Genomic DNA, 89,356 nt, shown 5'->3' with positions numbered 1-89,356 from the left:
GGCCGCCCCACACAGCGGGCCCGGCCCAGCCCCGGACGCCGAAGGCGGACCGTACCGGGACGCCTTCGCCGTCCCCCTACGGCTCCCGGCCGGGACGCCCGCACGGCCGCCCCACGCAGCAGGCCCAGGCCTGGCCCGGACACGGAGGCGGGCTCTACCGGGCGCCGCCTCGACCCTCCCCGGCAGCCCCGGCCGGGACGTTCGCACGGCGGCCCCGCGCAGCGGCGGCGGGTGGCCGCTGAGCCGAGGGCGCCCACGTAGCGATCCGGGGCGCTCCTGTCTCCCGATGATGCTCTGGACGTCGTTTCCCGACACCAAAGCCCATCCGGCTTCCGCCGACGGAGCGGCTGATGCCGGTGGGGCGAAAGGTGCCACTGGGGCGGGGGAGCAAGCTCCCTGACCCGGCTCGCAGGCCCAACTACCTCCAGGCCATTCCCCCGGGGGCGGCCCCGGCAGAAAAAAATGCCTCCGGGGCGGGTCGTCCTGTCAAGGGTGGCCCGAAGGGCCATCGCGAAGCGACGCGACGACGAAGGAGGAGCGCCCTTTACAGGACGGCACGCCCCGGACACCATCAACTGCCGGGGACACCCCCAGCGACACACCCGACCCCGACCCCGCGGCTCCCGCCAACCCTCCCCCGACAGCTCCCAGCCCGGGCGTCCGTACAACCGCCCCGCGCGGCAGGCCGAGACCGGGCCCGAATGCCGGGCCGGGCCGGGGTGCCGCTTCGGGCCGGCCGCCCCGGCCCGGGGCCGGCCGGCGTCAGCCGAAGAAGACGCCGGCCTCCCGGTACAGGGCCGGGTCGACCGTCTTCAGCTTGGCCGTCGCCTCGGCGAGGGGGACCCGCACGATGTCGGTGCCGCGGAGCGCGACCATCGTGCCGAAGGCCCCGTCGCGGACCGCGTCGACGGCGTGCAGTCCGAAGCGGGTGGCGAGCCAGCGGTCGAAGGCGCTGGGGGTGCCGCCGCGCTGGACGTGGCCGAGGACGGTGGTGCGGGCCTCCTTGCCGGTGCGGGCCTCGATCTCCTTGGCGAGCCACTCGCCTACGCCCGACAGCCGGACGTGCCCGAAGGAGTCGGTGGTGGCGTCCTTGAGGACCATGTCGCCGTCCTTCGGCATGGCGCCCTCGGCGACGACGACGATCGGCGCGTAGCTGGCCTTGAACCGGGAGGTGACCCAGGCGCACACCTCGTCGAGGTCGAAGCGCTGCTCGGGGATGAGGATGGCGTTGGCGCCGCCGGCGAGGCCGGAGTGCAGGGCGATCCAGCCGGCGTGGCGGCCCATCACCTCGACGACGAGGACCCGCATGTGGGATTCGGCGGTGGTGTGCAGCCGGTCGATGGCCTCGGTGGCGATGCCGACGGCGGTGTCGAAGCCGAAGGTGTAGTCGGTGGCGGACAGGTCGTTGTCGATCGTCTTCGGGACGCCGACGCAGGGGATGCCGTATTCCCCGTGGAGGCGGGCGGCCACGCCGAGGGTGTCCTCGCCGCCGATCGCGATCAGCGCGTCGACCTCGTGCTTGGCGAGGGTGTCCTTGATCTGCCGTACGCCGTCGTCGAGCGTGAAGGGGTTGGTGCGCGAGGAGCCGAGGATGGTCCCGCCGCGCGGCAGGATGCCGCGGACGGCGGGGATGCCGAGGGGGACGGTGTCGCCCTCGACCGCGCCGCGCCAGCCGTCCTTGAAGCCGGTGAACTCGTAGCCGTACTCCTGGACGCCCTTGCGGACGACGCCCCGGATGACCGCGTTGAGCCCGGGGCAGTCGCCGCCGCCGGTCAGCACTCCGACCTTCATGGGATCTCCCTTTCGCCACAGGGCCGCTCGGGCCCGCATGACGGCCACGCTAGTGGTGACCCAGGTCACACCAGCGGCAGCGGAAGAGGCAATTCCGGTGGAATTGCGGGGCGTTGGGTACGCCCGTTCACTCGGATGGGGACGTAAGTACGACGTACGCCAGTGTCAGACCCCGTCGAGGCCGCGCTCTATCGCGTACCGCACGAGCTCCACCCGGTTGTGCAGCTGGAGCTTGCCGAGGGTGTTCTGGACGTGGTTCTGGACGGTGCGGTGGGAGATGACGAGCCGTTCCGCGATCTGCTTGTACGACAGCCCCTTGGCGACGAGCCGCAGCACCTCGGTCTCGCGGTCGGTCAGCTGGGGCGCCGTCGGCTCGTCGGGGGCGGCGGGCGCCGGGTCCGAGGCGAGCCTGCGGTACTCGCCGAGGACGAGCCCGGCGAGGCCCGGGGTGAACACGGCGTCGCCGGCGGCCGTGCGGCGCACCGCGTCGATCAGCTCCCGGGCGCCGGCGGACTTCATCAGGTAGCCGGTGGCACCGGACTTGACGGCCTCCAGGACGTCGGCGTGCTCGCCGCTGGCCGACAGGACGAGGACGCGCAGGGCGGGGTCGGCGCCGACGAGCTCCTTGCAGACCTGGACGCCGGGCATGCCGGGCAGGTTGAGGTCGAGGACCAGCACGTGCGGGGAGACGGCGCGGGCCCGGCGCACCGCCTCGGGGCCGTCGCCGGCGGTGGCGACGACGTCGAAGCCGGCCTCGGCGAGGTCGCGGGCGACCGCGTCGCGCCACATCGGGTGGTCGTCGACGACCATCACCCTGACGGCGCCGAGCGCGTCGGCGCCGTCCTGTCCGGTCGGCTGCGCCGTCTGCCCGTTCGGTTCGTTCGGCTCGGTCACTGGGTCCTCCCCCTGGGTACTTTCAGTTCCACTTCGGTGCCCTGCCCGGGGACGGACACCAGCTCGGCGGTTCCGCCGAGGTCGCGCAGCCTTCCGCGGATGGACAGGGCGACGCCCATGCGGCCCTCGCCCTCGGCCTGGTCCAGACGGCCCGCCGGGATGCCGGGGCCGTCGTCGCGGACGGTCACGATCACTTCGTCGCCCCAGTCCTCGACGAGGATCCAGGCGCGGGCGCCCTCCCCGGCGTGCTTGCGCACGTTGTCCAGGGCCGCGCCGACGGCGGACGCCAGCTCGCGGGCGGCGGGCGCGGGCAGCGGCACCGGGGTGCCCGGCTCGGCGAAGCTCACCCGCGATCCGGCGTGCGGGGCGAGCAGGGACCGCAGGTCCACCTCGCCGCCGCCGGCGCCGTCCGCACCCGTCGCGTCCACGTCGTCGTCCTCGTCGTACGCGTCGACCAGCGCCCCCCGCGACTCGTCGCGGGAGACCCGGGAGGGGCGGACGAGCCCGCTGGAGACGAGGGTGCGCAGCGCGACCTCCTGCTCTCCGGCCAGCCGCCCCAGTTCGGCGGCCTCGCCGCCCAGCTCTGTGCCGCGGCGCTGGACCATGGCGAGGACCTGGAGCACGCCGTCGTGGATGTCGCGGGCGAGGCGCTCCCGCTCGCGGGTGGCGGCCTCGATCTCCAGGGCTCGGGCGAGGGTGGCCTCGCTGGCGCGGGCGACCTCGACGACGTACCCGATGGCGACGGACGCCACCCACACCAGCAGCACGTTGTGGACGGTGTCCCGGGTGGGCTCGCCGCGCTGGACGATGTTGGCGGCGGCGACGAGGCTGGAGGCGACGCAGGCCCAGCGCCAGCCGCCCTTGATGGCGAAGGCGAGGACCGAGCCGGCCGTCCAGATGGTGGGCAGGGTGGGGCCGCCTGCGGTGATCCGCTCGTGGGTGTCCGCGAGCGGGGTCAGCAGGATGCCCACGAGGGCGACGGTGAGGTCCGCGACCAGGAAGCGCTTGGTGCAGCTGGCCGCGTTCGCGACCTTGCGGAGCGTGGCCAGGGTCCACACGGCGAGGATCGCCAGGTACCAGACGGCGATCCACGGCCGGTCGAAGTACCGGTAGGCGGAGGCGAACAGGCCCACCGCGTAGACCATGGTGATCAGCCGGTAGGCGGTCAGCGCCCGCCACAGCGGCTGCTCGACCGACATGCGCACGACACGTTCGCGTTTCGCCATTGCCCCACCCCTTGCGGGCGGTACCGCCCTGCTGCCGCGCCTATTCGGCGGTCTTGCCGGCTTCCGCCGCCTTCTCGGCCTCCGCCGCCTTCTCCGCCTTCTCGGCCGCCTTGTCCGCGGCCTTCCCGGCGGCCTTGGCTGCCTTCTCCGCCTTCTCGGCGTCCGCGATCTGCCGCTTGGCGGCCGTCGCGTAGATGTCGACGTACTCCTGGCCGGACAGCTTCATGATCTCGTACATGACCTCGTCGGTCACCGAGCGGAGGATGAAGCGGTCGCCGTCCATGCCCTGGTAGCGGCTGAAGTCGAGCGGCTTGCCGATCCGGATGCCGGGCCGCATCAGCTTCGGGACGATCTTGCCGGGCGGCTGGATCTTCTCGGTGTCGATCATGGCGACGGGGATGACGGGGGCCCCGGTGGCGAGCGCCACGCGGGCCAGGCCCCCGGGCTTGCCGCGGTAGAGCCGGCCGTCGGGTGACCGCGTCCCCTCGGGGTAGATGCCGAACAGCTCCCCGCGCTCGATGACCTCGATGCCGCTCTTGATGGCGGCCTCGCCGGCGCCGCGCGCTCCGGAGCGGTCCACCGGGAGCTGGCCGACGCCCTTGAAGAACGCCGCGGTCAGCTTGCCCTTCACGCCCGGGGAGGTGAAGTACTCGGCCTTCGCGATGAAGGTGACCTTCCGGTCGAGCACGGCCGGCAGGAAGAACGAGTCCGAGAAGGACAGGTGGTTGCTCGCCAGGATCGCCGGCCCCTCGGCGGGGATGTTCTCGAGGCCCTCCACCCACGGCCTGAAGGCGAGCTTCAGGGAACCCCCGATGGAGAACTTCATTGCGCCGTAGATCAACTCGAAAGCCTTCCTGTGTCCTGTCGAACAGACCTTAACCCCTGCCCCGCGCCGAGGTGCCCCGACGGCCCTGGTCGGTGCCGTGCCGGTCGCGTACGGTGAAGTCACACAGCGCTACGCACCCGCCCACACCCCTTGTCACGAAGGAGAACCCGGTGCCCGTCCTCCCTGGAGCCGAGCCGTTCCGCCACGAGGGCGGGGAGGTCGGCGTCCTCCTGTGCCACGGCTTCACGAGCACGCCGCAGTCGATGCGCCCGTGGGCCGAGTACCTCGCCGCGCAGGGCCTGACGGTGTCGGTGCCGCTGCTTCCGGGGCACGGTACGCGCTGGGAGGACATGCAGCTCACGGGGTGGCAGGACTGGTACGCGGAGGTCGACCGGGCACTGCGCGAGCTGCTCGACCGGTGCGCCCGGGTGTTCGTCTTCGGCCTGTCGATGGGCGGGGCGCTGACGCTGCGGCTGGCGGCGAAGCACGGTGATGCCATCAGCGGCATCGTCCTCGTCAACCCGGCCAACAAGCTGCACGACCCGCGGGCGTTCGCCCTTCCGGTGGCCAAGCACTTCATCCGGTCGACACCGGGCATCGCGAGCGACATCGCGAAGCCGGGTGCGCACGAGATCGGCTACGACCGGGTGCCGACGCGGGCCGCGCAGTCGCTGCGGGACTTCCTGCGGCTGGTGGACGGCGACCTGCCGCAGGTGACGCAGCCGGTGCTGCTGCTGCACAGCCCCCAGGACCACGTGGTCCCGCCGGTGGACTCGGCGCGGATCCTGGCGCGGATCTCGTCGACGGACGTGACCGAGACGCTGCTGGAACACAGCTACCACGTCGCGACGTTGGACCACGATGCGGAGCGGATCTTCGAGGACAGCCACGCGTTCGTCGCGCGGCTCGCGGAGGGCGTCGGCAGCAAGGAGGCGGCCAGCGGTGGCTGAGCACGAGGAGCCTGCGGGGGGCGTGCCCCCGCTCGACGAGGAAGCGGCGTGGGCGGCGATCGTCGCCGGGTACGGGCAGGAGCCCCCGGACCCGCCGGGGTCGGGGCCGTTCCGGCCGATCGAGAACCTGATGCTGCCCGAGGAGGACGTGAAGCCGCTCCCGCCGAAGCCGGGGCCCTCCTCCGGCGGCGGGCCCGGTGCGCCCGGGTCCGCGGGGCCGCCGGCCCGGGAGGAGTCCGCCGAGGAGCCTGCGAAGGACGACGCCGGCCCGGCGAAGCCGCTGGGCAGTTCGGTGGTGTTCGCCCCGGGCGTCGGGGTGGGCGGGGCCGGGAGCGGGCCGCGGGACTACGCGCCCGCCGAGCCGGACGGCGGGGACGAGGGGCACTTCGTCCAGCCGGAGCCGGAGCTCCCGGAGGCCGACACCACGGCGAAGTTCGCGTGGCTGGCGGTGGTGGGCGGGCCGGTGCTGCTGCTGCTCGCGGTGCTGTTCCAGTGGGACATGACGTGGTGGCTGACCACCCTGGGTATCGGCGGGTTCCTGGGCGGCTTCGCCACCCTGGTGGCCCGGATGGCGCACGGCGACGACGAGGACGACGACCCGGGCCGCGGCGCCGTCGTCTGACCGGCCGGACCGCGCGGCTCAGCCTGCGGCGGGGAGGCGCAGGGCCGCGAGGACCGGGAGGTGGTCGGTGGCCGCGGCGAGGTCCGCGCCGCTGACGCCGGCGAGGCCCTCGGGCACCCCGCAGCCGAGGACCTCCACGCCGGGGCTCGCGAAGACCGCGTCGATGCGCCGCGGCCGCCCGGAGCGGACGAAGGTGTGCTCCCCGCCCCACGGGGCGGCCGCACGGCAGTCCTGGAGGGCGCCGGCCAGCATCCGGAACGCGGGGCCGTCGGGCGTCTCGTTGACGTCCCCGGCGGCGATCGCGTACGGGGTACCCGCCCGCTCGACGCGGGACAGCAGCTCCCCGGCCTGGGTCCGCCGCTCGGCGGGGTCCAGCGACAGGTGCGCGCTGAACACGGCGGTGCGGGCCGCCCCGAAGCGGACGACGGCGGTGGCGAAGCCCCGCCGGTGCAGGCCGGGCGTCAGCGGGAGCAGGACGTCCTCGGTGCGCTCGACGGCGGCGCGCAGGGAGCACATCAGGAGCGGCCCGGCTGCGGTCGCCCCGCCGGAGAGCACGACCAGGTCGCACTTGGCGGCGAGGCGGGCGGCGTGCTTGCGCCAGCGGAAGAACCGCGGGGCCTCCTGGACGAAGACCAGGTCGGGGGCGCAGGCGCGGATGACGCGGGCCAGGGCGTCCTCGTCGTCGCGCAGCGAGCGGACGTTGTAGCTGAGGGCGCGGACGACGGCGGAGCCGTCGGCCTCCGTCCGGGACTGCGGCAGCGCGGGCAGGCGCGAGGTCAGGTCCATACCCGGCAACATAGCCACACCGCCCGCCGTGCCACAGGGGGCGCGGCGGGCGGTGGGGCGCCGGCTCACCGGGCGGGCGGCTCAGCCCTGGCGGGCGAGGTCGGCTGCGCCGACCAGGCCGGCCTTGCCGCCGAGCTGGGCGGCCAGCACCTGGGCGTGCGGGCGCCAGGCGCCGCCGATCAGCCAGCGCTTGAAGGACTTGCGGATCGGGTCGAGGACGAGGTCGCCCTCGTCGGAGACGCCGCCGCCGACGATGAACGCCGACGGGTCGAACAGGGAGGCCAGGTCGGCGAGGCCGGCGCCGGCCCAGCGGGCCAGCTCGCGGAAGGAGTCCACGGCCACCGGGTCGCCCTGGCGGGCGGCCTCGCTGATGTGCTTGCCCTCGATGCCCTCGGGGGTGCCGTCGCCCAGGGCGAGGAGCAGGGCCGCGTTCTCCGGGGTGGCCTTGGCGCGCTGCCTGGCGTACCGGACGAGGGCGCGGCCGGAGGCGTACTGCTCCCAGCAGCCCTGGCTGCCGCAGCCGCACAGCAGGCCGTCGGGGACGACGCGGATGTGGCCGAACTCGGCGGCCACGCCGAAGCGGCCGCGGCGCAGCTTGTTGCCGATGATGATGCCGCCGCCGAGGCCGGTACCCAGGGTGATGCAGATGACGTCCTCGTGGCCCTGGCCGGCGCCGAAGCGGTATTCGCCCCAGGCGGCGCAGTTGGCGTCGTTCTCGACGACGACGGGCAGGCCGATGCGCTGCTCGACCTTGTCCTTGAGCGGCTCGTGGCGCCAGTTGATGTTGGGCGCGAACAGGACGGTCGCGCGCTTGTCGTCGACGTATCCGGCGGCGCCGATGCCGACGGCTTCGATGCTGTGGTGGCTGCTTACCGCGGAGACGGCGGAGCAGATCGCGTCCGTCACTCCGTCCGCGCTCGGCGGGGTGGGCACCTTGTACGTCTCAAGGATGGTGCCCTCTTCGTCGACCACGCCGGCCGCGATCTTCGTGCCGCCGATGTCGACGCCGATGGTGAGTCCCATTAGTCCCTCGGTTTCCGGTCAAACCCCGCCACGACCAAAGGTACCCGAGGGCGGCGGAGTCTCAGTCGAGGTCGATGCGCTGGGTGGGGCCGGGGCCGCCGTCGTCGCGGGGGTCGGAGCCGTCGCCGGCGGGCTTGCCGTCGGCGCCGGGCGCGGGGTCGGCGGTGCCGCGGGTCCAGCGGCGCTCGTGTCCCTCGACGGCGGAGCGGTAGGCGGCCAGCAGCTCGGAGCCGGCGGCGGCGAGGTGGTCGAAGACCTCGGGGTTGCGCTCGACGACGGGCCGGGCGGCGGCCTTCGCCTGGTCGACGAACTGCCGGACGGCGCCCTGGGCGGCAGCCCCGAGCAGCGGGTTGTTCAGGGCGGTCACCTTGTCGGCGACGGCCTCGAACAGCTTGAGGAGCTCCTCGGCGGCGGTGCCGGCCTGCCCGCCGGGGCCGGCCGGGCCGCCCTGCCGGGAGCGGCGGCGCTCCTTCTCGGCGGCGAGGTCCTCGGCGCAGGCATCGGCCCAGGCGTCGTCGGGACGGTCGGTGGCCTCGCTCATGGCGGACTCTCCTGGGCGGCTTCGGGGTGTGCGTGCTTCCTTCGACGTTACCCGAACGGGGGTACGGGTTCAGGGCGTGCGCGGCCACAGCGCGGGGTCGGGGGTGAAGCGGATGCGGAGCTCGCCCTCGGTGAGGGCGGCGCCGGAGACGGTGCAGCGGCGCAGGGCGGCGGGCAGGGGGACGATCCGCCGGTGCGGTCCGGCCGCGACGAGCAGCTCGTCGCCGCGGCGTACGAGGTCGAGGTCGCGCTTCTCGGCGCCGGGCAGCGGGACGGCCCAGACGAGGACGCCGTCCTCGGCGAGCCGGTCCTCGACGGTCCAGGGGCGGCGGGCGGCGGGTCCGTGCGGGAGCAGCCGGGCGGCCGCGGCGGCGAGGCGGTCCAGGTCCTGCGGGCCGCGGGGGGTGCGGCCGAGGTGGGGCAGGGCGGTGACGGGCGTGCGGGCGGCCCAGCGGGCGGCGTACTGCTCCTGCTCGGCGGCGAGCCCGGCGAGCCAGGGGTCGGGCGAGTCCTGCGGGACCATGCGGTTGGCGGCGATCCCGGCGACGCCCAGCTCCATGAGGGAGGCGCCGAGCAGGCCGCTGCGCAGGGCGGCGTCGGCGGCCGGGCCGGGCTCGGCGACGAGCAGCAGGGAGGTGGTGTCGGCCTCGACGGCGCGCTGTGCGGCAGCCAGCTCCCCGTCCCAGCGGGCGGCGGTCTCGTACAGCCACTGCGCGGGCATCGGCACGCCGGCGAGCTGGGCCAGTACGGGCCGCAGGGCGCGGGCGGCCTGCCGCTCGGCGGGCAGCAGCCGGGCCAGGTAGCGGCGCAGCTGGGCCGGGAGCGCGAGGACGGCGAGGGCCTGGGGCAGCGGCGGCATGTCGGCGACGACGAGGTCGGTGCCGGGGGCGGACGCGGCCCGGCGCAGGGCCCGCAGCAGGGCGAACTGCTCGGCGCCGGGCAGGTCGGTGAGCTCCTCGGCGCCCAGGGGGCGGGAGCCGAGCATGCCCAGCAGGGCGGATCCGCGCTCCTGGAGGGCGGCGAGCTCGGCGCGGAACTCGGCGCCGGAGTCGACGCGGGCCGTGAGCACCCCCGCGGCGGGCTCGGCGGCCAGGCCGGGGGCGGCCTCGACGGGTTCTCCGTCGGGCTGGCCGAGGAGGGCGCGGACCGGGTCCGCCGGGCCGGCGGGGGCGGCCGCGTCCGCGCGGAGCAGCAGGACGCGGCGCCCGGTGCGGGCCGCGGCGGCTGCGGCGGCCGCGGCCACGGTGGTCCGCCCGGCGCCGCCGGGGCCGGTGACGAGCAGGATCTGCACGCCGGTCAGGCCGCGGTGGTCTCGACGCGCTTCTTCAGGCCTGCGAGGGCGCGGTCGATGATGACCTTCTCGGCCTTCCGCTTGATCATGCCGAGCATGGGGATCTTGACGTCGACGGTGAGCTGGTAGGTGACCTCGGTGCGCTTGCCGCCGTCGAGGGGGGCCAGCCGGTAGGAGCCGTCGAGCTGGCGGAGCATCTGGGACTTGTCGAGGGTCCAGCTGACCTCGTCGGTGCCGTTCCAGGTGTAGGCGAGCGTGTGGTCGTCGCGGATCGCGCCGGCGTCGAGCAGGAGGCGGACCTTCTGCGCGCGGCCCTGGGCGTCGGCGGCGAGCACCTCGGCCTCCTTGACCTCGCCCGTCCACTCGGGGTAGCGGGCGAAGTCGGCGATCACGGCCATGACGTCGGCCGGCGCCGCATCGATGGTGATGCTCGAGCTGGTGTGTTCCGCCATCGCGGTCGCTCCTGACGTGGAGTGTTCGAGGATGTGTGCGGCCTGCGGCCGCCGCGTGCAGGCTACCGTGCGTGCGGAGGTCACCACTCCATGGCCCACGGCCTGCCGGTCGAGGCGAAGTGGCCGACGTTCACGCACTCCGTGGACCCGATGCGCATGCGGCGGGCCAGGGGCTGGTGGACGTGCCCGAAGAGGGCGTAGCGGGGGCGGGTCCGCCGGATCGCGGCGAGGAGGGCCTCGCTGCCGCGCTCGAAGCGGCGGGCGACGGTGTCGTAGCAGAGCTCGGGGACCTCCGGCGGGATGTGCGAGCACAGGACGTCGACCTCGCCGAGGGCCTCGACCTTGGCGGCGTACTCCTCCTCGGCGACCTCGTAGGGGGTGCGCATCGGGGAGGGCAGGCCGCCGCCGACGAAGCCGAAGACGCGGCCGGCGATCTCGACGCGCTGCCCGTCGAGGACGGTGGTGGAGGGGCCGGCGTACTCGGGCCACAGGGCCGGGATGTCGACGTTTCCGTAGGTGGCGTACGTGGGGTGGGGGAACGCGGCGAACATCTGGGCGTACTGGCGGCGCACGGCCTCCTCGATCAGCTGTTCGCGGTCCAGGCCGTCCCACAGCCGGCGGCCGAACGCGCGGGCCTCTTCGAAGCGGCGCGCGGTGCGCAGCTCGACGATGCGGTGGGCGTTGTCGACGCCGAAGAGGTCGGGGAAGATGCCGCGGGAGTGGTCGGCGTAGTCGAGGAAGAGCACCAGGTCGCCGAGGCAGATCAGCGCGTCGGCGCCGTCACCGGCCCTGGCGAGCGCCTCGGCGTTGCCGTGCACGTCGCTGACGACGTGGACCCGCGTGCTGCTTTTCCTGCCACCCGTGCTGCCCGTCATGGGCCCACCCTAGGGGGGTGGGCGCGACGCGGGTAGAGGGGCCGGTGGCAGGGGCCCTACCTGCGGTTACTTCCTAGTCGTTGCTCGGGTCGACTAAGGTCGACCGGGCAGTGCCGCGCCATGTGACGCACGGAACATCTGGCCGGTTCCCTCTATCCGGAACCCACTACCGGTGGGTAACGTCCGGTCGGTCCACACGGTGGCGATGGCGCCCAGAGGAGCAGCAGTCTTGCGCGAGTTCAGCCTTCCGGCCCTGTACGAGGTCCCGTCGGACGGGAACCTGACGGATCTCATCCGCCGCAATGCCGCTCAGCATCCGGACACCGCCGTCATGGGCCGCAAGGCCGGCGGCCGGTGGCAGGACGTCACCGCGCGGGAGTTCCTCGCCGAGGTCCGGGCCGCGGCCAAGGGCCTCATCGCGGCCGGCGTCCGGCCCGGCGACCGCGTCGCGCTGATCTCCCGCACCCGCTACGAGTGGGTGCTCGCCGACTTCGCGATCTGGTCCGCGGGCGGTGTCACCGTGCCCGTGTACGAGACCAGCTCGCCCGAGCAGATCCAGTGGATCCTCGGCGACTCCGGCGCCGTCGCGGCGATCGTGGAGGGCCCCGGGCACGCCGAGGCCCTCGCGTCGCTGCGCGACCGGCTGCCCGAGCTGCGCGAGGTGTGGCAGATCGAGCAGGGCGCCGTGGAGGCGCTGACCGCGCTCGGCGCGGGGATCACGGACGCGGAGGTCGACGAGCGCAGCTCGATCGCCAACGCGGACGACCCCGCCACCATCGTCTACACCTCGGGCACCACCGGCCGCCCCAAGGGCTGCGTGCTGACCCACCGGAACTTCTTCGCCGAGTGCGGGAACGTCGTGGAGCGGCTGAGCCCGCTGTTCCGCACCGGCGAGTGCTCGGTGCTGCTCTTCCTGCCCGCGGCGCACGTCTTCGGCCGCCTGGTCGAGGTGGCGGCGGTGCTGGCGCCGATCCGCCTGGGCTGCGTACCGGACATCAAGAACCTGACCGACGAACTCCAGTCGTTCCGGCCGACGCTGATCCTCGGCGTGCCGCGCGTCTTCGAGAAGGTCTACAACTCGGCGCGCGCCAAGGCGCAGGCCGACGGCAAGGGGAAGGTCTTCGACGCCGCCGCGGAGACGGCCATCGCGTACAGCCGCGCGCTGGACACCCCGAAGGGCCCGTCCTTCGGCCTGAAGCTCAAGCACAAGATCTTCTCGAAGCTGGTGTACAGCAAGCTGCACGCCGTGCTCGGCGGCCGCGGCGAGTACGCGATCTCCGGCGGAGCCCCGCTCGGCGAGCGCCTCGGCCACTTCTTCCGCGGCATCGGCTTCACCGTCCTGGAGGGCTACGGCCTGACGGAGTCCTGCGCGGCGACCGCCTTCAACCCGTGGGACCGCCCGAAGATCGGCACGGTCGGGCAGCCGCTGCCCGGCTCGGTGGTCCGCATCGCCGACGACGGCGAGGTGCTGCTCCACGGCGAGCAGGTCTTCTCCGGCTACTGGCAGAACGAGGCCGCGACGGCCGAGGCGCTGACCGACGGCTGGTTCCACACCGGTGACGTCGGCACCCTCGACGAGGACGGCTACCTCGCGATCACCGGCCGGAAGAAGGAGCTGATCGTCACGGCCGGCGGCAAGAACGTCGCGCCCGCGGTGATCGAGGACCGCATCCGGGCGCACGCGCTCGTCGCCGAGTGCATGGTGGTGGGCGACGCCCGGCCGTTCGTGGCCGCGCTGGTCACCATCGACGAGGAGTTCCTCGCCCGCTGGGCGGCGGAGAACGGCAAGCCGGCCGGGTGCACGGCGGCCGACCTGCGCGAGGACGCGGACCTGATCGCGGCCGTGCAGAAGGCGGTCGACGACGGAAACGCGGCCGTGTCGAAGGCGGAGTCGGTCCGGAAGTTCCGCATCCTGCCGGCGCAGTTCACGGAGGAGTCGGGCCACATCACGCCGTCGCTGAAGCTGAAGCGGAACGTCGTGGCGAAGGACTTCGCCGACGAGATCGAAGCGCTGTACCGCGCGTAGGCGCCCTGCGCAGTTCCCCGCGCCCCTGATCCCGGCTGCCGAGCCGGGGGGCGCGGGGTTCAGTGCTTCCGGAGTCCCGAGCCGGTCCGAAGCGGCGTAGAGCCCGCCGGTGCCCGAGTCGCGCAGTTCCCCGCGCCCCTGGCAGAGCCCCCTCGACGGGGTCGGCAGAGCCGCACTCCACCACCGGGGTCAACCGGCCGTACCGGGCCTGCCCGCCGCCGTGGCTGAGCGCGCAGTTCCCCGCGCCCCTGGCATAGCCCCACAGGGGCGCGGGGACTGCGCGACCGCGCCGCCACGACCCGCGGACACAAACGGCCCGCTCCACCCCGAGGGGGCGCGGGGAACTGCGCGACCAGCCCGCGACGGCCCGCGGACGCAGACGGGCCGGTCCGCCCCGGACGGGGCGCGAGGGCCGGGGCGGAGTCCCGGTTTCGGGAAGGGGCGGGGTGGGGGCTCGCTCCGCGCAGCGGCAGGCCGCCAGGCCTTCGCTCCGCGCCGCCGCGCGGCCGTGGCCCCGCCGCTACAGGAGGGCGCGGAGGTGGGTGGCCAGGTGGTCCCAGCGCCACTTCTCCTCGACCCAGGCCCGGCCGCGGTCGCCCATGCGGCGCCGGAGCTCCGGATCCTCCAGGAGGGCCACGATGCGCTCCGCGGCGTCCGCGGGGTCGCCGCCCCGCACGACCCACCCGGTCTCCCCGTCGAGGACGGCGTCCGGCGCTCCTCCGGAGTCCCCGGCCACGACCGGCAGCCCGGTGGCGGAGGCCTCCAGGTACACGATGCCGAGGCCTTCGACGTCGAGCCCGCCGCGCCGTGTCCGGCACGGCATGGCGAAGACGTCCCCGGCCCCGTAGTGGGCGGGCAGCTCCCCCCACGGCACGGCGCCGGTGAACACCACGGACCGGCCCACCCCGGTGGAGTCGGCGAGCGCCCGCAGCTCCGCTTCGTAGGGCCCGCCGCCGACGACGAGCAGCACCGCGTCCGGCTGGGCGGCGAGGATCCGCGGCATGGCCTGGATCAGCGTGTCCTGCCCCTTGCGGGGGACGAGCCGGGAGACGCACACGACGACGGGCCGGTCGGTGAGCCCGAGCCTGGCCCGGATCTCGTCGCCGCCGCTTGCGGGGTGGAAGGTCTTCTCGTCGACGCCGGGCGGCAGTTGGACCATGCGGCCCGCGGCCTCGGGGGTGAGCGCGGAGGCGATCCGGGAGCGGGTGTATTCGCCGAGGTAGGTGAGGGTGTCGGTGCCTTCGCCGATCCGCCGCAGCAGGTGCCGTGCCGCGGGGAGCTGGGCCCAGCCGGCTTCGTGCCCGTGGGTGGTGGCGACGATCCGGCGGGCGCCGGCCCGCCGGAGGGCGGGCGCCATGAGCCCGAGGGGGGCGGCGGCCCCGAACCACACGGACTGGCAGCCGTGTTCGCGCAGCAGCGCGACGGCCCGCCGGGTGACGCGCGGCGTCGGCAGCAGCATGGTGGTGCGGTCGCGTACGACGTGGAACGGCTGCTCGGCGTCGAAGGCGGCGGTGGCGTCGCGGCCTTCGGCGCTGTGCTTCCAGGTGGAGGCGTAGACGACGATCCGGTCGGGGTCCAGCCGCAGTGCCATGTTGTGCAGGAAGGCCTGGATGCCGCCGGGGCGCGGCGGGAAGTCGTTGGTCACGATCAGCGTCTTGTGCATTGCCTGCCGACAGTACCGGACGGCCCGCTGGGCGCTCAGGGCGCTGCCGCGAGCTCGGTGCGCAGCCGTTCCCGCCAGGCCCGTGCCAGTGCGGCCCCGTCGAGGCCGAGCTCTTCCCGCAGGACGGTGTCCAGCGGTTCGCGCCCGGCCCGCTCGTAGAGCCGGATGAGGATGCCGTCGCCCCACCGGTCGGCGATGAGCCGGCAGGCGAGCCAGGCGCCTTCGTAGGCGCGGGCGAGCGAGTCCGCGTCGGTGCCGAAGGCGAAGTCCCGGTCGGAGGGGAGTCCGGCCGGCAGTTCGCCGCGGCGTACGGCCCGGGCGAGTGCGGGTGCCGCGTCGGCGGGGGCGGTGCCGGTGCCGCGGTAGGCGGCCCAGTCGGCGAGGCCTTCGGAGAGCCAGAGCGGGGTGCGGTCGGTGGTGGCGGGGCGGGTGGCGGCGTGGGTGGCTTCGTGGGTGAGGACGACGTTCCGCCCGGCGGCGCTGAGCTGGGCGTACGCGGCGGGGTTGAGGACGATCCGGTCGGCGGGGGCTGGCGCGCCGCCGGTGCTGCCGGTGGTGACGGCGGCCATGCCGGTGTAGGCGGCGGCGGGCCGGCCGAGCAGTGCGGCCATGGCCTCCTGTGTCGGGGGGACGAGGACGACGACCCGCCCGGCCCAGGGCCGCGGCCAGGCGGCGGCCACGGCGGGGACGGCGCGGTCGGCGTCGGCGGCGACGTCGGCGGGGTCGGGCCCGCCGCGGCCGGCGCGCAGGACGAGCGCGCGGGCGCCTCGGACGACGTCGAGGGGGCCCTGGTCCCAGGGCTGCGGCGGCGCCCCGGGCGCCGGGGCGTCCCCGGTGACGGTCCAGCGCCCGCCGCTCAGGGAGAGCCGGATGTCGCGGGCGGATCCGGCGGGGGCGGTGTCGTAGCCGTCGATGCGGTAGCGCAGCTCGGCGGTGGCGGTGGCGCGGGCTCCTTCCCTCCGCACGCCGGTGACCTCGTACGTCCACTGCGCGAGCGGGAGTCCGGGCGGGCGGGCGGAGGGCTGCCGGGACCAGGCGGCGACGGCGGTGCGGACGGCCCGGTCGGCGGTGTCCGGCGCGGGGGCCGCGGCGCAGCCTGCGGCGAGCACGCACAGGGCGAGCGGTGCGGCGGCGCGGCGGACGGGGGGCATCCGCCGATCCTAGGCCGTCCGGTTCGGCGGCCGCACCCGCGGAGTCAGGGCCGCGTCACGGAGGCGACGGGCATCATCCCGACGGGGTCGTAGCGGACGCGGGCGCCCGGGTAGGGGGCGTGGATGACCTGGCCGTTGCCGACGTACATGCCGACGTGGCTGGCGTCGGAGCGGTAGGTGACGAGGTCGCCGGGCTGTGCCTGGGAGAGCGGGACCTTGCGGCCGGCGTGCCGCTGGGCCTGGGAGGTGCGCGGGAGGGACACGCCGGCCTGCCGGTAGGACCACACCATCAGTCCGGAGCAGTCGAAGCCGGTGGGGCCGGTGGAGCCCCAGATGTACGGGCGGCCGAGCGCGGAGCGGGCGGCCCGTACGGCGGCCGCGGCGCGGCCTGAGACCCCGGCGGGGGTGTCGGGCAGGTCGGCGTCGGCGCCGTCGCGGCCTCCGGAGCGGGAGCTCCGCTCGTAGTCGGCGCGCTCGGGGGCGGGCATCTCGTTCAGCAGGCGCCGGGCGGCGGCGAGTTTGGCGGTGACGATGCGCTTCTCGCGGGCGACGTCGGCGCGGGCGGCGTCGAGTTCGGCGAGTTTGAGGGAGGCTTCGCGGCGCTGCTGGACGAGTCTGCGCTGTTCCTTGCGCAGGTCGTCGAGTTGGCGGGCCTGGCGGTCGGTCAGCTGCTCCAGGGTGGCGGCCTTGTCGAGGTATTCGACGGGGTCTTCGGAGAGCATGAGCTCGACGGCGGGGTCGATGCCGCCGGAGCGGTACTGGGCTCCGGCGAAGGCGCCGAGGACGCCGCGCATGGTGTTGATGCGGTCCTGGCCGCGCGCGAGCTGGTCCTGGGCGCGGCCGATGTCGGCGCGGAGGGCGTCGGCGCGTTCGCCGGCGCGGTTGTAGCGCTCGGTGGCCTGTTCGGCTTCCCGGAAGAGGCGGTCGACCTGGGCGCGGGCGCTCGCCGCGGGCTCCCGGGGGTGGCCGGGGGCGGCGACGGCGGGTGCCGCGGTGAGGGCTGCGGCTGCCGTGGCCGCGGCTGCTGCGGCGGTGAAGGCGGTGATCCTGGTGTTCCGGTCGGGGCCGACGGGCCCGGTCCGGCGAGGGGACGCCACGTGCAACCGCTCCCTTTCCGCAGTGCGGGGCCGGGTCCGCCCCGGGTGGACGGCCGTGTTCCGGGCTCCGCGCGGGCAGACAGTAGCCGCGCGGCCGGGGGGCGGCCAACGCCCGGCGCGGGGCCGGGCAGGGCTGCGCCCCGCTTCTGACGCAGGTCATGGGCGGGGCGCGGGGTCCGGGGCGGCGGCGCGGAATTCGCCCGGATGGGCGGTGCGGGGGTGCGGCCGTCAGATGCGGACGCCGAATTGGAAGGGCATGTTGTTGATGGACTCGTACTTGACGCCGCCGCGGGGGTTGGAGGCGTGCAGCACCATGCCGTTGCCGGCGTAGAGGCCGACGTGGTGCAGGTCGGAGTAGAAGAACACCAGGTCGCCGGGTTGCAGGGCGCTGCGGCCGATGCGGGTGCCGTCGTTGGCCTGGGTCCAGGTGGTGCGGGTGATGCCGACGCCGGCCTGCTTGTACGCCCACTGCGTCAGCCCGGAGCAGTCGAAGGCGCTGGGGCCGGTGGCTCCGGAGACGTAGGCGCTGCCGAGTTTGGTCTTGGCGGCGGCGAGGGCGGCTCCGGCGCGGCCGGACGGCTTGGCGTTTCCGAGGTCGGCGCGGTCGCTGTCGGCGCGGCTCGCGCGGGCCTCCTCGTCCTTGAGCTGGGCGCGCTGCTGTGCGGTGAGGGTGTTCAGGAGGGCCTGGGCTTCGGCGAGCTTGTCCTGGGAGGCCTTCTTCTTGGCGCCGAGCTCCTTGCGGGTGGCGTCGAGGTCGGCGAGCTTGCCGGCGGCTTCCTGGCGCTGCTGGGCGAGGCTGCGCTGCTTGGCCTGGATCTTCTGCACGGCGTCGAGTTGGCGGCCCGTCACCTGCTGGAGGGCGGAGGCCTTGTCGAGGTAGGTGTCGGGGTCGCCGGACAGGAACAGGGCGACGGACTGGTCCAGGCCGCCGCCCCGGTACTGGGCGCTGGCCATCGAACCGAGGCCCGCGCGGAGCTGGTTGAGCTCCTCCTGGCCGCGGGCGACCTGGTCCTGGATCCGCCCGATCTCCTTTTCGAGCTTCTCCTGGCGCTCCTTGGCCCCGTTGAACTTCTCGGTGGCCTGTTCCGCTTCCTCGTAGAGGGCGTCGACCTTGGCCTTGACCTCGTCCTTGTCCGGCTGGGCGGGGGCGGCGGAGGCGCTGTGCGCGGAGAGGGCGACGGCTGCGGCGGCCGTGGCGGTCAGCACGGTGACGCGCGCGCGGTTCGGCTGCTTGGGACGACGGTGGGACGCCACGAAGCCGAGCTCCTTCTTCTTGGGGCCCGCCGGGGCCGGGTGGGTCGGCGCACCACGGCGGAACCTCCGCCGACACCCCGAATGAGTGATCTACCGCACGAAGGTTTGAGCAGACCCTAGTGAGCCCGCTGTGATCACTTCAAACCCCTGAAGGAAAAATTCCGCTCCTGCGACCAGGTTCTTCACCGCAGGCCACGCTGTGTGCCGGGGACTTGACGGTCCGTCCCGCAACGGCACTACCAAATCGGGCATTCCTGCGAGGAGTTACGAAACGCGCGAAAGGCGCTTCAGCAGCAAAGCGGACGCCACGGGCCGTGCCCCCGCCTTCGCCACCCCGTCGGCGACCTCGCGGTCGGTGGAGACCACGACCACCGGCCGGCCGGGCGGCTCCGCCCGCACCAGCTGGCGGATCAGCTCGTCCGCGGTCACCCCGGGCTTGGAGAACAGCACCCGCACCCCGCGCGGCGGCGCGAGCAGCACCGGCGCGGCCAGCTCGGCCCCGTCGAACACGCAGGTCATCTCGGCGCCCGTCTGCGCGGCCAGCATCGACAGCCCGCCCAGCAGCCGCAGCCGCTGCTTCTCGAGCGGCATCGTCGGGTAGCCGGTCTTCGTGACGTTGTAGCCGTCCACCACCAGATGCGCCTGCGGCAGCGCCAGCAGCTGGTCGAGCAGCGCCGGATCGGTCTCCGACAGCGCCCGCGCCGCGATGTCCTTCGGCGACATCCGGCCCGGCTCCACCGCGTCCGCCAGGTCGGCCGGCCGCGTCGAGACCGGCGGCAGCGCCAGTTCCCGGCGCAGCCCCTGGGCGGCGTCCAACACCGTGTCCAGCAGCAGCCGCAGGCGCATGTCCTCGATGCTGCGCCCCTCGCGGGTCGCGCGGCGCGAGGTCTCCAGCGCCGCCTCCACCTCGGCCAGCCGCGACTTGAGCCGGCGGGACTCGCTCTCGGCGGCGGCCACCTGGGCGGCGGCCTCGGCGCGCACCGCGTCGATCTCCGCGGTCGCCTTCCGCAGGGCCGCCTCCCCGCGCTTGACGTCGCTGAGGGCGCTGCGCAGTTTGCGCTGAAGCGATTCGGCTTCCTTCCGCGCCGCCTCCAGCTCGCCGCGCACCTGCTCGCCGCCGGCACGCTGGGCCTCCCGCAGGTGGGCCAGCTCCGTGCGCAGCCGGTCGAGTTCGCGCCGGGTCTCCTCGTCCGCCCGCTCGGCGTCGGCGCGCTGGGCCTCCTCCCCCGCGGCGGCGACCAGCTTCACCCAGCCGGCGGGCCGCAGGACGTACGCCGCCGCGGCCACGTCGAGCGGGTCGGCGGCGGCCGGCGGGGCGCCGGAGTCCAGCGCCGCGGCCAGCTCCGCCTGCGCCTCGCGGACCTTCTCCGCGACGCGCCCCCGGAAGACGGGGTCGCTCTCGACGGCCGCGGCCATGGCGTTGCCCGCGAACTTGGCCCGCCGGGTCGGGGTGAACCGGGCGTACTGGCGCAGCTGCGCCGGGAGGTCCCCGACCGTCAGCGCCCCGAAGGCGTCCGAGACGAGCGCGACGACCCGGCGCCGCACGCCCTCCGGCAGCGGGCGGTCGAGCACCTCGGCGGCGGCGCCGGCCACATCGGCCGGCTCAGCGCCGCTTGCTGGCTCCACAATCCGTCACCCCTACCGTCCATCCCGGCGGGGCGCGGCTCCCTCAGGAGTCCGCGCCCGGCCTGTCCACGAGTTCGATCTGGTCCACCGCGTTGCACCAGCGGCAGCGGACCGACTCGATGGTCTCACTGACCACCTCGCGCTCCTCGACCTTGGGCTCCCCGGCAAGGTCCAGGTGGACGTACTCGACGACCTTCGACGAACGGGTGACGTCGAAGCGCGTCAGGTTGCCGCACAGCGTGCAGCGCCACCGGGTGGTCGCGGTCGGCAGGGGAACCGTCATCAGGCCGCACTCTCCTTCATAGCTCTTTCGATTAAAGCCGCCGTCCGCGCGAATCGGCGGCCATCAGCACGTAACCCTACGGCCTGCCGGTGCGGCGGGGAGGGCCGGTCGGGCCATGCTCGACCGCATGATCGCAAAGTGGCGGGCCGTGCGGGCGGCGGCCGGGGGCCCGGTGGCCACGCACGCCCTGATCGCGGGGTGCTGCGCGGTGTTCCTGCTCGGCCCGGCTTCGGGGCTCAATCCGTCGTACGGCACCGGGGAGCGGCTGCTGGAGGCGGGAACCGCCTACTTCCGGCGGTGGGGCGTCGTCCCGGCCGAGCTCGCGGAGGGCTCGCCGCGGGCGCTGCTGACGCCGCTGACCGCGCTGTTCCTGCACGGCAGCTGGCTGCACCTGCTCGGCAACATGCTGTTCCTGCGCGTCTTCGGCGCGATGGCTGAGGAGCGGATGGGCCGGCCGGCGTTCCTGTGCTTCTACGTGTGCACCGGCTACCTGGCCCTCGCCGGGTACGCGGCCGCCAACGCCTCCTCGGAGCAGACGCTGGTCGGCGCCTCGGGGGCCATCTCCGCGGTCCTGGGGGCGTTCCTGTTCCTCTTCCCGCGGGCCCGGGTGACCAGCCTGTTCCCGTTCCTGTACTTCCTGCCGCTGAGGCTGCCCGCGTGGCTGGTGCTGCTGTTCTGGTTCGCCCTGCAGTGGGTGGCCGCACACCGGGCGGGCAGCGGGCCCGGGGTGGCGTACCTGGCGCACCTGGTGGGCTTCTCGCTGGGCTTCCTCCTCGCGTGGGTGCGCTACGGCAGGGCGGCTAGAGTGAGGCGATCAGCGACGGCCACCGAGGGAGACAGCCAGCCGTGATCACCGCGATCGTGCTCATCAAGACCAGCGTGGACCGCATCCCCGAGATCGCCGAGTCGATCGCCGCGCTGGAGAACGTCAGCGAGGTCTACTCGGTCACCGGGACGTACGACCTGATCGCCCTGGTCCGCGTGGGCCGCCACGACGACCTCGCGGACATCATCCCGGGCCGCATCAGCAAGATCCCCGGCGTCGAGGCGACGGACACGCACGTGGCGTTCCGCACCTACTCCCAGCACGACCTGGAAGCCGCCTTCGCCATCGGCCTGGACGCCTGAGACCCATGCCGCCGGTCCCGCCGCGCGCAGCCGGTGTCAGACCGCCGGGACGCAGCGGCCGGCCTCCGTGCGGTACTGCCACTTCGCCCCGTCGGTGACGAGTTCCCGCACGGCCCGCAGGAAGCGCTCGACGTGTTCGTCGGGGGTGCCCGCGCCGAAGCTGACGCGGATCGCGTTCAGGGACCGCTCGCCCGGCTGCCGCGCCTCGGGGGCGTCGCATGCGCCGGGCTCCTGGGGGGCGCTGCCCAGGAGGGTGCGCACCAGGGGGTGGGCGCAGAAGAGGCCGTCGCGGACGCCGATGCCGTACTCGGCGGACAGCGCGGCGGCGAAGTGGGAGCTGTTCCAGCCCTCCACGACGAACGAGATGACGCCGACGCGCGGGGCGTCGTCCCCGAAGAGGGACAGCACCCGCACCTCGGGGACGGCTGCGAGGCCCTCGCGGATCCGTGCGACGAGCCGGCGCTCGCGGGCGACGAGGGCGTCGAAGCCGGCCTCGGTCAGGGCGCGGCAGGCGGACGCGATCGCGTAGGCGCCGATGACGTTGGGCGAGCCGGCCTCGTGCCGGGCGGCGGTGGTGTGCCATTCGACGTCGACGCCGCCGTCCTCGCGGCGGGCCACGGTGCGTGAGGCGCCGCCGCCGGCCAGGTAGGGGCGGGCCTCCCGGAGCCAGTCGGCCCGGCCGGCCAGGACGCCGGAGCCGAACGGCGCGTACAGCTTGTGCCCGGAGAAGGCGACCCAGTCGACGTCGAGGTCGCGTACGGAGACCGGGTGGTGCGGGGCGAGCTGGGCGGCGTCGAGGACGATCCGGGCGCCGTGGGCGTGCGCGGCGGCCGCGAGCTCCCGGACGGGCCACAGCTCGCCGGTGACGTTGGAGGCGCCGGTGACGCAGACGAGGGCCGGGCCGTGCCGGTCGCGGTCGGCGAGGGCCCGCTCCAGGGTGGCGACGGCCTCGGCGGGGGTGCGGGGCGCGTTCAGGTAGGTGACCTGCTCGTCGCCCCAGGGCAGCAGCGAGGCGTGGTGCTCGGTCTCGAAGACGAAGACGCGGCAGCCGGCGGGGAGGGCGGCGGCGAGGAGGTTCAGGGAGTCGGTGGTGGAGCGGGTGAACACGACCTGGTCGGTGGGGCGGCAGTCGAGGAACGCGGCGACGGCCGCCCGGCTCTGCTCGAAGAGGTCGGTCGACAGCTGGGAGAGGTAGCCGGCGCCGCGGTGCACGCTGCCGTAGTAGGGGGCGTACGCGGCGACGTCGTCCCAGACGCGCTGGAGGGCGGGGGCGCTGGCGGCGTAGTCGAGGGCGGCGTACCCGGTCTCGCCGCCGGTGACGAGCGGGACGGTGACGTCGCGGCCGAGCACGGGCAGCGGCTCGTCACGGGGGGCGCCGCAGGCGGCGGTGGCGGTGGCGGTGGCGGTGTGCAGGGTTGCGGACATGGCGGTATCTCCCGGCTGCAGGGCTGAATGGCTTCGTCGAACCACCCGTACGCGGGTACGGCGCTGCGCCGTCCGGGGTACGGGGAAGGCCTCGGGGGTCGGCCGCGGCGCGTACGCACGGGTACGCGGAGGGGAGCCGGTCCGAGGGGTGAAGAAGGGGCGGTACGCCCTATCGCATTCGCTTGCTCACGGAAAACGCTCCTCGAGAGACCAGGACCCCTGGTGTCGAGGGATCCGCGCTTGCCGCGGACCTCGCTGCCCACGGCCTGGTCATCACCCGGGGCACCCCGCCACGGAAGGAGGGTTGCCGGACAGCAGGCCGGGGCCAAGACGCTGTCACTCGTGACCTGGTCAGCAATCCTGCCACAAGATCGGGCGCGCACAAGGCCCCGGTCCGCCATGCGGACCGGGGCCCGGCCGAAAACGCGCCCGGAGGGGCCGGAACCCTCAGGCGTTGGTGGCGGCCACCCACCGCTCCAGCGCGGCCCGCGCGGCCCCGGAGTCGATGGACTCGGCGGCCCGCTCGATGCCGGCCCGGATCTGCTCCTCCAGGGTGCCCGGGCCCGGCTCCAGGGCGACCAGCGCGGCCGCGGAGTTGAGCAGCACGGCGTCGCGCACGGGGCCGGTCTCGCCGGCCAGCAGCCGCCGGGCGACGTCGGCGTTGTACGAGGCGTCCGCGCCCCGCAGCTCCGCCACGTCCACCAGGCCGATGCCGACGTCGCGAGGGTCGAAGGCCTGCTCCTGCACCCGGCCGTCGCGGACCCACCACACGCGGGAGGTCGCCGTCGTCGTCAGCTCGTCCAGGCCGTCGTCGCCGCGGAAGACCAGCGCCGAGGAGCCCCGCTCGGCGAGGACGCCCGCCACGATGGGCGCCACGCGGGCGTCGGCCACGCCGGTCGCCTGGGCCCGCACCCGCGCCGGGTTGGTGAGCGGGCCGAGGAAGTTGAAGGTGGTTCGGATCCCGAGCTCACGGCGGGCGGCGGCGACGTGCCGCAGCGCCGGGTGGAACTTCACCGCGAAGCAGAAGGTGATCCCGGCCTCCTCGGCGACCTCGACCACCCGGGCGGGGGTCAGGTCCAGGTTGACGCCGAGCTTCTCCAGGACGTCCGAGGCACCGCTCGCGGAGGACGCGGCCCGGTTGCCGTGCTTGACGACCTTCGCGCCGGTGCCGGCGACCACCACCGACGACATCGTCGAGATGTTGACGGTCTTCGCGCCGTCGCCGCCGGTCCCGACGATGTCCACCGTCCGGCCCGGCACCTCGATCAGGTTGGCGTGCGCGTACATGGTCCGCACGAGGCCGTTGATCTCCTCGACGGTCTCCCCCTTGGCCCGCAGGGCCACCATGAAGCCGGCGATCTGGGCGTCGCTGGCCTCGCCCCGCATGATCCGGTCCATGGCCCACGCCGTGTCGTCGGAGTGCAGGTCGCGGCCGGAGAGGAGGGCGTCGAGGACGGCCGGCCAGCCGCGGGCCGCCACGCTGTCGCCGCCTGCCGGGGTCACAACGTTCATGGTCCGCTCCTGGTGGTCCACGGTCGAATGGGAAGGGGATCAGCCTATCCAGCCGCGCGGACGGCAAAGAGCCCCGTCCAGACCCTGGACGGGGCTCTCGCCGTGGCGACGCGGGGGCGATCGGCGATCAGCCCCGCTCGGGATCAGTGGTGGCCGTGGCCGCTCTGGATCTCCTTGTACTCCTCCACCGTGGGCTTCGGAATCTGGTTGCCCTCGCCGTACATGCCCTTGCTGAGCTTGACGCGCAGCTTCTCCATGGCACCGACCTTGCGCTCCACGCCGTTCTCGTCGACCGTCGGGCCGATCTCGGCGGGCGTGTACTGGTGGTGCGAGGTGAGCGTGTGCAGCTTGTCCTGCGACAGCGGCTCGTGGACCTCGACGAACTCACCGTGCGGCAGGCGCTTGATGACGCCGGTCTCGCGACCGTGCAGCACCTTGTCGTTGTCCCGGCGCTGCAGGCCGAGGCAGATCCGCTTGGTGATGATGAAGGCCAGGACCGGGACGGCGAAGAAGCCGATCCGGACGAACCAGGTGATCGCGTTGATCGACAGGTGGAAGTACTGCGCGAACATGTCGTTTCCACCGCCGATGAGCAGGACGATGTACTCCGCGATCCACGCGACGCCGAACGCCGTGCGGGTCGGGGCGTTGCGCGGGCGGTCGAGCAGGTGGTGCTCGCGCTTGTCACCGGTGACCCAGGACTCGATGAACGGCCACACCGCGATCGCGCCGAGGACCAGCGGGAAGAGGATCAGCGGGATGAACACGCCCAGGACGAGCGTGTGGCCCCACAGGTTGATCTCCCAGCCCGGCATGGCGCGGATCAGGCCTTCCGGCATGCCCATGTACCAGTCGGGCTGCGCACCGGTGGACACGTGGTCCGGGCGGTACGGGCCGAGGTTCCAGATCGGGTTGATCGTGGCGATCGCCGCGATGGCCGCGATGACACCGAAGACCAGGAAGAAGAAGCCTCCGGCCTTGGCCATGTAGACCGGCAGCAGCGGCATGCCGACGACGTTGTTGTTCGTCCGGCCGGGGCCGGGGAACTGGGTGTGCTTGTGGTAGAAGACCAGGATCAGGTGGGCCACGAGCAGGCCCATCATGATGCCGGGCAGCAGCAGGATGTGGATCGAGTAGAACCGCGCCACGAAGTCGCTGCCGGGGAACTCGCCGCCGAAGAGGAAGAACGAGATGTACGTGCCGACGACCGGCACGGACAGGATCGCGCCCTCCATGAAGCGGACGCCGGTGCCCGAGAGCAGGTCGTCCGGCAGGGAGTAGCCGGTGAAGCCGGTGAACATGCCGAGGACCAGCAGCAGGAAGCCGAAGACCCAGTTGACCTCGCGCGGCTTGCGGAACGCGCCCGTGAAGAAGACGCGCATCATGTGCACGATCATCGCGGCGACGAAGATCAGCGCGGCCCAGTGGTGGATCTGCCGGATGAGCAGACCGCCGCGGACGTCGAAGCTGATGTCCAGGGTCGAGGCGAAGGCCTCGGACATCATGACGCCCTGCATCGGGACGTACGAGCCGTGGTACTCCACCTCGTTCATGCTCGGGTGGAAGAACAGCGTCAGGTACACACCCGTGAGGATGATGATGATGAAGCTGTAGAGGCAGATCTCACCCAGCATGAAGGACCAGTGGTCCGGGAAGATCTTGCGCATGTTCGCCTTGGCGAGGCTGTAGATGCCCAGGCGGCCGTCCGCCCAGTCGGCCACGCGCTCGCCGGCGGGCGCCTTCCGCTTGTCAGTGGCGGTACTCATCCGCGCTCCCAGAATGCAGGACCGACGGGCTCCTCGAAGTCGCCGAGCGCTTCGAGGAAGCCTTCGCCGTTCACGCCGATCCGCAGCTGCGGAAGCGCGTGGCCGGCGGGGCCGAAGATGACACGCGCGCCGTCGGAGAGGTCGAAGGTGGACTGGTGGCACGGGCAGAGCACGTGGTGCGTCTGCTGCTCGTACAGGCTGATCGGGCAGCCGACGTGGGTGCAGATCTTCGAGTAGGCCACGATGCCGTCGTGGGACCACTCGAGCTCGCGCTTGTCCTTGATGTCGTCCGGCTGGATGCGGACGATCATCACGGCGGCCTTGGCGATCTCCGTCTGGAACTCGTGGGTGCCCTCTTCCAGCCCCTCGGGCTGGACGAAGGTCAGCGAGCCGACCTGGACGTCCTCGGGACGCAGCGGCTCACCCGTGTTCTGGTTGATGAGCAGCTTGCCCTTGGCCCAGACGGTCTTGCGGAGCTTCTCCTCGGGCAGCGGGCCCAGGTCGCGCAGCAGGACCAGGCCGGACAGCGGCACCATGGCCAGCGCGCCCAGCAGGGTGTTGCGGATCAGCGGGCGGCGGCCGATGGCCGACTCCTCGGCACCGGCGGCGAAGTCCGACATGACCTTCGCCTTGACGTCGGCCGGGGCCGCGATCGGGTGGCGGTCGTCGGCGACCTCGACGTCGGACATCAGCGTGCGGGCCCAGTGGACCGCGCCGGCGCCGATGCAGAAGAGGGCGGTGCCCAGGGTCATGCCCAGCGCGAAGTTGAGCGCGCTCACCTTCCCGAGCGGGAAGATGTAGACGATCTTGTCGACCGGGATGATCACGTACGCGGCGATGAAGGCGATGGTGGCCAGCATCGACACCGTGAACAGCATCGCCACGGTGCGCTCGGAGCGCTTCGCGGCGCGGTCGTCGATGTCCTGGATGCGCGGCTTGTGGACCGGCAGGCCGGGGTCGGCGAACGGGTCGTCCGCGACCGCCACACCACCGTGGTGGGCGTCGCCCTGCTCGCTCGGCAGGTGCTTGTCTTCGGGAATCTCTTGGCTACTCATGACTTCTTGGCCTTAGCGGTGTGGGCCGCGACCCAGACGGCGACAGCGATCAGCGCACCCAGACCGAAGATCCAGCCGAACAGGCCTTCCGAGACGGGGCCGAGGCCGCCGAGCTTCAGGCCGCCGGGGTTGACCGACTTCTCGCCGTTCACGTTCTGGAGGTACGCGATGATGTCCTTCTTCTCCTTCTCCGGCATGACGCTGTCCGGGAAGGAGGGCATGTTCTGCGGGCCGGTGAGCATGGCCTCGTAGATGTGCTTCGGCGTGACGTCCTCGAGGTTCGGGGCGTACTTGCCGTTCGTCAGCGCGCCGCCCTCGCCGGTGAAGTTGTGGCACTGCGCGCAGTTGTTGCGGAACAGCTCGCCACCGTTGGCGATGTCGGCACCCGCCGGGTCGTACTGCTTCTTGGTCGGCGTGATCGGGCCGGCGCCGAGGGACGCGATGTACGCGGCCAGCTGGTCGATCTGCGCCTGGGAGTAGACGACCGGCTTCTTCGGCACCTGGGCGCCGGGCTGCTGGGCGGGCATGCGGCCGGTGCTCACCTGGAAGTCGACGGCCGCGGAGCCGACGCCGACCAGGCTGGGGCCGTCAGTGGTTCCCTCGCCACCGGTTCCGTGGCAGCTGGCGCAACCCACGGCGTAGAGCTTCTTGCCCTCCTCGATGGCGAGGGACTGGGCGGTTTCTTCGGCCTGCGCCTTGCCCGCAGGGGCGAAGGCGGCGTACAGCCCCCCAGTGGCCGCCAGCGCGAGGAGTAGAACGACGACCGCCGCCAGCGGATGGCGTCGTCGTGCGGAGAGCTTTTTCACGGATTACCCCGGTGTCAGGATCTTCTGCGTCGGTGTTTCTGGATGGTTGCCGGGCGGGCCCGGCCACGTGTTCGCTACTTGATCAGGTAGATCGTGGCGAAGAGGCCGATCCAGACGACATCGACGAAGTGCCAGTAGTAGGACACGACGATGGCCGAGGTGGCCTGTTCGTGGGTGAACCTCTTGGCCGCGTACGTCCGGCCGAGGACCAGCAGGAAGGCGATGAGACCGCCCGTCACGTGCAGACCGTGGAAGCCGGTGGTCAGGTAGAACACCGAGCCGTACGGACCGGACGAGAGGCTCATGCCCTCGTGCTTGACCAGCTCGGTGTACTCGAACACCTGGCCGCCAATGAAGATCGCACCCATCACGAACGTGACGATGAACCACGTCCGGAGCTTCTTCACGTCACCGCGCTCGGCGGCGAAGACGCCGAGCTGGCAGGTGAGGGAGGAGAGCACCAGGATCGTGGTGTTCGTCGCCGAGAAGGGCAGATTCAGGGCCGAAGCCTGTTCTGACCAGTACTCGGCGCCCGTCACCGATCGCAGGGTGAAGTACATCGCGAAGAGGGCCGCGAAGAACATCAGCTCGGAACTCAACCAGATGATGGTTCCGACGCTGACGAGGTTCGGCCTGTTGACCGTCGGGTGCGCGTGCCCGGTATCTACTGTCGTTGCTGTCGCCACGACCGACATTATGTCGGTCGCTTATCCCGCCCTCACCCCGGGGGGTGCCGTTCGGAGTGTCAGGGCCGTGTGCAAGGCCCGAACGGCCCATCGGGCGGCGGTCGGCGGGCGTGCCGGAAGCGGTGTGGGCGGGGGGCTGCGAGGAGTAGCATCCCGCGCAACATCAACGTGATTCACGGCAACCGTGGAGGAACGAAATGCGGTCGACTGCACGGGTTCTGGTCTACAGCGACGATGCGAACACCCGGCAGCAGGTGCTCCTGGCCTCCGGGCGCAGGCCGGCCGCGGACCTGCCGCCGGTGGAGTTCGTGGAGTGCGCGACGCTGCCCGCGGTCCTGGGCGAGCTGGACGCGGGCGGGATCGACGCCTGCGTGCTGGACGGCGAGGCCGTCCCCGCGGGCGGAATGGGGGTGTGCCGGCAGATCAAGGACGAGGTGTTCCGCTGCCCGCCCGTGCTGCTGCTGATGGGCCGTCCGCAGGACGCCTGGCTGGCCACCTGGAGCCGCGCGGATGCGGCGGTGACCCTTCCGGTCGATCCGGTGGAGTTCGCGGACGCACTGGCGCGCCTGCTGCGCGCCCGGCTGTCGCTGGACGCGTAGCAGCGCGTCCCGGCGGTGCGCGGGGCCCCCGGCGGGGCCCCGCGCACCCGGTCGCGGGTCGTGGGCCGGGCGGGCGGCCGGGTCAGACCTGCGGGCGCAGGCGGGCCTGGTCGGCCGCGGTGCGGCCGTCGCGGGTGCCCGCGAGGAGGGCGCTGCCCTCGCGCCAGTCCTTCCAGTCCATGTTCCAGTCGCCGAAGCCGTTCCCGAAGGTGTCCATGTCCTCGCCGATGCTGTTGACGACCTGGACGATGTCCCCCTCGGTGATGTTCTCGTAGAACCAGGCGGCGTTGCCGGTGCTCATGCCGGTGCAGCCGTGGCTGACGTTCGCGTAGCCGTGGGACCCGACGGACCACGGGGCGGCGTGCACGTATTCACCGCTCCAGGTGACGCGGGTGGCGTAGTAGACGGGCAGGTCGTAGTTCTCGCTGCCGCCGATGCCGACGGTGTCCCCGCGCATGCGGACGTAGTACTGCTTGCCGAGCACGACCTTGACGCCGTTGCGGGTGGAGAAGCCCGGCTTGCCCGTGGTCACCGGAATGGTGTTGATCACTTCTCCGTTGCGCTTGAACGTGAGGTAGTGCGAGGCGGCGTCGGTGATGACCTCGACGCGGTCCCCGATCTCCAGCGTGAGGGGGGTGCTGGCGGCTCCGTGGAGCTCCCCGTCGATCCTGACGCCCTCCAGGTTGCTCCGTACGGAGACGGTGCTGTTGGCGGGCCAGTACTCCTTGGGCCTGAAATGCAGCCGCTTGTCGTCGACCCAGTGCCAGGCGCCCTCGACCCCGGGCGGGGCGTCCACGACCAGGCCCCGTTCGACGACGGCGCGCGCGGCCTTGTCCTTGACGGGCTCGCCGAGGTCGGCGGTGAGGGGCTGCCCGACGCCGTACTTGCCCTTTTCCGGCCCGAATTCGACGCTGAGGAGCTTCTTGGCCGGGGTGGTGTCGAATGTCAGCGTGCGCTGCCCCGGGGCGCCCCGCTCGTCCTCGGTGCGGACGGTGACGGTGTAGCGCACGCCGGCGGCGAGGGGGCCGGTGCTGTGCCAGCGGTCGCCCTTGGCGGTGAGTTCGCCCGCGAGCCGGCGGCCGTGCACGTCCACGGCGGTGACGTCGGTGATGCGGCTGCCGCCCGCCCCCTTGGCGGTGACCTCCAGGGGGCGGTTGTGGTCGACCGGGCGGCCGCCCTGGGCCTGGTTGAAGGCGATCTGCTCGCCCGCGTCGTGCGGGCGGGCTGACAGCGGGTTCTCGTGCGACCCGCATGCGGTGGCGCCGGCACCGAGGGACGCGACCAGCAGGGAGCAGCTGATGACCGCCCAGAGACGCGGTGAGTGCTTCATGGGGCCAACGCTAGGGAAATACGACAATCCCGGCGCGCGGGATGACTGCAAACGAGGGGCCCGGACTCCTCTGTTCGAGGAGTCCGGGCCCCGGTCGTTCAACCGAGCCGGCGACGGCTACTGGTTCTGGTTCTCACCGCGGTAGTACTCGTACACCCAGCCCCACAGGCCGATCAGGATGATCGGGGCCGAGAAGTACATGAGCCACCAGCCGAAGATGACGCCCATGAAGGCGAGCGCACCGCCGATCGCCAGCGAGAGCGGCTGCCAGCTGTGCGGGGAGAAGAACCCCAGCTCGCCCGCCTCGTCGGCGACCTCGGCCTCCAGGTTGTCCTGGGCCATCTCGTCGACGCGCTTGGCCGTGAAGGCCAGGTAGTAGCCGATCATCACGCTCAGGCCGAAGGCCAGGAAGAGCGCGGTGGTCCCCACGGGCTCCTTCGACCACACGCCGTACACGACGGCCATGATCAGAATGAAGGCGGAGAGCCAGAGGAACATCTTGCCCTGGATCTTCACTTGCCGGCCTCCTTGGCACCGGTGACGGCCTTGGCGCCGTGGTCCTCGAGGTGGTCGAGGGCCGCGATCTCCGGGTGGTGGAGGTCGAAGGCCGGCGACTCACTGCGGATGCGCGGCAGGGTGACGAAGTTGTGCCGCGGGGGCGGGCAGGACGTCGCCCACTCGAGCGAACGGCCGTAGCCCCACGGGTCGTCGACCTCGATCTTCTTGCCGTACTTGGCCGTCTTCCAGACGTTGTACATGAACGGCAGCATCGACAGGCCGAGCAGGAACGAGCTGACGGTGGAGATGGTGTTCAGGGCGGTGAAGCCGTCGGCGGCGAGGTAGTCCGCGTAGCGGCGCGGCATGCCCTCGGCACCCAGCCAGTGCTGCACCAGGAACGTGCCGTGGAAGCCCACGAACAGCGTCCAGAAGGTGATCTTGCCGAGGCGCTCGTCCAGCATCTTGCCCGTGAACTTCGGCCACCAGAAGTGGAAGCCGGAGAACATCGCGAAGACCACGGTGCCGAAGATGACGTAGTGGAAGTGCGCGACGACGAAGTACGAGTCGGAGACGTGGAAGTCCAGCGGGGGCGAGGCCAGGATGACGCCGGTCAGACCACCGAAGGTGAAGGTGATCAGGAAGCCGACGGCCCAGAGCATCGGGGTCTCGAAGGACAGCGAGCCCTTCCACATGGTGCCGATCCAGTTGAAGAACTTCACACCGGTCGGTACCGCGATCAGGAAGGTCATGAAGGAGAAGAACGGCAGCAGTACACCGCCGGTGACGTACATGTGGTGGGCCCACACGGTCACGGAGAGGCCGGCGATGGCGATCGTCGCGGCGATGAGGCCGATGTAGCCGAACATCGGCTTCCGCGAGAAGACCGGGATGACCTCGGAGATGATGCCGAAGAACGGCAGGGCGATGATGTACACCTCTGGGTGTCCGAAGAACCAGAAGAGGTGCTGCCACAGCAGTGCGCCGCCGTTGGCCGCGTCGAAGACGTGGCTGCCGAACTTGCGGTCGGACTCCAGCGCGAACAGCGCCGCAGCGAGGACCGGGAAGGCGAGCAGGACCAGGACACCGGTCAGCAGCACGTTCCAGGTGAAGATCGGCATGCGGAACATCGTCATGCCCGGAGCGCGCATGCAGATGATCGTGGTGATGAAGTTGACCGAGCCGAGGATGGTGCCGAAGCCGGAGAAGGCCAGACCCATGATCCACATGTCGGCGCCGATGCCCGGCGAGCGGACCGCGTCGGACAGCGGGGAGTAGGCGAACCAGCCGAAGTCGGCGGCGCCCTGCGGGGTGAGGAAGCCCGCCACCGCGATGGTCGAGCCGAAGAGGTACAGCCAGTACGCGAACATGTTCAGCCGCGGGAACGCCACGTCGGGCGCGCCGATCTGCAGCGGCATGATCCAGTTCGCGAAGCCGGCGAACAGCGGCGTGGCGAACATCAGCAGCATGATCGTGCCATGCATGGTGAACGCCTGGTTGAACTGCTCGTTCGACATGATCTGCGTGCCCGGACGGGCCAGCTCGGCGCGCATGAAGAGCGCCATCACGCCGCCGATCAGGAAGAACACGAACGACGTGACCAGGTAGAGCGTACCGATGGTCTTGTGGTCGGTCGTGGTCAGCCATTTGACCACCACGCTGCCAGGCTGCTTGCGCCGTACCGGCAGCTCGTTCTCGTACGAGTCTGCGGCGGCACCCTGGGATTCGTTGAGGATGCTCACAGTGTGTTCGTCTCCGCGTTCCGGGCCGGGTCAGTCTGCTTGATGCCGGCCGGCAGGAAGCCGGTCTGCCCCTTCTCGGCCAGTTCCTTCAGGTGCGCCCGGTACTCCTCGGGCGAGACGACCTTGACGTTGAAGAGCATCCGGGAGTGGTCGACACCGCACAGCTCGGCGCACTTGCCCATGAAGACGCCCTCCTGCGAAGGCGTGACCTCGAAGACGTTGGTGTGGCCCGGGATGACGTCCTGCTTGAAGAGGAACGGCACCACCCAGAAGGAGTGGATGACGTCGTTCGACGACAGGATGAAGCGGACCTTCTCGCCCTTGGGCAGGTAGAGGGTCGGGCCGGGGTTGCCGGTCTCCGGGTTCCGGTCGCCCGGGATGCCCTTCTCGTAGACGCCTTCGGCGCCCGCCGGGAAGGCCTTGGTGTAGCGGTCCGGAATGCTGGCGAGCTCCTTGGGAACCGCGCCGGCCTTCGGGGTGGCCGCGTCGCCGTCGACGTTCTCGACGTAGTTGAAGCCCCAGCTCCACTGGAAGCCGACCACGTTGATGGTGTGCGCCGGCTTCGAGAGGGCGAGGAGCTTGGACTCGTCACGCGCGGTGAAGTAGAACAGCACCGAGACGATGATGAGCGGGACCACGGTGTACAGCGCCTCGATGGGCATGTTGTACCGGGTCTGCGGGGGGACCTCCACCTTCGTCCGGCTGCGCCGGTGGAAGATGACGCTCCACAGGATCAGGCCCCAGACCAGGATGCCGGTGACCAGAGCGGCCGCCCAGGACCCCTGCCACAGGGACAGGATGCGAGGCGCCTCCTCCGTGACCGGGTAGGGCATCCCGAGGCGGGGGAAGTCTTTCCATGTGTACGAGCAACCAGTGGCGGTCGCCAGGACCACGCCCGCAGTCAGCGCCTGCAGCAGCTTCCGCCGCATCGGGCGCCGCGGCGAGCGGTCGGAGCCGTAGGGACTCACGTAGCGCCTTCCCGAGAGTCTCGGCCCGCGCGGCCGGCCGCGGCCGTGTTCGGGTCGGTCGCCGGCCCTGACGCAGGCAGGGGTTTGGATGTTTATGCGGACCAAACCCTACTGGACGCTATTTGGGGTCGCGCGGGGAGGGTGCCCAACGCGCCGCTACTGCCCCCGAAGGGATGGATCCGCCGTACGGGGGACGGGCCGGCACCGGCTGAACGGCCGTGTGGGGGCGGCTTCTGACGGGCCCTGCCCTCGGGCTCCGCGGTCCGGCCGGGGGCGGCCTGCGGCCGGACCGGACGGCGCCGCGCACCGGGTCGGCGCGGCGCCCGCGGACCCCTGCCTTACGGTGACGGGATGCCGTACTTCGACACCGCGTCCACCGCACCGCTGCACCCCGTGGCCCGGCAGGCGCTGGCGGCCGCCCTCGACGAGGGCTGGGCGGACCCCGCCCGGCTGTACCGGGAGGGCCGGCGCGCGGCGCTCCTGCTGGACGCGGCGCGCGAGGCGGCGGCGGAGGCCGTCGGCTGCCGCGCCGACGAGCTCGTGTTCACCCCTTCGGGGACACAGGCGGTCCACTCCGGCATCGCGGGCGCACTGGCCGGGCGCCGGCGCACCGGCCGGCACCTGGTGGTGTCCGCGGTCGAGCACAGTTCGGTGCTCCACGCGGCCGACGTGCACGCCGCCGCGGGCGGCTCGGTGGCGCAGGTGCCGGTCGACCGCACGGGCGCCGTGACCGCCGGGGGGTACGCGGACGCGCTGACCGCGTCGACCGCGCTGGCCTGCCTGCAGTCCGCCAACCACGAGGTGGGCACGGTCCAGCCGGTGGCCGAGGTGGCGGACGTGTGCGCGGAGGCGGGGGTGCCGCTGCTGGTGGACGCCGCGCAGTCGCTGGCGTGGGGGCCGGTGGAGGGCGCCTGGTCGGTGCTCGCGGCGAGCGCCCACAAGTGGGGCGGCCCGCCCGGCGTCGGACTGCTGGCGGTCCGCAAAGGTGTCCGGTTCTCGCCCCAGCACCCGGCGGACGAGCGGGAGTCCGGCCGCTCCCCCGGCTTCGTGAACCTCCCGGCCGCCGTCGCGGCAGCGGCCTCGCTGCGGGCGGTGCGCGCCGAGGCGGAGGCGGAGGCGGCCCGGCTGCGGGTCCTGGTGGACCGGATCCGGCGGCGCGTGGCCCGGCTCGTCCCGGACGTCGAGGTGGTCGGCCACCCGGACCGGCGGCTGCCGCACCTGGTGACGTTCTCCTGCCTGTACGTCGACGGGGAGACCCTGCTGCACGAGCTGGACAAGGCGGGCTATTCGGTCTCCTCCGGCTCGTCCTGCACCAGCTCCACCCTGACGCCGAGTCACGTGCTGCGCGCGATGGGGGTGCTGTCGGAGGGGAACGTGCGGGTCTCCCTGCCGCCGGGGACGACGGCGGAGGACGTCAACGGCTTCCTGGAGGTGCTGCCCGGCGCGGTGGCGCGGGTCCGGGCCGCCCTCGGGTCGCCGGAGGCGGAGCCCGTGGAGCCGGTGGCGGACTCCGTGGAGGTCGACGCGCTGGGGCTGCGCTGCCCGCAGCCGGTGATCGAGTTGGCCCGGGCGGTCCGCACGGTCCCGGTCGGCGGGACGGTCACCGTGGTGTCGGACGACGAGGTGGCCCGGCTGGACGTCCCGGCGTGGTGCTCGCTGCGCGGCCACGACTACCTGGGCGAGGAGCCGCGGCCGCAGGGGACGGCGTACACGGTGCGCCGCCGCACCTGAGCCGGGCCGGCGCCCGCGGGGGCGCCGGCCGGCCCGGGTGCCCGGATCAGACGGCCAGGTGGGCGCGGACCTCGGCCGCGGCGTCGTCGCCGTACGCCTTGGTGAAGCGCTCCATGAAGTGGGCGCGCGCCAGGGTGTACTCCTGGGTCCCGAGCGTCTCGATCACGAGGGTGGCGAGCATGCATCCGACCTGTGCGGCGCGCTCCAGGCCGACGCCCCAGCCGAGGCCGGCGAGGAAGCCGGCGCGGAAGGCGTCGCCGACGCCGGTCGGGTCGACCTTCGCGGTCTCCTCGGGGCAGCCGACGGTGATGGTCTCCTCGCCGGCCCGCTCGATGCGGACGCCGCGGGAGCCGAGGGTGGTGACGCGGGTGCCGACCTTGCCGAGGATCTCCTCGTCGCTCCAGCCGGACTTCGTCTCGATGAGGCCCTTCTCGTACTCGTTCGAGAAGAGGTACGTCGCGCCCTCCATGAGGGTGCGGATGTTCTCGCCGTCCATGCGGGCGATCTGCTGGGAGAAGTCCGCGGCGAAGGGGATCCCGCGGCTGCGGCACTCCTCGGTGTGGCGGAGCATCGCCTCGGGGTCGTCCGCGCCGATGAGGACCAGGTCGAGGCCGCCCACGCGGTCGGCGACGGCCTTGAGCTCGATCAGGCGGGCCTCGCTCATCGCGCCCGTGTAGAAGGAGCCGATCTGGTTGTGGTCGGCGTCGGTGGTGCAGACGAAACGCGCGGTGTGCAGGACCTCGGAGATGCGCACCGAGGAGGTGTCGACGCCGTGCCGGTCGAGCCAGGCGCGGTACTCGTCGAAGTCGGAGCCGGCCGCGCCTACGAGGACCGGGCGCAGGCCCAGCTGGCCCATGCCGAAGCAGATGTTCGGGCCGACACCGCCCCGCCGGACGTCGAGGTTGTCGACGAGGAAGGAGAGGGAGACCGTGTGCAGCTGGTCCGCGACCAGCTGGTCGGCGAAGCGGCCGGGAAAGGTCATGAGGTGGTCGGTGGCGATGGAGCCGGTGACTGCGATGCGCACGGCGTGGATGCTCCTGCGGTAAGGCGAGCGTTGACAGTCAACGCTACCCCGTCGCGGACCGGCCGCCGACCCCACGAAACTACCCCGTAGTAGGCCTTTCTCCGCGCGGCGGTGCGAGCCTACGGTGCCCCCATGACCTACACCGATGGATTCGGCTACGGAGAGTACGCGGTCGACACGCGGCCCGGTTTCGCGCGACTGCTCGGCGACTGCGCCAGGATGGCCCCGCACTGGGCGGTCCCGGCGGACCCCCGGCCGGACAGGGTGGCGCCGTCCCAGATCCACGGGGTGGACGTCCCGCCGGCCTCGGCCCGCCTGATCGCCTCCACGGCGCAGTACGGCGACGGCGAGTAGGGGTTCGACGGAACCGGTTTCGCGTCTGTTCCGTCACACCCGCATCAGCCACGGCGATACGGGCGAAGGAGCAAGCGGTGACGAGCGAACAACCCGAGACATCACGCGGCACACGGCGGCGGCCGGCCTGGGCCATCGGCTCCATCGCCGCGGCCGTGCTGCTCGCGGGCGGCGGGACGGCCTACTGGGCGTCGGCCGCGCAGGGCGGCGGCCGTGACGGCGGCGGGTCCGCGGCGTCGGCGCCGCGGGTGGCGCCGAGCCCCTCGGGGCCGGGCATCGCCCCGGGCGAGCCGGACCCCCGGGGCGGCGGTGTCACCTACCGGGCCTCCGGGAAGCTGCCGGAGGCGCCGGCGGCCGCGCCGTCGTACGCGGCGTCCGGGGAGGTCTCGGCCGAGGAGGCGGGCCGGCTCGCGGCGGCCTTCGGCCTGAAGGGCGAGCCGCGGCGCGTCGGCGACACCTGGCGGGCCGGAGAGGGCGCGGACGGCTCCGGGCCGCGGCTGACGGTGACCCGGACGGCGCCCGGAACGTGGAGCTTCTCCCGCTTCCACGGCGGGGGCGGCACGGGGGACGACTGCGAGCGCGGCAAGGACACCTGCGGCCCGGCCAGGCTCCCCGAGGGCGGGGCGGGCTCCGGCAAGCCGGTGTCGGAGGAGGCGGCGAAGGCGGCCGCGGCCCCGGTGCTGGCTGCGGCCGGGCAGTCCGGCGCGGCGCTGGACGCCCGCCTGGTGCAGGGATCGGTCCGCGTGGTGGCCGCCGACCCGGTGGTCGACGGGCGGCCCACGAAGGGCTGGACGACGCAGGTCAGCGTCGGCCCGGACGGCCAGGTGGTGGCCGGCAGCGGCGAGCTGAAGGCCCCGGTGCGCGCCGGCGAGCAGCGGGTGGTCGGGGCGGCGGAGGCGCTGGCCCGGCTGAACCGCTCCTCGGGCGGCCCGGACAGGACGGGGCCGAGCGGCTGCGCCTCGGCGGTGCCGCTGACGGCGGACGACCCGGTGGGCCCGGGCGAGACGCCGCCGTGCGACCCGGAGCCGCGGCCGATGAAGCCGCCGCGGACGGAGACGGTGACGGGCGCGGTGCTGGGACTGGCCGCGGGGACGGTGAACGGGGCGCGCGGGCTGGTGCCGGCATGGCACTTCCAGGTGGCCGGAAAGGACGGTGCGCCCGCGCACTCGGTGGTGCAGCCGGCTGCTGAGGGCGGCCAGGCCGCGCCCGCGCCGTCGGGGGCGCGCACGGTGCCGGGGTTCTCGTACGCCGAGGCCGACCGGAAGCTGACGGTGAACTTCTGGGGCGGCGTGTGCAGCACCTACGCGCTGGAGGCGCGGGAGGAGGCCGGTTCGGTGACGGTGCGGATCACGGACACCCCGACGGATCCGGGCCGGGCCTGCATCATGATCGCGCAGGAGATGAGCGTGTCGGCGACGCTGGAGCAGCCGCTGGGCACGCGCGCGGTGGTGGACGCGACCTCGGGGAAGCCGCTCCCCCGCCAGGGGTAGTCCCGGCGCGGGCACACGGAGAGGCCCCCGGCACCGTCTCGGTGCCGGGGGCCTCTCCGCTGCTTCCGCTGGCCCTGCAGGGCTTAGCTGAAGGAGTCGCCGCAGGCGCAGGAGCCGGTGGCGTTGGGGTTGTCGATCGTGAAGCCCTGCTTCTCGATGGTGTCGACGAAGTCGATGGAGGCGCCCTGGAGGTAGGGGGAGCTCATCCGGTCCGTGACGACCTTCACGCCGCCGAAGTCCTTGACGACGTCGCCGTCGAGGGAGCGCTCGTCGAAGAAGAGCTGGTAGCGCAGGCCGGAGCAGCCGCCGGGCTGGACGGCGACGCGGAGCGCCAGGTCATCGCGGCCCTCCTGCTCCAGCAGGGTCCTGACCTTCTCGGCGGCGGCGTCGGACAGGAGGATGCCGTCGCTCACAGTGGTCTTGTCGTCCTGTACGGACATCTGCATTCACTCCCGAAGTGGGCGGCTCCCCGCCGGCAGGCAGGGAAACGTCGGACTCTTGCCGTCGGTGGCAACGAGCGGGGGTGCGGATTCATTCCGGACCCGACGCGTGTTCCAGACATTCATGCTCGCACACCGGCGCGGAGCGGTGGACCGGACGCGGGGAGGGGTTCGCCACCGGGCGAATGCGTCACATCGACACTATCGGCATCGTCAAAGTGACGTGAACCGGCTATCATAGATAGCGTCAAATAGACGAAAAGTCGAAGCAGACGCTTCCAGAAGTCCCTTGTCGCAGAACAGAAAGGGTGCGTGTCGTGACCACCGCCCAGCCCTTGGACGTCCAGCCGACGCCCCTTGCCCTGCTGCTGCTCGGCCGCGAAGCCGACCCCAAGAGCGAGCGCGGCGTGGAGTGCCCCGGCGACCTGCCCTCGCCGTCGGACCCCGACCTGGTGGCGCGCGCCCGCGCCGCCAAGGAGAAGCTCGGCGACAAGGTCTTCATCCTCGGGCACCACTACCAGCGGGACGAGGTCATCGAGTTCGCCGACGTCACCGGCGACTCCTTCAAGCTGGCCCGCGACGCGGCCGCCCGGCCCGAGGCCGAGTACATCGTCTTCTGCGGCGTCCACTTCATGGCCGAGTCCGCGGACATCCTGACCGGCGACGACCAGAAGGTCGTCCTGCCGGACCTGGCCGCCGGGTGCTCGATGGCCGACATGGCCACCGCCGAGCAGGTCGCGGAGTGCTGGGACGCGCTGACCGAGGCCGGCATCGCCGACGTGACGGTCCCCGTCTCGTACATGAACTCCTCCGCCGACATCAAGGCCTTCACCGGCAAGCACGGCGGCACCATCTGCACCTCGTCCAACGCGAAGAAGGCCCTGGACTGGGCGTTCGAGCAGGGCGAGAAGGTGCTCTTCCTGCCGGACCAGCACCTGGGCCGCAACACCGCCGTCCGCGACATGGGCATGTCCCTGGACGACTGCGTGGTCTACAACCCGCACAAGCCGAACGGCGGCCTGACCGCCGAGCAGCTGCGCGGCGCGAAGATGATCCTCTGGCGCGGCCACTGCTCCGTGCACGGCCGCTTCTCGCTGGACTCCGTCAACGACGTCCGCCAGCGCATCCCGGGTGTGAACGTGCTGGTCCACCCCGAGTGCAAGCACGAGGTCGTGGCGGCGGCGGACTACGTCGGCTCGACGGAGTACATCATCAAGACGCTGGAGGCGGCCCCCGCCGGCTCGAAGTGGGCCATCGGCACCGAGCTGAACCTCGTCAAGCGCCTGGCGAACCGTTTCGCCCCGGAGGGCAAGGAAGTCGTCTTCCTCGACCGGACGGTCTGCTTCTGCTCGACGATGAACCGCATCGACCTGCCGCACCTGGTCTGGGCGCTGGAGTCCCTCGCCGAGGGCACCCTCGTCAACCGGATCCAGGTCGACAAGGAGACCGAGAGCTTCGCCAAGCTCGCCCTGGAGCGGATGCTCGCGCTGCCGTAGCACGTCCCGCCCCGCGCGCCGGAAGCACCGAAAGGGCCGCTCCCTCCCCCACCGGGGAGGGAGCGGCCCTTCCGCTTACGGGTCCGTGCCGGTCAGACCCCTGCCGGGGCGTGCTCGCCGGCCTCGGTGCCCTGCGGCGCCGGGACGGCCTTCAGGCGCGTGCGGCGCTTGGTGCGGCGGCGCTCCCTGCGCAGCTCGACCATGGTGTAGAGGGTCGGGACGAGGAGCAGCGTCAGCACGGTCGAGGAGACCAGGCCGCCGATCACCACGACGGCGAGGGGCTGCGAGATGAACCCGCCCTCGCCGGTCACGCCGAGCGCCATCGGCAGCAGCGCGAAGACGGTGGCGAGCGCCGTCATGAGGATCGGGCGCAGGCGGTGCCGGCCGCCCTCGACGACGGCCTCGACGACGCCGAGGCCCTGGGCGCGGTACTGGTTGACCAGGTCGATCAGGACGATCGCGTTGGTGACGACGATGCCGATGAGCATCAGCATGCCGATCATGGCGGGGACGCCCAGCGGGGTGCCGGTGACGAGGAGCAGGCCGAGCGCGCCGGTCGCCGCGAACGGGATCGAGACGAGCAGGATCAGCGGCTGCACCAGCGACCGGAACGTGGCCACGAGCAGCATGAACACGATCGCGATGGCGGCGAGCATGGCCAGGCCGAGCTGGCCGAAGGCCTCGCTCTGGTCCTCGGAGACGCCGCCGATGGAGGCGGTGGCGCCCTCGGGGAGCTTCAGCGCGGCGATCCTGGTCTGGAGTTCGGCGCCGATCGCGCCGGTGTTGTCGCCGACCGGCTTGCCGGTGACGGTCGCGGCGCGCGCCCCGTCGATCCGGGTCATCGAGACCGGTCCGGGCACCTCCTTGACCTCGGCGACGTCGCCGAGGCGGACGCCCGGGCCGACGGGCAGCGCCTGGAGCCCGGCCAGGGTGGTCGCGGGCTGCGCCGACTTGATGACGATGTCCCGCTCGGTGCCGTCGAGGACGGCCTTGCCCGCCGGGGTGCCCCGCACGGCCTGGGCGACGACCGCGCCCAGCGCGGCCTGGTTCAGGCCGGCCTCGGCGGCCTTCGGGGTGGCGGTCACGGAGATCCGCGGCACGGACTGGGAGAGGTCGCTCTGGACGTCGGTGACGTCGTCGAGGCCCGCCATCTCGGCCCGGACCTGCTCGGCGGCCTGCGCCAGGACGGCGGCGTCGCCGGCCTTCACGACCACGCTGAGGTTCTGGCTGCCGAAGCCGCCGCCCGCGGAGATGCTCGTGTCGCCGATGCCGTCGAGCTTCGCGAGGGCGTCCTCGATCCGCTTCTTGACGTCCTCGCTCTCGCCGGCGTCGTCCAGGACGACCTGGAAGGTGGCCTGGTTGGAGCCGGTGCCGCCGCCGAAGGCGGCCAGGAATCCGGAGGAGCCGACGGTGACCTGGTGGTCCTTGACGCCCTCGACGCCGTCGAGGGCCTTCTCCACCCGGCGGCTCGCCTCGTCGGAGGCGGCCAGGGAGGTGCCGGCGGGCAGCTGCTGCTTGACGGTCAGGACGGCCTGGTCGCCCTGGTCGAAGAAGTTCGTCTTCAGCAGCGGGGTCATGCCGAGGGTCGCGACGAAGATGACGGCGGCCAGCACGAGGGTCGTCGCCCGGCGCCGGGTGACCAGGCCCAGGGCGCGGACGTATCCGCGCTGGAGGCGGCTGTTCGCCTCCTTCTCCTCCGCCTCGCGGCGGGCGCGCTCGGCGCTCGCGGCGTCCCCGGCGCTCACGCCCTTCGGCGCGCGCAGGAACCAGTACGACAGCACGGGCACGACCGTCAGCGACACCAGCAGCGAGGCCAGCAGGGCCGCGGCGACGGTGAGCGAGAAGGGGCCGAAGAACTCGCCGACCATGCCGCCGACGAGGCCGATCGGCACGAAGACGGCGACGGTGGTGAGCGTGGAGGAGGTGACCGCTCCGGCGACCTCCTTGACGGCGGTGAGGATGGCGGCCTCGCGCTCCTCGCCGTAGCCGAGGTGGCGCTTGATGTTCTCCAGGACGACGATCGAGTCGTCGACGACGCGGCCGATCGCGATGGTCAGGGCGCCGAGGGTGAGCATGTTCAGCGACAGGTCGCGGGTCCACAGCACGATCAGCGCGAGGACGACGGACAGCGGGATGGAGACCGCGGTGACGAGCGTCGAGCGCAGCGAGGCGAGGAAGACCAGGATCACCACGACGGCGAAGAGCAGGCCGAGCAGGCCTTCGGTGGTGAGGCTGGAGATGGACTGGGCGACCGGCGGGCCCTGGTCGGCGACGACGGTCAGCTCGGCGCCGGAGCCGAGGGAGGCGCGCAGCCCGGGCAGCTTCTCCTCGACGGCCTCGGAGATGGCGACGGCGCTGCCGTCCTTGTCCATGGTCAGCACCAGGGCGAGGCTGGGCTTGCCGTTGGTGCGGGTGAGGGAGACGGGCTTGGCGGGCTCCTGCCGGACGGCGGCGACGTCGCCGAGGCGGACGGCCGGCTTGCCGGGGCCGGCGGTCAGGCGGAGCTCCTCCAGCTGGGCGAGGGAGGTGTGGCCGTTGCCGACGCGGACGGTCCGGTTCTTGCCCTGCTCGTCGAAGGAGCCGGCGGGCACGGTCGCGCCGCCCGCCTGCAGCCCCTGCGCGAGGGCGGCGCCGTCGAGGCCGGCCGCGGCGAGGCGCGCCGGGTCGGGGGTGACGGTGACCTGGAGCTCCTGGGCGCCGTCGACGGTGACCTGGCCGACGCCCTTGATGTCCTCCAGGACGGGGACGACGGTGCGGCCGAGCTGGTCGGCGAGGGCCTGCTGGTCCTTGTCGGAGGTGACGGCGAGGACGACGGTCGGGATGTCGTCGGTGGAGCCGGCGACGACCTGCGGGTCGACCTCGGAGGGGAGCCGGACGCGGGCCCGGTTCACGGCCTGCTGGACGTCGGCGACGAGCTGCTTGGTGCCGGCGTCGCCGTAGTCGAAGGTGGCCGTGATGAGGGCGTTGCCCTCGCTGGCGGTGGAGGTGATGCCGGTGATGCCGTCGACGCCCTTGAGGGTGGCCTCGATCGGCTCGACGACCTGCTTCTCGACGACGTCCGGGGAGGCGCCCTGGTAGGGGGCGAGGACGGACACCATCGGCAGTTCGATGGAGGGCAGCAGCTGCTGCTTGAGCTGGGGAACGGCTATGGCGCCGAAGAGCAGCGCCGTGAGCGACACGAGGCCGATCAGCGCTCTCTGGGACAGGCTGAAGCGGGACAGCCAGGACATGGGCGTCGGTATCTCTCTGCAGTCGGTCGGAGCGAGGCCGCACGGGCGTGCGCTGCCCCCCAGCCTGCCGCCGCCGGGGCGCTTCCGCGTCGCCCCTGGGTCCTGCCTTTATGCCGCGCATACCGCGCCTGTAGTACGCGCCCCCTACTGCGGACGGCGGCCCGGCGGCAGCCGCCCCGCTACTCGCTGCGGGGCCGGACCAGTCCCGACTCGTAGGCGACGACGACCAGCTGTGCGCGGTCGCGGGCGCCCAGCTTGGCCATGGCACGGTTGACGTGCGTCTTGACGGTGAGCGGGCTGACCTGGAGGCGTCCGGCGATCCCGTCGTTGGACAGGCCCGCCGCGACGTGGACGAGGACCTCCCGCTCGCGGACGGTCAGTGCGGCGAGCCGCTCGGCGTGCCCCCCGGCCGGGGCGGCGGGGTCCGCTCCGCCGCCCTGCGCGAGGAAGGTGGCGATGAGCCCCTTGGTGGCGGCCGGGGAGAGCAGCGCCTCGCCCGCGGCGGCGACGCGGATGGCGTTGAGGAGCTCGTCCGGTTCGGCGCCCTTGCCGAGGAAGCCGGAGGCCCCGGCCCGCAGGGCCGCGGCCACGTACTCGTCGACCTCGAAGGTGGTGAGCATGACGACGCGGACGGCGGCGAGCTCCGGGTCCGCGCTGATCATGCGGGTGGCGGCGAGGCCGTCGGTGCCGGGCATGCGGATGTCCATCAGCACGACGTCGGGCCGGGTCTCGCGGGCCCGCTCGTAGGCCTGGGCGCCGTCGCCGGCCTCGCCGACGACCTCCATGTCCGGTTCGGAGTCGACGAGCACGCGGAACGCGCTGCGCAGCAGGGCCTGGTCGTCGGCGAGCAGCACCTTGATGGGTGTCGGCGTCTCTTCCACGGCCCGACCCTACGTGCCCGTACGCGCCCGGGGGCGGCCGGGGAGGTCAGCCGAGGGCGAGGACGACCAGCGCGGTCGTCGCGGCGGTCTCGGCGACGGCGCCGAAGACGTCACCGGTGACGCCGCCGAAGCGCCGCACGCACCGGCGCAGCAGCAGTTCCGCGACGGCCAGGGCGGCGGCCACGGCGGCCGCGGCCCGGACGGCGGCGAGGGCCCCGCCCGGGGCGGCCGCCGCCGCGGCGAGGACGGCGACCGCGGCGGCGGCCAGGACCGCGGTGTGCCGCGGCACGACCCCGGCGACGGCGGCCCCGAGCCCCTCGGGGCGCGCGGCCGGGATCCCGGCGCGGGAGGCCAGCGTCATGGCGAGGCGGGCGGCGGTGCCGGCGGTGGCGGCGGCGAGGGCCCCGCGGGCCCAGCCTTCCGCGAAGGCGTCGGCGAGGGCCCCGGCCTGGAGGAGCAGGAGCAGCAGCAGTACGACCACCCCGAACGGGCCGATGTCGGACCGCTTCATGATGCGGAGCGCCTCGGCGGCCGGTTTGGCGCTGCCCAGGCCGTCGGCGGTGTCGGCGAGGCCGTCGAGGTGCAGGCCGCGGGTCAGGGCGGCGGGGACGGTGACGGCCGCGGCCGCGGCGAGGAGCGGCCCGCCGCCCAGCAGGGCCAGGGCCGTCCCCGCGGCGGCGGCGGCCGCGCCGACGACGAGCCCGGCGAGCGGCGCGCAGGCCATGCCGGTGCGGGCCGCGGGCCGGTCCCAGCGGGTGATGCGGACGGGCAGCACGGTCAGCGTGCCGAAAGCGAAGCGGAGCCCGTCGCCGAGCGCGGCGCGCTCCTGCGGGGGTGCGGGACGCGGCGGCGGGGGCGGGTCGCCGGCGGGTTCTGTCGTGGGATCGGTCATCGGCGGGAACGCTACCCGCTGCCCGCGGCGGCGAGTTGCCCGAGGGGCCCTGACCGCGAAGCTGGTGTCATGGGTCCTTGGTGGTACCGGAACATCATCGAGCCGGGGAAGCTGCCCCTGCTCCTCGCGCTGCTGGCGTTCATCCTGTCGTTCCTGGTCACCCGGGTCATCACGCGCCTGATCCGCGCCGGGCGCGGGCCGTTCGGGAACATCACGCCGGGCGGGCTGCACGTCCACCACGTGGTGCCGGGGGTGATCCTGGTGGTCATCGGAGGGTTCGGGGCGATCGCCAGCAGCGCGCACGGCTTCGGGTCGCTGCTGTCGGCCGTCGTCTTCGGGCTGGGGGCGGGGCTGGTCCTGGACGAGTTCGCGCTGATCCTGCACCTGGACGACGTCTACTGGAGCGAGCAGGGCCGCAAGAGCGTGGAGATCGTGGTGCTGACGGCCGCCGTGGTGGGGCTTGTCCTGGCCGGCTTCCTGCCGTTCGGGGTGAACGACCTGACGACCCAGGAGCGGCAGAACCGCGGGCTCGTCGTGATGAACATGGCCGGGAACTTCTTCCTGGCGCTGGTCGCCCTGTGGAAGGGCAAGGCCCGTACCGCGCTCTTCGGCATGGTGATCCCGCTCGTGGCGCTGGTCGGCGCGGTCCGCCTGGCCCGCCCGGGCTCCCCCTACGCGCGGCGCTTCTACGGGAACCGGCCTCGGGCGCGGGCGCGGGCCGGGCTGCGGGCCTTCCACCACGACCGGCGGTGGGCGGCGCCGCGGCGCCGGTTCGAGGAGTTCATCGGCGGCGCCCCCGATCCGGGGAAGACGGCGGCGGCCGCTCCCGAGGAGCCGCCGCCGCACTGAGCGGGCCGCCGGCCGGGCCGCGCCCCGCCGGCCGTCGACCGGCCGCGGCCGGTCAGCCCGGGATCAGCCCGTCGTCGCCGAGCATTTCCCGGACCTCCTCCAGGGTGGCGTCCGGCGCGGGCAGGATCAGCTCGGACGGCTCCAGCGCGTCGTCGGGCAGCGGCTTGCCGAGCCGGCGGACGGCGTCGAGGAGCGCGCCGAGGGTGCGCCGGAAGCCGGCCTCGTCGCCGCCCTCCAGCTCCGCGAGCAGTTCGTCGTCCAGCTTGTTCAGCTCGGGGAAGTGGCCGTCCCCGATCTCGACCTGGCCTTCCCCCATGATGCGGACGATCACGACGGGCCCCTGTCCTACTGCTTGTCGAACCGGTGCTGGCTCTGCTGCTGCTGGGCGGTGCCGGGGGCGCCGCCCTCGATGGCCTGCTGCTGGGCGGAGGGGCCGCCCGCCAGCTCGGCCTTCATCCGCTGGAGCTCCAGCTCGACGTCGGTGCCGCCGGAGAGGCGGTCGAGCTCGGCCTGGATGTCGTCCTTGGCGCCGAGGCCGCTCTGGTCGTCGAGGGCGCCGGAGGCGAGCAGCTCGTCGATGGCGCCGGCGCGGGCCTGGAGCTGGGCCGTCTTGTCCTCGGCGCGCTGGATGGCGAGGCCGACGTCGCTCATCTCCTCCGAGATGCCGGAGAAGGACTCGGCGATCCGGGTCTGCGCCTGGGCGGCGGTGTAGGTGGCCTTGATGGTCTCCTTCTTGGTGCGGAAGGCGTCCACCTTGGCCTGGAGGCGCTGCGCTGCCAGCGTCAGCTTCTCCTCCTCGCCCTGGAGGGTCTCGTGCTGCACCTGGAGGTCGCCGACCTGCTGCTGGAGCGAGGCGCGGCGGGAGAGGGCCTCCCGGGCCAGGTCCTCGCGGCCCAGCGCGAGCGCCTTGCGGCCCTGGTCCTCCAGCTTCGAGGACTGGGTCTGCAGCTGGTTGAGCTGGAGCTCCAGGCGCTTGCGGGAGGTGGCCACGTCGGCGACGCCGCGGCGGACCTTCTGGAGCAGCTCCAGCTGCTTCTGGTAGGAGTAGTCGAGGGTTTCGCGCGGGTCCTCGGCCCGGTCAAGGGCCTTGTTCGCCTTCGCGCGGAAGATCATCCCCATACGCTTCATGACACCGCTCATGGGCTTCGCGCGCCCCCTTCTGACGGACTTCGCTCCAGACGACCAACAAGACCCACAGTACGGGCCCTGTCTCCATTACCGCACTGTTCGTGAGCGGATGCGCTCCTCCTCCAGGACGACTGTGCCCCGGCCCCGGTAAGGCGTGAGGATGAGACGCGCCCCCGGGGCGGGCCCCGGTCCGCCGCACGAACCCTGCACTGGTCCAGACGCCCGCCGTTGCCGGATCGTTCCCCGTGGGGGTGGGGCGGCAGTCGCCGACCACGTACGCTTGGGTTTTGTGTTTGGTAGCCGTTCCTCCAAGGAAGAGAAGGCCGCCGCCGCCGACAAGGTGAGCGCCGAGTCCTCGCAGCCCCGTGACCCGCAGGCCCCCAAGGGCCGCCCGACGCCGAAGCGCGCCGTCGCGCAGTCGCAGCGCAAGGCCGTGGCGGCCTCGACCGGCAACCGCAAGGAGGACATGCGGCGCGCCCGCGAGCGCCGCCGCGTGGAGCTGGCCAAGCAGCGCGAGGCCCTGGCCAACGGTGACGAGCGCTACCTGCCGGCGCGTGACAAGGGGCCCGTGCGCCGCTTCGTCCGCGACTTCGTCGACTCCCGCTTCTCCGTCGCCGAGATGTTCCTGCCGCTCGCGGTGATCATCCTCGTGCTGAGCATGGTGCGGGTCCCGTCGATCCAGAACGCCGCGCTGCTGCTGTGGCTGGCCGTGATCGCCCTGATCATCGTCGACTCGGTGGCCCTCGGATTCCGCCTGCGCAAGGCGCTGAACGAGCGCTTCGCGGACCAGCCGCGCCGCGGCGCCGTCGCCTACGGCCTGATGCGCACCCTCCAGATGCGCCGCCTCCGGCTGCCGAAGCCGCAGGTCAAGCGCGGGGAACGGCCCTGAGCGCACGGCCGTCCGGAGCGTCGGGGGACGGCTTCGCGGGGGGAGCCCGGCTGTGGCTGGAGGGCCTGGGAGGACTGCGCAACGCCGTCCGCCAGGAACTCGTGGGCCGGCAGGTCGACGAGCAGATCGTGCAGCGCTTCCCCGTGGGGCAGCGGCTGCGCGTTCTGGACGTCGGCATGGGCCAGGGCACCCAGGCGCTGCGTCTCGCCCGCGCCGGACACCGGGTGACGGGTCTGGAGAAGGACCCCGGCATGCTGGAGGTCGCCCGCGAGGCGCTCTCCGCCGAGCCCGCCGGGATCCAGGAGCGGGTTCGGCTGCTGGAGGGCGACGGCCGGGAGACCGGCGCGCACTTCACGCCGGGCAGCTTCGACGTCGTGCTGTGCCACGGCGTACTGATGTACGTGCCCGAGCCGGACGCCATGCTCGCCGGGCTGGCCCGGATGCTGGCCCCGGGCGGGCTGCTGTCCCTCCTCGTGCGCAACGGCGACGCGCTCGCGATGCGCCCCGGGCTGGACGGCGACTGGTCGGGCGCGCTCGCCGCGTTCGAGTCGGTCGACTACACCAACCGGCTCGGCCTGGAGGTCCGCGCGGACCGGCTGTCCGAGCTGACGGGCACGCTGTCCGGGATCGGCGCCCCGCTCCAGGCCTGGTACGGGGTGCGCGTCTTCACCGACGGCACCGAGGCGGGCGGAACGCTCCCGCCGGAGGAGGAGCTCGACCGGCTCCTGGCCGCCGAGGACCGCGCGGGCCGCACCGACCCGTACCGCGGAGTGGCGGCGCTGCTCCACCTGTGCGGCGTCCGGGGCTGACCCGGACCGCCCCCTCCCCCGCACGGCCGTGCCCCGGAACCCCAGGGTCCCGGGGCACGCGCGCGTCCGTGTCCCGGCAGGGCCGGGTCAGGCGTCGAGGGCCTCGCGCAGGCTCATCGCGTACACCTCGGCGCCGCCGTCGTCCGACAGCCTGACCCGCTCGGTGCCGCCCTCAAGCAGCTCCTTCCAGTACTCGCCGATCCACGATTCCGCGTCGCCCTGCGTGGTGAACTCCTCCGGCTCCACCGCCGGCGCCGCCGGGCTGCCGTCGGCCGTCTCGAACCGCCACGTCCACGCCATGTCCGCCTCCGTTGCTCGTCCGTTGCTCGTCCGCTGCTCGCCTTGAGTCTGCCCGCAGAGTAGCCGGGCGCGCACCACTCCCGGGGACGCGGGAGGATCTTCCTGTGGAACTCACTCTGCTCGGCACCGGAACCCCGGAGGGACTGCCCCGCCCCGGCTGTCCCTGCGCGGCCTGCGCGGTCTCCGTCGGCCCCCTGGCGCGGGCCGCGACCTCCCTGCTCGTCGACGGGGCGCTGCTGCTGGACCTGACCCCCGGGGCGGTCCTCGCGGGGGCCCGGGCCGGCCATTCGCTGGCCGGGGTCCGGCAGGTCCTGCTCACCCATCCGCACGACGGGCCGCCCGTGGAGCTGCCGCCGGGCCTGCCGACGGCAGGGCGGGTGCCGGACGGGCGCGAGCTCGCCGTGATCAGCGGGCACCGGGTGCGGGCGGTGCCGATGGACGCGCCTGGCACGGGGTACGAGGTGGTCGGCCCGGACGGGAGCCGGCTGCTGTACCTGCCGCCGGGCGGGGCGCCCGCGGGGACGAACGGCGCGATGGCCGAGCGCCCGTACGACATGGTGCTGGCGGACGTGCTGGGCCGGCCGGAGGCGCTGGCGCGGCTGCGGGCGAGCGGGGCGGCGGGGCCGACGACCGACGTCATCGCCGTGCACCTGGACCACGACGTGCCGCCGGGCCGGGAGCTGCAGCGGCGGTGCGCGGCGGCGGGGGCGCGGGCGGTGCCGGACGGGGCGACGGTGACGGTCGGCGAGTACCACGCGGTGCCGGACCTGCCTCGGCGGACGCTGGTGCTCGGCGGTGCGCGCTCGGGGAAGTCGGTGGAGGCGGAGCGGCGGCTGGAGGGCTTCCCGGAGGTCCTGTACGCGGCCACGTCGGGCTCCCGCGACGGGGACGCGGAGTGGGCGGCGCGGGTCGGCCTGCACCGGGAGCGGCGGCCGGCGTCCTGGCGGACGGTGGAGACCTGCGACCTGGTGCCGATGCTGGCGGAGGGCGGCCCGCCGCTGCTCGTGGACTGCCTGGCGCTGTGGCTGACGGACGCGATGGACCGGGCGGGTGCCTGGGACGACGCGGTGTGGGAGGCCGGCGGCCGGGAGCGGCTGCGGGAGCGGACCGCGGAGCTGGTCGCGGCGGTACGGGCGACCCGGCGCACGGTGGTGGCCGTCAGCAACGAGGTCGGTTCGGGCGTCGTCCCCGCGACGGCTTCGGGGCGCCGGTTCCGGGACGAACTCGGGCGCCTGAACGCGGCGGTGGCCGCCGAGTGCGAGCACGTCCTGCTGGTGGTGGCGGGGCAGGCGCTGGTCCTGAAGGACTGACCCGGCCGCATCTCGCGGCAGGCGGCCGGGACGCCCGCGGGGCCGCTCCCGCAGGGGCTTGGGCAGGGCCTCACCGGCTGTACGCTCTGGCAGATGACCACGCTGAATCTCGACGACTTCTCCGACCTGATCGAGCGCCCCGACAACGGAGTCCGGCGGGACGCCGAGGAGCGCCGCGAGCGGCTGTCCGTGCCGGCGGGGGCCCTCGGGCGGCTCGACGAGCTCGCCGAGTGGCTGGCCGCGGCGCAGGGCCGGGTCCCGGTCAGGCCGGTCGAGCGGCCCCGGGTCGTCCTGTTCGCCGCCGACCACGGCATCGCCGCCGCAGGGGTGTCCGCCCGGCCCGCGGGGGGCGCGCACGCCCTGGTGCGCGCGGTCCTGGACGGGTCGAGCCCCGCTTCCGTCCTCGCCGGCCGGTTCGGCGCGTCGGTGCGGGTGGTGGACGCGGGGCTGGACTGCGATCCGGGGCTGCTGCCCGAGGACGTCGTCCGCCACCGGGTGCGGCGCGGCAGCGGCCGTATCGACGTGGAGGACGCCCTGACCCGCGAGGAGGCCGAGGCCGCTGTGCGGCTCGGGGTGCGGATCGCCGACGAGGAGGCCGACTCCGGCACCGACCTGGTCGTCCTCGGCGACCTCAGCGTCGGCGGGACCACCGTCGCCGCGGTGCTCGTGGCCGCCCTGTGCGGGACCGACGCGTCGGTGGTCACCGGCCGCGGCGGCGTGCCGATCGACGACCTGGCCTGGATGCGCAAGTGCGCCGCGATCCGCGACGCCCTGCGCCGGGCCCGCCCCGTCCTGGGCGACCAGCTGGCCCTGCTCTCCGCGGTCGGCGGCGCGGACGTCGCCGCGATCACCGGGTTCCTGCTGCAGTGCGCGGTGCGCCGCACCCCGGTCGTCCTGGACGGCGTCGTCTCGGCGGCCTGCGGGCTGGTGGCGCAGCGGGCGGCGTTCCGCGCGCCGGACTGGTGGCTGGCGGGGCAGGCGAGCGGCGAGCCGGCGCAGGCCAAGGCCCTGGACCGGATGGCACTCAACCCCCTGCTGTCCCACGGCGTCACCGTAGGGGAAGGAACCGGGGCGCTGCTGGCCCTTCCGCTCGTCCAGGCGGCCGCCGCACTCGCGGCGGAGCTGCCGGAGCGTGCGGAGGAGCCGCAGCCGGAGGAGCCGGCGCGCGAGGACTGAGCCGGCGGGGCCGTGGCACGGGGCTGCGGCCCTGCGGTCCGGCATTCACGGTCGGCGGCGCCCCATATGATCGGCTTTCATGGGAGAGGCCCGCTTGACCAGCGCAGATATCGACCGGAACGCCGCACAGGCCGCACAGAAGGCACAAGCGACACAGAAGGCGAAACCGGCACAGACCGCCGGCGGGGGAACCGCCGGCGCCACCGCGAACACCGCATCCGGCACCCGCAAGGACGACGGGGCCGCGCGCAAGGACGACGGGGCCCCCGGCTCCGGCCGCGGCTCCGCCCGTTCCCGGCGCAGCGCCGCGTTCGCCGTCTGGTACCTGCGCGCCGTCACCTTCGTCAACTTCCTGAGCGCGGTGTGGGTCTCGCTCGGGCAGGACCTGCGCCGGCACAACACCGCCGACTTCTACACCCCGTACCTGCTGACCGCCGGATTCGCCTCCGGCCTGTTCTCCCTGCTCCTCGCGGTGACCATGGGCCGCCGCAAGCGGGCCGCCTGGATCCTGAACCTGGTGCTGGCCGGCCTGCTGCTGCTCGCCTTCGCGACCGCCGCCTTCGCCCCGTGCACCGGCGGCGGGTTCGAGGTCTGCTACCCGGAGTTCCGCGACCACGTCCAGAACTGGGTCTCCCTGGTCCTGACCGCGGCGTTCGTCGGCGCCCTGCTGCTGGGCCGGCGGGAGTTCTACGCCAAGGGCGACCGCTCGAACCCGAAGCTCGCGACCGCCGTCGCCGCCGTCGGGCTGCTCGTCACCTCGCTGCTGGCCGCGCTGATCGTCGGCGCTGCCAACACCGACCCGGACGCCTCCGAGGCCTCCTTCCTGGCCCGCTGGCGCTACGGCGCGATGCGGCTGATCACGCTCGACCCCGACGCCCGCGACTACGCCGCGATCACCACGCCCGCCTGGGTCGACGTCGTCATCAACGTGATGTCGATGGTGCTGCTGCTGGCCGTCCTGCTCGCCGCGTTCCGCTCGCGCCGCGCCGTCGACCCTCTGACCGAGGAGGACGAGGAGAGGCTCCGCGCGCTGCTGGCCCGGCAGGGCGACCGCGACTCCCTCGGCTACTTCGCCCTGCGCCGCGAGAAGTCCGTCATCTGGTCCCCGACCGGCAAGGCGGCCGTCACCTACCGCGTCGTCGGCGGGGTCTCGCTCGCCTCCGGCGACCCGATCGGCGACCCCGAGGCCTGGCCCGGCGCGATCGAGCCCTGGCTGGCCGAGGCCCGCGAGCACGGCTGGGTCCCGGCCGTGATGGGCGCGAGCGAGGAGGCCGGCCAGATCTACGCCCGGCACGGCCTGGACGCGCTGGAGCTGGGCGACGAGGCCATCGTCGAAACGGCCGAGTTCACGCTGGAGGGCCGCGCCATGCGGACCGTCCGGCAGGCGTTCAACCGCGTCAAGCGGGCCGGCTACAGCGTCCGCATCCGCCGCCACGCGGACATCCCCGCCGAGGAGATGGCCGAGTTGGTGCGCCGGGCCGACGACTGGCGCGACGGCGCCACCGAGCGCGGCTTCTCGATGGCGCTGGGGCGCCTCGGCGACCCCGCCGACGGCCAGTGCGTGATGCTGGAGTGCACCGACGGCAACGGCGACCTGCGAGCCCTGCTGTCGTTCGTGCCCTGGGGACCCAAGGGCCTCTCCCTCGACCTGATGCGCCGCGACCGGGACTCCGAGAACGGCCTGATGGAGTTCATGGTCATCGAACTGCTGGAGCGCTCGAAGGAGATCGGCGTCTCCCAGGTCTCGCTGAACTTCGCGATGTTCCGCTCGGTCTTCGAGCGGGGCTCGCGGCTCGGCGCCGGCCCGGTGCTGCGCCTGTGGCGCTCCCTGCTGAGCTTCTTCTCCCGCTGGTGGCAGATCGAGTCGCTGTACCGCGCCAACGCCAAGTACCGGCCGATCTGGGAGCCGCGGTTCATGCTCTTCGAGAAGAGCTCGGACCTGCTGCGGATCGGCATCGCGGCCGGCCGCGCCGAAGGCTTCCTGGAGGCGCCCGGGCTGCCGAAGTGGCTGAACCGCCGACACCTGGAGACCAACCGCTGACCGGCCCCGCGACGGCCCCGCCCCTGCCGGGCGGGGCCCCCGGCCGCCACCCCGTACCGTAGGCGGGATGACGACTGACCTCGGGCCGTTCGCCCCCACCCGGCACTGGATGCGCGTGCACCCGCTCGCCACCGACGCCGTCCTCGCGTTCGGGGCGCTCGTCTCCATGGTCGTCGGCTCCTTCGCCGATCCGCACGGCCCGCACGGCCCGACGTTCGGCACCCGCACCCCCGAGCCGCTCTCCCTGCTGCTGATGGTGCTGGCCGCGGCGGTGCTGGTGTTCCGGCGCCGGCACGTCCGCGCCGTCCTCGCCGCGACGGTCGTGCTGTCCCTGCTGGAGCTGACCACCGGCGAGCCGCGGGCGCCCGTCGCCATGGCCGCCGTCATCGCCCTGTACACGCTGGCCTCCCGCACCGACCGGCCCACCACCTGGCGGATCGCGCTGCTCACGATGGCGGGGATGACCGGCATCGCCATGCTCGCCGGGCCGCTGCCCTGGTACGCGCAGGAGAACATCGGCATCTTCGCCTGGACGGGCATGGCCGCGGCCGCCGGCGACGCCGTCCGCAGCCGGCGGGCGTTCGTCGACGCGATACGCGAGCGCGCCGAGCGGGCCGAGCGGACCCGCGAGGAGGAGGCGCGGCGCCGGGTCGCCGAGGAGCGGCTGCGGATCGCCCGCGACCTGCACGACGTGGTCGCCCACCACATCGCCCTCGTCAACGTGCAGGCCGGGGTGGCCGCGCACGTCATGGACCGGCGCCCCGACCAGGCCAAGGAGGCCCTCGCCCACGTCCGGGACGCGAGCCGGTCCGCGCTGAACGAGCTGCGGGCCACCGTCGGCCTGCTGCGCCAGTCCGGGGACCCGGAGGCGCCGACCGAGCCCGCCCCGGGGCTGGCGCGGCTCGACGAACTGGTCGACACGTTCCGCAACGCAGGGCTGCCGGTCAAGGTGATGGTGGAGCTCGGCCGGGATGCCGACCCGCTGTCGGCCGCCGTCGACCTCGCCGCGTACCGGGTCATCCAGGAGGCGCTGACGAACGTCCGCAAGCACGCGGGGCCGCGGGCGCGCGCCGAGGTCAGCGTGGTGCGGGTCGGGGACTCGGCCGAGGTGACCGTCCTCGACGACGGCGGCGGCGCCGCCGGCGCGGCCGCGGCAGTGGAGCCCGCCCCGGCGGACGGGCCGGGCGGCGGGCACGGCCTCCTCGGGATGCGGGAGCGGGCCGGCGCACTGGGCGGCTCCTGCTCCGCAGGGCCCCGCTTCGGCGGCGGCTACCGGGTCCACGTCGTCCTGCCGGTGAAGTGAGCGGCGGCGGGGGCCGGGGCGCAGCCGCCGCCCCGCTCAGCAGGGTTTGCGCCAGGCCCCCAGGTCGTACTTCTTCTGCATCGAGGCGAACCCGAGCTTCCGCGTCCGGTCGCAGAACCGGCTCGCGGGCAGCTCGTACTCGACGTGGAAGACGGCCTTGCCCGCGTCCGTGAACGGCGCCAGCAGCTCGCATTCGCCGTACTGGGCGCACTGCTCGTTGACCGCGAAGTCGAAGTCGCCGACGAGCTGCGGCACCTGGTCGAGGTCGTTCTTCAGCCCGACCGCGAGGCCCCGGTCGCGGGCGAGGCGTGCGATCAGCCGGTTGTAGCGCAGCTGGTCCTCCGCGGTCAGCGGGAAGCCGGTCGTGTTGGCGTAACCGTCCATGTTGTCCGGTTCGACCGCGTCGAAGCCCTTGTCGCGGCACATGTCCAGGCGTGCGGCCATCAGCGGTTCCAGCTCGGCGGTGCGCCGGATGTCCAGCCAGCGCTCCCCGTCCCAGCCGTTGCCCCGGCCGAGGAGCTCCGCGGGGAACTCCGCCGCGTCGGGCCGGAACTCCTCCCAGGCGCCCGTCGACAGGTAGCAGATGACGCGGCGCCCGGCCTTGTGCAGGGCGGCGACCTGCTCGCGGCTGGTGTCGAACCCGTCGACGTCGTAGACGGGCGCCTCCACCGAGGTGTCCAGCTTCCCGCTGAGCTGCCACTGCCAGGAGGTGACGGGCCCGGGCCGCCACCGCTCCCCCGGCACCGGGACGACGTCCCGGTCGGGGGCGGCGTCGTCGGGCTGCCCGGTGCAGGCCGCGGCCAGGAGCAGCAGCGGCACCAGGAGCGGCAGCAGGCGCCGTCCGGGGCGGGTCCGCGGGCGGTTCACCGGGCGGCCCCGAGGGCGTGGGGCAGGGTGCCCCAGGGGTGGGCGCCGGTCCCGGGGACGGCGCAGTGGACGGCGGCGCCTCGCTGCTCGGCGAGTTCCGCGGCGGGCGCGCCGGGCGGGACGGCGTAGACGAGGTGGCAGAACCGCTGGGCGGGGTGGTCGGCCGTCCAGGGCGGGACGGCCGCGTCGCGGTAGGCGTCCCAGGGCCCTTCGAAGGTGACGAGCAGGTCGGCGAGTTCGGCGTAGCCGGGGTGCGGGTGGACTCCGGGGTTGAGGACGAGGGTGCGGGCGCCCGCGGCGCGGGCGGCGACGGCGAGCCGCCCGTAGTGGGGCAGCAGCGCCGGGTCGGGCGAGGCCTGGTCGAGGAACGCCCCGTCGGCGCCGTACCAGTCGCGGTGGCGCAGCAGGTCCCGGACGACCTCGGCGTGCGGGCGCCGCCCGTAGTCGGTGTCGGTGTACCCGAGGACGGGCACGCCCGCCTCGCGCAGCCGCCGGGAGACGGCCTCGAACCGCTCGTCGGGGGCTTCGCCCGGCCCGCTGGCCGGGTTGAGGACCACCGAGTGCAGCCGGCCCGCGCAGCGGATCAGCAGCTCCCAGTCGTCGGGCCGGTCGGCGGGGTGCTCGTAGAGCGGCACCAGCAGCATGGCGTCCTTCTTCTCGTACGCGGCGTACGCGGTCACGGTCAGCGGTGGGCCGTCGCCCGGCCGAGGAGCAGGCAGACGAGGACGGCGAGGGCGGCCGCGGCGGTCCCGGCGACGGCGAGCTGAACCGTGCGGGGCTGCCCGAGCTCCAGCAGCAGGGCCAGGCTCTGCGCGGCGGCCGCGCCCGCGCAGACGGCGGCGGCGGACCGGACGGCCCCGAAGGACTGCAGCAGCAGCCCGGTCCACATCACGGCGCCGAGGAGCAGCAGCGTCCCCGCCCGGGCCCCGGCGAGCGGCGGCGCCCCGGGCCAGCACAGGGTGCCGGCGAGGCCGAGGGCCGCCAGGACGGCCAGGTAGGCGGCGAGGCAGCGGGCGAGCACCCCGAGCATCCGCAGCCGGAACCGCATCGGCGAGCGGGCCGCGCGCAGCCCGGCGAGGGTGCCGCTGCGGAAGCGGTGGAGGAGCCATTCGGCGGGTCCCATGCTGAGGGTGAGCGCGACCGCGGAGGGCGCGGCGACGGCTTCGGCGGGCCCCCCGGCGAGGACTTCGCCGAGGGCGGCGTACAGGACGAGCAGGCCGGTGCCGAGGCCGAAGACCCCGTAGGGCACCGAGTCGGCGAGGCGCGGCCCGGCCGGCCCGTAGGGCTCCTCCGGCCCGCGCAGCATGCGCCAGCGCACCGGACCCGAGACGCCGGCCGCGGCGGGGCGGCGGTGGCGGCCGGGCCGCCGGTGCCCTGCCGCTCCCCGGCCGATCCGGAGCCGGGCGGCCCGTACGCCGGCGGCGAGCGGCAGCTCCCGCGCGGCGAGGGCGCAGGCGGCGAGCAGGGACGCGGCGAGCAGGGCGGCCCGCAGCGCCTCGGGCAGGTCGACGGCGAGGGCGAGGACGGCTCCGGCGGCCATCGGGGAGAGCGCCGCGAGCAGCAGCCGCTCCCGGCCGAGGACGAGCAGCACGGTGGCGGCGCCGACGTAGACGGCCTGCCCGGCGGCGAAGGCGTGGCTGAACGGCGGCCCGCCCGGCACGGCGAACGCGGCGGCGGTGCCCAGCAGCGCGCCGGCGGGGGCGCCGAGGAGGAGGGTCCGGCCGGCGGCGGCCCGGTCGCCGAGGCCGAGCCAGGTGTAGGCGCGGTGGGAGAGGGTCTGGTCCCACACCCAGCCGATGAGGGCGCCGGCGATGAGGGTGAGGGTGCCGGCGGGCAGTCCGAGCCGGTCGGGCGGGCCCTCCAGGTAGGGTGCGCCGAGGACGTAGGCGAGGCCGGGCAGCGCGAAGACGATCCCGCGGAGCAGGCAGGGGCCGAGGGGGACCTTCCACGGGTCGGGGTGCCGGTCGGGCTCGGGGTGGGTGCGCGGCACCCGGGCGTAGAGCTCCTCGGCGAGCGCGAAGGAGTCGGGGCGGCCGTAGGCGAGCCGGATGTGCTCGTCGGTCATCCCGTCGGATTCCAGGACGGCGGCGATCTCGTCGGGGTGGACGGCGGCGCCCGCGATGTCGCCGAAGCGGTCGGCGAGTTCGTCCAGGGGGTCGCGGGCGGGCGCGCCGGGGTCGGCGGGGCGGGGCCGGGGGACGGCGGGCAGGGTGTCGCCGCCGGGGGCGCGCAGCCAGAGGGATCCGCTCACCACGGGCTCCCGTCGGCGGCGAGTTCGCGGTACCAGGGGTCGGCGAGCCGCTGGGTCCAGTCGTCGCCGTCGTGGACGGGCAGGAGGGGCCGGCCGGCGAGCTCGCGGTAGATGTGGCGGAAGCCGTCGACGGACTGGTGGAGGGTGAACTTCTCGATGACGCGCCGGCGGGCGAGCCGGCCGAGCTCGGCGCGGCGGGCGTCGTCCCGTAAGAGGGCGAGGGCGGCGCGGGCCATGGTCTCCGGTTCGCGGGGCGGGACGACGAGCCCGGTGTCGCCGACGGCCTCGCGGACCCCGCCGACGTCGGTGGAGACGGTCGTGCGGCCGCAGGACATGGCCTCGATGATGCTGAAGGGGAAGCCCTCGCTGATGCTGGAGAGCATGACGATGCTGCCGGCGGCGTACGCGTCGGCGACCCGCTCGATGCGGCCCTCCCAGGACACCCCGTCGGTGATGCCGAGTTCGGCGGCGAGCTTCTCCAGGCCGGCCTTGTGGTCCTCGCAGCCGGCGGGCACGGGGCCGAAGAGGCGCAGCCGCAGCCCGGGCAGTTCGCGGCGCATGAACGCGTAGGCCCGCAGGAGGGTTTCGAGGTCCTTGATGGGGTCGATGCGGCCGCACCAGCTGAGGGTGGGCACCTCCGGCTCCGGGCCGGCGTCGGGGAAGGCGTGCGGGTCGACGCCGTTGTAGACGGTGCGGATCTTGTCGGCGGGTGCGCCGCCGCGCTCCTCCCAGCGGCGGTTGTACCGGTTGCAGGGGGTGATCAGGTCGGCCTGGCGGTAGCCCTCGGTGTTGAGCTCCCGGTAGAAGCCGAGGACGAGGGCCTTGACGGGCCAGCGCTGGGCGGCGCTGCGGTGGCCGAGGTAGCGCTCGCGCAGGTAGATGCCGTGCTCGGTGAGGAGGAACGGGACCCCGTCCAGGTGTTTCGCGGCGAGGGCGGGGAGGGTGGCGAGGCCGCTGCTGACGGCGTGGGCGACGCAGTCGGGCGGGATCCGCACGCACAGCGGCCGCAGCGCGTGCTCCAGCAGGTCGGTGGCGGTGAGCGCGTCGTGGACGGTCGGTGCCGCGGCGGCGGTGGGCAGGCCGGGGCGGGTCCAGACGGCCGTGAGCAGGCGCAGGACGGACTCGGAGCGCAGGGCCGGCGCGAGCTGCCCGGCCCGGGCGAGGACGGCGAACTCGTGCAGCGCCTCGCGGAATCCGCCGGCGGCGGGGTCGAGCAGCGACAGCAGGAAGGTTTCACAGGTTTCGGCGAAGCGGCGCCGGGCCCTGCCGCCCCGGAGCCTGCGGCCGCGCCCGGGAGGCGGCCCCCACAGCGGGAAGGCGGTGTGCCGGTAGACGTTGCGCGGCAGCTCCCAGGCCACGGGCTCGCGGCCGGTGCCGGTCAGGGCCGTGACGTTGAAGTCGACTTCCGGCATGCCCCGGACCAGTTGGTCGCACCAGGTGCTCACGCCGCCGTGGACGTGCGGGTAGGTGCCTTCGGTGAGCATGGTGACATGGCGCCCATGGCTCATGCGGTGTGTCCCCCCAAGGACTGTGGCGTCGGTTCGCGCAGGAGCAGGACTGCGGCCGAGCGGGCTGCGCGGCCCGCTCGGCCGGGTGGATCGGGAGTGCGGCTCAGCCGGGCAGGCGGAGCACGACCGCGTTCTGCAGGGCCTCGGGCCCGGTCCAGGCGGAGCGGGTCCCGGCGTACGCGGTGCCGAACTCGGCGGTGGTCAGCAGGAGCTGCTTGCGGGTGCCGGCCGGCGCGGTGACCGGGGCGAGGACGCCGGAGGGCGCCTTGACGGTGACGGTCGTGCCGATGCGGTAGGCGGTGACGCGGCCCGCGGCGAGCGCCTTGTCCCAGGCGGCGCGCCGGCCGAGCTCGATGCCGGTGTCCTTCATGCTCTGGTTGACGAGGGGCGCGCTGGGCGCGAAGAGGGTCCGGTAGTCGTCGAGGACCCGGTCGAGGACGGGGTAGAGGGTGCGGTCCTCGGCGAGGTTGGACTGGTGGACGTAGTGCGGGCGCGGGTCGTTGGCCAGTACGTGGCGCAGGGCGGTGCGGGCCTCCTGCGGGACGATGTGGCCGAGGTAGCCGGTGGCGGTGTCCAGCGGGGCGGGCAGGCAGGTCGAGGTCGCCGGGTTGTCCTCGCAGAGGCCGCTGCCGCCGTGGGCGCGGCTGGTGTAGATCCAGTTGTACTCGTCGGCCATCTCCGCGTTGGTGCCCGTGTTGTAGTACACGTTCATCGGGTGGCGGGGGACGGTGAGGGCGGCGCCGACCGGGCGCTGGGCGGGCTCGCGGGAGTTGTCGCTGCCGACCCACTTGACGCCGTTGTCGGCGAGGGCCCCGGCCAGATTGGGGTTGTCCTGGGGCTGCTGCGGGAGGGTCTTGAGCCCGGAGTGCTCGCCGGTGACGAGTTCGGTGCGGTCGAGGGGGACGCCCTTGGCGGCCGCCCAGTTGACGTTGTCGCGGATCTGCGCCGAGATTTCCGCGCGGCTCATGTACTGGACGGCGCCCTGCGCGTCCTTCTTGCAGGTCCACGGGTCGGCGGAGGTGTCCTGGACGCAGCCGAGGAAGGGGTGCGTGTAGGTGTGGTTGAGCCAGCGGAAACGGGCCTTGTCGGCGAGCAGCTGCGCGGTGAGCGCGTCGGTGCCGCCGTTCTCGGCCTTCCACTCCTCTCCGGCGCCGGCGTTGAAGAGCATGTCGAGCCTGAAGCCCTGGGCCTGCTGCCACTGGACGGCGTACCGGGCGTCGTCGGCGGTCATCCGGATGGTGCTCTCCCGGCCCTCGCCGCCCGCGCAGGCGTAGTCGCCGGGCGTGCAGTTCAGCTCGGTGTTCCAGCGGGCGTCGGGCGCGAGGACGTCGTCGACGTGCACGGCGAAGTAGTTGCGGCTGCGGCCGAGGTGGACGCCCTGGGTGAGCCAGTCGACGATGCCGCGGGCCAGCAGCCGGAACTGCCGCTGGTGCTGGTTGTAGCCGAAGGTGACGACGAGCTCGGTGCGCCCGTCGTGCGCGTACTCGCCCACCAGCGAGGCCCGGCCGGCGCCGGCGGGCGCGTCCACGTAGCTGGTGTAGCCCGCCCGCGGACGGCCCATGAAGCCGAAGCTCTCCGGGACGAGCGGGGAGTTGTCCTCGAAGGCGACCTCGCCGCCGAGGTAGCCGAACGGGCCCGCCTTGCCGGCGGCGGTGACGGCGGCCCGCGTCCCGTCGAGCTGCCCGCTGTACCCGCCGTTGTCGGTGTACTCCAGGCCCACGCCGGGGTGGGCCCAGGTGTAGGCGTCCACCTGGCGGATGCCGAACGCCGTCTCGTACGCGGCGAGCGCCGCCATCTCGGCCGAGCCCTCCCCGAACGGGTTCTCGTTGGGCAGGACCACGCCCTGGTACTTCGCGCGCGGCCGGCCGTCGACCGTGTCGCTGAGGAAGGCGGCGTCGATGACCGGGCGGCCGCTCGCGCCCAGCCGGACGCGCGTGAAGGGGACCCCGGTGTCGCGGAGCTCCGCGGTGATCGCCTCGACCGAGCTGCCGCCGTCGTCGACGACGAGCACCTTCAGGTCGATGCGCGGTGTGGCCGCGGCCGCCGCCTCGGCGGACGCGGCGGGCAGTGCCACGGACATCAGCGCGGCGGCCGCCAGGGCTGCCGCGGTCCTGCTCGTCCGGTTCCTTGTGACCATGTCGGCCTTTCCCCCCGCAGGCACCGCCCGGCCGCGGACCCGGCGGTGGGCCGGGGCCGGGGAGGCTCTGTGGAAATCATGCAAAGGAACCCCGAGTCCCCTTGCGATCGAATGGCCAGAGTCTCGCGGCAGCCCGGGCGGACGGAGAGGCAAACCCGGGCCGAAGACCACGGACGGGTGAACCGGGGGGCGTCCGGATCGAACACCTTGGCAAACCTTCGAGTGGCGTGCGGACAGGCCCCTGCGCGTAGGCTCATTTCTGGCGGCCGCCGGGCCGGAATACGATCGCTGCCGGAAGGCCGTCCACCCACTCGGCCCACAACGAAAACGGAAGCGAGACCTCACCACCGTGACTGCTCTGACTCTCAGCACTGCCGGCGCGGCGACGCTGCGCGCCGACGCCCTCGTGGTCGGCGTGGCGAAGGGACCGAAGGGCCCCGTCGTCGCCGCGGGCGCCGAGGCCGTGGACAAGGCGTACGACGGGAGGCTCGCCGCCGTTCTCGACGCGCTGGGCGCCACCGGCGCCGAAGGCGAGACCACCAAGCTGCCGTCCCCCGACGGCCTCAAGGCCCCGGTCGTGCTGGCGGTCGGCCTCGGCCCGGCCCCCGACGAGGACGAGTCGTTCGACGAGGAGGCGCTGCGCCGCGCCGCCGGCTCCGCGGCCCGCGCGCTGCACGGCAGCAAGAAGGCCGCGTTCGCCCTCCCCCTGGAGGACGCCTCCGCCGTCACCGCCGTCGCCGAGGGCGCGCTGCTCGGCGCGTACGCCTTCACCTCCTACCAGGGCGGCGGGAAGAAGGGCGCGGCCGCGAAGAACGGCGGCCCGAAGCTCCCCCTCGCCGAGGTGACCCTGCTCGGCGGCAAGCCGCGCGACAAGGAGCACAAGGCCGCGGTCGAGCGCGCGATCGTCGTCGCCGCCGAGGTCAACACCGCCCGCGACCTGATCAACACCCCGCCGAACGACCTCACCCCGGCCGCGTTCGCGTCGATCGCGTCCGCCACGGCCAAGGAGCACGGCCTCAAGGTCCAGGTGCTCGACGAGAAGGCCCTCACCAAGGGCGGCTACGGCGGCATCATGGGCGTCGGCAAGGGCTCCGAGAACCCGCCGCGCCTGGTGAAGATCACCTACACCCACCCCGAGGCGGAGAAGCACCTCGCCTTCGTCGGCAAGGGCATCACCTACGACTCGGGCGGCATCTCCCTGAAGCCGGCCGGCCACAACGAGACGATGAAGTGCGACATGTCCGGCGCCGCGGCCGTGTTCGCCTCCGTCGTCGCCGTGGCCCGCCTGGGCCTGCCCGTCAACGTCACCGGCTGGCTCGCCCTCGCCGAGAACATGCCCTCCGGCTCCGCCACCCGCCCCGGCGACGTCCTGCGCATGTACAGCGGCAAGACGGTCGAGGTCCTCAACACCGACGCCGAGGGCCGCCTCGTCCTGGGCGACGCGCTGACCAAGGCCTCCGAGGAGAACCCGGACGCCATCGTCGACGTGGCGACCCTGACCGGTGCGATGGTCCTGGCGCTCGGCGACCGCACCTTCGGCATCATGGCCAACGACGACGCCTTCCGCACCGCGGTCCACGAGATCGCCGAGGAGGTCGGCGAGCAGTCCTGGCCGATGCCGCTCCCCGCGGACCTGCGCAAGACGATGGACTCCCCCACCGCGGACATCGCCAACATGGGCGTCCGCATGGGCGGCGGCCTGGTCGCCGGCCTCTTCCTGCAGGAGTTCGTCGGCGAGGGCATCACCTGGGCCCACCTCGACATCGCCGGCCCCGCCTTCCACGAGGGCGCCCCCTACGGCTACACCCCCAAGGGCGGCACCGGCTCGGCCGTGCGCACCCTGGTCCGGCTGGCCGAGCGGACCGCCACGGGCGACCTGGGCTGACACACCCCGGCCGCACCGCCCCCGCGGTGTGACGCACGACGCACCCCGGCCCCCGGACCGCAGGTCCGCGGGGCCGGGGCGTTCACCCACGACGAAATCCGCAGGTTTCTACGCTTCGGTAACCCTCCCTTCCGGCAGAACGACCTGCCACAGTCCGGGCCCGGCGTCCCGCGTTCCCCCGACAAATGCGAAGATGGGTTCTCGGCAGGACAGGGCCCCCACCACAGGGCCGAAGAAACAAGCGGCCGAATACCAGCCGCCGCCCGGTCACAGAGGACCGGTGCCCGGCGCACATGCATGGAGGACGTGACGTGGCGAACGACGCCAGCACCGTTTTCGACCTAGTGATCCTCGGCGGTGGCAGTGGCGGTTACGCCGCGGCTCTGCGCGCTTCCCAGCTGGGTCTGGACGTTGCCCTGATCGAGAAGAACAAGCTCGGCGGCACCTGCCTGCACAACGGCTGCATCCCGACGAAGGCCCTGCTCCACGCGGGTGAGATCGCCGACCAGGCGCGCGAGGCCGCGCAGTTCGGCGTCAAGGCCTCCTTCGAGGGCATCGACATCGCGGGCGTGCACAAGTACAAGGACGACGTCATCGCGGGCCTGTACAAGGGCCTCCAGGGCCTGGTCGCCTCCCGCAAGGTGACGTACATCGAGGGCGAGGGCCGCCTGTCCTCCCCGACGTCCGTCGACGTGAACGGGCAGCGCATCCAGGGCCGCCACGTCCTGCTGGCGACCGGTTCCGTCCCGCGCTCCCTGCCGGGCCTGGACATCGACGGCAACCGCATCATCTCCTCGGACCACGCGCTGGTCCTGGACCGCGTGCCGCAGTCCGCGATCATCCTCGGCGGCGGCGTCATCGGCGTCGAGTTCGCCTCGGCGTGGAAGTCCTTCGGCACCGACGTCACGGTCATCGAGGGCCTGAAGCACCTCGTCCCCGTCGAGGACGAGAACAGCTCCAAGCTGCTGGAGCGCGCCTTCCGCAAGCGCGGCATCAAGTTCAACCTGGGCACCTTCTTCGAGAAGGCCGAGTACACCGAGAACGGTGTGCGGGTCACCCTCGCCGACGGCAAGACCTTCGAGGCCGAGGTGCTGCTGGTCGCCATCGGCCGCGGCCCGGTCTCCCAGGGCCTGGGCTACGAGGAGCAGGGCGTCGCGATGGACCGGGGCTACGTCCTGGTCGACGAGTACATGCAGACGAACGTGCCGACGATCTCGGCCGTCGGCGACCTGGTCCCGACCCTGCAGCTCGCGCACGTCGGCTTCGCGGAGGGCATCCTGGTCGCGGAGCGCCTGGCGGGCCTGAAGACCGTCCCGATCGACTACGACGGCGTGCCGCGCGTGACGTACTGCCACCCCGAGGTCGCCTCCGTCGGCATCACCGAGGCCAAGGCCAAGGAGATCTACGGTGCGGACAAGGTCGTCGCCCTGAAGTACAACCTTGCGGGCAACGGCAAGAGCAAGATCCTGAAGACCGCGGGCGAGATCAAGCTCGTCCAGGTCAAGGACGGTGCCGTGGTCGGCGTCCACATGGTCGGTGACCGGATGGGCGAGCAGGTCGGCGAGGCGCAGCTGATCTACAACTGGGAGGCCCTGCCGGCCGAGGTCGCGCAGCTCATCCACGCGCACCCCACGCAGAACGAGGCGCTCGGCGAGGCCCACCTGGCCCTGGCCGGCAAGCCGCTGCACTCCCACGACTGATCGTCCCGGGCGCGACGACCACTTCCGCACTTTCACAAGGAGCAACTGAAACCATGGCGGTTTCCGTAACCCTTCCGGCGCTCGGCGAGAGCGTCACAGAGGGCACTGTCACCCGCTGGCTGAAGGCCGAGGGCGAGCGCGTCGAGGCCGACGAGCCGCTGCTGGAGGTGTCGACCGACAAGGTCGACACCGAGATCCCCTCGCCCGTCGCCGGCATCCTGGCCTCGATCAAGGTCGCCGAGGACGAGACCGTCGAGGTCGGCGCCGAGCTGGCCGTCATCGACGACGGCTCCGGCGCTCCTGCCGAGGCCCCCGCCCCGGCCGCCGCCGAGGCCGCGGCTCCGGCCGCCGAGGCCCCCGCGGCCGAGGCGCCCGCCGCCCCGGCTGCGGCCCCTGCCGCCGAGGCCCCCGCCGCTGCCGCCGCGCCCGCCGCGTCCGGCACCGACGTCGTGCTGCCCGCGCTGGGCGAGTCGGTCACCGAGGGCACCGTCACCCGCTGGCTGAAGTCGGTCGGCGAGACGGTCGAGGCCGACGAGCCGCTGCTCGAGGTCTCCACCGACAAGGTCGACACCGAGATCCCCGCGCCGACGTCCGGCACGCTGCTGGAGATCCTGGTCGGCGAGGACGAGACCGCCGAGGTCGGCGCCCGTCTCGCCGTCATCGGTGCCGCCGGCGCGGCTCCGGCCGCCGCCCCGGCCCCGGCCGCCCCGGCCCCGGCTGCCGCTCCGGCTCCGGCCGCTCCGGCCCCGGCCGCTCCGGCCCCGGCCGCTCCGGCCCCGGTCGCCGCCCCGGCTCCGGCCGCCCCGGCTCCGGCCCCGGTCGCCCCGGCGGCTCCGGCCGCTCCCGCGGCTCCGGCCTCCGCCGGTGACGAGGGCGCGTACGTGACCCCGCTGGTGCGCAAGCTGGCCTCGGAGTCCGGTGTCGACCTGAACACCGTCACGGGCACCGGCGTCGGCGGCCGCATCCGCAAGCAGGACGTCCTGGCCGCCGCCGAGGCCGCCAAGGCCGCCGCCGCCCCGGCTCCCGCCGCCGCTGCCGCTCCGGCCGCCCAGGCCCCGGCCGCCGCGGTCTCCGAGCTGCGCGGCCAGACGGTCAAGATGACCCGCATGCGCAAGGTCATCGGCGACAACATGATGAAGGCCCTGCACTCGCAGGCGCAGCTGTCGTCCGTGGTCGAGGTGGACGTCACCAAGATCATGAAGCTGCGGGAGAAGGCCAAGGCCTCCTTCCTGGCGCGCGAGGGCGTCAAGCTCTCCCCGATGCCGTTCTTCGTCAAGGCCGCCGCCCAGGCACTGAAGGCCCACGCGGTCGTCAACGCCCGGATCAACGACGACGAGGGCACCATCACCTACTTCGACTCGGAGAACATCGGCATCGCCGTGGACTCCGAGAAGGGCCTGATGACCCCGGTCATCAAGGGTGCGGGCGACCTCAACCTGGCCGGCATCGCCAAGGCGACCGCCGACCTGGCCGGCAAGGTCCGCGGCAACAAGATCACCCCGGACGAGCTGTCCGGCGCGACCTTCACCATCAGCAACACCGGTTCCCGCGGCGCCCTGTTCGACACGGTCATCGTGCCGCCGAACCAGGTCGCGATCCTGGGCATCGGCGCCACGGTGAAGCGCCCGGTGGTCCAGGAGACCGCCGAGGGCACCGTCATCGCGGTCCGCGACATGACGTACCTGACCCTGTCCTACGACCACCGCCTGGTGGACGGCGCGGACGCGGCCCGGTACCTCACGGCGGTCAAGGCGATCCTGGAGGCCGGCGAGTTCGAGGTCGAGCTCGGCCTCTGAGGCCCGCCGCCGACGGCTCCCCGTCGCAGTACGCACGGCGCCCCCGCCCGGAACCGATCCGGGCGGGGGCGCCGTCGTTCCCTGCGCGGCTGTAACCAGCCTCACCCGGCGACCCCGTGCGCGGAACCTTCCCGCGCGGCTACTGCGCCGTATTGTCTACGCATCAGAGCTGTGCACGACTTCACAGGAGATGAAGCCCCGATGATCACCCCACCCGTCGTGCAGTCCCTGCGCGAGCAGATCCGCGAGCACATCGTGGAGGGGATCGTCAGCGGGCGCTGGAAGCCCGGCGAGCGGATCGTCGAGCGGCGCATCGCCGTGGAGCTGGAGGTCAGCCAGACGCCCGTACGGGAGGCGCTGCGCGAGCTGGAGACGCTGCGGCTGATCGAGTCGGCGCCCAACAAGGGCGTACGCGTGCGGAACCTGTCGGCGGCGGACCTGGAGGAGATCTACCCGGTGCGGGCCGGCCTGGAGCAGATCGCGGCCGAGCTGGCGGCGCCGCGGCTGGCCGCGGACTGCTCGGCGCTGGAGCCGCACGTGGCGGCGCTGTGGGAGGCGGACCGGCTGGAGGACGGCACGGCGCAGGTGCGGCACACGGTCGGCTTCCACCGGGAGATGGTGCGGGCGGCCGGGAACAGCGTGCTGCTGCACACCTGGGAGAGCCTGGGCATCGAGGTGTTCACGGCCCTGTCGATCCGCTGGCTGGGGACGGTGCAGAAGTCGTACGCGGAGGAGCACGAGGCCCTCGTGCAGGCCTTCCGCAGCCGGGACCCGGACATCGGGGTGCTGGTCAAGCGGCATGTCCTGGGGTGCGCGCCGCGCGCCTGACGGAACGATTCGGGATCCGATTCCGCCCGATTTGACCGGCACCGGGTGCCTGAAATGCTGGCACCCGGTGCCGACTTTTGCCTGATGTCCGTCATCTTGACCGCAAACGTTTGATCGATCATCGATCAGGGATTTACAGTCGGGGCGGACCCCCACCGGAGTCCGCCCCCTGTCCTGCCCGTCAGGGATCTTCTTCACCACCTCTCCTTTGTCCGGAAGGCGGCGCACACCGATGTCCGACCCCGTAGGAAAGCTTCCGAGCGAGCTCGACCAGCTCCCGGACCGCGACACCGAGGAGACCGCCGAATGGGCGGCCTCGCTCGACGCCGTCGCCAAGGCCGCCGGTACGCGCCGCGCCGAATACCTGCTCCGCCGCACCCTCCAGCACGCCGAGAGCGCCGGCCTCGCCCTGCCGAAGCTGCTGGAGACGGACTACGTCAACACCATCCCCACCTCCGCCGAGCCGGAATTCCCCGGTGACGAGGAGACGGAGGCCCGCATCACGGCCTGGAACCGCTGGAACGCGGCCGCCATGGTGACCCGCGGCTCGAAGTACGGCGTCGGCGGCCACATCGCCACCTTCGCCTCCGCCGCCTGGCTGTACGAGACCGGCTTCCAGCACTTCTTCCGCGGGAAGGAGGCCGACGGCTCCGGCGACCAGCTCTACATCCAGGGCCACGCCTCCCCCGGCATCTACGCCCGCGCCTTCCTCGACGGGCGCATCTCCGAGCAGCAGCTCGACAACTTCCGCCAGGAGGCCGGCGGCAACGGCCTGCCGTCCTACCCGCACCCGCGGCGCCTGCCGTGGCTGTGGGAGTTCCCGACGGTCTCCATGGGCCTCGGCCCCCTCTCGGCGATCTACCAGGCGCGCTTCAACCGCTACCTGCTGAACCGCAGGATCAAGGACACCTCCAACTCGCACGTCTGGGCCTTCCTCGGCGACGGCGAGATGGACGAGCCCGAGTCGACCGCCGCCCTGGCCCTGGCGGCCCGCGAGCGCCTCGACAACCTGACCTTCGTCGTCAACTGCAACCTGCAGCGCCTCGACGGCCCGGTCCGCGCGAACTTCCGCATCGTCCAGGAGCTGGAGGCCCAGTTCCGCGGCGCCGGCTGGAACGTCGTGAAGACCCTGTGGGGCTCCGCCTGGGACGAGCTGTTCCGGCTCGACACCACGGGCGCCCTGGTCCGCCGCCTGCGCGAGACCCCGGACGCGCAGTTCCAGACGTACGCCACCCGCGACGCCGCCTACATCCGCGAGCACTTCTTCGGCGGCGACCCGGCCCTCGTGGCGCTCGGCGCCCTGGTGTCCGACGCGAAGATCGCCGAGTGCTTCCACACCTCCCGCGGCGGCCACGAGCCCCGCAAGGTGTACGCCGCGTACAAGGCCGCCCTGGAGCACAAGGGCGCGCCGACGGTCATCCTCGCGCAGACCGTCAAGGGCTACACCCTGGGTGCCGGGTTCGAGTCGAAGAACGCGAACCACCAGATGAAGAAGCTGACGATCGACGAGTTCAAGGGCATGCGCGACCTGCTCGGACTCCCGATCCCGGACAGCGCCTTCGAGGACGGCGTCGTCCCGTACGGCCACCCGGGCGCCGACTCCCCCGAGGTCCGCTACCTGCAGGAGCGCCGCGCGGCCCTCGGCGGCCCGGCCCCGGCCCGCCGCGTCCACCAGGTGGCCCTGCCGCAGCCGGCCGACAAGTCCTTCGCGCCGCTGCTCAAGGGCTCCGGCAAGCAGGAGATGGCCACCACGATGGCCTTCGTCCGCCTGGTGAAGGACCTGATGCGGGACAAGGAGACGGGCCGCCGCTGGGTGCCGATCGTCCCCGACGAGGCCCGCACCTTCGGCATGGAGTCCCTGTTCCCGTCCGCGGGCATCTACTCGCCGCTGGGGCAGACGTACGAGCCGGTCGACCGCGACCAGCTGATGTACTACAAGGAGGCCAAGGACGGCCAGATCCTCAACGAGGGGATCACCGAGGCCGGCGCCATGGCCGACTTCATCGCCGCCGCCACGTCGTACGCGACGCACGGCGAGACGATGATCCCGTTCTACATCTTCTACTCGATGTTCGGCTGGCAGCGGACCGGCGACCAGATGTGGCAGCTCGCCGACCAGCTCGGCAAGGGCTTCATCGTCGGCGCGACGGCCGGCCGCACCACCCTGACCGGTGAGGGCCTCCAGCACGCCGACGGCCACTCCCACCTGATCGCGGCCACCAACCCGGCCTCGCTCAACTACGACCCGGCCTTCGCGTACGAGATCGCGGTGATCGTCAAGGACGGTCTGAAGCGCATGTACGGGGAGAACCCGGAGGACGTCTTCTACTACCTGACGGTCTACAACGAGCCGAAGCCGCAGCCGGCCATGCCCGAGGGCGTGGAGGAGGGCATCGTCAAGGGCCTCTACCGCTTCAACACGGCGGCGGACCTCGGCGAGGCGGCGCCGGCCGCGGACGCCCCGAAGATCCAGCTCATGGCCTCGGGTACGGCGATCCACTGGATCCTGGAGGCGCAGCGCCTGCTGGCCGCCGAGTGGAACGTCGCCGCCGACGTCTGGTCCGCCACCTCCTGGGGCGAGCTGCGCCGCGACGCGCTGGAGGCCGACGAGGCCCTGCTGCGCGGCGAGGAGCGCACCCCGTACGTCACCCGGGTGCTGGAAGGCGCGCCGGGCCCGGTCCTGGCCGTCTCCGACTGGATGCGCCAGGTGCCCGACCAGATCAGCCAGTGGGTCCCGCAGGACTACACCTCGCTGGGCACGGACGGCTTCGGCCTCTCCGACACCCGCGACAACGCCCGCCGCCACTTCGGCGTCGACGCCCAGTCGATCGTCGTGGCCGCGCTGGCCCAGCTCGCCCGCCGCGGCGAGGTGCCGGCGTCGTCCGTGAAGGAGGCGCGCGAGCGCTACGGCCTCTGAGCCGGCCGCCGGCTCCGCCGGCGCGCTGTGCGGCATGCCGCGGAGGCGGCCCCTCCCCCGAGCAGGGGGCGGGGCCGCCTCCGGTGTTTCCCGGCGCTGTCGGTTTCTCGCGGTGGCGGGCCACCGGCCGACCCGTGATGCTGGATGCCGTGATGGACGAGACGGATTTCTGGGAGATCGTCGACAGCACCCGCGAGGCCGCCGAGGGCGACCCCGAGGAGCATGCCGAGCTGCTCGTGGACCGGTTGGCGCAGCTCGACCCGGACTCCGTCCTCGACTTCGCCCGACATTTCGAGTCCCGCTACAACCGGGCGTACACCTGGGACCTGTGGGGCGCCGCCTGGGTGCTCCTCGACGGCGCGAGCGACGACGCCTTCGACTACTTCCGCTGCTGGCTGATCGGCCAGGGCCGGGAGGTCTTCGAGGGCGCCCTCCACGACCCGGACTCCCTGGCCGGGCTCCTCGACGAGTTCGACGAGGACATCGACGGCGACGGCGAGGAGCTCGGCTACGCCGCCGACGAGGCGTACGAGCAGCTGACCGGGGCGGCCGCCCCCGACCTCGGGATCCCGCTCCAGGCGGCGGAGCCGGCGGGCACCCCGCTCGACTTCGAGAACGAGGCCGTGCTGGCGGAGCGCTTCCCCCGGCTGTGGGACCGCTTCAGGGGCTGAGGGCGGGGCCGGACAGGCCTAGTGGTGGGTGCCGCCGTCGATGCGGATCTCGGTGCCGGTGATGAAGGCGCCGTCCTCGGAGCCCAGCATCGCGACGACGCCGGCGACCGTCTCCGGCGGGGCGAAGCCCTGGCCGATCGCGGGGGCGAGCTTGGCGAACAGGCTCCAGTCGGTGTCCTCGGGCAGGCCGGGGCCGGCGCCGGTGGTCATGCCGGACTCGATGGACCCGGGCGCGACGGCGACGAAGCGCAGGCCCTGCTTGCTGTACTCGGCGGACAGCGCGTGCGTCATGGACTGGATGCCGCCCTTGCTGGCCGCGTAGGCGGCCATGTAGGGGTGGGCGAAGGACGCCGAGGTGGAGCTGAAGTTCACGACGACCGGCCGGTCGCCCTCCAGCAGCGCCGGCAGCGACTCGCGGATCATGAGGAAGGTGCCGGTCAGGTTGACGGCGAGGACCTTGTTCCACAGGTCGAGCGGGGTCTGGTGGGTGTGGGCGCAGCGCAGGATGCCGGCGGCGTTGACGAGCACGTCGAGCCCGCCGAGGGCCTCGACGGCGGCGGGCACGGCTGCGGCGACGGCGGCCTCGTCGGATATGTCGAGGACGGCGGTGCTGAGCCGGTCCGCGTGCCCGTCGGCGGCGGCCCGCTCGGCGGTGGCCTTCAGGCCTGCCTCGTCGACGTCCGCGGTGTGGACGCGGCCGCCCTCGGCCAGGATGCGGTGCACGGTGGCCCGGCCGATGCCGGAGCCGCCGCCGGTGATGAGGACGCGTCGTCCTTCGTAACGGTTCATGCGCTGAGAGTACCCATACGGTGACACGCTTTGCCAGCATGCCAAAACGCGCATTACGGGCTCGCGGGAGGGGTAGGCTGTCCCCCCGTGAGATCCCCTCGTCCGTACTCCCCCCGGACCGGCCCCGCTGCCGCCCAGTCCCTGACCGAGCGCCGCAAGGCCGCCACCCAGCTCGACATCGCCCGCGCCGCCTGCACCCTCTTCGCCGAGCACGGCCCCGACGGCACCACCGCGGAGGACATCGCCCACCGCGCCGGCGTCGCCCTGCGCACCTTCTACCGCTACTTCCGCAACAAGCAGGAGGCCGTCGCCCCGCTCCTCGCCACCGGCGGGGACACCTGGCGCGCGATGCTCGCCGAGGAAGCCCCCGGGACCCCGGTCGCGGAAGCCCTGGAACGCGCGATCACCCGCACCCTCACCGCCCCCCAGGCCGTCACCGAAGGCCTGGAGGTCACCCGCGGCCTCCTCCGCGCCTCCGCCGGCGACCCGGCCCTGCGCGCCGTCTGGTACCGCGTCAACCAGGACTCCGAAGAGGCCCTGGTCCCCCTCCTCACCCGCCTGACGGGCGACGGTGCGGACCCCCTTTCCGTCCGCCTCCTGGCCGCGGCCGCCACGGACGCCATCCGCATCGCCCTGGAACTCTGGTCCGCCACGGACACCCCCTGCACGGGCCCGAACTCCCCGCAGGCACTGGCCGTCCGCTCCCTCCGCGCCCTGACGGCGTGCATCCCCCTGGCGAACTCCACGGGAGGCGGCGGCCACCGGACCTCCTGAGGGCCGGCCCGGGAACGGCGAAGGGCCCCGCTGCTCCCGGGAGGGAGCGGCGGGGCCCTTCGGCTGCCGGCTTAGAGGTCGAAGTACAGCTCGAACTCGTGCGGGTGCGGGCGCAGCGCGATCGGGGCGATCTCGTGGGTGCGCTTGTAGTCGATCCACGTCTCGATCAGGTCCGCGGTGAAGACGCCGCCGGCGAGGAGGTACTCGTGGTCGTCCTCCAGGGCCTTGAGGACGTTCTCCAGGCTGGTCGGGACCTGCGGGACGTTCGCGTGCTCCTCGGGAGCCAGCTCGTACAGGTCCTTGTCGATCGGCTCCATCGGCTCGATCTTGTTCTTGACACCGTCGAGGCCGGCCAGCAGCAGCGCAGAGAACGCCAGGTACGGGTTCGAGGACGGGTCCGGGGCGCGGAACTCGACGCGCTTCGCCTTCGGGTTCGAGCCCGTGATCGGGATGCGCATCGCGGCGGAGCGGTTGCGCTGCGAGTACACCAGGTTCACCGGCGCCTCGAAGCCCGGCACCAGGCGGTGGTACGAGTTCACCGTCGGGTTGGTGAAGGCCAGCAGCGACGGGGCGTGCTTGAGGATGCCGCCGATGTAGTAGCGGGCGGTGTCCGACAGGCCCGCGTAGCCCGCCTCGTCGTAGAAGAGCGGCTCGCCGCCCGCCCACAGCGACTGGTGGACGTGCATGCCCGAGCCGTTGTCGCCGAAGATCGGCTTCGGCATGAAGGTCGCGGTCTTGCCGTTGCGCCAGGCGACGTTCTTCACGATGTACTTGAAGAGCATCAGGTCGTCGGCCGCGGCGAGCAGCGTGTTGAACTTGTAGTTGATCTCGGCCTGGCCGCCGGTGCCGACCTCGTGGTGCTGGCGCTCGACCTGGAGGCCCTGGGCGTCCAGCTCCAGGGAGATCTCGGCGCGCAGGTCCGCGAAGTGGTCGACCGGGGCGACCGGGAAGTAGCCGCCCTTGTAGCGGACCTTGTAGCCGCGGTTGTTCTCCTCGGAGCCGGTGTTCCAGGCGCCGGCCTCGGAGTCGATGTGGTAGAAGCCCTCGTTCGCGGTGGTCGCGAAGCGCACGCTGTCGAAGATGTAGAACTCGGCCTCGGGCCCGAAGAACGCGGTGTCGGCGATGCCGGTGGAGGCGAGGTACGCCTCGGCCTTCTTCGCGATGTTGCGCGGGTCGCGGCTGTAGGCCTCGCCCGTGATCGGGTCGTGGATGAAGAAGTTGATGTTCAGCGTCTTGTCGCGGCGGAACGGGTCCAGGCGGGCGGTGCTGATGTCGGCACGCAGCGCCATGTCGGACTCGTGGATCGCCTGGAAGCCGCGGATCGAGGAGCCGTCGAAGGCGAGCTCCTCGGCCGGGTCGAACGCCTTCGCCGGGATGGTGAAGTGCTGCATCACACCGGGCAGGTCGCAGAACCGGACGTCGACGAACTTGACGTCGTTGTCCGCGATGTACTTCTTGATCTCGTCGGCGTTCTGGAACATCCAACTCCTCCTACTCCCGATCCCGGGGGAGGGACGGGCTGTATAGCTCGTGGTGCGTCAGTGCGGTGCCGCACGCTGACCCGACCATAAGCAGGCGGGATTTCTCAGGCATGACCCATTTGTTTCGCCCAAGTTAACCAGGGTCCGCCCGAAGCGCCGGGGAGCACCACAGGTACCGTGGTCCGGTGGACAACAGGCAAGCAATCGGATCGTGGCTCTCCGGCCCCCGCGCGGCGGCCGAGGACATGGGCGTGGAGTTCGGCTATCCGGGCCGGCAGCTCGGCCTGCCGGAGCAGGGCCCGGGCTCGGCGGCACGCTTCGGACGCCGGCTGGGCGCGGTCGCCGTCGACTGGATCGGCTGCCAGGTGATCGCATACGGGCTGATCACGGGCGGCAACATGTCCGCGACGGGCAACTGGACGCTCGCCCTGTTCCTGGCCCTCACCCTCCTGACGGTGGGCACGGTCGGCTCCACCCCGGGCAAGCGCCTCCTGGGCCTGCGCGTCGTATCCCTGGACGGCGGCCGCCTCGGCTTCGGCAGGGTGCTGCTGCGCACTGCGCTGCTGGCCCTCGCCATCCCGGCCCTGATCTGGGACCGCGACGGCCGCGGCCTCCACGACCGCGCCTCCCGCGCCGTCCAGGTCAGGATCTGAGGCGGACGGACACCGAAAGGGGCGCCCCCGCGGCCATCCGGCCCGGGGGCGCCCCTTTTCCGTGCGCGTACGCGTACGGCTCCCGCCGTATACGAAGGCGGCGGGGTCAGCGCATCTTTCCACCGCGCGGCATGCGCATGCCCTTGGGCATGGGCCCCTTTGGCAGGGGCATGTTGCTCATCAGGTCGCCCATGGCGCGGAGCTTGTCGTTGGCCTGGGTGACCTGGGGGCCGGAGAGGACGCGGGGCAGCTTGAGCATGGTGGTGCGGAGCTTCTTCAGCGGTACCTGGCCCTCGCCGGTGCCGACGATGAAGTCGTGGACCGGGACGTCCGGCATGATGCGGGCGAGCTTGCGCTTCTCGGCCGCCAGCAGGGCCTTGACCCGGTTCGGGTTGCCCTCGGCGATCAGCACGACGCCGGCCTTGCCGACGGCGCGGTGGACGAGGTCCTGGCTGCGGTTCATCGCGACGGCCGGGGTGGTGGTCCAGCCGCGGCCCACGTTGTCCAGGACGGCCGCGGCCGCGCCGGGCTGCCCCTCCATCTGGCCGAACGCGGCGCGCTCGGCCCGACGGCCGAAGATGATCGCCATCGCGAGGAACGCCACCAGGAAGCCCAGGATGCCCAGGTAGACCGGGTGGTCGATCAGGAAGCCGATCGCAAGGAAGACACCGAAGGTGACGATTCCCACGCCTGCGACGATCAGACCGACCTTCGGGTCGGCCTTCCGCGTCATCTTGTACGTCAGGGCGATCTGCTTCAGTCGCCCGGGGTTCGCAGCAGTCTCTGCGTTTGCCTTCCTCGCCATAAGCGCAGTTTACGTGGCCTGCGGGGTCCGGGTCGCCGCGGCCTCGAGTACGTGCTCGGTTTCGACGCGGTCCCTGGCCCGGCGCCGGTCCTCCAGGACGGCGGACCAGGCGTTGCGCCGGGCGCCGCTCATGAGGAGCGACTCGAAGCCCCGGAATGCCTGGGTGAACGACGGGATGGCAATGGCGCGTACGGGCGCGGCCTGCATGGTCTCGTTCCCTTTCACGGTGCTCACGTCGGTCTGGAGCGGGTCTGGAGCGCACTGCAGGGGGGCGGCGGCGGGTCCGGCGGCGTGTGCGGTGCGTCGACCCATGGTCACTGTCCGGTGTTACCAGGGCGTGACCGGCTCGTCAAACGGTGATGAAACATTTACGCGGCCCGTCGGCCCTCTTCCCACGAAGAGCCTACGGGCCGCGTCCATGCGTATTACCGTCCGGTAATGATCTGTGCGGGGATTCACACCGCCCCCAGGCGAGGGCGTCGGCTCCGCTGCGCTTCTCCGGCCTTCGGTCGAGCTCCGCGTCGCCGGCGCTCCGGCCGAGCGCCCGCCCTCGTTCCTCGGGCGGACCCTCGACCTACGCTACGGCTCCGCTGCGCTTCTCCATCGCCTGCTGGTAGAGGCGGCCGGCCCGGTACGACGACCGGACGAGCGGTCCGGACATGACGCCGGAGAAGCCGATCTCCTCGGCCTCCTTCGCCAGCTCGACGAACTCGGCCGGCTTCACCCAGCGCTCCACGGGGTGGTGGCGCGGCGAGGGCCGCAGGTACTGGGTGATGGTGATGAGCTCGCAGCCGGCCTCGTGCAGGTCGCGCAGCGCCTGCGTGACCTCCTCGCGCTCCTCGCCCATGCCGAGGATCAGGTTCGACTTGGTGACCAGGCCGTACTCGCGCGCCTTGGTGATCACCTCGAGGGAGCGCTCGTAGCGGAAGCCGGGCCGGATGCGGCGGAAGATCCGCGGGACGGTCTCGACGTTGTGCGCGAAGACCTCGGGGCGGGAGGCGAAGACCTCCTCCAGCAGCTCCGGGACGGCGTTGAAGTCGGGGGCGAGCAGCTCGACCTTGGTGCGGCCGGCCTCGCGTCCCGCCGTCTGCTCGTGGATCTGGCGCACGGTCTCGGCGTACAGCCAGGCGCCGCCGTCGGCCAGGTCGTCGCGGGCGACGCCGGTGATGGTGGCGTAGTTCAGGTCCATGGTGACGACGGACTCGCCGACGCGGCGGGGCTCGTCCCGGTCGAGGGCCTCGGGCTTGCCGGTGTCGATCTGGCAGAAGTCGCAGCGCCGGGTGCACTGGTCGCCGCCGATGAGGAAGGTGGCCTCGCGGTCCTCCCAGCACTCGTAGATGTTCGGGCAGCCGGCCTCTTGGCACACGGTGTGCAGGCCCTCGCCCTTCACGAGGTTCTGCATCTTCGTGTACTCGGGACCCATCTTCGCCCGGGTCTTGATCCACTCGGGCTTGCGCTCGATGGGGGTCTGGCTGTTGCGGACCTCCAGGCGCAGCATCTTGCGTCCGTCGGGTGCGACTGCGCTCACGACCGGCTCCCTGTGACTTCGATTCCTCGGCGACCACCAGGGTACGCCCGTAATTTCGTACGCTCTTACGTCGGCCAACCCGCTGGGGGGCGGGCCCATTCCCCGCCGGCTACGCCCCCGCCGCGCCCTCGACCGCGCGCGGCCGCAGGTCGGCGTTCTCCAGGACGTCCCGCAGGTGCTTCTCCGCCACCGGCACCACGTCGGCGACGGTGACCTCGCGGCCCAGTTCGTAGGAGAGCGAGGTCACACCGGCGTCGCGGATGCCGCAGGGCACGATCCGGTCGAACCAGGTGTTGTCCGGATTCACGTTCAGCGAGAAGCCGTGCATCGTGACGCCCTTGGCGACGCGGATGCCGATCGCGGCGAGCTTGCGGTCCTCGCGGCGCTGGCCCGCGTTGCTGGGGGCGTACTCGGGGCCGTTCAGCCGGGGGTCGAACTCGTCGTCGTGGAGCCGGGGGTCGAGGTCGAGGGAGAGGCCGCCGATCAGGGGGCGCTCCTCGACGGGGTCTCCGAGCACCCACACCCCGGAGCGGCCCTCGACGCGGGTGGTCTCCAGGCCGAAGTCGGCGGCGGTGCGGATCAGCGCCTCCTCCAGGCGGCGGACGTGCGCGACGACGTCCACGGGCCGGGGCAGCTTCATGATCGGGTAGCCGACGAGCTGGCCGGGGCCGTGCCAGGTGATCTTGCCGCCGCGGTCGACGTCCACGACGGGGGTGCCGTCCAGGGGGCGCTCGCTGTCGGCGGTGCGCCGCCCGGCCGTGTACACGGGCCGGTGCTCCAGCAGCAGGCAGGTGTCGCCGATCTCGTCCGCGAAGCGCGCCGCGTGGACCCGGCGCTGCTCGTCCCACGCCTCGGTGTACTCGACGTAGTCCGGCCCGAAGCCCAGGTGGACGAATTCCAGCTCAGCCACGGCAGCGCCTCCTCGTTGAAACTGCTGTGTGCACGTATCGCACGAGCCAAGGGTACGGCGCCCCCTCGGGGACCCCTCGGGGGGTCGGCGGCGGACCCGTCCGCTCAGCCGGCGCCGCCCTCCGGCGGCGGGCCGGGCAGCAGCCGGGGCGGCCTGCGGCCCGCGGGCGGCCGGTCGGGGTCCTCATCGGCGCGCGGCAGCCGCCGGTGGCCCTCGGAGTGGTCGTTGACCCAGCCGCAGACCCCGCACGCGTACCGCCCGTCGAGCCCCGCGATGTACGTGCCGCACCGGCGGCACTCGGCCTCGGTGATCTCGGGCGCGGGGAGCGGCGCGGGGGTGGCGGCGGAGGGCTCCGTCCTGGTGGGCCTGGGGGTCATGGGGCGCAGCGTACGCGGCCCGCGTCGACGCGGCCGTAAAGAGCCCTGCCGATTCTGCACACGATCGGATGAATATGGGGCAGAGAGGGCGGCGCGGCGGCGGTTCGCCGCTACATTCACGCCGTTCACAGGGCCGGGACCCCGGTCCGGCACGTCAGGAAACCGTGGAGCCGATGACGGAACGACCCGCGCAGCACGTCCCCAACCGCCAGCTCGCGGCGCTGATCGCGGAAGCCGGTTTCTCCAACGCCGGTCTGGCCCGCCGCGTCGACCAGCTGGGCCTGGAGCACGGCCTGGACCTCCGGTACGACAAGACCTCCGTGACCCGGTGGCTGCGCGGGCAGCAGCCCCGCGGGACGACCCCTGCGCTCATCGCCGAGGTCTTCACCCGGCGTCTGGGGCGCCGGCTCTCCGCACAGGACCTGGGCCTGGACGCCTGCGCCCCCGTCTACGCCGGCCTGGAGTTCGCGGCCACGCCGGAGGAGGCCGTGGACATCGCCAGCGGGCTGTGGCGCAAGGACTCGGGCTCCCATGCCGAGCTGCGGAAGATCGCCTTCACCCCGGCGGGGCTGGTCGTGCCCAGCCGCGACTGGCTGATCGGCAGACCCGACGAGCGGGTCGGCCGTGGCGCCGACCCGGCCGCCGCCGCCCGTGTGCCGCTCCAGGGCCGCGGCAGCGTCCCCCGCCAGCGCCAGATCGACCGCGGGCCCGGCCAGCGCGTCACCGGCGGGGACATCGCGGCGCTGCGGTCGGTCGGCGAGCTGTTCCGGACCCTGGACCAGGCGTACGGCGGCGGTCACGCCCGCCAGGCGCTGGTGCGCTACCTGGAGCACGAGGCGGAGCCGATGCTCCGCGGCACGTACGGGGAGACGACCGGCCGCCGGCTGTTCGCGGCGGCGGCGGACCTGACCCGGCTGGCCGGCTGGACCTCGTACGACATCGCCGCGCACGGGCTGGCGCAGCGGTACTTCGTGCAGGCGCTGCGGCTCGCGCAGGCGGCCGCGGACCGGCCGTACGGGGCGTACGTGCTGGTCACGATGAGCCGGCAGGCCGTCTACCTGGGGCACGGCCGGGAGGCGGTGCAGCTGGCCCGGGTCGCCCAGCAGGGCGTCGGCTCGGGGCCCCCGCCGCTGGTCCAGGCGCTGCTGCACGCCGCGGAGGCCCGGGGCCACGCGGTGCTGGGCGAGGTCCGGGCCGCGACGGCGTCCCTGGTGCGGGCCGAGCGCTGCCTGGGCGCGGCGCGCCCCGGCGACGACGTGCCGCACTGGGCGAAGTCCTTCGACGAGGCGACGCTCGCGGACGAGTTCGGGCACTGCCACCGGGACCTCCAGCAGTACCGGGCCGCGGCCCAGCACGCGGAGCGCTCGCTGCAGCTGCGCGCGCCGGCGTACGCCCGCTCGCGCCTCTTCTGCAAGGTGGTGCTGGCGACGGCCCGCCTGGGGCTGGGCGAGCTGGACCAGGCGTGCTCGCTCGGCGCGGAGGCGGCGCAGCAGGCGATGGAGATGCGCTCGGTGCGAGCGGTGGAGTACGTACGGGACTTCGAGCGCCGGCTGGAGCCCTACCGGGACGCCTCGGCGGTGCGGACGTACCGGGACCGGGTCGCGGCCCTGTCGTAGCAGACCCGCACGAAGCAGGGCCCGGCCACCCCGTCGGGGGGCCGGGCACCGGTTCTCTGTGGTTCTCTGCGGCGGTCTCTGTGGTTCTCAGGCCACCGCCGGCAGGGCGTCCCCGGCGCCGGCGGGAAGCCGGATGCCGAAGTCGCGCAGGACGGCGCCGGCGGCGCGGCGGGCCGAGTGCAGGGCGCCCTGGACGGTGTTCGCGTCGCGGTGGTCGCCGCACACGTACAGCCCTGCGAGGACCCGCACCGGGCGCCGCGGGTCGTACGGGGGCGGCATCGCGGGGACGGCCTCGGGGGCGTGGTGGACGGCGAGGAGCTCCCAGTCCCGGGTGGCCGTGTCGTACAGGCGGGCCAGCCGGGAGGCGACGGTGCGCACGGGCGGCGGCGGGCCGAGCACGGTGGTGGTGACGAGGCTGCGGCCGGCGGGGGCCCGCGTCGGGTCGACCGCGCTCATGACGGCGGTGTGGGCGACGGGCCATCGGGGGTCGCCGTCGAGGAGGAGCGAGCCGTCCCAGGGCAGCGGGGCGGCGGTGGCGTGGTGGATGACGGTGACCTCGTGGAAGGCGGGCACCCGCAGCCCCGGCAGGAGCCCGGCGGCGGCCCGCGCGCCGGTGGCGAGGACGAGGGAGCGGCAGGCGAAGTCGCCGTGCTCCTCGGTGGTGACGAGGTTGGTCGCCACCGACCGGACCCGGACGCCGGTGCGGACGGTGCCCGGCGGCAGTCCGGCGGCGAGCAGCCGGGGCAGGGCTGCGGCCCCGCCCTCGGGCACGGCGAGCCGCCCCCGGGCGAAGGTGCGCAGGGCCAGGTCGGCGACCCGGCTGGAGGTGGTGAGGTCCGGGTCGCGCAGCAGGGCGGAGAGCAGCGGCCGCAGGGTGCTGCCCATGCCGCGGGTGCGCAGGGCCTGTGCGGCGGTGCGCTCGGGCCGGGCCAGGACCCGGTCGGCGGGCAGGGCGGCAAGCCGCCCCAGGTAGGCGCTGAGCCGGGCCTGGTCGAAGGAGCCGCTGGCGAGTGCGCGGGCGGGGGTGAGGGCCCCGGCGCGCAGCTGCCGGCCTTCGGCGTGGACGAGGACGCCGGGCGCGAAGGGCCGCAGGACGAGGGCGGTGAGGCCGGGCGTCCGGTCGAGTTCCGTGTACGAGGTGTTGAGCAACTGGCCGACCCGGTCGAGCCGGAACCCGTCCGCGTGCTCGGTGGCCATGCGGCCGCCGGTGTCCTCCGCGGCCTCCAGGACGGTGACGGTGACCCCCGCCGCGATCAGGTGCTGTGCCGCCGCGAGTCCTGAGACCCCGGCTCCTACGATGACGACGTCCGCATGCTGTGCGGCGCGGTGCGAGCTGCTGAGCACGTGCCCCTCCCCGAGGTCGGCGCGGCTGTGTGGGGAACCTCCTTCCCCCAACCGACTCAAGGGGAACCCGAGTTCGGTGCGGTATTCCGGTCGGATCCGGTCGCATGGCGGTCGCATCCGGGTCACAAACGGTCGCACGGCGCCCTCTCGTGCGCTGCCGCGGGAGCCGTGGGCCGGGCGCGCCGCGCCGGGCACGTGCCGGGCCGCGGTGCGGGGAGGTCAGGGGGCCGCCGGCTCGGCGAGTGCCGCGCGCAGGGCGTCCTCGATGCCCGGGTGCCGGAAGGCGAAGCCCGAGCGCAGCAGCCGGTGGGGGCGGGCCCGCTGGCTGCCCAGCACGTCCTGCGCGAGTTCGCCGAGGACCAGGCGCAGCGCCGGGGCGGGCACCGCCAGCAGGGTCGGCCGGTGCAGGACCCGGCCCATTGCGGCGGTCACCTCCCGGTTGGTCACGGGCTCGGGCGCGGCCAGGTTGACCGGACCGGAGAGCTCCGGGGTGTCGACGAGGTGCCGCAGCGCCGCGACTTCGTCGTGCAGCGAGATGAACGGCCAGAACTGGCGCCCGCTGCCGAGCCGCCCGCCGAGCCCGGCCCGGAACAGCGGGAACATCCGCCCCCATGCTCCCCCGCGTCCGGACACCACGAGTCCGGTCCGCGCGAACACGGTCCGCACGCCCGCCTCGCGGACGGGGTCGGCCGCTGCCTCCCACGCCCGGCACACCTCCGGCAGGAACCCGCTCCCCGCGGGGGCGGTCTCGTCGACGACGCGGTCGCCGGCGTCCCCGTAGTAGCCGACGGCCGAGCCGCTGACGAACACCGCGGGCGGCTCGTCCATCGCGGCGACGGCCCGCGCCAGGGCGTCGGTGCCCCGCACCCGGCTGTCCCGGATCTCCTTCTTGTACGCGGCCGTCCACCGGTGGTCGCCGATGCCGGCGCCCGCCAGGTGGACCACGGCCCCGCACCCGGCGAGCCCCGCCGGGTCGACCCGCCCGGCCCCCGGGTCCCACCGCGCCTCGTCCGGCGCGGCGGGCGCCCGCCGGACGAAGCGGACGACGTCGTGCCCGTCCGCCCGCAGGGACCGTACGAGGGCACTGCCGATGAGCCCGGTGGAACCGGTGACCGCGATGCGCATGCGCCCCATGATGCAGCCGCGCAACGCCCCTCGGCGGCGGAACCGCCCGCCCGAGCGTGTCCGCCGGGCCGGGTCAGGCCCCGGCCGCCGTCCCCAGCCAGGTCCCCACCGCGTACGTGACCCCCATCGCCAGCGCACCGCCCGCCACGTTCCGCAGCACGGCCCGCCGGGCCGGCGCCCCGCCCAGCCGGGCGCTGACCACCCCGCACAGCACCAGCGCCGCCGCCACGGACCCCGCCGTGACCGGGACCCGCTCCGACGGGCCCGGCAGGACGATCGCCAGCAGCGGCAGCAGCGCCCCCACCGTGAACGCGGCCAGACTGGCCAGCGCCGCGTGCCACGGGTTGGCCAGCGCCTCCGGGTCGATGCCGAACTCCACCCCGGCATGGGCGCGCAGCGCGTCCCGCTCGGTCAGCTGCACCGCCGCCTCCCGCGCCAGGTCCCGGCTCAGCCCGCGCGCCGCCAGCAGGTCCGTCAGCTCCTCCAGCTCCGCCTCCGGCTCCTCCACCAGTTCCCGGCGCTCCCGGTCGAGCGCGGCCCGCTCGGAGTCCCGCTGGGAGCTCACCGAGACGTACTCCCCCGCGGCCATGGACAGCGCCCCCGCCAGCAGCCCGGCCACACCTGCCGCGAGGATCGCCGCCCGCGACGTGGTGGCCCCGGCCACGCCCACGACCAGGCCGGCCGTGGAGATGATCCCGTCGTTGGCCCCGAGCACCCCGGCCCGCAGCCAGTTCATGCGGGTGCTCATCGCCCCGTCGGGCTGCGGCCCGCCCTGCGGGGCCGGCCGCCGCGGCTCCGGTTGCGTCACGGCACCACTGTCGGCGCCTGCGCCCCGCCCGGCCACCCGGCGCACCGCCGGGGGTGCGCGGCCTCGGGCCCGCCGATGCTCACGCCAGCAGCCGCAGCGACGTCTCCGCGATGCCCAGCCGTACGCTCTGGCCCCAGGTCAGCTGGAGGGCGTCGGCCTCCATGCCGTCGCCGAAGACCACGATCCGGTCCGACTCCACGGTCACCCTCAGCCCCTGCCGGTCCTCCAGGTGGCCGGAGACCCGGGTCGTCCCGGTGGCGGGCGAGGGCCACGCCTCGCGTACGAACCACAGGAGCCGGCGGTCGCACGGCGCGGGCAGCGGCAGGGCGCTGCCGCGCTCCAGCCACAGGGAGCGCAGCCAGCCGGTGGCGCCGGTGCCGGTGCCGACGAGGACGCCCGAGGAGGCCTGGGCCTCGCCGGGGCCCGTGTCGCCGTCGGGGCCGAGGCGGTAGCGGGCCGTCTGGTGGCCGGGCGGGCCCAGGTAGACCTCGTTCAGCGCGAGGAGGCGCTGGGTGTCGTCGGCGACGGCCTCCACCATGGTCAGGTCGTCCGTCCGGCCGCCGGCTGTCGCGGCGCGCAGCAGGGCGGCGGTGTCGGTGCTGCGGTGGCGGACCAGGACTCCGGGATTGCGTCCCGGGTCGGTGTCGATGCCGATCACGGGCTGCCCGGACAGGTACTTGGCGGCGTTGGCGACGAGCCCGTCCTGCCCGACGACGACCACCACGTCCTCCGGGGCGAACAGGAAGCGGTCCAGGTCCGCCCGTTCGACCCGGGAGCTGCGCCAGGTGAGCGGTACCGCCGCCTCCACCTCGCGCAGCGCCTGCCGGGTCCGGTGGTGGCGTTCGACGACCTCGTCGAGGGAGCGGCCGCGGCTGGAGAGGAAGAACGCGGCCTGCCCGTGCGTCCCGTGCCGGTCGACGAGTTCCTCGTACTCGGTCCTGCGGTGCACGAGCACCGCCCGGGGCGCCAGGCTCACGCGTCCGCCCCGGGCTGCGGGCGCCCGAGCCGGCCGAGGAGGCCGGTGAGGACGTCCGGGGTGAGGGTGATGCTGTCGACCCGGGGCAGGTTCTCCGCCAGCCGGGTCGCCGCCAGGGCGTACAGCGTGTCCGCGCCGGTCTCGCCGTGCACGCGCAGCCAGGCGGCCTGCGCCTCGGCGCGGGCCGCGCCCGTCGCGCGCGCCGCCTCGGCGTCGGCGCGGGCCAGGGCGACCTTGCGGGCCGCCTCGGCCTCGGTCCGCACGCCGTCGGCCGCAGCCTTCTCCTCGGCCTCGCGGCGGGAATTCACGCCGCGCTGCTCGACGAGCTGCTCCTCGCGGCGGGCCAGTTCGATCTGGCTGGCCAGCTCGTTCTCGGCGATGGCCCGCTCGCGCTCGACGGCGACGGCCCGCCGCTCGTAGGTGGCGCGGTCCGCCTCCTGCTGGATCTGCTCGCGGGCCGGTGTGCGCAGGGCGCGCTCCACTTCGGCCTCGGGCCGGAGCGCCACGACGCGCACGGCCACCACCTCGATGCCGGTGTCCGGGAGCCGGGGCTCGGCGGCGAGGCCGGCGGCGACGCTCCGGCGTACGGACGCGACGCCGTCGACCAGTGCGGCGGCGAGCGGGGTCCGGGCCAGCACGTCGAGGGCGTGCTGCTGCGCGGTCTCGGTGAGGAGGGTGGAGATCTGCTCGAGGGGTGCACCGCGCCAGCTTCCGGTGTCCGGGTCCACGGAGAAGTCGAGGCGGTCGGCCGCCGCGGCCGGGTCGCTGATCCGGTAGGTGACGGTGGCCTGCACGGTGACGTCCTGGAAGTCGGCCGTACGGGCGTGGAAGGCCATGGCCAGCTCGCGGTCGTCGACGGGCACTTCGGACAGGGCGGCCGACAGTGAGCGGTACCAGAAGCTGAGCCCCCGGCCGTCGTGGACGAGCCGGCCGCGCCGGTGGTGGCGGATGTGGGCGGTGGGCGCGGAACGCAGATGGCGCCAGCCGAGGCGCCGGGTGATGTCGGCCATGGGAACCCCCTCGATTTCGTCATCATGACGATAATCGCGGACGCCTGATATCGTCAAGCGGACGAAAACAAGGGCGGGCGGGGAGCCTGCCGCGCGCACAACCGGGGGACAGCGAGTGAGCACAGCCAGACCGCAGGCGGACCGCGAGGCAACCGGGCCGTTCGCCGCGGCCGACGCGTTCTTCCGCGCCTGCACGGGCAGCCACGCACCGGACGCGGACGAACGTCCGGTCGACCCGCTCATAGGCAGGATGCAGATCGGGCGGACCCTCCTCGGCCTGGGCGGCGCCGTGTGGCTCGTCCTGGCCTACCCGCTCAGCTCGGGCCGGGAGGAGTTCGTCCTCGGCAAGATCGCCGAACTCGGCATGGCCTGCGCCGTCCTGCTGGCCGGCAGCGTCCTCGGCATCGCCGCCTTCCTCGCGGCGGGCACACCGGAGCGCCGCCGCGCCTTCGCCCGGCGGCTTTCGGGGCCGCTCGTGTGCGTGCTGGCACTCGCCCTGGGCCCCGCCCTCTTCTGGCTGTCCCTCTCCACCGTCAAGGGCGACCTCGTCGGCGAAGTGGAGCTGGTGGACTTCTACTCCTCGCTCCTGGGCCGCGGCATCCTCTGCTCCGTCCTCAGCTTCCTCACCCTCGTCGTCGGCTGCCTGCTCGCCGTCGCCGTGCTGATCGTGTCCGTCCCGTACACGATCGTCACGGCCTACGTCTGCGTGAGCTCCTGCTTCCGCGCCTCGGACGTCCACCAGCTGCTCCCCGCGCTGCTCTCGCCCCTGCTGGTGTGGTCCCTCTTCGCCTTCCAGCTCTTCAACGGCCCCGACGTAGCCGCACCGCCGGAGGTGCTCTACACCTTCCTCCTCGGCGGCCCCCTTTCCGTGACCGCCCTGTCAATCTGGGAGGTACGCCGCCTGCGCACCCATTACGGGATCACCCTGCGCAGCGCCCTGGGCCGCTGACCGACCGCGCACCCGCACCGCCACCCGGCGCACCGTCCGGGTGCGCGGCTCCCGCGCCCGTACCAGGGTGGAGGGGTGAGACGCCGACGCCAGGAGCCGGGCTGGCTGCGCGGGGCACCGCCGCCGCGCTGGGCCCGCATCGCCCCCGCCGTCGCCCTGGTCGTGCTCGTGCTCGCCCAGCGGCTCACCCCCGCCGCAGAGCTCGGCTTCTTCCTCGCCGGGCTGCCCCCCGTGGCCGCCTTCGCGTACGGCCCGGCCGGCACCGCGGTATGCGCCGCCGTCGCGCTCGCGGCGCTCGCCGTGCCCTCCGTCTCGGGCACCCACCCCCGCGGCTCCGACCTGGCGACCGTGGCCGCGATCGGCCTGCTCAGCGTGGTCATCGCCTGGGTGCGCCGAAGACGCGACACCCAGCTCGTGAACGTCCGCACCGTCGCCGAGGCCGCCCAGATGGCCGTCCTGCCGCCGGTGCCGCAGCGGGTGGGTCCCGTGCGCTGCGCCGGCCTGTACCGGGCCGCGCAGCGCGGCACGCTCGTCGGCGGCGACCTGTACGACGTACGGGCCGGGCCGTACGGGGTGCGCGCCCTCGTCGGCGACGTGCAGGGCCACGGCCTGGCCGCCGTCGGCACGGTCGCCGCACTGCTCGGCGCCTTCCGCGAGGGCGTCCTCGACGACGCCGGGCTCGCCGCGATGGCCGCCCGGCTGGACCGCCGGCTCCTCGCGGACGCCGCCGGCACGGCCGACGCCCCGGCGGGGCAGCCCGAGCTGTTCGCCACCGCGCTGCTCCTGGAGTTCCCGCCGGGCCTGGACCTCGTACGCGTCGTCTCCTGCGGCCATCCCCCGGCCCTGCTGCTGCGGGGGATCCGGATCGCCGAACTGGACGTCGACCCGGGCCCGCCGCTGGGCCTCGGCCTCACCTCGGCGGCCGCCCCGGCCGTCGCGGACGTCCCGCTCCTGCCGGGCGACCGGCTCCTCGCCTACACCGACGGCGTCACCGAGGCCCGCGACGCGGGCGGCTCCTTCTACCCCCTCGCCACCCGCATCCCCGTCGTCGCCTCCCCCGGCCGGGTCCGCGACCCGGCCGGCCTCGTCGAGGCCCTCTGGCACGACCTGGTCGACTTCACCCGGGGCGGCCCCCGCGACGACGTCGCCCTGCTGGCCCTGTGCGCCGCGGACGACTGACCCGCGCCCCGGCCGGACGGCCGACCGGGTCGCGGACGCCGGACGCGTCAGCCCGCGTTGCTCACGATGAACGCGCGCACCAGCTTGCAGGTGGTGTTCGACGGCCGGTGGATCCCCGTCCGGACCGCCATCGTGCGGATCTTGCGGTTGGTGGCGCGCCGCGCGTCGTACGTCCCGGAGTCGAGCAGGGATATCGCCAGCCGCATCGCCTTCAGCCGGCGGTTGTGGCTCTCGTACCACTCCCGGGGCAGACCCGCGGGAAGGGGCTTCTTCTTGACGGGCATCGGGGTCCTGGCAGTGGCCATCTACAGCCTCCCAAACGGTAGTTGGCGTCCTGTCCTACTCCCTGAATTTTACCGGCGGGCACTGACAGAACCCCTGGCCACAACACCCCTGACTACCCTGGGGCCATGGAGATCTGGATCAATCCCGCGTGCTCGAAGTGCCGCAGCGCCCTCACCGTGCTGGACGCGGAGGGCGCCGACTACACCGTCCGCCGCTACCTGGAGGACGTCCCGTCCGAAACCGAGATCCGCGAGGTCCTGACCCGCCTCGGCCTGGAGCCCTGGGACATCACCCGCACCGCGGACCCCCTGGCAAGGGAAACCGGCGTACGGGACCTCCCCCGCGAGGCCACGGACGAAGCCCGCGCCCGCTGGATCACCCACCTGGCCACCCACCCGAAGCTGATCCAGCGCCCCATCATCACGGCAGACGACGGCACGGCACTGGTGGCCCGCTCGGAGGAAGCGGTCCGCGAGGCACTGTCGCGGCAGGGGTAGGCCAGGGGAAACGGGAGCGGACGGCTCGCGGCGGTGGGGCGCCGGCGGGAGCAGAGCGGGAGTCGGCCGGTCGGGGTCGGGAGTGCGACGGCGGAGTGCGGTAGGCGGAAGCCGGTCGGCCGGCGTCGGAAGCACGACGGCGAAGTGCGGTAGGCGGAAGCCGACCGGCCGGCGTCGGAAGCACGACGGCGAAGTGCGGTAGGCGGGAGCCGGTCGGTCGGGGTCGGAAGCACGACGGCGAAGTGCGGTAGGCGGGAGCCGGCCGGTCGGGGTCGGAAGCACGACGGCGAAGTGCGGTAGGCGGGAGCCGGCCGGTCGGGGTCGGAAGCACGACGGCGAAGTGCGGTAGGCGGGAGCCGGCCGGTCGGGGTCGGTGATGCGACTGGGGGTGTCCCCGGCAGTTGATGGTGTCCGGGGCGGGCCGGTCCCTCAAGGGCGCTCCCTTTCGGTCGCGTCGCT

The 89,356-nt window shown here is 73.5% G+C and carries 81 protein-coding genes and 1 riboswitch; of the genes, 29 read left to right on the top strand and 52 right to left on the bottom strand.

Translation table 11 applies throughout. The annotated features are described in order from the left end of the window. Window positions 1–762: 762 nt before the first annotated feature. The 4 genes from IE170_RS09370 to IE170_RS09355 all read right to left on the bottom strand — a co-directional run bounded on the left by IE170_RS09370 (window position 763) and on the right by IE170_RS09355 (window position 4,737). Window positions 763–1,791, bottom strand: coding sequence for a 6-phosphofructokinase (locus IE170_RS09370; RefSeq protein WP_189808852.1), 1,029 nt, complete (start codon window positions 1,789–1,791; stop codon window positions 763–765). A gap of 165 nt (window positions 1,792–1,956) precedes the next feature. Next, window positions 1,957–2,601: a response regulator gene (locus IE170_RS09365; protein ID WP_114058867.1), complete on the bottom strand. Its 645-nt coding sequence runs from the start codon at window positions 2,599–2,601 to the stop codon at window positions 1,957–1,959. A gap of 80 nt (window positions 2,602–2,681) precedes the next feature. Further along, window positions 2,682–3,911, bottom strand: a complete 1,230-nt coding sequence (macS, locus tag IE170_RS09360; protein WP_189808851.1) for a MacS family sensor histidine kinase — start codon at window positions 3,909–3,911, stop codon at window positions 2,682–2,684. 40 nt (window positions 3,912–3,951) lie between these two features. Further along, window positions 3,952–4,737: a lysophospholipid acyltransferase family protein gene (locus IE170_RS09355; RefSeq protein WP_189809016.1), complete on the bottom strand. Its 786-nt coding sequence runs from the start codon at window positions 4,735–4,737 to the stop codon at window positions 3,952–3,954. 170 nt (window positions 4,738–4,907) lie between these two features. Here IE170_RS09355 and IE170_RS09350 point away from each other — a divergent pair, with 170 nt between their 5' ends. Together IE170_RS09350 and IE170_RS09345 are read left to right on the top strand one after the other, a co-directional pair. After that, window positions 4,908–5,687, top strand: coding sequence for an alpha/beta hydrolase (locus IE170_RS09350; protein ID WP_189808850.1), 780 nt, complete (start codon window positions 4,908–4,910; stop codon window positions 5,685–5,687). Next, window positions 5,680–6,309: a hypothetical protein gene (locus IE170_RS09345; RefSeq protein ID WP_189808849.1), complete on the top strand. Its 630-nt coding sequence runs from the start codon at window positions 5,680–5,682 to the stop codon at window positions 6,307–6,309. The genes IE170_RS09350 and IE170_RS09345 overlap by 8 nt, the downstream gene beginning before the upstream one ends. Window positions 6,310–6,327: 18 nt before the next feature. Here IE170_RS09345 and IE170_RS09340 read toward each other — a convergent pair whose 3' ends face one another. The 6 genes from IE170_RS09340 to IE170_RS09315 all read right to left on the bottom strand — a co-directional run bounded on the left by IE170_RS09340 (window position 6,328) and on the right by IE170_RS09315 (window position 11,276). Then, window positions 6,328–7,095 (bottom strand): endonuclease/exonuclease/phosphatase family protein, encoded by a 768-nt coding sequence (locus IE170_RS09340; RefSeq protein ID WP_189808848.1) that lies wholly within the window; start codon window positions 7,093–7,095, stop codon window positions 6,328–6,330. A gap of 81 nt (window positions 7,096–7,176) precedes the next feature. Then, window positions 7,177–8,118: an ROK family glucokinase gene (locus IE170_RS09335; protein WP_189808847.1), complete on the bottom strand. Its 942-nt coding sequence runs from the start codon at window positions 8,116–8,118 to the stop codon at window positions 7,177–7,179. A 61-nt stretch (window positions 8,119–8,179) separates the two neighbouring features. Continuing rightward, entirely contained in the window at window positions 8,180–8,659 is a 480-nt protein-coding gene (locus tag IE170_RS09330) for a DUF5304 domain-containing protein (RefSeq protein ID WP_189808846.1), read from the bottom strand. Between the two features lie 69 nt (window positions 8,660–8,728). Next, window positions 8,729–9,949 (bottom strand): ArsA family ATPase, encoded by a 1,221-nt coding sequence (locus IE170_RS09325; RefSeq protein WP_189808845.1) that lies wholly within the window; start codon window positions 9,947–9,949, stop codon window positions 8,729–8,731. A 5-nt stretch (window positions 9,950–9,954) separates the two neighbouring features. Then, entirely contained in the window at window positions 9,955–10,401 is a 447-nt protein-coding gene (locus tag IE170_RS09320) for an SRPBCC family protein (RefSeq protein ID WP_114057237.1), read from the bottom strand. Between the two features lie 80 nt (window positions 10,402–10,481). Then, complete coding sequence (locus IE170_RS09315; RefSeq protein ID WP_189808844.1) at window positions 10,482–11,276, bottom strand: metallophosphoesterase family protein; 795 nt, start codon at window positions 11,274–11,276, stop codon at window positions 10,482–10,484. 229 nt (window positions 11,277–11,505) lie between these two features. On the opposite strand from IE170_RS09315, the gene IE170_RS09310 reads away from it, so the two are divergent. After that, window positions 11,506–13,302 carry an AMP-dependent synthetase/ligase gene (locus IE170_RS09310; RefSeq protein ID WP_189808843.1) on the top strand — a complete coding sequence of 599 codons (1,797 nt, stop codon included), beginning with the start codon at window positions 11,506–11,508 and terminating at the stop codon, window positions 13,300–13,302. Window positions 13,303–13,822: 520 nt separating this feature from the next. Here the strand turns inward: IE170_RS09310 and IE170_RS09305 are convergent. The 6 genes from IE170_RS09305 to IE170_RS09280 all read right to left on the bottom strand — a co-directional run bounded on the left by IE170_RS09305 (window position 13,823) and on the right by IE170_RS09280 (window position 20,376). Further along, a complete protein-coding gene (locus IE170_RS09305; protein WP_189808842.1) occupies window positions 13,823–14,965 on the bottom strand; it encodes a glycosyltransferase family 4 protein in 1,143 nt (380 codons plus the stop codon). Between the two features lie 35 nt (window positions 14,966–15,000). Continuing rightward, on the bottom strand, window positions 15,001–16,116 hold the full coding sequence (locus tag IE170_RS09300; protein WP_189808841.1) for a hypothetical protein: 1,116 nt from the start codon (window positions 16,114–16,116) through the stop codon (window positions 15,001–15,003). Window positions 16,117–16,160: 44 nt separating this feature from the next. Further along, window positions 16,161–17,213 carry a C40 family peptidase gene (locus IE170_RS09295; RefSeq protein WP_189808840.1) on the bottom strand — a complete coding sequence of 351 codons (1,053 nt, stop codon included), beginning with the start codon at window positions 17,211–17,213 and terminating at the stop codon, window positions 16,161–16,163. Window positions 17,214–17,441: 228 nt separating this feature from the next. Then, window positions 17,442–18,467, bottom strand: a complete 1,026-nt coding sequence (locus IE170_RS09290; RefSeq protein ID WP_189808839.1) for a C40 family peptidase — start codon at window positions 18,465–18,467, stop codon at window positions 17,442–17,444. Window positions 18,468–18,731: 264 nt separating this feature from the next. Further along, a complete protein-coding gene (locus tag IE170_RS09285; protein ID WP_189809015.1) occupies window positions 18,732–20,096 on the bottom strand; it encodes an NYN domain-containing protein in 1,365 nt (454 codons plus the stop codon). A 40-nt stretch (window positions 20,097–20,136) separates the two neighbouring features. Further along, the gene (locus IE170_RS09280; RefSeq protein WP_114057246.1) at window positions 20,137–20,376 is read right to left on the bottom strand and encodes a hypothetical protein; all 240 of its coding nucleotides are present in this window, start codon (window positions 20,374–20,376) and stop codon (window positions 20,137–20,139) included. Window positions 20,377–20,503: 127 nt separating this feature from the next. Between IE170_RS09280 and IE170_RS09275 the strand changes: the two genes are divergently transcribed. Both IE170_RS09275 and IE170_RS09270 read left to right on the top strand, forming a co-directional pair. Then, window positions 20,504–21,226 (top strand): rhomboid family intramembrane serine protease, encoded by a 723-nt coding sequence (locus IE170_RS09275; RefSeq protein WP_189808838.1) that lies wholly within the window; start codon window positions 20,504–20,506, stop codon window positions 21,224–21,226. After that, window positions 21,223–21,504, top strand: coding sequence for an Lrp/AsnC family transcriptional regulator (locus IE170_RS09270; protein ID WP_189808837.1), 282 nt, complete (start codon window positions 21,223–21,225; stop codon window positions 21,502–21,504). The genes IE170_RS09275 and IE170_RS09270 overlap by 4 nt, the downstream gene beginning before the upstream one ends. A 36-nt stretch (window positions 21,505–21,540) precedes the next feature. Here the strand turns inward: IE170_RS09270 and IE170_RS09265 are convergent, their stop codons facing one another. The 6 genes from IE170_RS09265 to ctaE all read right to left on the bottom strand — a co-directional run bounded on the left by IE170_RS09265 (window position 21,541) and on the right by ctaE (window position 28,763). After that, window positions 21,541–22,929 (bottom strand): aminotransferase class V-fold PLP-dependent enzyme, encoded by a 1,389-nt coding sequence (locus tag IE170_RS09265; RefSeq protein WP_189808836.1) that lies wholly within the window; start codon window positions 22,927–22,929, stop codon window positions 21,541–21,543. Window positions 22,930–23,160: 231 nt separating this feature from the next. Further along, a riboswitch (SAM riboswitch) is annotated at window positions 23,161–23,277 on the bottom strand. A 99-nt stretch (window positions 23,278–23,376) separates the two neighbouring features. Then, the gene (trpD, locus tag IE170_RS09260; protein WP_189808835.1) at window positions 23,377–24,441 is read right to left on the bottom strand and encodes an anthranilate phosphoribosyltransferase; all 1,065 of its coding nucleotides are present in this window, start codon (window positions 24,439–24,441) and stop codon (window positions 23,377–23,379) included. A gap of 143 nt (window positions 24,442–24,584) precedes the next feature. Beyond that, window positions 24,585–26,207, bottom strand: a complete 1,623-nt coding sequence (gene qcrB, locus IE170_RS09255; protein ID WP_189808834.1) for a cytochrome bc1 complex cytochrome b subunit — start codon at window positions 26,205–26,207, stop codon at window positions 24,585–24,587. After that, window positions 26,204–27,262, bottom strand: coding sequence for a cytochrome bc1 complex Rieske iron-sulfur subunit (qcrA, locus tag IE170_RS09250; protein ID WP_189808833.1), 1,059 nt, complete (start codon window positions 27,260–27,262; stop codon window positions 26,204–26,206). Before qcrA ends, qcrB begins: the two co-directional genes overlap by 4 nt. Next, a complete protein-coding gene (gene qcrC / locus IE170_RS09245) occupies window positions 27,259–28,068 on the bottom strand; it encodes a cytochrome bc1 complex diheme cytochrome c subunit (protein ID WP_189808832.1) in 810 nt (269 codons plus the stop codon). Before qcrC ends, qcrA begins: the two co-directional genes overlap by 4 nt. 74 nt (window positions 28,069–28,142) lie before the next feature. Further along, complete coding sequence (ctaE, locus tag IE170_RS09240) at window positions 28,143–28,763, bottom strand: aa3-type cytochrome oxidase subunit III (RefSeq protein WP_125543147.1); 621 nt, start codon at window positions 28,761–28,763, stop codon at window positions 28,143–28,145. A gap of 188 nt (window positions 28,764–28,951) precedes the next feature. Here ctaE and IE170_RS09235 point away from each other — a divergent pair, with 188 nt between their 5' ends. Next, window positions 28,952–29,353 carry a hypothetical protein gene (locus tag IE170_RS09235; RefSeq protein WP_114057254.1) on the top strand — a complete coding sequence of 134 codons (402 nt, stop codon included), beginning with the start codon at window positions 28,952–28,954 and terminating at the stop codon, window positions 29,351–29,353. A gap of 82 nt (window positions 29,354–29,435) precedes the next feature. On the opposite strand, the gene IE170_RS09230 is transcribed toward IE170_RS09235, so the two are convergent. The 4 genes from IE170_RS09230 to ctaC form a co-directional block, all read right to left on the bottom strand. Then, window positions 29,436–30,683, bottom strand: coding sequence for a L,D-transpeptidase (locus IE170_RS09230; RefSeq protein WP_189808831.1), 1,248 nt, complete (start codon window positions 30,681–30,683; stop codon window positions 29,436–29,438). A gap of 117 nt (window positions 30,684–30,800) precedes the next feature. Next, entirely contained in the window at window positions 30,801–31,199 is a 399-nt protein-coding gene (locus tag IE170_RS09225) for a cytochrome c oxidase subunit 4 (protein WP_189808830.1), read from the bottom strand. Further along, window positions 31,196–32,920 carry an aa3-type cytochrome oxidase subunit I gene (gene ctaD / locus IE170_RS09220; RefSeq protein WP_189808829.1) on the bottom strand — a complete coding sequence of 575 codons (1,725 nt, stop codon included), beginning with the start codon at window positions 32,918–32,920 and terminating at the stop codon, window positions 31,196–31,198. Before ctaD ends, IE170_RS09225 begins: the two co-directional genes overlap by 4 nt. Then, window positions 32,917–33,888 carry an aa3-type cytochrome oxidase subunit II gene (gene ctaC, locus IE170_RS09215; RefSeq protein WP_189808828.1) on the bottom strand — a complete coding sequence of 324 codons (972 nt, stop codon included), beginning with the start codon at window positions 33,886–33,888 and terminating at the stop codon, window positions 32,917–32,919. The genes ctaD and ctaC overlap by 4 nt, the downstream gene beginning before the upstream one ends. 351 nt (window positions 33,889–34,239) lie before the next feature. Between ctaC and IE170_RS09210 the strand changes: the two genes are divergently transcribed. Next, a complete protein-coding gene (locus tag IE170_RS09210; protein ID WP_189808827.1) occupies window positions 34,240–35,619 on the top strand; it encodes a cysteine desulfurase/sulfurtransferase TusA family protein in 1,380 nt (459 codons plus the stop codon). Window positions 35,620–35,665: 46 nt separating this feature from the next. Here the strand turns inward: IE170_RS09210 and IE170_RS09205 are convergent, their stop codons facing one another. Further along, window positions 35,666–36,643: a carbohydrate kinase family protein gene (locus IE170_RS09205; RefSeq protein WP_189808826.1), complete on the bottom strand. Its 978-nt coding sequence runs from the start codon at window positions 36,641–36,643 to the stop codon at window positions 35,666–35,668. 132 nt (window positions 36,644–36,775) lie between these two features. Between IE170_RS09205 and IE170_RS09200 the strand changes: the two genes are divergently transcribed. Both IE170_RS09200 and IE170_RS09195 read left to right on the top strand, forming a co-directional pair. Continuing rightward, window positions 36,776–36,997: a hypothetical protein gene (locus IE170_RS09200; protein ID WP_125543154.1), complete on the top strand. Its 222-nt coding sequence runs from the start codon at window positions 36,776–36,778 to the stop codon at window positions 36,995–36,997. Window positions 36,998–37,074: 77 nt separating this feature from the next. Next, window positions 37,075–38,487 carry a hypothetical protein gene (locus IE170_RS09195; RefSeq protein WP_189808825.1) on the top strand — a complete coding sequence of 471 codons (1,413 nt, stop codon included), beginning with the start codon at window positions 37,075–37,077 and terminating at the stop codon, window positions 38,485–38,487. A gap of 83 nt (window positions 38,488–38,570) precedes the next feature. Here IE170_RS09195 and IE170_RS09190 read toward each other — a convergent pair whose 3' ends face one another. Then, window positions 38,571–38,927: a HesB/IscA family protein gene (locus IE170_RS09190; RefSeq protein WP_114058871.1), complete on the bottom strand. Its 357-nt coding sequence runs from the start codon at window positions 38,925–38,927 to the stop codon at window positions 38,571–38,573. A 308-nt stretch (window positions 38,928–39,235) separates the two neighbouring features. Between IE170_RS09190 and nadA the strand changes: the two genes are divergently transcribed. Further along, a complete protein-coding gene (gene nadA / locus IE170_RS09185) occupies window positions 39,236–40,423 on the top strand; it encodes a quinolinate synthase NadA (RefSeq protein ID WP_373298961.1) in 1,188 nt (395 codons plus the stop codon). 92 nt (window positions 40,424–40,515) lie between these two features. On the opposite strand, the gene IE170_RS09180 is transcribed toward nadA, so the two are convergent. The 3 genes from IE170_RS09180 to IE170_RS09170 form a co-directional block, all read right to left on the bottom strand. After that, complete coding sequence (locus tag IE170_RS09180; RefSeq protein WP_189808823.1) at window positions 40,516–43,653, bottom strand: efflux RND transporter permease subunit; 3,138 nt, start codon at window positions 43,651–43,653, stop codon at window positions 40,516–40,518. Window positions 43,654–43,832: 179 nt separating this feature from the next. Further along, a complete protein-coding gene (locus tag IE170_RS09175; protein WP_229884661.1) occupies window positions 43,833–44,534 on the bottom strand; it encodes a response regulator in 702 nt (233 codons plus the stop codon). Between the two features lie 46 nt (window positions 44,535–44,580). Further along, the gene (locus IE170_RS09170) at window positions 44,581–45,426 is read right to left on the bottom strand and encodes an adenosylcobinamide-GDP ribazoletransferase (protein ID WP_189808822.1); all 846 of its coding nucleotides are present in this window, start codon (window positions 45,424–45,426) and stop codon (window positions 44,581–44,583) included. Window positions 45,427–45,495: 69 nt separating this feature from the next. Here IE170_RS09170 and IE170_RS09165 point away from each other — a divergent pair, with 69 nt between their 5' ends. Continuing rightward, window positions 45,496–46,275, top strand: a complete 780-nt coding sequence (locus IE170_RS09165) for a hypothetical protein (RefSeq protein ID WP_189808821.1) — start codon at window positions 45,496–45,498, stop codon at window positions 46,273–46,275. 52 nt (window positions 46,276–46,327) lie between these two features. Here IE170_RS09165 and pspAA read toward each other — a convergent pair whose 3' ends face one another. Both pspAA and IE170_RS09155 read right to left on the bottom strand, forming a co-directional pair. Continuing rightward, window positions 46,328–46,606: a PspA-associated protein PspAA gene (pspAA, locus tag IE170_RS09160; RefSeq protein WP_189808820.1), complete on the bottom strand. Its 279-nt coding sequence runs from the start codon at window positions 46,604–46,606 to the stop codon at window positions 46,328–46,330. Window positions 46,607–46,620: 14 nt separating this feature from the next. Continuing rightward, complete coding sequence (locus IE170_RS09155; protein ID WP_189808819.1) at window positions 46,621–47,415, bottom strand: PspA/IM30 family protein; 795 nt, start codon at window positions 47,413–47,415, stop codon at window positions 46,621–46,623. Window positions 47,416–47,683: 268 nt separating this feature from the next. On the opposite strand from IE170_RS09155, the gene IE170_RS09150 reads away from it, so the two are divergent. After that, complete coding sequence (locus IE170_RS09150; RefSeq protein WP_189808818.1) at window positions 47,684–48,292, top strand: DUF3043 domain-containing protein; 609 nt, start codon at window positions 47,684–47,686, stop codon at window positions 48,290–48,292. A gap of 65 nt (window positions 48,293–48,357) precedes the next feature. Continuing rightward, window positions 48,358–49,101, top strand: coding sequence for a class I SAM-dependent methyltransferase (locus IE170_RS09145; RefSeq protein ID WP_373298969.1), 744 nt, complete (start codon window positions 48,358–48,360; stop codon window positions 49,099–49,101). An 87-nt stretch (window positions 49,102–49,188) separates the two neighbouring features. Here IE170_RS09145 and IE170_RS09140 read toward each other — a convergent pair whose 3' ends face one another. After that, window positions 49,189–49,401, bottom strand: a complete 213-nt coding sequence (locus IE170_RS09140) for a hypothetical protein (RefSeq protein WP_189808817.1) — start codon at window positions 49,399–49,401, stop codon at window positions 49,189–49,191. A 104-nt stretch (window positions 49,402–49,505) separates the two neighbouring features. Between IE170_RS09140 and IE170_RS09135 the strand changes: the two genes are divergently transcribed. From IE170_RS09135 to IE170_RS09120, 4 genes are all read left to right on the top strand, one after another. Beyond that, complete coding sequence (locus tag IE170_RS09135) at window positions 49,506–50,711, top strand: bifunctional adenosylcobinamide kinase/adenosylcobinamide-phosphate guanylyltransferase (protein WP_189808816.1); 1,206 nt, start codon at window positions 49,506–49,508, stop codon at window positions 50,709–50,711. A 93-nt stretch (window positions 50,712–50,804) separates the two neighbouring features. Further along, the gene (cobT, locus tag IE170_RS09130; RefSeq protein WP_189808815.1) at window positions 50,805–51,887 is read left to right on the top strand and encodes a nicotinate-nucleotide--dimethylbenzimidazole phosphoribosyltransferase; all 1,083 of its coding nucleotides are present in this window, start codon (window positions 50,805–50,807) and stop codon (window positions 51,885–51,887) included. A gap of 79 nt (window positions 51,888–51,966) precedes the next feature. Next, the gene (locus IE170_RS09125) at window positions 51,967–53,928 is read left to right on the top strand and encodes a phosphatidylglycerol lysyltransferase domain-containing protein (RefSeq protein ID WP_223856799.1); all 1,962 of its coding nucleotides are present in this window, start codon (window positions 51,967–51,969) and stop codon (window positions 53,926–53,928) included. A gap of 67 nt (window positions 53,929–53,995) precedes the next feature. Continuing rightward, window positions 53,996–55,231, top strand: a complete 1,236-nt coding sequence (locus IE170_RS09120; protein ID WP_189808814.1) for a sensor histidine kinase — start codon at window positions 53,996–53,998, stop codon at window positions 55,229–55,231. 36 nt (window positions 55,232–55,267) lie between these two features. On the opposite strand, the gene IE170_RS09115 is transcribed toward IE170_RS09120, so the two are convergent. From IE170_RS09115 to IE170_RS09095, 5 genes are all read right to left on the bottom strand, one after another. Then, window positions 55,268–56,098 carry an endo alpha-1,4 polygalactosaminidase gene (locus IE170_RS09115; protein ID WP_229884660.1) on the bottom strand — a complete coding sequence of 277 codons (831 nt, stop codon included), beginning with the start codon at window positions 56,096–56,098 and terminating at the stop codon, window positions 55,268–55,270. Next, window positions 56,095–56,742, bottom strand: coding sequence for a spherulation-specific family 4 protein (locus tag IE170_RS09110; protein ID WP_189809011.1), 648 nt, complete (start codon window positions 56,740–56,742; stop codon window positions 56,095–56,097). Before IE170_RS09110 ends, IE170_RS09115 begins: the two co-directional genes overlap by 4 nt. Before the next feature lie 38 nt (window positions 56,743–56,780). Continuing rightward, complete coding sequence (locus IE170_RS09105) at window positions 56,781–58,349, bottom strand: hypothetical protein (protein ID WP_189808813.1); 1,569 nt, start codon at window positions 58,347–58,349, stop codon at window positions 56,781–56,783. Then, entirely contained in the window at window positions 58,346–59,857 is a 1,512-nt protein-coding gene (gene pelF, locus IE170_RS09100) for a GT4 family glycosyltransferase PelF (protein WP_189808812.1), read from the bottom strand. The genes IE170_RS09105 and pelF overlap by 4 nt, the downstream gene beginning before the upstream one ends. A 103-nt stretch (window positions 59,858–59,960) precedes the next feature. Continuing rightward, on the bottom strand, window positions 59,961–61,994 hold the full coding sequence (locus IE170_RS09095) for a hypothetical protein (protein ID WP_189808811.1): 2,034 nt from the start codon (window positions 61,992–61,994) through the stop codon (window positions 59,961–59,963). 349 nt (window positions 61,995–62,343) lie between these two features. Between IE170_RS09095 and IE170_RS09090 the strand changes: the two genes are divergently transcribed. The 6 genes from IE170_RS09090 (at window position 62,344) to IE170_RS09065 (ending at window position 71,791) form a co-directional block, all read left to right on the top strand. After that, window positions 62,344–63,879, top strand: a complete 1,536-nt coding sequence (locus tag IE170_RS09090) for a leucyl aminopeptidase (RefSeq protein ID WP_189808810.1) — start codon at window positions 62,344–62,346, stop codon at window positions 63,877–63,879. A 311-nt stretch (window positions 63,880–64,190) separates the two neighbouring features. Then, window positions 64,191–65,579, top strand: coding sequence for a dihydrolipoyl dehydrogenase (gene lpdA / locus IE170_RS09085; RefSeq protein WP_189808809.1), 1,389 nt, complete (start codon window positions 64,191–64,193; stop codon window positions 65,577–65,579). 53 nt (window positions 65,580–65,632) lie between these two features. Continuing rightward, window positions 65,633–67,375, top strand: coding sequence for a 2-oxoglutarate dehydrogenase, E2 component, dihydrolipoamide succinyltransferase (sucB, locus tag IE170_RS09080; RefSeq protein WP_189808808.1), 1,743 nt, complete (start codon window positions 65,633–65,635; stop codon window positions 67,373–67,375). 204 nt (window positions 67,376–67,579) lie between these two features. Continuing rightward, window positions 67,580–68,203, top strand: a complete 624-nt coding sequence (locus IE170_RS09075) for a GntR family transcriptional regulator (protein WP_114058875.1) — start codon at window positions 67,580–67,582, stop codon at window positions 68,201–68,203. Window positions 68,204–68,435: 232 nt separating this feature from the next. Beyond that, window positions 68,436–71,120: a pyruvate dehydrogenase (acetyl-transferring), homodimeric type gene (gene aceE, locus IE170_RS09070; protein WP_189808807.1), complete on the top strand. Its 2,685-nt coding sequence runs from the start codon at window positions 68,436–68,438 to the stop codon at window positions 71,118–71,120. A gap of 152 nt (window positions 71,121–71,272) precedes the next feature. After that, on the top strand, window positions 71,273–71,791 hold the full coding sequence (locus tag IE170_RS09065; protein WP_189808806.1) for a DUF4240 domain-containing protein: 519 nt from the start codon (window positions 71,273–71,275) through the stop codon (window positions 71,789–71,791). An 18-nt stretch (window positions 71,792–71,809) separates the two neighbouring features. Here IE170_RS09065 and IE170_RS09060 read toward each other — a convergent pair whose 3' ends face one another. Next, complete coding sequence (locus IE170_RS09060; RefSeq protein ID WP_189808805.1) at window positions 71,810–72,580, bottom strand: SDR family NAD(P)-dependent oxidoreductase; 771 nt, start codon at window positions 72,578–72,580, stop codon at window positions 71,810–71,812. Window positions 72,581–72,667: 87 nt separating this feature from the next. On the opposite strand from IE170_RS09060, the gene IE170_RS09055 reads away from it, so the two are divergent. Continuing rightward, window positions 72,668–73,354, top strand: a complete 687-nt coding sequence (locus tag IE170_RS09055; RefSeq protein WP_189808804.1) for a TetR/AcrR family transcriptional regulator — start codon at window positions 72,668–72,670, stop codon at window positions 73,352–73,354. A gap of 71 nt (window positions 73,355–73,425) precedes the next feature. Here IE170_RS09055 and glnA read toward each other — a convergent pair whose 3' ends face one another. Continuing rightward, window positions 73,426–74,835: a type I glutamate--ammonia ligase gene (glnA, locus tag IE170_RS09050; protein WP_189808803.1), complete on the bottom strand. Its 1,410-nt coding sequence runs from the start codon at window positions 74,833–74,835 to the stop codon at window positions 73,426–73,428. A gap of 185 nt (window positions 74,836–75,020) precedes the next feature. Between glnA and IE170_RS09045 the strand changes: the two genes are divergently transcribed. Then, window positions 75,021–75,488 (top strand): RDD family protein, encoded by a 468-nt coding sequence (locus tag IE170_RS09045; RefSeq protein ID WP_189808802.1) that lies wholly within the window; start codon window positions 75,021–75,023, stop codon window positions 75,486–75,488. Window positions 75,489–75,594: 106 nt separating this feature from the next. Here IE170_RS09045 and IE170_RS09040 read toward each other — a convergent pair whose 3' ends face one another. The 5 genes from IE170_RS09040 to IE170_RS09020 form a co-directional block, all read right to left on the bottom strand. Further along, window positions 75,595–76,293 (bottom strand): DUF4191 domain-containing protein, encoded by a 699-nt coding sequence (locus IE170_RS09040; protein ID WP_189808801.1) that lies wholly within the window; start codon window positions 76,291–76,293, stop codon window positions 75,595–75,597. 9 nt (window positions 76,294–76,302) lie between these two features. Beyond that, complete coding sequence (locus tag IE170_RS09035) at window positions 76,303–76,500, bottom strand: SCO2195 family GlnR-regulated protein (protein ID WP_189809009.1); 198 nt, start codon at window positions 76,498–76,500, stop codon at window positions 76,303–76,305. A gap of 367 nt (window positions 76,501–76,867) precedes the next feature. Continuing rightward, entirely contained in the window at window positions 76,868–77,821 is a 954-nt protein-coding gene (lipA, locus tag IE170_RS09030) for a lipoyl synthase (protein WP_189808800.1), read from the bottom strand. Between the two features lie 109 nt (window positions 77,822–77,930). Continuing rightward, on the bottom strand, window positions 77,931–78,731 hold the full coding sequence (gene lipB / locus IE170_RS09025) for a lipoyl(octanoyl) transferase LipB (protein ID WP_189808799.1): 801 nt from the start codon (window positions 78,729–78,731) through the stop codon (window positions 77,931–77,933). A 104-nt stretch (window positions 78,732–78,835) separates the two neighbouring features. Then, window positions 78,836–79,108, bottom strand: coding sequence for a hypothetical protein (locus tag IE170_RS09020; RefSeq protein ID WP_189808798.1), 273 nt, complete (start codon window positions 79,106–79,108; stop codon window positions 78,836–78,838). Between the two features lie 173 nt (window positions 79,109–79,281). Here IE170_RS09020 and IE170_RS09015 point away from each other — a divergent pair, with 173 nt between their 5' ends. Further along, the gene (locus tag IE170_RS09015; protein ID WP_189808797.1) at window positions 79,282–80,724 is read left to right on the top strand and encodes an NsdA family TPR-like regulatory protein; all 1,443 of its coding nucleotides are present in this window, start codon (window positions 79,282–79,284) and stop codon (window positions 80,722–80,724) included. An 87-nt stretch (window positions 80,725–80,811) separates the two neighbouring features. Here the strand turns inward: IE170_RS09015 and IE170_RS09010 are convergent, their stop codons facing one another. The 5 genes from IE170_RS09010 to IE170_RS08990 form a co-directional block, all read right to left on the bottom strand. After that, entirely contained in the window at window positions 80,812–82,068 is a 1,257-nt protein-coding gene (locus tag IE170_RS09010) for an NAD(P)/FAD-dependent oxidoreductase (protein WP_229884659.1), read from the bottom strand. Between the two features lie 219 nt (window positions 82,069–82,287). After that, a complete protein-coding gene (locus IE170_RS09005; RefSeq protein ID WP_189808795.1) occupies window positions 82,288–83,193 on the bottom strand; it encodes a TIGR01777 family oxidoreductase in 906 nt (301 codons plus the stop codon). Window positions 83,194–83,266: 73 nt separating this feature from the next. Continuing rightward, window positions 83,267–83,941, bottom strand: a complete 675-nt coding sequence (locus IE170_RS09000; protein WP_189809008.1) for a VIT1/CCC1 transporter family protein — start codon at window positions 83,939–83,941, stop codon at window positions 83,267–83,269. Window positions 83,942–84,080: 139 nt separating this feature from the next. Further along, complete coding sequence (locus IE170_RS08995; RefSeq protein ID WP_189808794.1) at window positions 84,081–84,977, bottom strand: hypothetical protein; 897 nt, start codon at window positions 84,975–84,977, stop codon at window positions 84,081–84,083. After that, the gene (locus IE170_RS08990) at window positions 84,974–85,987 is read right to left on the bottom strand and encodes an SPFH domain-containing protein (RefSeq protein WP_189808793.1); all 1,014 of its coding nucleotides are present in this window, start codon (window positions 85,985–85,987) and stop codon (window positions 84,974–84,976) included. The genes IE170_RS08995 and IE170_RS08990 overlap by 4 nt, the downstream gene beginning before the upstream one ends. A 115-nt stretch (window positions 85,988–86,102) precedes the next feature. On the opposite strand from IE170_RS08990, the gene IE170_RS08985 reads away from it, so the two are divergent. Further along, window positions 86,103–86,936 carry a hypothetical protein gene (locus IE170_RS08985; RefSeq protein ID WP_189808792.1) on the top strand — a complete coding sequence of 278 codons (834 nt, stop codon included), beginning with the start codon at window positions 86,103–86,105 and terminating at the stop codon, window positions 86,934–86,936. 75 nt (window positions 86,937–87,011) lie between these two features. Then, window positions 87,012–88,115, top strand: coding sequence for a PP2C family protein-serine/threonine phosphatase (locus IE170_RS08980; RefSeq protein ID WP_189808791.1), 1,104 nt, complete (start codon window positions 87,012–87,014; stop codon window positions 88,113–88,115). Between the two features lie 47 nt (window positions 88,116–88,162). Here IE170_RS08980 and IE170_RS08975 read toward each other — a convergent pair whose 3' ends face one another. Further along, entirely contained in the window at window positions 88,163–88,420 is a 258-nt protein-coding gene (locus tag IE170_RS08975; RefSeq protein ID WP_114057297.1) for a hypothetical protein, read from the bottom strand. 105 nt (window positions 88,421–88,525) lie between these two features. On the opposite strand from IE170_RS08975, the gene IE170_RS08970 reads away from it, so the two are divergent. Further along, window positions 88,526–88,897 carry an ArsC/Spx/MgsR family protein gene (locus tag IE170_RS08970; RefSeq protein ID WP_189808790.1) on the top strand — a complete coding sequence of 124 codons (372 nt, stop codon included), beginning with the start codon at window positions 88,526–88,528 and terminating at the stop codon, window positions 88,895–88,897. Window positions 88,898–89,356 lie beyond the last annotated feature (459 nt).

The sequence above is a fragment of the Streptomyces toxytricini genome, assembly GCF_014649915.1.
Taxonomy (GTDB): domain Bacteria; phylum Actinomycetota; class Actinomycetes; order Streptomycetales; family Streptomycetaceae; genus Streptomyces; species Streptomyces toxytricini.
The sequence above is the reverse complement of the archived record's forward strand: the minus strand, read 5'-3'. Positions and strand labels throughout refer to the sequence as shown.

Coding starts and splice junctions, on each gene's coding strand:
- IE170_RS08970 (WP_189808790.1), top strand. CDS start 88,526: ATGGAGATCTGGATCAATCCCGCGTGCTCGAAGTGCCGCAGCGCCCTC.
- IE170_RS09340 (WP_189808848.1), bottom strand. CDS start 7,095: ATGGACCTGACCTCGCGCCTGCCCGCGCTGCCGCAGTCCCGGACGGAG.
- IE170_RS09095 (WP_189808811.1), bottom strand. CDS start 61,994: ATGGTCACAAGGAACCGGACGAGCAGGACCGCGGCAGCCCTGGCGGCC.
- IE170_RS09305 (WP_189808842.1), bottom strand. CDS start 14,965: ATGCACAAGACGCTGATCGTGACCAACGACTTCCCGCCGCGCCCCGGC.
- IE170_RS09040 (WP_189808801.1), bottom strand. CDS start 76,293: ATGGCGAGGAAGGCAAACGCAGAGACTGCTGCGAACCCCGGGCGACTG.
- IE170_RS08975 (WP_114057297.1), bottom strand. CDS start 88,420: ATGGCCACTGCCAGGACCCCGATGCCCGTCAAGAAGAAGCCCCTTCCC.
- IE170_RS09005 (WP_189808795.1), bottom strand. CDS start 83,193: ATGCGCATCGCGGTCACCGGTTCCACCGGGCTCATCGGCAGTGCCCTC.
- IE170_RS09280 (WP_114057246.1), bottom strand. CDS start 20,376: ATGACGGTTCCCCTGCCGACCGCGACCACCCGGTGGCGCTGCACGCTG.
- IE170_RS09190 (WP_114058871.1), bottom strand. CDS start 38,927: ATGTCCGTACAGGACGACAAGACCACTGTGAGCGACGGCATCCTCCTG.
- ctaE (WP_125543147.1), bottom strand. CDS start 28,763: ATGTCGGTCGTGGCGACAGCAACGACAGTAGATACCGGGCACGCGCAC.
- IE170_RS09000 (WP_189809008.1), bottom strand. CDS start 83,941: ATGAGCACCCGCATGAACTGGCTGCGGGCCGGGGTGCTCGGGGCCAAC.
- aceE (WP_189808807.1), top strand. CDS start 68,436: ATGTCCGACCCCGTAGGAAAGCTTCCGAGCGAGCTCGACCAGCTCCCG.
- IE170_RS09370 (WP_189808852.1), bottom strand. CDS start 1,791: ATGAAGGTCGGAGTGCTGACCGGCGGCGGCGACTGCCCCGGGCTCAAC.
- IE170_RS09265 (WP_189808836.1), bottom strand. CDS start 22,929: ATGTCCGCAACCCTGCACACCGCCACCGCCACCGCCACCGCCGCCTGC.
- IE170_RS09165 (WP_189808821.1), top strand. CDS start 45,496: ATGGGTCCTTGGTGGTACCGGAACATCATCGAGCCGGGGAAGCTGCCC.
- IE170_RS09065 (WP_189808806.1), top strand. CDS start 71,273: ATGGACGAGACGGATTTCTGGGAGATCGTCGACAGCACCCGCGAGGCC.
- macS (WP_189808851.1), bottom strand. CDS start 3,911: ATGGCGAAACGCGAACGTGTCGTGCGCATGTCGGTCGAGCAGCCGCTG.
- sucB (WP_189808808.1), top strand. CDS start 65,633: ATGGCGGTTTCCGTAACCCTTCCGGCGCTCGGCGAGAGCGTCACAGAG.
- IE170_RS09120 (WP_189808814.1), top strand. CDS start 53,996: ATGACGACTGACCTCGGGCCGTTCGCCCCCACCCGGCACTGGATGCGC.
- IE170_RS09335 (WP_189808847.1), bottom strand. CDS start 8,118: ATGGGACTCACCATCGGCGTCGACATCGGCGGCACGAAGATCGCGGCC.
- IE170_RS09060 (WP_189808805.1), bottom strand. CDS start 72,580: ATGAACCGTTACGAAGGACGACGCGTCCTCATCACCGGCGGCGGCTCC.
- qcrB (WP_189808834.1), bottom strand. CDS start 26,207: ATGAGTACCGCCACTGACAAGCGGAAGGCGCCCGCCGGCGAGCGCGTG.
- IE170_RS09210 (WP_189808827.1), top strand. CDS start 34,240: ATGCCGTACTTCGACACCGCGTCCACCGCACCGCTGCACCCCGTGGCC.
- IE170_RS09020 (WP_189808798.1), bottom strand. CDS start 79,108: ATGACCCCCAGGCCCACCAGGACGGAGCCCTCCGCCGCCACCCCCGCG.
- IE170_RS09155 (WP_189808819.1), bottom strand. CDS start 47,415: ATGAGCGGTGTCATGAAGCGTATGGGGATGATCTTCCGCGCGAAGGCG.
- glnA (WP_189808803.1), bottom strand. CDS start 74,835: ATGTTCCAGAACGCCGACGAGATCAAGAAGTACATCGCGGACAACGAC.
- IE170_RS09170 (WP_189808822.1), bottom strand. CDS start 45,426: ATGACCGATCCCACGACAGAACCCGCCGGCGACCCGCCCCCGCCGCCG.
- IE170_RS09125 (WP_223856799.1), top strand. CDS start 51,967: ATGGGAGAGGCCCGCTTGACCAGCGCAGATATCGACCGGAACGCCGCA.
- IE170_RS09235 (WP_114057254.1), top strand. CDS start 28,952: ATGCGGTCGACTGCACGGGTTCTGGTCTACAGCGACGATGCGAACACC.
- pelF (WP_189808812.1), bottom strand. CDS start 59,857: ATGAGCCATGGGCGCCATGTCACCATGCTCACCGAAGGCACCTACCCG.
- IE170_RS09275 (WP_189808838.1), top strand. CDS start 20,504: ATGATCGCAAAGTGGCGGGCCGTGCGGGCGGCGGCCGGGGGCCCGGTG.
- IE170_RS08990 (WP_189808793.1), bottom strand. CDS start 85,987: ATGGCCGACATCACCCGGCGCCTCGGCTGGCGCCATCTGCGTTCCGCG.
- IE170_RS09200 (WP_125543154.1), top strand. CDS start 36,776: ATGACCTACACCGATGGATTCGGCTACGGAGAGTACGCGGTCGACACG.
- IE170_RS09230 (WP_189808831.1), bottom strand. CDS start 30,683: ATGAAGCACTCACCGCGTCTCTGGGCGGTCATCAGCTGCTCCCTGCTG.
- IE170_RS09140 (WP_189808817.1), bottom strand. CDS start 49,401: ATGGCGTGGACGTGGCGGTTCGAGACGGCCGACGGCAGCCCGGCGGCG.
- IE170_RS09330 (WP_189808846.1), bottom strand. CDS start 8,659: ATGAGCGAGGCCACCGACCGTCCCGACGACGCCTGGGCCGATGCCTGC.
- qcrA (WP_189808833.1), bottom strand. CDS start 27,262: ATGAGTAGCCAAGAGATTCCCGAAGACAAGCACCTGCCGAGCGAGCAG.
- IE170_RS09300 (WP_189808841.1), bottom strand. CDS start 16,116: ATGCCCCCCGTCCGCCGCGCCGCCGCACCGCTCGCCCTGTGCGTGCTC.
- IE170_RS09110 (WP_189809011.1), bottom strand. CDS start 56,742: ATGCTGCTGGTGCCGCTCTACGAGCACCCCGCCGACCGGCCCGACGAC.
- IE170_RS09320 (WP_114057237.1), bottom strand. CDS start 10,401: ATGGCGGAACACACCAGCTCGAGCATCACCATCGATGCGGCGCCGGCC.
- IE170_RS09365 (WP_114058867.1), bottom strand. CDS start 2,601: ATGGTCGTCGACGACCACCCGATGTGGCGCGACGCGGTCGCCCGCGAC.
- IE170_RS09315 (WP_189808844.1), bottom strand. CDS start 11,276: ATGACGGGCAGCACGGGTGGCAGGAAAAGCAGCACGCGGGTCCACGTC.
- IE170_RS09355 (WP_189809016.1), bottom strand. CDS start 4,737: ATGAAGTTCTCCATCGGGGGTTCCCTGAAGCTCGCCTTCAGGCCGTGG.
- cobT (WP_189808815.1), top strand. CDS start 50,805: ATGACCACGCTGAATCTCGACGACTTCTCCGACCTGATCGAGCGCCCC.
- IE170_RS09015 (WP_189808797.1), top strand. CDS start 79,282: ATGACGGAACGACCCGCGCAGCACGTCCCCAACCGCCAGCTCGCGGCG.
- IE170_RS09180 (WP_189808823.1), bottom strand. CDS start 43,653: ATGTCCTGGCTGTCCCGCTTCAGCCTGTCCCAGAGAGCGCTGATCGGC.
- trpD (WP_189808835.1), bottom strand. CDS start 24,441: ATGAACGTTGTGACCCCGGCAGGCGGCGACAGCGTGGCGGCCCGCGGC.
- IE170_RS09035 (WP_189809009.1), bottom strand. CDS start 76,500: ATGCAGGCCGCGCCCGTACGCGCCATTGCCATCCCGTCGTTCACCCAG.